This window comes from Blastopirellula retiformator (assembly GCF_007859755.1).
GTDB classification, from domain to species: Bacteria; Planctomycetota; Planctomycetia; order Pirellulales; family Pirellulaceae; genus Blastopirellula; species Blastopirellula retiformator.
Map to the genome: position 1 here is coordinate 286,974 of NZ_SJPF01000001.1, position 115,343 is coordinate 402,316.

Consider the following 115,343-nt stretch of genomic DNA (forward strand, 5'->3'; position numbering starts at 1 on the left):
GCCTGATGCTTCCTACGGGGCTAACCATTGGCTGGGCCGACAACCGCATCGGCAAAGCCACGCCCGATTTTCGCCAAGCTTGTCTTCCGCCGAGCGAATAGCTGTTGGTCGCTGGCATGCTGCGGAGAGTCTGCGTGCCTGACCTCGATGCGAAAGGAGCCGCCTGTGCGAAGTCGGATGATCTGTCTCGCTGGCCTGGTTGCTGGCGGTTCGCTTGTCGGATGCGACCTGGAGCGCGAAAGTCGCTTACTCGGAGCGGCTCATCTGTGCGGCCTGCGTCTGTAGCGCTTGAGACGCAAAGACGAGATCGATCTCGCCGAACCGCCGCGGCGGTTTCGGCGCCGGGGTCGCACTTGCGCGGAACCAATTCCACAGCTGGGGCCAGCGCGATTGCTTCTTGCCGTGAATGATCTTGAGGCTCTTAACCAGGCGGGCGATCTGCGTTGATGCGGGTCGCATCTCGCGGATTTCGATCAGATGGCGAGTCAAAAGAAGGCTTTCCTTCGGCGAGTGCGAGACAAGAGAAGAGGATTTCTAACAATATACCGCAAATCCGTTCGCGCAAATCCCCGAATTGGGCGATTGCGGATTTCAGCATTTTTTTCGCCCGCTGCAGTGGGGCCTGATTGGATATCAACCAGGTTCGATAGGAGTCGAGAAGCGGCCAGGAATTTTGTTTTCGGCACGGACATTGCTTAAGAAGTTCACCACGGATGTGCTGCTGCAAAACAACAAACCGACTTACGCATATCGATTTCAAGGAGTTCGAACCATGAACGTTTCTCGACTTTCTCTCGCGTTGCTTCCGCTCGCTTTCGCGCCGCTGGGTTGTGCTCAACCGGTCGGGCAGGTTAGCGACCAAGGGGACTACAACTCTTAACACGAATCGACCGGCAACGAAGAAACCGCCGCCGATGAAAGGCCGAGCCTGGAAAAGCATGAAGTTCATCGCGAATCGATGGACGAGGCTCCGAGCGCCCCCGAAAAGACGGCCGAAAACGAAGCGGACAAGTCGGAAGCGACGCCGACCGAAAGCGAAACTGCGAAGACTGAAGAAGCGGCGAAGACCGAGGAGATGGCGGCCGCCGAAGAGAAGCCGCAAACCGAAGAAGCGACCAAGGAAGAGTCGGCGGAAGAAAAGCAGGTTTCGACCGAAGAAGTGAAGCCGGAAGAAGTCGCCAATCAGCAAGAGGGCGCCTTCAAAGACGAATCGGAAGAGCAATCGGTTCACGTCGATCCGCCCCAATCGCAGCTCGAAGTTTCGCTCGCTTGCGTCAGCTGAAGGCCGAAAGTAACGGTCGTTGTCTCGCTTCGCAGTACTAACTGGCGCTCGGCGCCGTAACCGCCGAACTCCGCGTCGGGCCGCTGTCGTTTCTTCGGAAACGGCGGCGGCCTTTTTTTGTTGACGGGTTGTTATGTTCGCTTATTGATCGGTCGTCTCGGCCGGGGCCGGTTCTGCTAGCGGCGGCGTCTCGGTTTCGCCCGACTCTTTCGATTCTTCCGCTGGTTCCTCCTCGACCGGGTCGGTCGGTAGCGAGTCACCCACTTGATCGAGGTTCCAGGGAAGAAAATCTTCGATCGATTTTTTTGGCAGCGGAAATCGAATCACCATATCCCAGTTTTGTGGCCTGAGCGGAGTCGCTGCAGCGATCCACTCGCCGCCGACGATCTCCCCGTCTTGCGATGCGCCGCCGTCGTCGATCCGATCGCGGCCGACGCTGTAGAGCAAGAAGCCAGGCGGACGCTTCGCGTAGCGCAGCTGCGCCGGAGCGTACGGATCTTTCAGTAGCGCCAGATCGATGCGCTTTTCCAGCGCCGCGAGCGCTTCCGGATAGTCGCCGTTCTCGAGCTTGTATCGCTCCAGCGCTACGGCCACCCGCGCTAGTTGCAGCTGCAGATTCAGTCGCTCTTCGGCGTAGACTGCCTGGGTGACGGTCGGCAGGATCAGTCCAGCCAGCACTTGCGCGACCATTTCGCCCCGGGCCCGTTGATTGAAGATAGCGCCGGCGATGTTGCCCGGGCTGGTGGCGCCTTCCACTTCGGCCGAAAGGTCGAGCTCTAACTGTTCGAGCGCCGCTTCGCGCTGCTCGAGATCATCGATCTCGGTCGTCGCTGCGATTCGGTCGTACCAAACGTTCAGTCGCATCAACATCGCATTGCGATCGAACGGGGCGTACGAAAAGGCGCCAACCGCCGCGCCGCTCCCTCCCAGCATCTCGTTGGCGCCTGCTTTTTTCGTGCAGAAGGCGAGGGCCGCGTCGAGGCCGCCCAGCCGTTCCAACGTGTTGATCGACGGCGCCATCTCGTCAAACGGCGGCAGCGCGGCCAGGTACGCTTCGATCTCGGCCAACAGCGCCGCGTCGCACTGGCCGCTCGCCAAGAGTTGCGCCAGCGCATTGAGGGCGATGCCGCGGATGGCGTCGCAGACCAGCGCCTCGATCAGAAAGCTCGGCTTCGAGCAACACCCGCTAAGCCGCAAACAAGTCTTGATATCTTGCCAGGCGTCCTGGGGACGCTGCTCGCCGATCGCCAACATCGCCCGGGCCATCAACGCCCGGGCGACGTCGCGCTGATGCTGCACCGTCGGCAGTAGCGCGGCGAACAGGAACTCGTTCTTATTGGCCAGCAGCGTGGGAGAAGGGAGATAGTACTTCGGCCGCTCGTTCATCTCCTGCAGCTTGTCGAAGTGAGGCTGCTGCGCCTCGAACCAATCGGCCAGGTCGGGGACTTGACCTCGCGTCCAGGGAACCTGCGTCACTTGAGCCATAATTTCGAACACTTCCGACGTGTCGAGCGGCTCGGCAGGCGCGGTACCTGGTTGCGGCGCCAGTTGGCCCAGTTGCCGGCCGACCTGGGCGCTAAGTTGGTCGTTGTACATCGACAGCATCCCATCGACCGGCGGCAACGGCATCTGCAGGGCGTCGCAAACAAGCGCCTGTTGCTCGGGCGGAATGTCGCATGGCCAGGTCGCTTCCAGAAACGGGATCGCCGCGTTTTCCTCGGGCGAGACGTCTTGTCCCTGCATGTCGATAATCGCCTGCGAATAGTCGACCAGCCCATCCGACCGCAGCGGGCTCGTCAGGTAGGTCGTCTGCTTCGAGACGAGGATCGGCCCCGACGGACCCGCGACGATCCAGATCAACAGCAACACAACCAGCAGCGACACGCCGCCAAAAATCCAAAAGTAGAGAGTCGACTTTTTCATAGCGCACGCGGTAGGGAGGAGAGGACGAAGCGAGAAGATGAGCGCGATTCTAACAGCGCGGCGACGGGGGGCCAACGATTGGGGGTTATTCGTTGGCGACGTCCGAATCTTGGTCTTCCCAATCAAACTCCTCTTCCGGCGGCAGGTTCCAGGGGAAGAAGTCGGTGATTGATTGTTCTGGCAGTGGCAAACGAATCACCAGGTCTCCTTGGATGGAGGATTCGTTGGGATTGTCGAGCGCCCAGTCGCCATGGACGATCTTGCCTTCGCTCGAGTTCCCACCGTCATCCGTCCCATCGGGACCAATAGCGTAAAGTAAAAAGCCGGGTGGCCGCCGCTGATATTGCATCGGCTTTCCAGTGTGGGGATCGATCAGCAACGCGGGGTTGATCTTGTCGGCCAGCGCCGCCAAGTCGGCGGGGTAGTTGCCGTGCTCGACCTGGTAACGCTGAATCGCAACCGCAACGCGAAGCAATTGCAGCTGGGCGTTTTTCTCTTGCTCAATCCAAACCGCTTGCCCAGCGGCGGGAATCATCAGACCGCCGAGTAACTTCGCCACGAGTTCTCCACGAACCTGGCGGCTGAACAGCGCGCTGCCCAGTTCACCTGCCGAATTGGAAATTTCGACCTCCGCTTCGAGTTGATCATTAAATCGCCGAACCGCCTCACGGCAAGCAAACGGCCCTTCGACTTCAAGCGCTGCGGCGAGTTGGTCGTACCAGGCGTTCAATCGAATCAACATCACGTTTTGATCGAAAGGAGCCCCTTCGATTAGGCCATAGCCATCGATCGTCGGCGCCTTGCCGTCAACGTCATGCAGCATATGGACGGCTGAGTCGAGCGTCGTCAGCCGATCCACCACGCAGATTGAAGCCGGCAGTTCGTGGAGCGGCTTAAGCTTCGCCAAGAACGACTCCATTTCGTCCAGCAGCTGCGCGTTGCAATCGCCGCTGGCCAGTAGCGTCGTCAAAGCGACATAGGCTTGGGCGCGAGTCGAATAGGAGTAGAGCGTGACTCTCGTGTTGTCAGGTTGGTTGCGACAGCGTGAGAGGGCGAACAGCGTTTTGATCGCTTCCCACGCATCGGCCGGACGGCGTTCCCCAATCGCCAACATGGCCCGCACTTTCAAGACGTCAGCCGGATCACGCAGGTTCGAGAGCACAGGATTGTCAGCCGCCAGCAATCCTTCGCGCTCGTCGTCGAGCAAGTCGGGCGATGGCAGGAAGAACTTCGGCCTCTCCTGGATCGCGCGTAGCTCGGCGAGATGCGGTTGCTGCGCTTCGATCCACTTGGCCAACGCAGGCAGTTGCCCCCGCAACCAAGGTACTTGCGTCGTCTTCAGCAGGATCGTAGTGACTTTGGTATCGTCCGCATCCAAGTCGACGTAATCGGGATGCGATTGGCCGATCGTATTCAGCTCGTTCGCAACCAACTGTTGGACTTCTTCGTCAAACAACGCTCCCATCCCAGCGCTCTCCGGCAGTGGCATGCCAATCGCCTCACAGACCAACTGCTGCTGTTCCGGTTCCAGCCCGGCTGGCCAGATTGCCGTCAGCAGCGGGATCGCGGCGTTCTCTTCCGGGGTGACCCCTTCGCCTTGCAGGTCAACAATCGCCTGCTCGTAATCGACCATTCCATTGGCGTCGATCGGCTCGGTCAGGTAAGTCGAATCGCGACCGACCACGATCGGACCAGCCGGGGCGAAGATGAGCCAGGCCAGCGACATCAAGGTCAACAGCGTGACCACGCCAATGCCAATGAGAAGCTTCTTTTTCATACAGACTTTCAGGGTGATTCTGGTAGGTCAGGCCTTGGCCTGATGATGTTCGACACGAAATTTGCGCCACGCCAAATGGGCGTATTGATAGACTTGCGGGTGCCGTCGCCACGAAGACGTGGCAACGGCACCCATGCGAAATCGTCTCGCGGGGCATCGTCAGGCCGAGGCCTGACCTACTTGGCTATTCGTCCTCAAGCGGCGGATCTTGCTCTTCCAGCATTTCCTGAAACTCGGGATCGTCGCGCCAAGCCTTGTTGCGATGCACTTCTTCTTCAAGCTCCGTCAGCAGCGGCGGTCGTTTGAGCAGGGGGAAGCGCAAGACCATGTCGCCGTCCGGAAAGATGCTCACCCCTTCCTCGTCGACCCATTCGCCGTCGATGACGTCTCCCCACGGAGAGCTTCCCTCGTCATCGATCCGATTGCTGAACAAGCTGTAGAGCAAGTAGCCCGGCTCACGGCGGTCATATCGCAGCGGCCCGGGCGCATAAGGATCGATCAGCAATTGGGGGTCGATCTGATCGCCAAGCTGGTCGAGCGAATCGGGATAGTCCCCCTGTTCCAGCTTCCATTTTTCCAGCTTCACCGCGACCCGCAGCAGTTGCAATTGGATGTTGACTCGCTCCTCGGCCGCGCCGACTTGCATGACCGCCGGCAAGAGAAGGGCGCCCATCAACCGAGCGATCGCTTCTCCCCGCGCCCGTTGACTGAAGAGAGCGGCCGCAATATTGCCAGGCGACTTGAACTCTTCTCCGATCTCCTGGATCTCAACGGTCACCTGGCCGATCGCCGCTTCGCGCTCGGTCAGGTCCTCGATCGCCAGCGCCTCGGTCATTTGATCGTACCACTCGTTTAAACGAACAAGCATGATGTTGCGATCAAAGGGGACATTCGCCAGCGCCCCGATCGGGTTTTCCCCTTCAAAGAACTCCTGGGCGGCGACCGGGTCGGTGCTGATGACGATCGCCGCATCCAGCCCCATGAATCGCTCGGTCGTGTCGATCGCCGTCGCCATTTCGTTCATCGGCCCCAGGGCGGCGAGATGCTTGTCGATCTCCGTTAGCAACTGGGCGTCGCACTGGCCGCTATTCAGTAGCGCTTGGAGTGCGCTATTGGCGACGCCTCGCAGGGCAATGCCGTGTAGCAGTTCGACCAACATGCCCGGGCGCGAATGGCGATCGCTGAGAGTGAAAACGGTCTTGATATCTTCCCATGCGTGCTCTGGTTGGTTTTCGCCGATCCGCAAGTTAGCCCGGGCCAGCAGCACCCGCTGCGTATCACGCTGTGTCATGACCGTAGGCAAATCGCAGGCGAACAGATAGCTTTTCTTCGTTCGCAGCAGCGTTGGCGAAGGGAGAAAGAACCGAGGGCGATCATTCATCTCGTGCAGTTTATCGAGATGTACTGCCTGCTCGTCGAGCCAAGCAGCCAGCGGTGGAAGTTGCTGACGCGTCCAGGGAGCCAAAGCGGCGATCAGGACGTCCAAGGCATCCGCGTCCGTCAGGGGATCAAGGTCGCCAGCGGCAACTTCGCCGGCGAAGTTTTGGTTGAGCCAGGCGAGAATCGTGCTCTTGTTGGCTTCGCCGGTATAGGCAGGCAACCCAGGCGCCTCCGGCATCGGCATCTGCAGGGCGTCGCAGACCAATGGCTGATCCTCGGGGGCGATTCCGGCTGGCCAGGTTGCCTGCAGATAAGGAATCGCCGCGTTCTGCTCGGGCGTGACGCCGTTCCCCTGCATCTCCAGGATCGCCTGATGGTAGTCAACCAGGCCATTCTTGCTGAGCGGCTCGGTCAGATGGGTCGTCTGCTTCGAGACGACAATCGGCCCCGAAGGCCCGGCGACGATCCAAATCAGAATCGCCAGAGACAGCAATACAATGCCGCCGATAATCGCATAGGTGAGCGTCTTCTTTTTCATACCAGGTTCGCGAGGAGCGTGAGCAGAGAGAATCGGGAACGCCTGAGATTCTACCATCCCCAAGCCAGCTACGCACAATTCTTATCTGCGCTTATCTGCGGTTTAAAAAGTAGGCAGAGTTTTGAACCGCAGATGAGCGCAGATTTTCGCAGATGGGAAGAGGCAAGAATCGAGGATGGGCGTTCCGGTAGGCCTTGGCCTGACGTGGGAGGGCAGTGTCGATTGACGACATCGTCGCGCAGGGCATCGTCAGGCCGAGGCCTGACCTTCCATTTCTCATCGGCGAACACCTGCGGTTTGCTCTTCCAGGCGGGGCCCCATTGCTCGCAGTTCTTTCTCGAGCTGCGACTTGAAGCTGGGCCCTGGGGTCGCCAGGTAGACGTCTTGGTTGGGCAGCCGTTCTGACGGCGGGTCGAAGGCGGGGGCGTCGCCCGTCAGATGTCGCTTTAGCTCGTCGGTGCGGTTTTCAAACAGGCTGTAGAGGAGATAGCCCTGAGGATACAGCCGGTATTGAAGGGCGTCTTGCGTTTGCGGATCGCGGGCCAGTTGCGACTCGATCGCGGGGCAAAGCTGCGGCGGGTAGTCGCCGGTTTGATCGCGGTATTGTTCGAGCTGGATGGCGACTCGCAACAGATGCAGGCTGGTATTGGTGCGCGACTCGACGATGCCAACTTGCATGACTGACGGTAGAAAGACGAAGGTGGTGCTGTCGGCCGCCCGTTTGCCGGCGGCCGATAGTTGGACCGCCCCCACTAGATTGCCAACCAGCGTCCGCGGCGCCGTGGCGGCGGAGAACTCGGCTTCGAGCTGTTTGAGCGCCGGGCGGCGCTTCATGCGCTGTGGATCTTCCAGGATCTCGGTGATCCGGTCAAAGTTTTCGTTCAGTCGGGTCGCCATCATCGCCGCGTCAAGCGTCGGAAAATCGACCGCGTTGCCGCCCAGTTCGGTGGCGCCGCGGATCGACGCATCGAGCGTCACCAGGCGTTCGTACTCTTTGACGGCGGTCGGGACCAGATCAAATGGGGCCGTTGCGGTGACGTGCCGTTCGATCTCGGCCAGCAGTGGGCCGTCGCACTGACCGCTGGCGATCAGCGTATGGGTCACGGCGATCGCCCGTTCGCGGATTGAATAGCAGGCGTTCAGTTCGATCAACGACGGCAGCTGCGGACGCAAGAGGCTGAGCGCGTAGATCAAACGAACGTCGCGCCACGCCGCTTTCGGCTCGTGCTTTCCTAAGCGGTACATCGCCCGAATCGAGAGCGCTTCGGACAGCGTGCGCAGCGCCTGATTGGCGGGCGTCCGGATCGACGTCAGCTCTTCTCGCGGATAGTCGACCAGCAGGATCATGGGGTAATAGAAGCTCGTCTTCCCCTCGATCTGTTGCACATGATCGAGATGGGGCGTCTCCGCTTCGACCCAGGCGGCGAGCGGGGGAAACTGGTCGTCGGTCCAGGGAGCGTCGCCAGCCGCCAGCAGCAAGTTGCGAATCCGCGTCGGGAAGGAATCGTCGTCCGCCTGACGCGCCTCGTCTTGCTCGGCCAGCCATTCTCGAAACGGCGGCGCCTGATCGGGTTCGTACGGCATCTGCAAGCCAGGCGACGTCGGCACGTCAAACTCCATCTCGCGGCAGATGGTGCTCCATTGCTCGGCTGGCATGTTGCAGGGCCAAGTTGCCTGTAGAAACGGAATGGCGGCGTTGTTCTGCGGCGTCGCGTCTCCTTTGCGCCGCTCGAGCACCGCAAGGGCGTAATTAACGTGACCGTTGGGCAATAAGGGCTCGATCAAGTAAGTCGTCTGCGGCGAGACCGGCACTTTCTCGGATGATTGCCAGCAATACCAGCTGACGCCAGCGATCACCAGTAGTACGATCAGCCCCTGCAGCAACAGCGAATGAATGAGCGATCTTGCCCTCATCGGTCTACCCTCTGATCGTCAGAGTGAAACAGCGACGCCTGGAACCCTTTAGCAGATACGGCGTCGCCCATCTCGATCGATTGCGCGGTAAGCGAACTCGATCGGTTCGCAGGTAGTTCGCTGCGGCCATCCCTATCTTGTCCCCAATCGTGCAAAAAAATGCCAGCAACTGGTCAAAGTCGGCTCGGCTATCTACGAGACGAGCGATCCAGCGGGACCGTTTCGAAAAGAAGCGGAAAGGAAAAGAAGGTTCGCCGGGCGAAGTATCGGCAGGGGTGTACTAGAGGTTTGAACGGAGGTTGAAACATGGGGAAAGGGTGCCATGGCCACGGCCTTGCGTGGCCATGAATGCGGTTAGCGATCCTTTTAACGCCTGACCTAAATCTTTCAATCTGCGTAAATCTGCGACCATCTGCGGTTCAAGAACGAAAAGGGCCCTCCTAGTCGAAACTAGCAGGGCCGTATTTTTAAGGTTTTGATCGTAATCGCCTACTCGCCGCGCATTTTGCGGAAGCGATCCTGCAGCGACAGGACGTTCATCTCTCCGTTGCGGAGCGCTTCCATCGCTTTGGCGGCGGCTTCGGCGGCCTGGATCGTGGTGATGCAGGGGATGCCGTGTTGGACCGCGGCGGCGCGGATGCGGCCTTCGTCGGTGCGGGCGCCTTTGCCGCTGGGGGTGTTCATCACCAGCGAGACCGCGCCGTCGATCAGCAGGTCGATCAGGTTCGGGTGGCCTTCGGCCAGCTTCTTGATCTGCTGGACCTCCAGGCCTTCTTCCCGCAACCGCTTGGCGGTTCCCTCGGTGCAGACCAGATCGAAGCCGAGCGAATCGAGCCGCTGGGCGATCTCAACGATGTGCTCTTTGTGACGGGGCGAAACGCTGAGGAAGATCTTGCCTTCTTCCGGTTGTGGCAGCAACACGCCGGCGGCGAGTTGACTCTTGGCGAAGGCGATCGAGAACCGTTCGCTGATCCCCATCACTTCGCCGGTCGAACGCATTTCGGGGCCAAGCACAATGTCGACGCCGCTGAACTTGCGGAATGGGAAGACCGACTCTTTGATCGAAACGTGGGCCGGGATCGGCTCTTCGGTGACGCCCAACTCCGACAGCTTGATGCCGGTCATCACCTGGGCGGCGATCTTGGCGACCGGCATCCCGGTCGCTTTGGCGACGAACGGTACGGTGCGGCTGGCGCGAGGATTCACCTCGAGCACGTAGACGTTCATCTTGCCGTCTTCTTGCTTGACGGCGAACTGCACGTTCATCAGGCCGACCACCTTCAGCTGGCGGGCCATCGCGATGGTCGCTTCGCGAATCTCTTTGACGACCGGGCCAGGCAAGCTGTAGGGAGGAATCGCACAGGCCGAGTCGCCCGAGTGGACGCCCGCCTCTTCGATATGCTCCATCACGCCGGCGACGACGACGTTCTCGCCGTCGCAGATGCAGTCGACGTCGACTTCGGTCGCGTCTTCCAGGAAGCGGTCGATCAGCACCGGCTGACCTTGAGCGACCAGGAACGCCTCGGCGACGTAACGCTCGAACTGTTTGTCGTCGTAGCAAATTTCCATCGCCCGACCGCCGAGCACAAAGCTGGGACGAACCAGCGCCGGATAGCCGACCTTGGCCGACTCGGCGCGAGCCTGGGTCATGTTGCGGGCAATCGCGTTGGCGGGCTGCTTGAGGCCCAGTTGGTTGAGCAGCTGCTGGAACTTCTCGCGATCTTCGGCCGCTTCGATCGTGTCGACGCTGGTGCCGATGATCGGCACGCCGGCGGTCGCCAAAGCGCGGGCCAGATTCAGCGGCGTTTGTCCGCCAAACTGCACGATCACGCCGTCAGGCTGCACCTTGTCGCAGATGTTCAGCACGTCTTCGGTCGTCAGCGGCTCGAAGAAGAGGAGGTCGCTGGTGTCGTAGTCGGTACTGACCGTTTCGGGGTTGCTGTTGACCATGATCGATTCGATCCCCAGTTCGCGAAGGGCGAAACTGGCATGGCAGCAGCAGTAGTCAAACTCGATTCCCTGGCCGATCCGGTTGGGACCACCGCCGAGGATCATAACCCGCTTCTTCGCAGGATCCTTGGTCGGCGTTTCGTCTTCGTCTTCGTAGGTCGAATAGAAGTACGGCGTGTAGGCTTCAAACTCGGCGGCGCAGGTATCGACCGATTTGTAGGTGGCGACGACGCCGAGCTGTTTGCGTTGCTTGCGAACTTCGAGTTCGCTGCTGCCCAGCAGCGTGGCGAGTTGGCGATCGGAGAAGCCGTACTGCTTGGCCTGCTTCATCTTGGTGGCGTCGATCGCGGCCAGCGAGCCAATCGCGGCCAGTTCGTCCTCCAGCTCGACCAGTTGTTGCATCTGATCGATGAACCACGGATCGATGAAGGTCAGCTGGAAGATTTTCTCCAGCGTCATCCCCGACTTGATCGCGTACCGCAGGTACCAAGGGCGATCGGCGTTGGGGGTGCTGAGCTTGGCCCGGATCTCGTCGTCGGACGGTTGCTCTTCGGTTCCCCACAGATCTTTGCCGTCGCAGCCGAAGCCAAAGCGGCCGACCTCGAGCCCGCGGAGAGCTTTCTGGAACGACTCTTTGAAGGTTCGGCCGATCGCCATCGTTTCGCCGACGCTCTTCATTTGCGTGGTCAGCGTGGCGTCCGCTTCGGGGAACTTCTCAAAGGCGAACCGCGGAATCTTGGTGACGACGTAGTCGATCGTCGGCTCGAAGCAGGCGAGCGTCTCGCGGGTGATGTCGTTCGGCAGTTCGTGCAGATAGTAGCCGACCGCCAGCTTGGCGGCGATCTTGGCGATCGGGAAACCGGTCGCCTTCGACGCCAGGGCCGAGCTGCGGCTGACGCGGGGGTTCATCTCGATGACGATCATCCGGTCCGATTTCGGATCGATCGCGAATTGGATGTTCGAGCCCCCGGTTTCGACGCCGATCTCGCGGATGACCGCCAGCGAGGCGTCGCGCATCCGCTGGTATTCTTTATCGCTGAGCGTTTGGGCCGGGGCGACGGTGATTGAGTCGCCGGTGTGGACGCCGACCGGATCGAAGTTCTCGATCGTACAGATGATCACGACGTTGTCGGCAACGTCGCGCATCACTTCCATCTCGTACTCTTTCCAACCGATCACCGACTCTTCGACCAGCACTTCGCTGACGGGCGATTGATCGAGGCCGTTACGAACCAGCGAGTCGAACTCTTCGCGGTTGTAGGCGATCGCCGAGCCCGATCCTCCCATCGTGAAGCCGGGGCGAATTACCGCCGGCAGACCGATCTGATCGAGAACGGCGCGCGCTTCTTGAATCGTATGGACCGTACCGCCGCGGCAGACTTCGAGCCCGATCTTTTCCATCGCCGCTTTAAACTGCTCGCGCTCTTCGGCCTTAGCGATGACCGAGGCTTTGGCGCCGATCATCTCGACGCCATATTTTTCGAGCACGCCATGCTTGTCGAGATCCATCGCCAGGTTCAGCGCGGTCTGACCGCCCAGCGTCGGCAACAGGGCGTCGGGACGCTCTTTGGCGATGATCTTTTCGACAACAGGCCACGACAGCGGTTCAATATAGGTGCGGTCGGCCATGTCCGGATCGGTCATGATGGTGGCCGGGTTGGAGTTCACCAACACCACCTCATAACCTTCCTCCCGCAGCGCCTTACAGGCTTGCGTGCCGGAGTAGTCGAATTCGCAGGCCTGGCCGATAACAATCGGACCGGAACCAATAAGCAAGATCTTTTTGATGTCGTCGCGTCGCGGCACGGCGTCCCAGTTCTGTTGAAAAAGACAAAGTGGGAAAGTTTGCTCCACCCTCTAGGGGCGGCGGTTTGGGAGTAAAATCCCTCCAATTTAACCCCAGGAAAGAGTTGGGTACAAGCGGGAGGAGCAGGGTAATTTCGCTAGAATTGCTGCGAAGCGCCCGAAGTTGATTCTCGCTCTGTTCTGGTCGACGTAACGGCTCGCCCGAACGATCATCGAAAGGTGCGATCGCATCCGTGCGATCACGCAGTCCGTCGAGAAGATCAACGGACTGCCAAGTCACGCGCATCCGCTGACGCAAAGCGGAACAACGCCAACAGAGGATCGATTCTGTGCCAAAACGATGTTCATGGGCCGACAGCCATCCACTGCTGGCCGAGTATCACGACCAAGAGTGGGGCGTGCCCGAGTACGACAGTCGCGCCCTGTGGGAAAAACTGTCGCTCGACGGCTTTCAGGCGGGGCTGTCGTGGCTGACGATCTTGCGCAAACGAGATGCATTTCGCGCAGCGTTTGCCGACTTCGATCCAGAAAAAGTGGCTCGATTCGGCAAGCGAGACGTCAATCGCCTGCTGAAAAACGCCGAGATCGTCCGGTCACGGGCCAAGATCGAAGCGACCATTCAGGGCGCGCGAGTTTATTTGGCGATGCAAGAGGCGGGGGACGACTTCTCGACGTTCGTCTGGAACCTGGCCGGCGGAAAGCCAACTCGCAACACCAGCGGCGTCGTCCCGGCGAAGACGCCATTGTCCGAGTCGATCTCCAAAACGCTCAAGCAGCAGGGCTTCAAGTTCTGCGGGCCGGTGATCGTGTATGCCTGGATGCAGGCGACCGGAATCGTTAACGATCACACCGTCGATTGTTTTCGCCGTAGGGCGGTTGCGAAGGAAAAACGTTAATCCTCCGCTACTCACATGGCAATTCTGGCAGAAGGGGTGTCATTGTCGCCTTCAGGTGGGCAAAATCTTGATTGCGGGCACCATTCTTCGCCTGGCAAACCGTGGCGGTTGCGGTGTTTATGCAGAAACGCGGTTTGTTGATTTCTGGACGAAAATGGATCATAAACGGGCTATTTGTCCCAGTTTTGATCCTCATCTCCCTTAACCGGTAGAAAAGGGCGGGTTGTAAGAATTTCAAGAATTATGGCGCCGGACCGTTTAATTCCCCCCACGTTGTACTTATAACGGAGTACATAGGTCACAGGATGAGGGCAAGCGCGGGCCACAGACCTCCCTGAAACCTCCCCAGGTTGACTCACACCTCGGCGATCGGACGGAACACCGACGTCTCAGGCAAACCTCCTCACATCGGGCAAGCAGTCATCGCCATGCGGCGAATTCACCGCGGAAATACTCTGCGTCTGCGACGTCTCTACGTACGTCGTGAGGCATCGATTGAGTCGCTCGAAACCCGGGCGATGCTCGCCGCCGATTTTTCTTCGGAAATGGAGATTGGCGCCGACCAATGGGGCCCAACTTTCTTGGCTCGCGACGCTGATACAGCTTTGCCCCCGCGATCTGGCGGCTTTCTGCTGGAAGGGGAAGACGTTGTCGATCCGCCAGCCGGCGATCCTCCGCTTGCTGACCCGCCGCCGGTTCTGCTGCACTTCTCGGTCGTCACCGATCCGACCCAGTTTGACGATGCGGCGCTTGGCGCCGTAGAGCAACTGCCCGAGAGCATGCTGCACACGCACGAGTGGGATCGGTACTACGTCGAAGTTTGGGTCGAAGCTGGCGAACAAATCAACGATCTCTCGGTCGACTTGAACTACGAGACCGAGATTACGAGCCCGCGTCATGTGACGTTTGGTCCCGCCTTTGCCGATGGCAACTACGCCGTTGACGATGACTTGGGCGAGTTGCGCAACATCGCGGCGCACATCGCTTTGCCGCCGCCGCAGGATACTGGAACCGCCGGCGCTGGCGACCCAGGCGCAGGCGACGAAGCCGCCGACGACTTGGTCCTGTTTGCCCGCATCGAGTTTGGCGCCAGCGAGCTGCGCGACAACGTGCGGTTGGACTTGGCGACCGGAACCGTCGGACCGCATTCGCTTGAGCTGGACATGGTTCGTAGCGACGCCACGACGCTGGATGGACAGCTGCTGGACGTTCGCCCCGCGGTGAAGCCTGATTTTGGCCTGGTGCCGGTCATCTATGACCTGGACGACGATCAGGCGGTTTCGCTGGTCGACTTGCAGCTGATGATTCGCTCGCTGGGCAAAGATGCCAGCGCCCCCAACGGCCAGCTCGATTGGTACGCCGACTTCAACAAGGACTATTCGGTATCGCTGGTCGATCTCAACTTTATGGTTCGCAGCATTGGCCGTAGTTGGCGAAACGAAGACATCGAGTTTCCCAGCAACTATCCGGAAGCCTGGATTCCAGAGCCGGACGACGGCTCGGGCGGTGGGGGAACCGGCGGACCAGGCGGAACCGATCCTGGCGACGGCGAAAAAGATCCGCCTGAGGATCCGCCGCTGAAGTTCGTGCCGATCGATGTCGGCGGCAACATGCTCGCGCCCGATCCGGCGATGATCTTGGCTCTGCAGGCGATCTTGCAGGCCGAGATCGTCTTCCCGATTGGTTTCGACTTCACCCTGCTGCAGGGAAGCGTTTCTTATTCCGACGGGGATGGCGACGGCGACAAAGAGACGATGCTCGAGATCGAGGTCGACGATCAGCTGTTCGAGACCGAAATCGAGATCGAGATCATGAACGAATTGATCGATACCGATCAGTTGTGGTCTGATTGGTCTGGCGCTATCAGTAGCTACTTTGGCGAAGCGATTGCTGACCTGAAGGACCTGTTTCTCAGCGACGAAGACTAGCGGTAGATCGCCAGTCGACCGTCATGTTGGGGAGTTCGCTCCGCGCTTGCGCTCACGGGTGTGGATGCCAGCAAGTCGCCCCAATTTTCGGCTTTCCCCGCTTCGTGCAACTCAATGCGGCAGATAGACTTTAGCAAGCTTGGTTTTGCAGCATGAGGGTGAATGGGTTTGATGGACCAGTCCGAAGAGTTTCGGCGTTTACGCCGTTCGGATTCGATTCTGCGCACGACGATCGCTCGGCTTGGCGATCAGTCAGGAGTTCCCTATTTGCAATCGCTGGTCGCTTCGCTGGGGGCCGGATTTGATTGCAAGTTGGCGCTGGTCGGTCGCGTACTGAAGCATGAGCCGACCAAGGTGCAGGTCGCCGCTCGCTGGCAGCGGGACGAAGTGGAACTGGACGACTTTCGGATTTACGATCTGCAGGAAACGCCATGCGCGCAGATCGTCCAGAATCGCCTGGCGATTTTTCCGCAACACGTACAAACGCGGTTTCCGAATGTGGCGCTGCTGCAGGAGCTGGACTTCGAGAGCTACGCTGGGGCCCCGCTGACCGACTCGCACGGAAACGTCATCGGTCTAATCGCGCTGCTCGACGACAAGCCGATGTGTGAAGAAGAGATGGTTGCGTCTCTGCTGCAGCTGTTCGCTTCCGGTGCGGGGAAAGAGCTGGAGCGACAATCGACCGAGTCGGAGCTAGAGGAAAACGAACGCCAAATGCAGATGCTGGTCAACCTATCGAGCGACGTGGTGTGGGATTGGGACATCGTCGCCGACAAGCTGTCGTTATCCGATCGCTTGTACGAAATCTTGGGTTATGAAAACGACGCTTTTGAATCGACCCGCGACGCGATCCATCGGCTGATGCATCCAGACGATCTGGCCTACCATGGCGTCTGGCTGAAGGACTTTCTGGCCCATGGCGATAGCAAGTATTCGCACGAGTGGCGGCTGTTGGCCCAGGACGGCGTTTACCGTTGGTTTCGATCGTCCGGCACAATCTTTCGTACGCCGCAAGGAACGCCATCGCGAATGATCGGCGTGCTCAGCGACGTCTCTGAGGCGAAAGCGGCGGAACAAGAACGCGAGCGCCTGATCCGTCAGTTGGAGCTCAAGAACGACGAACTCGAACGTTTCACCTACACCATCTCGCACGAGCTTCGCAGTCCGCTGGTCACGCTCAGCGGTTTTGTCGGCTTGCTGCAAGAAGACCTGCAGCGGGACGACGCGGACGCCGTCGACGCCGACTGCGGCGAGATCATGACGGCGGTTCGCAAGATGGACGCGCTGCTGGACAACCTGCTAGAGCTATCGCGGCTGGGCCGAGTTTGTAACCCGCACGAAGCGATCCCGCTGCACGAACTAGTCGAAGAGTCGCTGACGCTGCTGCAGTCGCGCATTGAAAGCGCCGGCATCGAAGTGGTGGTTAAAGACCCGCTGCCGATCATCGGCGGCGATCGGGTTCGCTGGCAGCAGGTCTTCCAGAACCTGTTGGAGAACGCGGTCAAATATCGGAGCCCCGCGAGCCCGCGGATTGAAGTTGGCGCGATCACCGGCAAGAATCGTCCGCCGACAATCTATGTGCAGGACAATGGAATCGGCATCGAGCCGAAGTTTCATCAGCGGGTGTTTGGGCTGTTTGAAAAGCTCGACCCGCGGTCGGAAGGAACCGGCGTCGGCCTGGCGCTAGTCCAGCGGATCGTCGAGCTGCAAGGCGGCCGCATCTGGCTCGATTCGCCCGGCAAAGGGAAGGGCTCGACGTTCTACATCGTGTTGGCGAGCGACGGCGGGGCCCTGGTCGAGACCTTCTAGCAGCAGCAAGCCGACGCTCGATTAATAGTGGGGCGGCCGCTCTTCGTCCGGATTGCGTTTCTCCGCCATTTGCTCGCGAACGTCGCGTAGTTCGGTAGAGAAGCGCTGGCAGAACTTGGTTAACGCCTCCAATTGTCTACTTTGCTCGGTCACAACCTGGTTGAGTAGGCGGACCGTTTCTTCCAGGTGGGTGATGACTTCTTCAAGGTTCGTGGTACGCTTTTCTACGTTCATCGGTAGGGCCAAATATTCTGGTAGCGGCGTCTTTTTCGCCCATCTGTGAGATTGCCGAGGCCTGTATGGAAATCGGCAGAGTCTTCGTAAGTTGAAGATTCCTCGTGAAAAAGATAACCTACCAGCGGTCCAGGTGTCGATGTTAGATAAAGTGGTTTTCTTTCTTTACGGGGGAGCCCGACTAACGGTATATTTGCCGTTTTGTAGTGCTATGATTGAGTGACATCGCTCCAGATTCTGCGGGGCGTTTCTTTGATTTTTGAAAGCGCCAATCGCAATGCCAGTTGAAGTTTTGCCACGACGAGATGCCGGCAAGAAGATCACCAAGTTAGATCGCAAGACGGCGTCGCTGCTCTCGCTCTACTCGCGGATGCCAAACTCTCGCCGCGCCGCCAAGTACGAGCAATACGCCAGAGAATTGAGCAATAACAAGGTCGCGTTGCAGATTCTGCAAAGTTTGAAGAACGCCTGCTCTTAGCTGCCTGTTGAAAAATGCCCTCGTGGCATTTTTCAACCTCGCCAGGCTCAGAGCATAGCTCTTCGCGGCTCGCAAAATAACGACTTACGTCGTTATTTTGGGATCGCATCCGTGCGATCACGCAGTCCGTCGAGAAAATCAACGGACTGTTAGCTTCTGGGAAAACGGGAGCGTATCTTAAATGCGGACGTGATGAATTCCGGATAGCGCGAGCGTCTTGCCGCCGGAATTGAAGATCGTCGACTCACGACGACTTCGCCCAAACGCATCATACTGGCCCGGGTCGTTCAAGATGCTCAGGCTCAGCAGCGTTCCCGAGGCGTCAACCGGAAGCTCGACTTCGCGAGTTCCATCTTTAGGCGATCTCCAGAGGGCGATCGCACGGTCACGTCGTTTTTCGCCATTGATCGGTTGGCTTAGGTTGGCCATTCCCAGACTGGTGAAGGTCAGGACCGAGCAGCCGGGGTCGTCGGCAAAGCCAAGGGCATAGCGGGCCGCCCAACGACTGGCGATTTGCGGCCCGTCGGCAAGCAGGCAGATCAAGAGGTGGGGCCCGACCGCGCGGATCACGTCGCCGATCGGGTCGGACTGTGCCAGGTCTTCGCAAATGAGTACGGCGATCGTGATCCCTTGCGCCAAGCGAATGAAGTTGATCCGGCGGCGCGGGATCAACGTGTTCTCTTCCCATTCATGGTTCATGTCGAGCATGCGTCCTAAGCCATACTGGGCGACCTGGCTACGGCTCAAGACCCAACGGTGATGCTTGTGCTGATCGACCTCATCCATAGCCCAGACAAACTGATAGTCTTTGATCAACGTCAGTCGAGCAAGATTTTCACTGAAGCCTCCCGAGGTTCCGTTCACCAATCCGCGGATCACGAACCGAGGTCGGTCGTCGCTGTGGGGCGCGATGATTTCGTGCATCAGCTCATAGTCTTGCGACACGTCGATCGCCATCTCCGGAAAAACGATTCCATCGATCGACCCACACTGCTCGCGACAGGCCGCCATCATTCTCGTCAGGCGATGAAAATGATCGACGGTGAAAATCTGGGGACGATACTCAAAATGACGCAGATTCGGCCGACGAAAGGAAGTTGGGAATTGAGCGTCTTCGGGGACAGGCTCGAAATTGACAGGTAGCACGCGGTCGGGCCAAGGGACCAGCAATAGCGATAGATTGAAGTCGGTTTCGCCGGCCATCTGCGAGCGAGCGGTGTCGCAGGTCAGCAACGGGTGAACTTCGCCGGGGCGCAACAACGCCAAGTTGTGCGAGAGAGAACGAATGGTCATGCCTGACTTGGGCGTGTTAAATTTGGGAACGACCATGCCTCGTTTCGAGCGAATGTTTTTGCACAACGTGGAGGGGAGTTCCTCTTGGGAACGAGCGAAGAGCCACTCTTCGACATCCCAATAAAAATTGAGCCGCGATTGGTCGCCAGCTTCCCCGTTGTTTTTTTGAGCTTCCGGTATATTCAGCCCCAGGTCTTGGCACGCTTCGTCGGCGATCGCAGCCAAGGTCAGCAAGATTCGCGTCAGGTAAAATCCGACCGCCCATTCAAAGAGGCGAAGGGTCTTAATGCAGAGGAAGTGAGAGTCGACCTTGGGGTTCCTAAGATTCTTAAACAGATTCTTCCAACCTGCGCCGATGTCGGTCGCTCGGGCATGTTTCGAGAGGGCGGAGGAGAAGCGAATCATCGCCTTCTTCGCCGTTTCAAAATCATCACCATGAAGCGCGCGTTCGTCGTTTCCAGCCGTCTGTTGAAAGGCGACGGTCTCGTCGCGCAACAGCTTCAGATTTTTCTCCGGTTTAAAGAACTCGCGGACCATCAAGAAAGTATCGCGAACGAACGAAGCGTTGCCGCTTTCTTCACTCTTGATGCTGGGAAAGTACGATTCGATGATTCCATATTCGTCATCGGAGCCGCTCAAGGACTCTAGCAACGGCCGGTAAAGCCGTGACAGTCGCCAGGTATTGAAGAGGTACAATTCGTCCGTCATCTGCTTCAACGGCGACAGTTGTTTCCGATTCTTGCGAATGTTGAACGAACCAAGGATTCCGTTGTCAGGGTCTTTCTGATACGTCTTGAGCCAATCAATGGCGATTTCGCGGACCCATTTCTCCCATTGAACGTTTTGCTTCGCTCCTCTTCCTCCCGAGCCTTGCGCTATTGCCGGTTGTTCAAACGGCCAATCATGCGCCGCCAAGAGATAGGCGCCCGAGTTTTGCAGCAGTCGCATCGAAACGGCAAACGCGTCTGGGGGCCACTCGAGCAAGAGACTGTACTTCTTCGACTCGTCGGTCGGCCCGATCAAGAAATTGACGATGTCGCCGATCGTGGTGAAGTTCGGATTCTCACCCGAAGTATTTCCGTCGCTGGCCATGGTCGCCCCATCAAATGCGTCGCTGTTGATGCACCGGAATGAGGCATTCTAAAGCAGTAGTTCCTGGTGGTAAAGAAAATCTGGCCAAACTGAGCATTTGAACATTTGTGGGCCTTAAGCGGCGATAATCAGCCGTTTTCGTGACCATTAAGGTCCAAAGAAAGCCTTCTTTTGGCGGGTTCGGCGTCGTTGACGCTTTGCTTTCAAGCTCGGTACAATGGCCGGTTTGCGATAGAGCTGCGCGATTGTGCGCTCCTCTCGCCGCTGCGGCCGCAATTGATTGCCGGCGGTCGCTTCTTATTTTACCGTTACGCGAGAATTGAAGCCGAATGTCCGTATCAACGACCAGCATCGAACAGCTTACGATCAACGCCATCCGCACTTTGTCGATGGACGCCGTCCAAGCAGCCAATAGCGGTCACCCCGGTACGCCGATGGCCCTGGCGCCGGTCGCCTACACGTTGTGGTCGAACCATCTTAGTTACGATCCCAACTATCCTCGTTGGGCGGGTCGCGATCGCTTCGTCTTGTCGTGCGGTCACGCTTCGATGCTGATCTACTCGCTGCTGCACCTGGCCGGCGTGAAGAAGGCGGACGGCAGCGACGAACTGTCGGTCAAGATCGATGACATCAAGAACTTCCGCCAGCTGCACAGCCCTTGCGCCGGACACCCCGAAAGCTACGAAGTCACCGGCATCGAGACGACCACCGGTCCGCTGGGCCAGGGCGTCGCCACCAGCGTCGGCATGGCGATGGCCGCCGAGTTTGAGAAAACCCGCTACAACCGCGAAGGTCATGACGTCTTTGGTTACGACGTCTACGCCTTGTGCAGCGACGGCGACCTGATGGAAGGGGTCTCGACCGAAGCCGCGTCGGTCGCCGGTCACCTGAAACTGTCGAACCTCTGCTGGATCTACGATGACAACCACATCACGATCGAAGGAGATACCGACCTGGCGTTCAGCGAAGATGTCGGCAAAAAGTTTGAAGGTCTGGGCTGGCACGTCGTCAAAGTGGACGACGCCAACAACCTGGGTTTGCTCAACGCCGCCTTCGATTCGTTCAAGGCGACCACCGACAAGCCGACCTTGATCATCGTCCGCAGCATCATCGCCTGGGGCGCGCCGACGATGGCCAACACCCACGGCGCTCACGGCGCTCCGCTGGGCGAAGCCGAAATCGCCGCCACCAAGGAAGTTTACGGCTGGACCTACGACAAGTTTGTCGTGCCGACCGAAACGACCGATCACTTCACCGCAACAATGGGCGCTCGCGGCGAGTCGGCTCGCACCGATTGGGAAGCGAAGTTCGCCGCCTACGAAAAGGCGTTCCCGGCCGAAGCGAACGAGTGGAAGCAGATCATGTCGGGCGAACTGCCGACCGAGTGGGACGCCGAGCTGCCGGTGTTCGAGACCGACGCCAAGGGCGTCGCCTCGCGGGCTTCCGGCGGCAAGGTCCTGAACGCGATCGCCAAGAGCGTGCCGAGCATGCTGGGCGGTTCGGCCGACCTTGAGCCGTCGACCAAAACCGGTTTGAAGTTCCCGGGCGCCGGCTTCTTCCTGGCTGACGACCATAGCGGCCGCAACATGCACTTCGGCATTCGCGAACATTCGATGGCCTCGATCGCCAACGGCTTGTGCCTGTCGGGCTATCGTCCGTTCGTGTCGACCTTTTTCGTCTTCAGCGATTACCTGCGTCCGGCGCTGCGTCTGTCGGCGATCATGGAATTGCCGGTCATGTACATCTTCACGCACGACTCGATCGGCGTCGGCGAAGATGGCCCGACCCACCAACCGGTCGAACACCTCGCCGCCCTGCGAGCGATCCCGAACGTCGCCATCTTCCGCCCGGGCGATGCGAACGAAGTTTCGCAGTCGTACAAGGCGGCGATGGAGCTGACCGATCGCCCGTCGATCATGGTTCTGACCCGTCAAAACCTGCCGACGCTCGATCGCGAAAAGTACGCCTGTGCGACTGGCGCGGCTCGCGGCGGTTATGTGCTGGCCGATTGCAGCGGTACGCCGGAAGTGATTTTGATGGCGACCGGCAGCGAACTGTCGCTGGCCGTCGAAGCGTACGAAACGCTGACCGCCGACGGCGTGAAGGCCCGCCTGGTGAGCATGCCGTGCGTCGAATTGTTTGAGTTGCAGGATGACGACTACAAGAAGAGCGTCCTGCCGTGCGACGTCGCCGCTCGCGTGGCGGTCGAAGCGGGCGTCGCCCAGTCGTGGGATCGTTACCTCGGTTTCCGCGGCAAGTTTGTCGGCATGAAGAGCTTTGGCGCCAGCGCCCCGGCCAACGAGCTGTTCCCGTACTTCGGGATTACGGCCGAGAAAGTGGTCGAAGCGGCGAAGGCTTCGATCGCCGGCTAACTGCCTGTTGAAAAATGCCATCGTGGCATTTTCCAACCTCGCCGGGCTCAGAGCATCGCTCTTCGCAGCTCGTACAATCGTCAATACCCGAAGATCCTCGGCCTCTGCCGAGGATTTTTTTTTCGTGCAATTCACACGCACTTTTCGCCAAGCGCCAAATCGGCGGCTAGATTCTAAGTGACGGTTATAGGAGACAGTCAAACAATTTCCCCTCATTTGTTACCGGGAGTACGCGTCACATGTCCGAAGTACCAAATCTGCCGCCTGAAATTCGCCACGAACTGCACGAGCTACGCAAAGAATGGTGGTGGTTTCTGCTGCTGGGCGTCGGTCTGATCGTTCTGGGGCTGTTCGCTTTGGGCGCCAGCTTCATCACTTCGCTGGCGGTGGTCGTCTTCTTTGGCTTGCTGTTGGTGGTTGGCGGCGCCGTGCAGATCGCCAGTGCGTTCTGGGCGGGTCGTTGGAGCGGGATGCTGCTCTCGATGCTGCTCGGTATCTTTTACGTCGTGACCGGTATGCTGATGATCGACGCCCCGATCGAGGCGATGCAGGCGATCGTGCTGTTGATCGCCGCCTTTTTGATCGTTGGCGGCCTGTTCCGGATTGTGGCGGCCTTGTCGGTTCGCTTTCCGGCCTGGGGCTGGCAGTTGCTTTCTGGCGCCGTCAGCGTGATTTTGGGCTTGATGATCAACAAAGGCTGGCCCGATAACTCGGTTTTCATCATTGGCTTGTTCCTGGGGATCGAGTTGATCTTCAGCGGCTGGTACTGGGTGATGCTGTCGATCGGCGTCCGCAGTCTGCCCGAAAGCTACGATGGCTAATCCATCTGCAGCGGCTGACCGGAAAGTCCGCCTGTAGCGATTGTGACGGCGTCGCCCTTGCGCGACGCCGTTTTGCTGCGCCTGCGGAAGGCCGTTGTTGCCGGAAATCATCAGTCTCGAAACCGCACGCCGGCGAATGACGACCTAACCTATAGAAGCGTAGACGAATTTGCGCATTGAGACTCGAGGCGGTCGCTTCCTGGGCCGAAGCGCCGAGTCACCCCAGTCCTGTCGTGGAATCATGGAAGACGGAAATCCCCAAGTACGTAGCTCTCCCCTGGAAGACCTGGCGACTGCCATTGGTCGCCAGCATGAACGTGCGAGATCGGTCTTGTCCGAACGTCGCCAGTCTCTGGAGCAGATCGAGAGCCGAATTCTTCAGCAATTGAAGTCGGTCACCGATGGATTGCAGCTGAAAGAACAGACGCTCGCCAACGAACAGGGCGAGGTTTCGCAATCGGCCCAACAGCTGCAAAGCGACTCTGCGGCCCTCTCCGCCTCGGTGGCGGCATTCCAGAAAGAGCAAGCCGATTGGCAGGCCGAATGCCGACGTCGCGAACAAGAGCAGCAGAATCGCCAACAGCAGCTGAGCGAACTGGCGACGCAACTGACCGAACGCGAGCAAGCGCTGGAGCAGCGGCAGCAACAATTTTCCGAGCAATGCGGCGAGTCGGGCGAACTGCAGAAGTCGCTGGCCGAGGCCAACGCCCGGGCCGATGACCTGCAAGCCAAGCTGAACCAGTCCGAACATGAAATCGGCCGCATTCGCGCCGACGCCGAAAGCCGCTCCGAAGGCCTTCAGACGAAGCTGCAGCAGGTCGAGCAGGAAGTGGCCCGCGTCAATCAAGAGGCGGACGGGCTCCGTAGCGATCGCGACGCTCATGTGGCCCAGCGTGATCGTTTGACGGCCGACTGCAATTCGCTGCGGTCCGAGCTGGAAATTGCTCGCGGCGCCGCGACTCAAGCCGAGACGAAACAAACCGAGTTGGCGGGTCTGCTCGAACAGATGCAGGCCGAACTGGCGAACCTCAACACCGAGGTGACCGCCGCCAACTCGCAGCGCGACGATTACCGCCGTCAGGCGGAAGAGATGCAAAGTCGCGTCACGCAATTGGAAGCCGATGCCGAGTCGCTGAAAGCCGAGCTGGAAACCTTACGTGCGGCGTCGACCGCTGAAGCGCAACAGGCGGGCGATCTTTCCGCTAAACTGGCGACCGCCGAAAAGTCGCTGGCCGACAAAACGGCGGAAGCAGGCGACTTGGCCGCGCAACTCGCCGCGCTGCGGGATCGAGAAGCCGCAGCGACGACGGCTCAGCAGCAAGCTCAAGAGACGCTGGCGGCCAAAGAGGCCGAGCTGGCCGCTTTGAGTGAGCAGCTGACCGCCGCCCAGTCCGACACTTTCGCCCACGATCAACTGGCGGAAACCTTGCACGCCATCGAGGCGGAACGGGACGAACTGCGTCAGCAATTGGACAATCGGGACAGCGAGCGAACAGGGCTGAACGATGAAGCCGACAAGCTGCGGATCGAAAACGAAGACCTGCAGCGTCAGCTGACCGAAATTCAGGAAGACCTCAAGAGCCAGCTCGACGCATCGCAAGTGGCGCTCTTCCAGGCCCGCGGCGACTCGGAACAGATCCGCGAACAGGTTGGTTCGCTCCGTCGCCAATTAGAAGCGGAACAGGAAAAGTCGACCGAGCTGTCGCAGCAAATCGAACAGCTGCAGACGGAAGGCGGTGGCGAAGCGAGCGATGGCCAGCTGAGCGACTTGCGGCAAGAACGCGACGACCTGCTCGAAAAGATCAGCGACCTGCAGCAGCAGTTGCAGGAAGGGGGCGGTGGCGGCGCCGATCCCGAATTGGTCGATGGTCTGCAACGTCGTCTGCAAATGACGCTGGACGACTTGAAGGAAGCGAAAGCCAAGAATTCGGAGCTGGAAGAGAAGCTGAAGAAGGCGGGCTCCGGCGGCGCAACGACGGCCGCCAACGACGACGGCATGGATTGGGAAGCGACCAAACGCCGCATGTTGGCCCAGCTGGAAGCGGACTACGACGACGATCTGGACGAAGACGAACGTCGCGAGAAGATGAAGATCGAAGAAGCGATCTCCAGCACCGACAAAGCGATCCGCGTCAAAGAGGAAGAGCTGTCCGAGTTGCGTGCGAAGTTGGAAGAGGCGCAGCAGTCGGGCGGCGGCGGTTTGGCGATGGGCGCCCATGCGATCGCCGAGATGCTCGACCAAGACGAATTGGTCAAACAAGAACGCGACAATCTGAAGAACCTGCAATCGCAGTGGAAAGACAAACTGCGCAAAGCGGAAGTCGACATCTCGGTCGAGCGGGCCAAGATTGCCCGCGAACGAGCCGAGCTGGAAGAGAAGCTATCGCGTCTCGAGGCGGAACGGGAAAAGCTAAGCAAGTTGAAGCCCCCAACCACCGCCAAGGGAGACGAGAAGCAAGCCAAGGGGAATTGGCTGTCGCGTCTCGGCTTGAAAGACGTCGACGGTTAACAGTCCGTTGATTTTCTCGACGGACTGCGTGATCGCATGGATGCGATCCCAAAATAGCGACGTAAGTCGTTATTTTGCGAGCCGCGAAGAGCTATGCTCTGAGCCTGGCGAGGTTGGAAAATGCCACGAGGGCATTTTTCAACAGGCAGTAAAGGCCGAGGGAATTTGGATGCAATCGCGGCAGGAACCTGATAGCATTTCGCTGTCTGGTTCCCGGATTGTCGTCCCCTCGTATTCTTGAGGCCTGCCTTCGTGTTGACCGTGCTGCTTTTCGTCGCCGCACTCTTGCTGGCGACGATCGTCATCCAGGTGTTTTCGTATCGGGCCGCGTTCGCCTTGCTGCGTCTTGAGAAAGGCTCGTGGTTGATTGCGCTCGAAGTCGCCTTCGGGGCGTTGGTCTTGTCGTTTGCAGCTCGCCTGGCGCTAAACCTGATCGAGGCCAACTCGCCCGGCGGCGTGTCGGTCAAGATGGTCGTGTTGGTGTGGCTGACGGTACCGATCATCGTCGCCAACTATATCCGCTGGCGTTTGGCGACCGAAATGGGCTGGGCGATCGCGGCGATGCTGATCGGCATCTCGATTGGGATTCTGCCGGCGTTCACGACCGCCTATTCGATGCGCACGTATTTGGCGGAGGCATTTGTCGTTTCATCCAGCTCGATGGCGCCAACGTTGTATCCTGGCCGCTACGTGTTGGACTGTGACGACGGCTCCGAAACCGCGATTGCCGAGCGTGACGTTCAGCAGGTCGTTGGCGGCGGCGGCGAAGTGGTCGTACTATGTCCCTGCGAAGGCAACGCGGCCGTGCTCGCCCCCGGCCAGATGGAATTGCCGCACGTTGCGGCCGATCGGATGCTGGTCGGAAAGTGGGGCTTGCCGCCGAGGCGCTGGGATCTGGTGGTGCATCGCAATCCGAACGATCCGTCGGGCAATTACGTGTTTCGCCTGATTGGACTTCCCGGCGAGCAGGTCTCGATCCGAGCGGGCGAAGTTTGGGTCAACGACGCGTTGCTGGCGAAACCCGATACGCAGCATGACGAGCTGTGGTTTCCGGTTTACTTGGTCGATCGTGATCTTCCCGCGGAAGAAATGGATAGTTGGCTGCAGACGTCGGCCAGCGAAGGGGGCGTGTGGAAAGAGAAGGGCTGGACGATTAACGATGACGATTCGACCTTGACCATGCGCGGCGTCGTTGGGGATCGTTGGTCGTACATGCCGTCCGCATTTTCGGAAAGCGTATTGGCGACGATTCCTCGCTCGGTCGCCGATTTGCGAATTGATTTTTCGGTCGAGGAGATTGGTGGCGAGCCGCTGGAAGTCGCGGTCGACTACTATGGGCGAAACGTCGTTTGGCGGCTGACCAACGAGGGGAAGCTGGAGGTGACGTCTACCATGTCGGACGAAGAGAAGACCGGTTCCGAAACGTCAGCAGGGCCCGCGGTCGAGCCTGGGGATCGCCTCAGCCTGGTGATGCGCGATGGGCGATTGTATGGGTTCTGCGAGGAAACGGTTTTGTTGGATCTGCCCCTGGTCGAAGAGATCCCGGCCGACTGGGAGCTGGACCATTTTAAGCGTCAAGTGACTTGGCAAGCGAGCGCTGGATGGCGAATCGACGAGATCGAGGTTCTTCGCGACGTCTATTATCGTACCGCCAACGAGATGAGCGATCGCCCCTATATTCGCGACTCCTTTCGGGATGCGTGGGACTTGGGTGCGGACGAACTGGTCTTGCTCGGAGACTTCAGCAGTTCGGCCGCCGATTCGCGGATGTACCAACGGCGAGCGACCACCAGCGACGTTATTGGCCGCGTCCTGGCCCGCTATTGGCCGGTGTCGCGGTGGCGGACCTTTCCCTGACGCGGGCGCCACCAAGAAATAAAAAAACGCAGGCGACGCCCCAGTCGCCTGCGTAACTTTAATCGTCCAAGTCTGCCCCAAGGACGATTAAGTGCTTTGGAGTGCGAGTTCGTAGGCCGTTTTTGACGGCCGTCGGTTCGGGCGCCGCAACAGCGCCTGCTTGACGATCTCGCGAAGTTGTCTTGGTAGGTAGGGCTTTCCTAAAAAGTCGCTGCAGCCCGCTTCTCGCCAGGGGCCGATCAGTTCCGCCTCCGACCCGGCGCTGACCGCGATGATCGGCTTCCAGTAACCCAGCGATCGCAGCCGCTCGGTCGTCTCAAAACCGTTGATCGTCGGTAGCTCGTAGTCGATCAGGATCAGGTCGTATTCGTTCCCGGCAGCGACCCGCCCAATCGCTTCCAGGCCATCCCCGACGTAGTCGACGCTGTATCCGCATTTGCGTAACACCGTCGTTGCCAAGTTTTGGTCGAGTGGATTATCCTCAACAAGGAGTACGCGTCTGTCCAAGGTCGTTTTGCCGCCAGGCGGAAGTTCGGGTTGCCCGCAACGTTACACGATGTATCGAGCGTGGCTATACGAAACCTAGAATGTCTTGCCCCCGGAAGGCCTCCAAAAGCGGGGAATTGCGGAGACCCGTGAAGCTGGTGTGCGGGTTTCCCGCAACCGCGACGCGGACTTGGCGGTCGAACTCCCCGAATTGGTTGATCATCAACCAGCTTTTGGCGCCAGCATGCGCTAGAGCGCATCGACGTAATCCAACGAATTGCGATGGACGATGGGGTGCTCTAAGAATGACGCTTTGGCGCCCGACAGCTGAAAGACGCCATCGGTATGACGGGTCGCTTTAAAGTGCTCGCCGCACAGAATCAGACCAACGATCCCGGTCAGAAACAACAGAAAGCAAACGCCCCCCAGCACCGCGCTTTCCCAAGCGATCGCTCCGACAAGGCAGCCAAGCAGCGCCAGCCAGACGAGCGACACGAAGGCGATCTTTTGCTTGCGGCGGCCATTGCAGCCCGGGCAGAGGGCGTAGTCGATCTTGACCGGCTTGCGGACCAGCATCGACCCAATCACCACAAAGATGGGGCCTGCCAGCAGCAGCAGGAAAATCCAAGGCGGCGTGTAGTAGATTGTCCGGGCGAAGCTGCGGCCGGGATGAGCGTCGTCGCCGCAATGGATGCAGATCGGCGGCAGTTTGACCGGAGTCCGCACTTCGAGCTTGTTCCCCTGAATGCGATAGCCGCTCTCATCGACCACGGCTGCGTCGGCCGTCGGCGAGGCGAAGGGATTGATTTCGGGAACGATGTACGTTTCGTCGCTGGCCATCGCGTCGCTCGTCTTGGCTGAAGGATCGGGCACGGGCTGTGCGGAGAGTCTTCCAGGATAACCTTCCCGTCAATCCGATTCCAACGATTTCGCCGACGGATCACTAGCAGTCCGTTGATTTTCTCAACGTGCTGCTGGATCGCAGGGATGCGATCCCAAAATAGCGACGTAAGTCGTTATTTTGCGAGCCGCGAAGAGCGATGCTCTGAGCCTGGCGAGGTTGGAAAATGCCACGAGGGCATTTTTCAACAGGCAGCTAGGGGGCGACGCCCTCGATCGTCAGCAGCCACTGAGCTAGGTTCTCGAACCGGGCTCGATCATAGTTCGATTCTTTGGTCGAGTTCATCCCTTTGAGCAACTGCATCATGCCGGGGCCGACGACGGCGCTGGTGCACCGCCGCTGGAGCGTCTCGACCAGGGTGCGAAAGTTCGCCTCGCGACTGGGGACGATCGGAATGCCGGCTTTGCGAAACGCGAATGCGTTGCGGTCAATCCGCATCCGGATCAGCGGATCGCGGCAGAGGAGCTCTAGATAGATGGTGATTGACGTCCGCGCCGCCCGGGTGGTGGCGGCCGCATCGGCGTTCGTCTCGGCGAACAGCTGCGACTCGTGCGGGTCTTGCTGCGTTGACCCGGTCTTGCGGTTGAACTCGGGCACAAGGTCGAGCAGAAAGAACTTCTCCCAGGGAATGCGCCCCGTCCACCTTGGTACGTCGACCACAAACGCGTCTTCTTCCAGGATGGCGCTTTTCAGCGGATAGCGGGGCGGAGCCGGGACCTGGACCAGGTCTTTCTCGGCGACAACCTGAATGGCGATGTCGGCCCGCGAAAGAGCGGCGGCGGCGTCGAGCGCGTCTTTCTCGGACAGGTCGCGCAGCAACACGCCAGGGCGGCGATGCAGCGTCTGGAGGAACTCGGCCGGAATGGCGCCGGAGTAAGGAGCCAGGATCGCCGCCACATCTTGAACCGAGAACCGTGCGGCCGGATCCCTCAATAAGGCGAATTTCGCTTCGTCGTTCATGCCCACCTCTTCGCGGTGCGAGTCCCTTGGTTGTAGCACAAATTGCCCGGATCGGCATAACCAATGTTAGGTGAATTGAGCGAGGTTTGCGTACACTAGTAGCGGTATCAAAGCGGAGGCCCCTGCGATGGACGAACTTAGCGACGGCGCGACGACTGTGACTAGCGCCGAGAAATCAGGGGCGGTCCCCTGGAAAGCGATGGCGTTCGCCGCCATCTACGGCGTGGCGATGGCGGCGTTGATTGCGACTCTGTCGCTTCGTTCGCTCGGCTTCGTGTGGCAGACCTGCATTCCCGTCACCGGCGCCGCGATTGCAATCGGCAGCTATTTGTTGGCGATGGCGCCGAAGCGTTTGCTGGGGATCGTTGTTTTGCTATTCCTTACGCACGCGATCGTCGTCGCGTTCGCCTACCGCAGTCTCGGCTTGCAGGATCCGGCGATGGCGAAACAGCTGGCGAAGCACCTCGGCGTTTTCTTGCTTTCCTTGGCGTGCGTTTCGGCCACGTTGGCCTATTGGAATCGTCGACGTTATTGGCGGATTGAGCGGCGCGGGAACGAAGAGCCGGATCCGCGTTCGGGGCGTTCCCTGGCGATGAGCCGATTTGATTACTTCTATTTATTGGCGTCGGTAGGCGGGCTGATTGCGTTTCACAAGGTCACCGAGTCAGTACCCGTTAGCGTCGTCTTCGTGGGGGTGCTGCAGTTGTTCACCCGGGTTGCCCTGGCGCCGGCCAGGCGTGGGTTTTCGCCTGTCGCGGTGATCCTGACCGGCTACGGCTGTTTGGCTGCGGGCTGTTTCGCGGGGTGGACGTTTTACCCAACAAATAGCTTGGTTTTGATGGTCCTGGTCGGGTTACCGGCGACGCTGTGGTGCGGAATTTTGCTTTCGCTGCGGGCTGATGGCTACCGTCGAGTGCGAGACTTTGCCGCCTATGCCGAAAATCTCCCCATCGCCGAGCCAGATCCGCTAGCATGAGGAGTGCTAGTCACCCTTTACATCCCCTTTTTCGTTTGCCACGATTGTTGGGTTCGTACGTCTTCGCCTTTGATTCTCGGAGAGACCAAACCATGTCTCAGAACTTCTCCAAGCACCAACAAAACATCATCCGCAACTACTACGAGAACCGGGACTCGATCGCGATCCAGAAGTTGCAAGAGAACATCACGGAGCTCTATCTGGCCGAAGGCAAAAAGCGGGCGACCGTTTGGAAGCGGGTCATCGGCCATCTCGAAAAGCTGAAGGTCCCCAAGGCCCAGATCGATCACCTGGTGGCCAAGGATGACGCGACGCTGGTCGCCAAGTACCTGGAAAAGCTGATGGCCAAACAAGAAGACTAGGCATGGCCGACTTCTGGAGTTTCTATTCCGCTGGCGAACTGACCTTTGGTGTCGGCGCCAGCGGCCGCGTCGGAATGCTGGCCGCGCGGCGCGGTTGGCGGCGCGTGCTGATCGTCACCGATCAGACGCTGGTGAAGCTGGGGCTGGTCGACAAGGTTCGTCAGCCGCTGCAGGACGCCGGCGTCACGGTCGAGATCTTTGACGGCAGCTGCGCCGAGCCTGACATCGGCGTCGCGCTCGCCGCCGGAGCCGCGGCCGCCAAGTTTGACCCCGACGCCATCTGCGGCGTTGGCGGCGGCAGCAACATCGACCTGGCCAAGATCGTCGCCATCCTGCATGCACACGGCGGCCAACCAAGCGATTACTTCAGCTGGGACAACGTGCCCGGCCCGGTCACGCCGCTGATCGCATTGCCGACGACTGCCGGAACCGGTAGCGAAGTTTCGCAGTCGGCCGTACTGACCGATAGCGACAACGCGATGAAGGTCAGCACGCTCAGCCAATTCCTGCGGCCGGCGCTGGCGATCGTCGATCCGCTACTTTCCTCTACATGTCCGCCGCAAGTCACCGCCGATAGCGGCATCGATGCCCTGACCCACGCGGTCGAAGCCTACACGTCGACGACGTTTGACCTGCTTGAGCAAGACGGAGACGCCCCGCCGCCGTATAGCGGATCGCATCTGCTGGTCGACGCATTGGCCGAAAAGGCGATCGAGCTGGTCGGCAAGCATCTCGTCCAGGCAGTTCAGCAAGGGGATGACCTGGAAGCGCGGTCCGGCATGGCCCTGGCCGCAACCTTGGCGGGGCTCGCCTTTTCCAACGCCGGCGTGGCGGTGGTCCATGCGCTGGAGTACCCAATCGGCGGCGCCGTCCACTGCAGCCATGGCGGCGGCAACGGCCTGCTGTTGCCATACGTAATGCGGTTCAATCTGCCGGAGCGGCCCGAGAAGTTCGCGAAGGTTGCGCAGCTGCTAGGGGGCGAAGCGACGCCAACCGCAGCGATCACCCAGGTCGAGCGGCTGAAAAAAGCGATTGGCATCCCCGAGCGCCTGCGGGAGTATGGCGTGCATCCGGAAATGCTGGCCGGCTTTGCCGCCAAGTCGATTACGATCACCCGGCTGATGCGAACCAATCCCCGCCGTCCCAGCGAAGCCGACTTGCTAGAGATCCTCAAGTCGGCTCTTTAGGCGATCAAGCGCCCGGGCAAGCCGCGGATGCTCTTCTTCCAGCTCTTCCAGGATATCGATCGCCTTGTCGGCCAGACATTCAACGATCGAAGCGGCCTCCAGCGCCCAGTCAGGCAACTGGCGCACGCGCCAGGTGTCGGCCGAGAACGCATTCTCCTCTTCGATCGTTTCCTCGACCTCTTCTTCGTTGGCGGGAAGCTCCCAGCAATCTTCCAGCAGGCCGAGGGTACCGAAAGCGGCGTCGGCGTCGTGCGTTGTGACCGCGACCAGCGGAGGTGCACTCCATGCGATTCGCTCCCCTTCTAATTCAGAAGTCAGAGCGGCGGTCACAGGCTCTGGTTCCACCAGGGAAAGAGAAGCCGAAGGTTGCTCGAAGGTTGGCGGAAAGGCGACGGGTAACCCGTTGTCGCGCGTGCGACCGATGTTGCGAATCATGTGAGCCAGGTCGGTCAACGCTACGACGCCATTCCGATTGAAATCGTAGGGGTAAGACTCGGGCGTCGTTGCGACGCTACTGCCGATCCTGCGGATGAGACGCGACAGATCGGTCAGGTTAATTTCGCCATCGTCGTCCAGATCGAACGGCACGACCTGCAGCTTGGTTTCGGGCGCGACGGTTTGTAGCCCGAATTGTTCCTCCACGTCGCTACTGCTGACCAGCAGATCGGTGATGGCAAGTTGCGGATCGAGCGGCTGCGGGTAGGCGCCTTCCAGGTCATTGGGAAGGCCGCCATCGGGCGTGGGATGGAAGCGGAAACTGCCGAGCAGCAGGTAGCCGTCCAGCGCCGCGTTCTCTTCAGCAAACTGGCTGGCGCTGATTTGCAGCACGTCGCCGGTGTTGTTGACCTCAAGCTGCCCCACGCCGCTACTGGCAGCGAAATTGGCGAGCTGAAACCACTGGCTGTTGAAGTGGAGATCGAGCGTGACGCTGGTTAACGAGCCGCTGAGGCGCTCAGGTCGCTTGACCCAGACGTTGGCCATAAACCGGTCCCACTCGTCGATCAGCGTCAGACTGGTGGGCAACGCGGTCGCTTCTCCGTTGGCGTCGGTCGCGGCGGCGTCGTCGTTCAGCGTCAGGCCCGCTTCCGGCAGGGCCAGCACGTCAAGCGAGAAGTGGACCTGCGTCTCACCGCCATCGTCATCGGTGGCGGTGATCGTCACATCGTAGACGCCGACATCGGCGAGGGTGGACGCGTAGCTCCAGCTCCACGTTCCGTCGCCGTTGTCGATGATGTCGCCCAGCGAAGCGGTGAGGAGGACCGGGTCTTGGCCAGGGTCGCCATATGTGCCGGCGTTGACGACAGACAGCGTTGCGTCGACTTCCAACTGAGCGCTGTCAACAGTCAGCGTGGGCGCCACGTTTTGGATGTTCACTTGGAACTGAAGCGAGTCGGTCTCGCCGTGAATATCGGTGGCGGTGATCGTAACCGTTTGCTCGTTAGGGCCATCCTGAACCGGATTGCTCCAGCTCCAGGTTCCATCCAGGTTGTCGATGATTTCGCCAATCGAGGCGATGAGCGTGACGGCGTCAGCGGGAGGATCGGCATAGACGCCCGTATTGGTCGCGACGCCCCCTTCGCCAATGACGACGGTCTGGTTATCGACGCCAACCGTAGGCGTTGCGTTTACCAAAATCGTCGTCGTCGCATAGGTCGTCGTCCCTTCCTGATCGGTGACGCGCAGACCGATTCTTTTCTGTCCTGGGGTCGTCAACGGCAACGCCTGTATCAAGCCGCTGGCGTCATCGTATTGACCGTCGCCGTCGATATCCCAGGCAAAGATCAGGTCTTCCTGAGCATCGATCGCATCGTACGTGCCGCCGGCGTCGAGCTGTACGGTCTCTCCGATCAGACCTGTTGCCGGACCGCTGATCTCGACGACCGGTCCCGCTTGGAAGTAGTAGAGTTCGGTACCGTAGTCGGGCGAGGTTCCGAGCGTTTTGATCAGCCGCTGGCCAAGCGCGATGTCAGGGCCGATGGCAAGATTGTAGAGCGGCTCAGGCAGTAGCAACGGATAGGTGCCTGCCTTCGTTCCGTCGGACTTCCAAAGATCGTGTCCGTAGAGGTCGTTGTCAACGAATAGCAGGAGACCCTGATTGGTCACGTAAAAGTTCGTGACGTCGAAACCGGTCAATTCGCTTTCGCCGACCAGACGCTCGGTTCCGGCCGGCGTACCGTCGGTAACCCATAGATCGTAGACGAGCCGGCTAGGCTGACCGTCTTCGGGCGTTTGAAAGGCCGAATCTCGGAGGTAGAGCTGGCCATCGTATTCAACGATCCCAGTGATACGGTCAAACCCTAACTCGCCAAGTTCGGCTACCAGCTCCATTTCCTCGGTCGTCTCATTCCAGCGCCAGACGGGCCCGGCATCCGACGTCCTACTCATGCTAAATAGGAGATGGTCTCCATCGTCGTAGATCGCCCCCCTCCAGTCATTGAATAGACCTGGTGCGCCTTGGAAAATTGGCGTGGGGCCAGATTCTTCAATCCGCCAGAGGGTGCTGATCGCCCCTGCATCGGTGACGAAGTAACGCTCGCCGTTGAATTCCGAGAAGTATCGTATATCGGCGCTTAAGGGAGTTGCTACCTGGTAGGTTCCCTCGGCCGTTCCATCGGTCCGCCAGAGGTTGTTTGGGGACGATTCGGGGAAGAAGTAGACGACGTCGCCGACGCTAAACATCCGGTAAAATCTAGAATCGTCTTCGCCAGGCGAAATATCAGCGACCATTTCGACTTGCCCGGAGTCGACGTTCACCCGCCAAAGCTCGCGGCCCGTCAATTCTTCAAATGCGCCAAGATAAATGTAGCCGTTGGCATAAGCCATCTGGCCGCTCGGCAGCGCGACGCCCGGCTCGGAGGGAACGTCCGCGACTTTTTCAATTTGCCCTGATGCGCCGTCGGTTTTCCAAATGCTGGCGATTCCTTCGGCGTCGTTGGCGAGGAAATAAAGCGTGTCGTTGACAAGCAGCAGTTGCGCAACGTTGTATACGGCTGGGTTTTCGAGGCCGCCGGAGATTTGCTGCGGCGCCGATACCGCGTCGGTACGAAACAGGTGAGTCTGATAGCCCCTGATTTCGGCCAGGAAATAGACGTAATCGCCCAGCTGCTGAAAGCTGGACGGATACGATCCTGCCGGGCCGGGCCTGAGGTCGTAAAACTCGTACGAAAGGTTATGCACCGCCAGCTGAAACGTCGTCGACGTTTCCACTCCATTTTCGTAGGTCGAAGTGATCGTGACTTCCTGTGACCCGACGTTGGTCCGCCGCGTATCGAAGCTCCACGACCAGGTGCCGTCGCCATTGTCGATGACGTCGCCTAGTGAAGCGTTAAGGGTGACCGTCGCCTCGCCGCCATTGCCGATGGTTCCCGAGTTCGCCGCCATCAAGCCGGAGGGGGTAGTGACGTACGGCTGGTCGGCGGTTAACGGCGCAGCGACGCTGAAACGCACGGAATACTGCGACCCACTGACTTCATCGCGGACGAGAATGTTGGATTGATAGTTCCCTGGATTGAGACCGGTGGTGTCGTAGCTCCACGTCCAGGTTCCATCCTCCAAAACGGTGAAATCGCCGAGCGACGACGTCACGGTTACGGTATCGGCTTCGACATCGCTCCAAGTGCCGCTCATGAATGCGGTTTCCCCCTGCAAGACGGCGCCGGGACTGTGGATGCCAATATAGAGCGGACGTTCGTTGTTGACCACCAGCGGAAAGCTGACGCTGGACTGCCCACCACCGACGACTGCCGTGATGGTGACGGTCTGCGTTTCATCCGGACCGTCCAGCGTCGTATAGCTCCAACTCCAGGTTCCGTCGCCAGTGTCGACGACCTCGCCAATCGACGCCGAAAGTTGAACGTCGCTTCCGAGTACATGGGCCACCCGCCCAGTGTTGGCGGCCGTTTCCCCTTCGGTCACGATCAGTCCATCGATCTCATCGACCATTAGGATCGGATCGTTGGAGTCGATCACAAGTTTGCGAGTTGCGATCTTGCCGTCCGTATCGATGACGCGAAGCGAAATATTGGCGACCCCAGCCGTCGCGAGATCGGCAAACGAAATTGACGCAGTCAGACCACTGGCGTCGTCGTATTGGCCGTCGCCGTCCAAGTCCCAGTCAAAATGCAACTCGCTTAGTGCATCGAGCAGGTCGTACGTGCCGAGTGCGCTAAGGATTACGCTTTGGTTGTCTTCGCCAATTTGGATCGGCCGCAGGACGATCGTCGGAGGCGAATCGATTGTGACGAAGTAGGGTTCCGTGCCATATTGCGCCGTATTCCCTTGAAGAAACAGCATCGAATCGTCACCGCCGTCGAAGGGGAGTGACGTCTGGCCTGTGAAGTCGGAAATTCGCGTTGTTCCCTCTTTCGTTCCGTCGGTGCGCCATAACTGCGTCCCGAATGTCGGATCGTAGCCGCGAAAATAGACTGCTCCGCCCGCCTTGAATAGCGGATTCTCGTCGAATGTGCCACCTTTGAAGGATGCGAGCTGGGTCGTCTCTCCTGTGACTTCATTCGTTTTGAAAAGTGCGTCTCCATTGAGATAGGATCGTCGCACAAAATAGAGGTCGCCATCCACTTTCACGCCAGCAACAAGAGTGCTAACGCCTAACGCAGGAATGTCCGTAATCGCTTTGGTTCCCTCGGGCGTACCGTCGGATGTCCAGATCTGGTCGTTGTCGTAAAAATAAAGTTGGCTATCGATAGATCGCAGAAAGTGGCCGCTCAATACTATCTCGCCATCGTCCGTAATGGTGGTCAATCTAGCCGTTTCGGCGGTGTCGCCATCGTACTTCCAAATCACGGAGTTTTCAGCGAGGAAATAGACGTCGTTGCCGACGGCAGTTAGATCATTGGGCGAAAAAAAGTCGTCCACGGCGAAGATGTCGGTGACCATCACGGTCCCTTCCATGGTGCCGTCGGTTTTCCATACTTCGTCGCCATGGACGCCGTCATTGGCGACGAAAAATAGGTAGTTGTCGGTCGGAGTCAGGTCGGTGATTTCGGAGTTTCCGACGCCAGGATTAATATCTGCGACCAGTTGGGTGCCAGCGGTCGTTCCATCCGTAACCCACAATTCTTGGCCATGCGTCGCTTCTCCTACATTCAAGTAGAGCAAGTCTCCAGCCACGACCATTTCGGCGAAGTAGAAAGGAGACTCGTGGGGAGTGAAATCGTAGACCAGGACGGTTTGGGCGAGGGTTTCATCGTATTTCCAGAGTTCGAAACTCTGATATTCGAGCGAACCCGAACTCCGCAGGAAATAGAGCTCACCATTGAAGCTAGTCAGGTTTTCTATCGTCCCGCCGCCATACGTACTTTCGATCCGCGTCGTGCCGCCGGGCGTTCCGTCGGTCTGCCACAGCGAAATCGGATACTGGCTCGGATAGGCAACGAAATAGCCGACATCGCCGACCCAGACGAATTGAGAGATGCCGTTGTGCTCCAACTCCGTTTCGGTATCAAACAGCAACTCAAAATCAACGCTCTCTACCGATAGCTCAAACGAAACCTCCTCCATCCCCAGCGCACCATCCTCGGCGGTGATCGTCACCGTTTGCGTATCGCTGACTTGCACGTCGTCCAGCGTCCAGGTCCATGTGCCGTCGCCGTTGTCTTCAACGTTACCGATCGAGGCCGACAGATTGACCGCGCCTGCGAATGTGCCGCTGTTGGTCGCCTTCGAGCCGGCGGCGTAGACGAGGGCATCGTCGTCGACGGCGACCTCTAGCGTCAGTTCCCCTTCCAGCAGATCGGCTTGCGGCAGCAAGTCGGCGGCCAGCAATTGCCGGGCCTCTAGTTGTTCAGCATGAAGGGTGTAGGGGCGACGGCTGCGGAGAGCGTGGGCGCGATCGGTGCGCTGGTGCTTCTTGCTCATTGTGAACGGCATTCCTGCGAAGGCGGTCTACAGCGGAGGAGTTGGATTAACGGCGGAAGGAACTGCCTTAGATGGGGTGTCATGTCCCTCTGTGGATTTGCTTGCGTAGGCCGATTGTAATGCTTGGGAGGGTTGGAGGCACCTCGGATTGCAGGTGCGGTTGCTGAATTCCGGCAAAATTTAGCGCAATAACCCAGTTTGCCTCCGGCGCAGCGCAAAAAAAGAGGGCTGAAACTGCCCGATGGAGACTGGTTCTTGCCGAGAATCGTTTAGAAGCGTCGGAAGCGGTTGTTCCACCAGTCGCTGGCCTCGGCCATCGCCGGGTGCTCCTCGTCGTATTCTTCGAGCAGCGCGATCGCCTGGTCGACAAAGCATTCGACGATCGAAGCGGCTTCCAGGGCCCAGTCGGGCAGCTGCTGCGGGCGCCACGACTCGGCCGAGAAGAGGCCTTCTTCTTCGAGCGTTTCCTCGACTTCCTCGTCGGCATCGGTTGGCAATTGCCAGCAGTCGTCGAGCAGGTCGAACGCGCCGAACGCGGCGTCGACGTTCTGCTGCTGCGGATCGATCGCCTCCGCTTCCAGCAAGAAGCTGGGCGTCAGATCGGCGGTCTGCGATTGCAGCGATGGGAACTCACTTTCGATCAGCGACCCTGCTGGCGGCGATATCGGGGGAAGCTGAATCTCCACGCCGTTGGAACGCGTCGCGCCGATGTTGCGAATCAAATAGGCCAGGTCAATCAGCGAAACGACCCCGTCCTGGTCAAAGTCGAAAGGATACGACTCTGGCGTCGCGGCGACGTTATCTCCTACCGTGCGAATCCAATTGGCCAGGTCGACCAAGCCAATGACGCCGTCGTCATCCAGGTCGTACGGAATTACTTCGACTTGGGTGGTCGGGCCGCCTGACTGCATGCCGGGGATATTCGCAAAGTAGTCGTTGGTCACCGTCATATCGGCGATCGAAAAGCCAAGGTCGACCGGCTCGGCGTATTGCCCGACGGCGTCATTGGGGAGGCCGCCGTCGGGATTGGGCGTAAAGCGAAAACTGCCGATCAGCAGATAGTCGCCATCCCCTCCAATTGGGTCGTAGAAATTGCTCGCGGAAATTTCCAGCTGGCCCCCGACGTCGGTCACATCCAACTGACCAAAGCTGGCGCCGGCGGCGCTGCTGGTCCATTGGAACCAGGCGTCGTTGTAGTCGAGCTTGTAGTTGATCGTATCCAGTCCATAGCTGGCGTTCGGATCACGCTCGATCCAGACGTTGACCGTGAAGGGATCCCATTCGTTGATCGTCTCCAAGTCGTCCGGTAAGACGTCGACCACGCCTAAGCTGTCGGTCGTCGCGGCGGCGTCGTTAATCGTCAAATAGGCGTTGACCGAATCAATGATGTACAGCGGAGGATAGATGCTGGTCGAAACGTTGTTGGCGTCGGTGATCGTCAGCTGAAGGACGATAAAGTCCGACAGGTCGCCGCTGATCGAACCGGTCCAACTCCAGGTACCGTCTCCATGGTCGGTGACCGTGCCGCGCGACGCGGTGATCGACGCTATCGGGGCGGCGCCGACTTCGTACGTACCAAACGCGAAGGCGTCTTCCCCGCGGATTACGAATTCCGGAGATTGGGGAGAGACCGCGATGGCCGGATTGGCGTAGTTGACCGTCAGGAAAAACGTGGTCTCGGACGATTGGAATCCATTGTCGGCGTAGATGGTGACGGCGCTCGATCCGATATCGTTCGACTCGGTCAGATAGCTCCAGCTCCACGTGCCATCGCCATTGTCGACGACCGTGCCGACCGAGGCTGACAGCGCAACGGTGCGATCATACGCCTCGAAGTAGACGCCGCTGTTGGTGGCAAGCATACCGTCGTTCACTTCGATCGCCGGTTCGTCGACCGCTAGATTGGTCGCTTCGGTACTGACCGACAGGGTTGCAAAGCCGGTTTCTCCATCCAGATCGGTCACCTTCAGGCCGATTTCCCAGACAGAGGGCAACGTGAGACTCGACAACAGCGCCGCCGGCTGAATCCCGATCGCGTCATCATACTGCCCGTCGCCATCCAGGTCCCACTCAAACAGCAAGTCGGCGACGGCGTCTTTGTAATCGTAGGTTCCCAGGGCGCTCAGTTCGATGGAAAGGCCGTCGGCGCTTGACTTGGGTAGCTGGATTGCGGCGACTGGCGGCGACTGCAGCGACAGCGACCGCGGCTCGAACCCATTCGCCGGATCGCGGGCCACAAACAGCAGGTAGTCGTCGAACAGCGTCAGCGCGAACGGATAACTGTTTCCCCGAATCGGATCGAGGTCGGTGACTACTACCGTTCCTTCGACAGTCCCATCCGATTTCCAGAGCTCAACGCCATAGTCGGGGTCATCGGCGGTAAAGAAGAGGGCGTCGCCAATGATCGCGTAGGGGGGATCGTAAAAGGTGGAGAACAAGTCGTCGTTCAGCAGTCCAACGAATTGCGGTTCGGTCGAGATGTCGGTCGTTTTCCACAGCTCGACCCCGTCGAACGTAAAGAGGCTGTAGTAGAGCTCTCCCTGAAAGACGAAGTGCGGCGATATGTAACCCGGCTCGTAATCTTGATCGGTTAGCTGCACGACGCCTTGTGCGGTTCCGTCGGTCTTCCAGATATCGCCGTCGGTGTCCGTAAAGTAAATCGCCCCGTCGACACTGACCAGATCATTGAGATCCGAGTAGGTGTCGCCAGGAAGCAGGTCGAGCGCCAGCATCGTCCCGGCTTCGGTCCCGTCGGTCTTCCACAGCTCTTCGCCATGCATGCCATCGTCCGCCGTGAAATAAAGGACGCCGCCAAAGTCGGTCAGGAACGAAGTATCGAGCAGGTCAACGCCGATTTCAAACGTCCCGGCCGCCGTTCCGTCCGATCGCCACAGTTCGACGTCAACGTATAACGGATCGTAGGTCTGGAAGTAGAGGAGATCGCCGGAGGCGGTCAGGTGGACGATCCGGGAAGAATCGGAGCCGGGCGATAGATCGTCAACCAGCATCGTCCCCAGTTCGGTTCCGTCCGTTTTCCATAACTCAACGCCACTGACGCCATCATCGGCGACAAAGAAAACCGTATCCCCGACGGCGGTCATGTTAAAGGAGTAGAAGTTATTGAGGGTCGCGAAATCGGTCAGCTGAACCGTTCCTTCCGCCGTGCCGTCGGTGACGAACAGTTCGTACGACGTGCCGGTCAGATCCGCTTCAAAGAACAGCAGGTTGCCGACCGTTTTTAGCGCGCGGATGTCGTAGTACGACGGCATTGCCACGACCTGCTCGGTGCCGGCGGTCGTGCCATCGGTCTTCCACAGGCTGTAGCTATTGGGAGAATCGATGCCGGCAAAGTAGGCGACTCCGTCGAGCTCGGCGTAGCCAAATGAGATCGCTTCGTAGATTTGATACGGATCACTGCCGGGATAGACGTCTTCCAGCAGAAAGTCGCCGCTGGCCAGCTCTCCCTCCAGCAGACCGCTGTCGGCCGCCAGCATCGCGCGGGTCTCGAGTTGCTCGGCATGCAACGGAGAGGATTGGGAATGTCGGGATAAGGTGGAGGCGCGGCGGCGGCGCAAAGCAGAGCTGCTCATTCGATTTCGGCCTGGGTTCGGAGGAGGACGAAGGGGGAGGATGTCGATCCAGCGCACGAATCCCTACCCGAGATCGACAGATCAATCTCGGTAGGGGCGATAAGGTGGGCGGATTGTAACTTGCTGCGGCGGAGGAAGGGATGCCAGAAATTCACGGGTTTCGTAGATTTTTTAGAAAAAAACTTGCGCTTCGGCGTGGTTAAACTCGGGGAAGTGCGACCGGGGAATGACTTCTCCAGCGGCGGTTTCCTGTCGATTCTCTGGGTGCCCAGCTTTCTAAACGCCGCGTCGACGTTGGCTAACAGGCGAAATGGGCTCGAAACGAACCACCAGCGCGTCAGTGGCCCTCGCGGGAAGGCGGTGTTGCACCATCCCGATCGATTCTTCACGGTGTTGGCCAAATATTTTACCCAGATCAATCAGTTTGACGCCCGCGGCGGGATCTTTCCCGCCACCCGAATTCTCGGTACATTAACGACTTGCGCTAGACTGACGCCGCTGACTTCTAGGCGGCGAAAACGGCTTTCAGGCGTTGTCTGAAGGGCCTTGGCGAGCCCGATTGGGGCTGCATGAGCCGCAGATTGCGGCCGATTCGAATCTATCTCCGCTTGCGGCGTTGCGACCAGCTTGTCGCCGCCTGAGAGCGTAAAATCCCGCCTGCAGCCGGTCACGGCCCAGAGGAAATAGCATGAAAACGCTGATTAAGAACGCCACCGTGATGTTGCCGGACGGTCCCTCGAAGACGTCGGTCTTGATCGATGGCGCCACCATCGCCGAGATCGACCCCGCCGAATCGGTCGAAGCGGATGAAACGGTATACGCTTACGGCATGCACCTGTTGCCTGGGGTGATCGACGCTCACGTGCACATGCGAGATCCAGGCGGCACCGACAAAGAAGATCTTCGCACCGGCAGCATGGCGGCCGCTAAGGGGGGCGTGACGACCTTCCTGGACATGCCCAACACCAGCCCGGCGACGATCTCGCAGAAGATGCTGGATGAAAAGCTGACCCTCGCTTCGGTCAAAAGCGTCGTTAACTATGGTTTCTTCATCGGCGCCACCATCGACAACATCGACGAACTGAAGAAGGCGAACCGCACCCCCGGCATCAAGATCTACATGGGGAGCACCACCGGCGATCTCTTTTTGAAGGATCCTGGCATGCTGGAGGCGATCTTCGCCGAAACGAAGCTGCCGATCGCCGTCCATGCCGAAGATGAGAACATTATCTCGAAGAACTTCGAAGAGTTCGGCATGACCCGCAATGTGGTCGATCACTCGAGAATTCGTACGCCAGAAGCGGAAGCGTCGTCGGTTCACAAGGCGGTGGCGCTGGCCAAAGAATACAAGCATCGGCTCCATCTTTGCCATATGTCGTCGGCGCTCGCGCTGCCGGAGTTTGAAGATCACGACGACCTGATCACGGCCGAGGTGACCCCGCATCACCTGTTCCTGAACGACTCGGACTACATGAATCTGGGGACGCTGGCCCAGATGAATCCGGCCCTGAAATCGGCCTCTGACAACGCGGCGCTGCTGCAGGCGCTGTTGGATGATCAGATCCAGATCGTGGCGACCGATCACGCGCCGCATCGCTTCGAAGACAAGTGTCAGCGCTATCCCGATAGCCCGTCCGGCGTCCCCGGCGTCGAGACGGTCTTGCCGCTGATGCTGGACCTGGTCCACAAAGAGAAGTGCACGCTAGAGGATGTCGTACACTGGTTGTGCGAAGGGCCGGCCCTGGTCTGGGACATCATGGAGAAGGGGCGGATTGAAGTTGGCTACGACGCCGACCTGGTGTTGGTCGACATGAACAAGTCGGTCGTCCTCCGCGGCCCAAACATGCAGACCAAGTGCCGCTGGACGCCATTTGAAGGTCGCGAAGTCAATGGCTGGCCGGTGCGAACCTGGGTGTGCGGCAAAGAGGTCTATCGCGAAGGTGAATTCGACCTCTCGCGACCGGGCGTCGAGGTGATGTTCGACCACTCGCGCGGCGGCTACTGGTCGGGTATCGACGGCTAGCCGACGCGACATTTCGCCAAGTTGTAAACGCCGGCCGCTTGGTCGGCGTTTTTTTCTGCGCGTCGCGGCAACGGACGCCGCGCGAAAAATTTCTTAACGCGCTTTTTCCTCTTGGGGCAGTTTTGGGCCCGGCGCCGACGCTCTGGAAACGGCGTCAAGCGAAAAAGATCGAAAATCGGCCCCGAATTCTTGTCCGTATGTCGTTCTGGAAGGGGGCGCAAGGGGGCTCAAAATATACAACTTTTGGATTGCATAGCCACCCTTGAATGCGATTAGTGGGTCACAAAAAGTACGTATGTTTGAAAAATAATCAGACAAATGGTATCTATGGAGGACAGGAAATCACTATGCTGAATCAGCGGCGCGTATTTTATGTTTAAATCAAGGGGTTTTAATTTGACCTCTAGTCGCGCTATCTGCATCTCTTTTCATGTGAGTCTGTCAGTATGAACGTATCTCTTGCTTGGTCTCACCATCGTCGACGCGGTTTCACGCTGGTCGAATTGTTGGTGGTGATCGCGATTATCGGCGTGTTGATTGCGCTCTTGTTGCCGGCGGTTCAGCAGGCCCGCGAAGCGGCTCGCCGTATGACTTGCAGCAACAATCTGAAGCAGATCGGCCTCTCACTGCACAACTACCACGACACTTACAACCGACTTCCCCCCGGGATCGTCACCAGCAACCAGCTTTGCTGGAGCGCCCAGCTTCTGCCGTTTATTGAGCAGGGGAACCTGTGGGATGCGCTCGGAACGGCTGGCGCGTTTGATGGCCCGTGGGAAGATATCACCGCGGTCACCACGACAGGCGTTGGCAATCGTCCTCCGCTCGCCCAGACGCCGTTGTCGGCCTTCATCTGCCCGTCCGATCCCGGCGGAGATTTGAACAAGAAGTTGGGCGGCGCCAGCAGCATCTACTTCGGCAAGTCGAACTACGTTGGCATTTTCTCCGCCTACTACAACGCGACCGACCCGGTGGCGACCGGTTCCGGCGGTAGCGATCGCCCGGCGGTCTTTACCGACAACTCGGAAACCAAATTCCGCGACATCATCGACGGGCTGAGCAACACGGTTATCGTCGCCGAACGCGGCACCCAGGGGGGGCCGTGCGGATCGCTGTGGATTGGTTACCACAGCGACTTTGGCGGCAGCATCTCGGGCTCGATTGCGGCGTTCCAGGTTCGCTTGCGGATGGAACGGGTCTCTAACGACACCGACTACGTGATCAATGGTTCGAGCAACTACAACCCGAGCAGCATGCATCCGGGCGGTGCCCAGTTCCTGTTTGGGGACGCCAGCGTGCAATTTTTGCCGGAGACGATTCCGCTCCGTACGCAAGCCGCGCTCGGCACGATGGATGGTGGCGAAGTGATCCAGCCTTACTAGAGCGGTTTTCTTCAATCTTTAGCGTTCTGGCTGGTTGCGGCCGCGCTGGTCGGCGTTGACCTGCTGAGGATTCGCCTGCTTCGGTCGCCTTGACCAGCTTGCCTCACTAACGCCAGAAACGCTACTGCTATCAGAAAAGCGCTCTCGTCGTGACGCAGCTTCGTTCTTTTCCGGTAATGTCTTTTCAAGTTGGCGATTCTCATGAATGTTAAACCGATTTTTTCCTCGTCGAAGTGGTTGGCGCTGGCCGTCGTCACTGTCGGCATGACCTTGGGGTGCGGCGGCGCAAATGGCCCTCGCCTGGGTACCGTTTCCGGCACGGTCACTTTGAATGGTAAGCCGCTGGCGGATGCGACGGTCAATTTCTATCACGAGAACGATCGGCCTTCCCACGGGAAGACCGACGCCAGCGGGCGCTACGAGTTGGAATTCACCAACACCCGAAAGGGCGCCATCGTCGGCGAAAACGTCGTCCGCATCACCGTGGCGACGACCGAAGGCGAAGGGGTGAAGCCAAAGCGGGAAATCCTGCAGGCGCGTTACAACACCGATTCGGAACTGCGGTTCGACGTGGAATCGGGAGATAACACGGCCAACTTCGACCTGAAGCATTCCGGTGGCGGAGCCGGCGGCTAACGATCGCCAAGTCTTGTCAGACGCAAAGAAGAACGCCTCGCACGTCGAGGCGTTTTTCGTTTCTTGAGCGTTGCGTTAGTCGCCGCTTCGCCAGCTAGGAACGCTCCGATTCGCCTCGGCCCGCGGGGCGATCATCCCGGGACGCGATGGTCCGCGGAACAGGGGCGTTTCGGCTCGCTCGGTCGCGGTCATCCGGCGCAGGGGACGGGTAGATCGATAATAAAGTTCCAGGCCCAGCTTCGGCTGCGAGTAGCCGCGCGGCGTTTGTGCCGGCAGCGGAAAGCCATTGGGAAAGGTTGCTTCGGCGCTACGGCGATAGGGGAGCGTCGGCAGCTTGCCGGCCGAGTCGAGACCTCCCTGGTCGAGCAGATACTGGTCGATCGGATAGCGTCGCCGCGCGCCGCTGTAGAGCGAACCATAGAGATATTGCTCGCGGGTCGACAACCGTCGCAGGGCTGACGAGGAAGGAGCGGTCTCCTTAGGCAAGTCCTGAGCGCCCGCCGGTAAGACGAGCAGCAGCGTACTGATCAGCGCGAATGCATGTTTCATGGCGATCTCCCTGCCTGCAGGATACGAATGTTCGCGGCGAAGGCAAATCGCTTGCTACTGCGGCTGCTCGCGGACGGCGATTTCGATCTCGCCGCTGTTGTCGGCCAGCTGACCAGGGTTGTCGTTGACTTTCATGTAGAGCGTCGCGGTCAGCGGCGGGGTCAATGTTCGCCGCGTGCCGACCGTCTCCGACAGGGTCAGTGGCGAAGCGCCGGGGCCTTTCCAGTCGTCGGGCCGAAGTCCGCACAGCAGCTGTCCCAGCGGGCGACCGTTGAAGTACTCAAGCGTGACGCCGTTCGGTTCGCAGGGCCACTCGGGGTCTTGCTTCAGCAAGTAGCGGCCGCGGGCGACAATCTCGTATGTCTTGCCTGCTTCCAGCAGGATGCCGGTCGACTGCCAGCCTTGGTCGACTTGAATGATCGCGGTCGCCATCTCGCCGGCGATTGGTTTGCCGGGGGCATAGACTATGCTGTTGCGCTCGAAGTCGTAGCCATAGTCGGCGTTGGCGACGAACATTTGCCACCCTTCATTGATCTCGGGCCACTGGTCGGCCAGCGCTTCTTTGAACCGGCGGTTCATGTCGAAGCCGAGCCGCACATACTCTTGCAGCTTGTGGAACTGATCATGGGTACGCGGATCGGTCTCCAAGTAGGTGACGGCGCCCCAGCACCAACCATACGGCGAGTTCTGCAGATGGGCGTCCAGTCCGTAGTGCATTACGTCGTCGAGCGTTTTCCCTTGTTGGGCGGCGAAGTCGTCTTTGATGATCTTGATCCGCCCCCACATCGGCATCTCTTCTTTCGAGGCAGGCACCACGCCGACCGACAGCTTTCCGTCGCGCCAATAATGCGTGCCGAAATATTCGGCGATCCCTTCGGAATACCAGGGCGGTCCGCCGCCGCCGAACATCCGCTCCATGAAGCTGTGCGTTCCTTCATGTATCAGCAGGTGCCGGCGATACTGGGGGCTCGGCTGTTCGCGCAGCCAGAAGGCGTCGCCGCGCGAATAGCCATGCAGAAACGGTGGCAAGTCGTTGGGGATCAGGCCGGCGGCGGCGAACGGCTCTTCGCGCGACATCAGGCAACCCTTCGTCCGCCAAGCGGCGAACTTGACCGGATCGATGTTGAAGTACTCGCACCAGATTGGGAACGCCGCGTCAAAGACGGTTGGCAGCTCGTCGACTTCGGGCGAAGAGGGCAGGTCGGTGATCAGGGTCAGATGTTTCCCCTGCAGTTGCCGCAGGCCGTTGGCTTCGAGCTGCGCCGGATCGATCGTGAACTCAACCCGCGGCTCGATCGGCGCCGGACGAAACCGCTCTTGCGAATGGTCGTCGCTCATGAACTGATTGAGGACCGCGATCGAACCGTCGTCATCCTTCTTGGTCGGCTCCATCGTCGCGCGGCGGACGGGCTCGGTTGGCCTTGCCGGGGCGGGCGGCTCCTCTGGCTCTGAGGGCGTCTCTTTCGCAACTGACCGGGGAGTGGGCGTCGCGGGGGCTGCCGGAGTGGCCGGCTGGTCGCTCGATCCACAGCCAACTAGCAGAAGCGTCATGCTAAACAGCAGCCATCGCATCGCGGGATCCTTGGGCGATTTTGGTTCAGGGGCGGGCTGGGATGGCCCGGCAGAATTTATCGGGGTTACGTGCTATTCTAGACCGAAACCCTTTTGTTCGCAGGATTAATGTCCGACTCGATGTCTTCCGCCGCCGATTCGATCATCCGTCGCCCTTGGTCCCACGCCGTTGCGGGGGCAGTAGCGCTGTTGGGGGCGCTTGTGTGCGGGTTCGATTGGCCGCAATTTCCGCAAAACCTGCAACATCTAACGGCGGCCGGGCTGTTTGCCTGGGGGATTGCGGCAATTTTTTTGCTGGTCGTCGCGGCAGGACACTTTCGAGTCGCCATCCTTGATTGGCAAGGTTTGCAAGGGCCAGCGGCCTATGAACGGCGTAACGCCAATCTCTGGATCGTCTCGCAAGCAATCGCGCTGGCGTTGGTCGGCGTGATGATGCTATTGGGCCGCAATTCCGTGCTGTTAATGGCCGATCAAAATTTGATTCTCGCCGCCCTATCGACTTGTTGCCTGGTATCGCTGGTCGTCTGGGCAATGCGGAGAGCGGCGCTCGGGACGGAGACGACATGAGTCAGAGAGAGCGGAAAGTGGAAAGCGGAATACGGACAAGTTGGTTGGCGGTCGCTTTGCTGCTGCTGACCGGCTGCCGCTTCGGCTCTAGCGACGAAGCGGTCGTCTATGTGGCGCTCGATCGCGAGTTCTCGGAACCCCACTTTTTCGACTTTGAAGAAGTGACCGGCGTTACGATTGCCCCCAAGTACGATACCGAAGCGAACAAGACGGTCGGCCTGACCGCCGCGCTGCTGGCCGAGAAAGAACGCCCGCGGTGCGACGTCTTTTGGAACAACGAAGTCCTCAACACGTTACGGCTAGAGAAGGCGGGCCTGCTCGACGCCTACATTCCGCCCAACGCGGAAGACTTTCCGCAAGAGTTTCGCTCGCCAGATGGAACGTGGTACGGTTTCGCCAGCCGGGCTCGGGTGTTGCTGGTCAACACCGACCTGGTGAAAGAGGAAGACTTTCCGACGTCGATCCAGGATCTGGTCGACCCCAAGTGGAAAGGACAGTGCGGGTTCGCCAAGCCGCTGTTTGGCACAACGGCGACGCATGCGGCGGTGTTATTCTCGGTCTGGGAAGCGGACAAGGCGGAAGCGTTTTTCACGCAGCTGAAAGAGAATGGTCGGATGTTTCCCGGTAACAAGCAAGTCGCCGTCGCCGTTGGCAGCGGACAAATTGCGTTTGGCTGGACCGATACCGACGACGCGAAAGGAGAGCTGCGGAGCGGTGCGCCGGTGGCGATCGTTTACCCCGATCAAGCGGAAGGAGAGTTGGGGACGTTGTTCATCCCCAATACGCTGGCGATCTTGCGTGGTTGCCCCCATCCCGAGGCGGCCCGCAAGTTGGTCGACTTCTTGCTGCAGCCGCAAGTCGAAACTGCCCTGGCGGCTGGCCCCAGCGCCCAGATTCCGCTGAACGCGAAAGTCGCCGCCCCGGCGAGCATCGAAACGCCGCAGACCAAGCGGGCGATGCAGGTCGATTTTCGCGCGGCGGCCGACAAGTGGGATGAAGCGGCGAGCTACTTAACTCCATTGTTCTTGACCCAATAACCTCGCCAGGCTCAGAGCGTAGATCTTCGCGGCTCGCAAAATAACGACTTACGTCGCTATTTTGGGATCGCATCCCTGCGATCTCGCAGTCCGTTGAGAAAATCAACGGACTGCTATGACTTGAATGCGTCGATCGAGCGGCTCTATCCAGAAGAAATCGGTCATGCTCACTCCAAGGGCGCAACGCCAGTCGAAGCGGAGTTGGAGAAATTTCATCGCGATACGGCCATTGTCGACACGAATGGGGAAGGGTACTTGCAGGGAATCGACATGTCGACGTTGCTCTCGATCGCCAAGTCGCAAGATGTGACGATCGAACTGCGTAAACGGCCCGGCGACTTTATCACGAACGGCGACCTTTTCGCCGTCGTCGGTCCGGCCAATAAGGTGGATGAGGAAGTGCTGCACTCCATTCGCGAGACCTTGATCATCGGCGCCAACCGCACGCCGCGGCAGGATGTGAACTGCGCGGTTCACGAGTTAGTGCAGGTGGCGATTCGCGTCCTTTCGCCGGGCATCACTCTTTCACGGCGATGAACAGCATCGATCGTTTGGGTGCTGCGATGTGCCGCTTGGCGCTGCGCGAGATTCCTTCCGCGTTCCGCAATGATGCCGACGGAAACCTGCGTGTGATTGCACGACCGTGTGAGTTCCCCGAGGTGCTCGGCGCCGCATTCAATCAGATCCGGCAGTGCGGCGCCACCAGCGGCGCCGCTACGCTGCGACTGCTGGAAGCGTTGTCAACGATCGCCGCACGTGTGTCGCGCGACGAAGACAAGCAAGCGATTGAAGAGCACTTGCAGTTGATCGATAAGGCGTCACGCAAGTATTTTGGTGACGAAGCCGCCCTGGACGTGATCTTGAAACAGATCGAGCGGACGCGTCAGCGGATGACCAGCGAGCCGGAAGAGGCGCAGGACGACGAGCGTGAAGAGAGTGACGAACCAGACGACGTACCGACCGGCGGCGCCAACGGCTAGTCCGCCGTCGCGCCCTCGAAGTTGTCGAGCCCCTTCAGTCCATCCAGGCTAGTCGTGTTGTTCTCGCGACGATAGTCGACCATTCCTTGCGGTCCTTTTTGCACGCTGTAATCGATCAAGGTCGAACGTTCTTCGACGAACTCGTACTTCGGCACCGCGAAGCCGCACGAATCGGCGATCCGCGAGACGTGAATCCGGACAATCGAACGTGTGCCGGGCGTATGCGGGAACAACTCGCGAAGCGACGCAAAGTCGGCATGGTCGGGCTCCAGCGGTTCGGCCTGACCATAGAGCCGCAAGATGTTGGGCGGGCCTTCAAACGCACAGAACATCACCGTGATGCGACCATTCTCTTTGGCGTGCGCGATCGTCTCGATACCGCTGCCGGTTAGGTCGAGATAGGCGACCGTTTTCTCATCCAAGATCCGAAACGAGTCGAGCCCCTTCGGCGACAGGTTGATCAGCCCGTCTGCGGCCAGCGGGGCCGTGGCGACAAAAAACAGCTTTTGCTTACGGATGAACTGAGCGACTCGATCGTCGATCGTTTCGTAGACCTTACCCATCGGCGTTCCTTCATGGATTAAGACGTAGTGCGACGTACAGGTTTGGATGCCGGCAGAGCGGAAAAGGTTCGCCGGCAGCGAGCGTCAAAACTCATCCCAGTGGTTCCAGGGGAGCACGTCGTATTTGGTATCGGCGCAGTCGTGTCGCTCAAACCAGTCGGCCAGTTGGGTGAGCAGTTTTTCTGGATGTCTCGTATCTGCCTCGAGCAGAAGGAGCAGCCCCGTCGTTTCGCCATAGATGTAGGTCATCGGAGGGTTGTTCCAGTCAAACTCCTGCGGCTCGGCGACCTGGCCCAGAATCGCGGCGGCCTCGATCAGCCGTTCTTCCTCGGGTTGCATCTGGCGGGGCGATTCTCCGTCGATCAGCTCCGGAAAGAAATCTTCTTCCCGCTCGATCATCGCTTCGGCATGCGCAAAATGCGCTGCCAACAGGTTTCTCATCGCCGGTTCTTCAACGCTCGCAAGCCGCTCGGCGACGACCTTGGGCCGCTGTCCGGCTTGATGGGCGTCGAGCTTTTCGAGGAGCTCCTCCAGCTTTTCGGTTCCTTCTTCAAGAATAACTTCGCTCATCTCGGCTTGCATTTGGAGCGTTTCGGGATCGGTGAACTGAATGACCTGCAACTCTTGGTACTGCTGGCGAGCCTCCTTCCATTGCCGCCGCTGCTCGTCGGTGGCCGCATCCCACGCCGGATCCCAGGGGGGCATGATTTGCAGGAAAGCGGGAAACGCCTGGTATGAACGGACGTCCTCCAGCATTTCTTCCGCGCCGTTGCTGGTGACGGCGATCGTCATGACGCGCAGCACCGCCCCTTCCGTCGAAGAAGGGAAGGGCTCGCCGCCGGCCGCTTTCAGTTGTTCGGTCACGTTGTCGACGGCCTCTCCGGCGGCGGTGGTGACAAATAGCGTTGGGCCAATCTGCTGCACGCGGAGCGGATGCTCCGATTTTGAGAGCTTGTCGTACTCGGCGTCGGCGATCGCCTGATCGGCAAAGTGAGTTGTAATCGTGACCGGCTTGGCGTCCGCGGCCAGCGGAGCGGTCTCGGTCTGCCGCTGCGAGTCGGCGTCGTAGACGGTCGTGGGCTGCGCCGCCGCCATGTTGAAGAAGTCGCTCAGGTTGGCGTCGCGACCGATAAAGATGACCGCCGTCAACACCAGGCACATGAAAAGCGAACCGAAATAGAACATCCCCATCGCAATCGTGACCAGCGCGCCGGGCGCTTTGGCGTTGAGCGACTCGAAGATCGAGTAAACGTTCTGGGCGACGATCTTGGGATGCAGCGGTTCAGGGAAATTGGCCTGCACGTCGTCGATTACCGTGATCGCCTCTTCGCGAGGAATCGATTTGCCGTCGGGCGAAACCGCCGCAAAGCCTTCGCCCCGCAGCCGTTCGACCGCCGCGGCGATCCGATAGGCGACCGGCAGCGCCATTCCCATCGCGATGGCGATAAAGCCAAAGACGTACGAGCCTGTCCCCAGGGTGATCAACGCGAGCATCCCAATCGCAGCGCCGCGAAACGCCACATCGAGAAAGCGATGCCGACAAAAGAGAATCGCCTGCCAGAAGGCGCCGCCGTCGAGCGGCAAGATCGGCAGCATGTTCAGCCCGTTGATCAACAGGGCCGCAAACGCCAATTGAAACTTCCAGTCGGCCGGCTGCAAGAGTCCCCAGATGCCAATCGCCCCGCCGACCACGATACCGGGGACCGGACCAGCCATCGAGACGATTCCTTTCTTCCACCCGGCGACGTTCAGATGGCGGCCGCTGACCGCCGCGCCAAAGAACGGAATGAAGAACATCTTCGTATCGCGATAGCCGAACAGCTTCATCGCGAGAAAGTGTCCCGCTTCATGAAACAACAGCACTGGCGCCAAGAGCAACAGCGCCGTCCAATCTTGTTGCCAACCGATCGCCGCCGCGAACAGCCCAAACGAGATCACCAGCATGAGGATCGACGAGACGATGCTCGACTGATTCTTCTCAAGCTTGTCGAGTTCCGCGAAGACGTCACGATACTCGGGGCTTTCTTCCAGCGGCGCTAGCTCGCGGATTTCCTCCGGGTCTTCCCCATTGGTTGGCGGCGACGAACTGCCGACGCCGTAAAGCGGGGTCGGGCGATCAAACACGCCCCGCTCGACATGAAACGCGATTAACTGTTCGTGCTGCTGATGGATGTAGTGAATCAGATCTTCGCGGGAATAGAGCTCGCGAATGGCCCGCATGTTCTCGGCCAGGCGGGCCTGATGACGGTCCCACAGTTGTTCTAGCGTTTTTTTAGGGCCACAGCGCTCAATGAAAAAATTTTCAGGAGCAAGCATGTCGGGCTTGCCGCCAAAGGTGATCAGGGTCGAGCCATCGGCCAGCGGCGTCTCGATCTGCCGCGTCAAAAAGTCGAGCGTCTGCGCCGGTTGCCGCCAGATGCGATATTGAACCCGGGCGACATACTTGCCGGTTTCGTGCAGCATGGTGACGCGATAAATCGTCGTGTTATGCGTCGACAACATCAGCTCGTGCCGAACCTGTTGCCGAAAGCCTAGCGTCTCGAGCGTTTGCAATTCTGGCGCGAGTTTCGCCTCGATATTTGCCGGAAACGGGCGATCGGTCACAAATTCGTCGAGCGAATCGACCGCTGGATCGTCGGTCGAACTGGCGATGTTAATGCCAAACGCCTTGATCGCCCAGGCCAACGGCATTAGTAGCAAAGGCGTGCCGAACGCATATTCGCGCAAAGAAATGCGGGAACTATTCAGCTGAAAAACGTTCGCCATCGCCGCAACCTCGCCCTGTCGCCATGCGGAAAAGAAAGAGAAGGCCCGAAGTATTTCATGATCCGGGAGGCGAGTCAACTTTTTCGCGACGGAGAAGGGCCGGCGGTCCATTAATTTTTGGGGACGGGCGAAACTGGGGCGCGTTGCAAGCGAATCGGATTAGACGCAGGCGGCCCTTGCGGATCGTCAATCAGTCGCACTGGCTGAACCGCCCGGGCTCGCAAGCCGGAAACCATCCGAGCGTCGAGCTCAATCAGTGGCCAGTAAAGCGCACAAAGCGTTTCGCCGGTCTGCTGTCGTTCGGCCGACCAGGTTGGCTCGGTGAAGTAGTAGAAGTCCCAGCCATATTCCTCGGCGGTCTGCATGCCGGTGCGGGAGAGGTAGAGAAACGTGCCGAGGTAGATCAGGATGAACGCCAGGACGATGACGATGGCGCCAGCGCGAAGATACGAACGTACTGAGTAGGGCTTGTCCACAGCGATCGGCAAATAAGTTAGTGCGGTTGAGGCGGATCGATGCGAGATAGGTATCGCATTAGCGCGGCCCCAGGACGGCGTCCTGTGACCAGCTGCGCGTCAAACTCGATCATCGGCCAGTAAAACTGACAAAGCTGTAGGTGGCGGCGTTCTCCTTCTTCGGTGAGCGGATCGGCGAAGTAGTACCCGTCGAGCTCGAGGGCAGATTCGTCGTAGCCAATGTAGGAGATGACGTAGAACGAGCCGACATAGATCGCCAGCAGTAGCCCGAGAATCGCCAGTGCGCCCACGCGGAGATAGCCAGTTCGAGTTGCTGTTACCGTATCCATGGCGTCCGTCAAGGAGTGACAAACCAATCCTTGCCAGCGTTGACGTCGACGCAACTTAGCATCTGGTTGAGCGTTTCGCCGGGGCGCCGGCCGGAGACGAATCGGTAGTCGATTTCGATCAAGGGAAAATAGACGCGACAGAGCAGCACATGGCGTTCCGAGCCCTCGGTCGTCATGGGATCGGCAAAGTAGTAACCACTGGCGCTGAAGGGCGGCGGCTCTGGTTTGGTGTAGCTAGAGAGGTAGCCAAACGAGCCGATATAGAACATCAGCAGAAACAGGAGCAGCCCCAGGGCAAGGCCGGCAGAAGAAATGGGCCGAGTCGGTCGATTGTGCATGGCAAACAAATCCTGACCGAAGGAAAACGTCATGAAAGAAGCCGACGTACCTTAGTCTAAATCTTTTTCGCCTTGAAAGCGAAGCGAATTGCCGGTGAATTTGACTGGAAATGGCTGCCTAACCGAAACGCCGCCAAGTCACTATATTAAGAGGCACGCGCGATCCTTGGTTTCTCTCCTTCGATTGCCCGGCGCGGCTGGGCTGATTTCTGGGGATTGCGCGCGTTTGCCAGGAAAAGGAGCGTTCGATGAGCATGTCAGTATATCCCGCGTTCAATCCCGAACTGACCGGCGTCCAGTTCGAGGCCGAGGGGAAGCTGCTGTTCGACGAGTTTGAAATGCTCGACGCCATCGCCGAGACGATCGAGTCTCCTTGGTTCAGCTCGTTTGGCGACGATCGACCGATTCCGGAAGATTTTGATGGGGACGAAGACGATCTCGAAGAGGCGCTCGGTCCGTGGGACGAATGGTATTCGGCCCAGGATGGTTTGGCGATGGTCGTCGGGCTGATCGATGCGATCGCCGAAGAGCCAGACTTCGCCGATCAGCTGAATGAGCCGCAAGAGGTGATCGCCGAATTGGAAGCGATGAAGGTGTGCCTGGAGGCGGCGATCGAGCAGGGGGCGAAATTTCGCCTGGAACTAGCGCCGTAATGGCGGATCGAGGCAGCTTGTGGGCCATGGCGGCTGGAAAAGGGGTCGGAGATTTCTCGTGACATCTAAATCCCCCTCCTCTATACTGCGAGGGAGCGTAACTGTCACCTGAATTCCTTTCCCGCCTTGTGACCGCCATGCCGAAACCTCCCGCCTTTGCTCCCTATCTGCTGCTGCTCGTTTTGTTTGGATCGCTCGCTTCCTTCGCGCTTGCGGAGGAGACGCCAGCCGATCTAGAGAAGAAAAAACGTTCTCTGGCGACCGCCGAGAACGAAGCGGTTCGCGAGCATATTCGCAACTTCGCCGGCCGTGGCGCCACAGGCGACTTCTCGATTCCGGCGCTCGAGCCGCTCGAGGCCGAGAAGAAGTTCGTCACGCCCGACGACGTCACGGTGAAGTTGGCGCTGGCCGAGCCTGAGGTTCGTCAGCCGGTCTGCATCAATTTTGACGAGCGCGGCCGGATGTGGGTGGTGCAGTATCTGCAGTATCCGTTTCCGGCAGGGCTGAAGGTGGTGAAATACGACGAGCACCTGCGGGCGGTCTTTGACAAAGTGCCGCCGGCGCCCCCGCACCATGATCACGGCGCCGACAAAATTACGATCCATGAAGATACCGATGGCGACGGCGTCTATGACAAACAAAAGACGTTTGTCGACGGCCTGAACATCGCCACCAGTGCGCTGCCCGGCCGAGGGGGCGTTTGGGTGATGAACCCGCCTTACTTGCTGTTCTATCCCGACCAGGATCAGAACGATGTGCCGGACGGCGATCCCGAAGTTCACCTAGCTGGCTTCGGTATGGCTGACACCCATGCGGTCGCCAACAGTTTGACCTGGGGACCGGATGGTTGGCTGTATGGCGCCCAGGGAAGCACCTGTTGGGCGACGGTGACGTTGCCGCGCAATCCCGATCACCCTTCCGTCCATTTCAAAGGGCAGGGGATCTGGCGCTATCATCCGGCCAAGAACAAGTTTGAAGTCTTCGCCGAAGGGGGCGGCAATACGTTCGCTGTTGAGTTCGACGCCCAGGGACGCGTTTTCTCGGGGCATAACGGCGGCAACACACGCGGCTTTCACTACGTGCAGGGAGGCTACTACTGGAAGTCGTGGGGCAAGCATGGTCCACTGACGAACCCGTATGCCTACGGCTTTTTCGAGCAGATGGGACATGCCGCAGCCGAACGTTTCAGCCATACGCTGGTCCGGTACGAAAGCGATACGTTGCCGCCGCGCTACCAGGGGCGATTGATCGCGCCGGTTCCGCTACATAACTACGTCGCGGTTTCGAAGATGTCGCCTGACGGTTCGACCTGGAAGACCGAAGATGAGCTGAAGGTGATGCAGACTGACGACGTCTGGTTTCGCCCGGTCGATATCAAGGTGGGGCCTGACGGTTGCGTCTATGTCGTCGACTGGTGCGACACGCGGCTGACGCACGTTGATCCACGCGATACGTGGGATCGAGCGCGAGGCCGAATCTGGCGGATTCAGCCCAACGAGTACCCACAGCAAACGCCGTTTGATCTGCGCGAGTTGTCGACGGCCGAGTTGATGGAGAAGCTCGAAAGTCCGAACAAGTTGGTCCGCCAATTGACGCAGCGGATGATCTACGAACATGGCGATCCGGCGGTTGCAGCGAGCCTCATCGAGAAGTTGCCGAGCCTCAATGGGCAGCTTGCATTGGAGTACCTGTGGGCGATTCATGGTCTCAAAAAATACAACGACCAGGCGGCCAAGATTGCGCTCAGCCATGCTGACCCATATGTCCGCGTCTGGGGCACCCGTCTCTTGACGCCGGAGTTAGCCCAGAGCTTTGCCGAGCAACTCTACCAATTGGCGGAACAGGAGACCGACGTCGAGGTTTGCAGCCAGTTGGCCTGCACGGCGAAACGGATCCCCGGCGTCGTGGGACTCGAGACCGCTGTCCGTCTGGCGAGGCGTGACGACCTGGCCGCTGATCCGCACATTCCGCTGCTGACCTGGTGGGCGATTGAGGGGCATGCCAATGATTCGTCGCTCGACGTTGGCGGAATCGCCCAGGAGTTGCAAGCGACCAAGATCGGCGGCGACGTCGTGTTGCCGAAGCTGGCCCAGCGTTTGGCGGCGGAACCGACCGAGCCGCACCTGTTGGAACTGGCCGAGCTGTTGAAGCAAACCGAGGCGCCGGCCCGGCGCGGCAAGATGCTGACGGCGATTGATGACGCGTTCGCTGGACGCAAGATCGAAGCGATGCCAGCCCAGCTGCGCGAAGCGATCGTCGCCTCGGCCAGCGGAGACTCGCCAGCCCAAATGGCGCTGCTAGTCCGGGCGGGGCGGAAAGAAGCGGAAACGAAGGCGATCGCCCTGGTCGAAAATGAAAAGGCGAAGCTCGATCAGCGGATCAAGCTGGCGCAACTGCTTGGACAGGTCGGTTCGCCCGCAGCGAAAGACGCCCTGTTGCGGGTGGCGATGTCGGCCGCGTCGGCGGAAATGCGCATTGCGGCGACCGGCGGCTTGCGACAGTTCGCCGAGCCGGAGATTGCGGCGGCGCTGGTGGCCCGTTATCCCTACGAAACCGAAACGGTTCAAGGGGCGATCATCGACCTGACGGCGGGCCGGGCCGCTTCGGCAACGGCATTGATTGCGGCGATTGAACGCGAGGAGATTCCGCGTTCGGCAGTGGCGGTCGACCTGGTCGAGAACTTGAAGCTACATGGCGACGAGAAGCTGAATGCGCGAATTAGCAAGCTGTGGGGAGCGACCCGCGCGACGCCGGACGAACTGGCGAAACAGCTGGAGCAGACGGCGACCATCCTGAAGACCGGATCGGGCGATCCGGCGCATGGGGCGGTGCTGTTCAAAAAGACGTGCGCGACGTGCCACAAATTGCATGGCGACGGCGCCGCGATCGGTCCTGACCTGACCGGGTACGAGCGGAAGAATCTCGACTACATGTTGCTGTCAATCGTCGACCCCAGCGCCGCGATTCGCGAAGAGTACACCAACTTCCGCGTCTTGCTGGTCGACGGTCGAGTCTTGTCGGGCTTCGTACGAGAACAGGACGACAAGACGATCACGCTGCAAAACGCCGAGAATCCGGCGCTAGTGATTCCTCGCGATGATATCGACGAAGGCCCGCTGGCGGTCGACAAGTCGTTGATGCCTGACCGGTTGCTCAGCGACATGACGGCGACGCAGATTCGCGATCTGTTCGCCTATCTGCAAAGCGACAAGGCGCCATAGTCGGCGCTACACGACATGATACGCAACGCCATCTTTGGCGTTGCGTTTGACGTCGTACATCAACTGATCGGCGCCATGCAGCAGCGAGTCGGCGTCGGGCTCCGGCTTGTGATAGACGGCCACCCCGATGCTGAAGGTGACCGGACAACTCTCGGTCGCCATCGCTTCGCTCAGTCGCGACCGGACGCGGTCGATAACGATCTGAGCCTGCTCTGCGGTCGCTTCCGGCAAGAGTAGGGCGAACTCGTCGCCGCCAAGTCGCGCGACGACGTCCATATCGCGAATGCTCTGGCAGAGGATCTTTGCGACCGTCTTCAGCAGGCGATCGCCAGCGCGGTGTCCAAGCGTGTCGTTGACATGTTTGAAGTTGTCGCAGTCGATGAACGCCACCGTCAGCGGCGACTTGGTGCGACGGCAGCGGGCCGCTTCGCGCTCGGCGGTGTCGTTAAACGCCGCGGTGTTCAGTAGCCCGGTCAAGGAGTCGATTCGAGCGAACAGTCGTTCCCGTTCGTAGGCGCCGCGCAGTCGCGTGACGACCGAAAGGACGACCAGGAAGAAGCAGACGTGCACCGCGGTCTGCCAGATTTCAGTCATCGTCACGCCTGGCGACGCCGATTGCAGGAAGAACGCGTCATCGACGATCCAGGCTATCGAGCAAACGATCGCCAGCGTGACCGCGGTTTGTAAACTGGCGACCCAGCAAACCGCCACCACAAACGGCAAACACAGAGCGGCGATGGGAAACTCGTTTCCCAAAGCAATATCCGCGGCGGAAATCGCCAGGCAGAAGATGGACGCCATCAGAATCGTCAACTGACGGTGAGCGGCGCAAACGTCCAGCAAACGCTCCGCCTGGGATGGTCGTAGCGATTGCAGCGAAGGGGCGTCGATGTCGAACGGGCGCATGAGGATCGAAAGCCGTGTAGCCGGGAGTTCATGTAACGCGCAAGCATAGGTTACGAGTAGGCTACGCGTTTGGCTCGATATCGCCGATCAAGAGTCGAGATCGTATTCTTTTAGCTTCTTATGCAGCGTATTCCGGTTAATCCCTAAACGGGTCGCCGCTTTGGTCTGTACTCCACTGCAGGCCTGCATGACCTGGGCGATCAATTCCTTCTCGACTCGGTTCACCACGCGGCTATGCAAATCCTCAGCGTCGGGATCCGCTTCGTTCAGGCCTTGCTGCACCACTTCCTGCGTTAGCGTATCGAGATCAAACGCCTGGGCCGACATTCCCAGCGGGGGGCGTTTCGTACCGCTGCGGATCTCCGGCGGCAGCAGGTCGACGGTCAATTCGTCCGACTCGGCCAGCACAACCGCACGTTCGACATAGTTTTGCAGTTCGCGAACATTGCCCGGCCAATCGTGATCCTGCAGCGCTTCCATCGCTTCGCGCTGGATATGGACGACGTGTCGTTCGTTCGTTTCGCTGTAGACGTTCAGGAAGTGCGCGACCAGCTCGGGAATGTCTTCGCGGCGTTCGCGGAGCGGCGGAATGCGGATCGGCACGACGTTCAGACGCCAGTACAAGTCTTCACGGAAGCGTTCCGCTTCGACTTCGTCCATCAGGTCGCGGTTGGACGCGGCGACGACTCGGGTATCGACTCGAATCGTTTGCGTATCGCCGACCCGTTCAAACTCGCGCTCTTGCAGCACCCGCAGCAGTTTGACTTGCAGGTGGAGCGACGTCGAGTTGATTTCATCAAGGAAGATCGAACCGCCGTGGGCCGCTTCGAAACGACCGGTCCGGTTGCTGACGGCGCCGGTGAACGCACCCCGCATGTGACCGAACAGTTCACTTTCGAGCAGGCTTTCGCTCAGAGCGCCGCAGTTGACTTTCACGAAAGGACCCGCCGCGCGTTGGCTCAGACGATGCACCGCCGAGGCGATCATTTCTTTGCCGACGCCGGTTTCGCCCAACAGCAAAACGGATGCGTTGCTGCCGGCCACGCGACGCGTGAGGTTGTAGACCTCCATCATCGCCTGGCTCGAACCGATCAAGCCAGGAATCGGGGGCTCGTAACCGAGGGTGGCTAACGAGCGCGGTGCGTCTGACCAATCGCCGTACATGGACTACTTTGCGACCTCTTCCATTACAGGTTGCACGAGGCCGGGTTGGTCCAGGCGCACTCCCTTGGCGGAGGCTTCCATCGCATCCAGGATGCTCGCTAACACGTCTTGCGTTTGGCGATCGTACGCCTCGCTTTCGTTGTACCGATCATACTGCTGTAAGATTTGATGACGCGTCAGTCGCAAGCCGAACCGCTTGACCGAATCGGCGAACGCCTGGGCTGCGATCTGGCGTTCGGCCAGGGGCCGAGCATTTTCGCTGGCCGTTTCGACCAAGGCGCACTGCGCCGTCGGCGTGCCCAGGTTGCTCAGCAGCGTCGCGGCGTTTTCCATCGATACCGAATTGGCAGCCAGCGCGGCGAGCGCTTTTTCGTACAGGATCAGATCGTAAAACTTATAGGCGGGAGTCCCAGAGAGCTTCGCCAGAGCAGCCAGCGCCGCCGCGCCGCGCTCGCGACGTTCGGCCGCATCGACCAGCAACCGGCCTTCCGAGGCGTAGAGCTGCTGGATCTGGAAAGTGAGTCCTGCCAGGTCGTGTGCCCGAATCAGCGCCATCGCGTAGGGGTCGTCGGTCAAACGAACCTGCCAGCGGCTGTGGTCATCGATCCACGGCACGACGCCAATCGGCGTGGTGGCGGTCCGCTTGTCGCGATGGACGATTTGCGTCATTTCAAAGGCGCCGGGACGATCAACCGCGTCGCTGATGAAGATCAGTTCGACATCAGGCGTCGAGTAAATGGCGTCGAAGAACGCGCGGCGTCCACGACGGGAAATGACGGAGTAGCCGAGTTCGGTCAGCAGACCGGCCAGTTCCTGAGCGCGATCCGAATCGGGATCGGCGATCACGGCGACGCGATCTCCGGAGGTGCGAGCGAACGTGATTAGCGCTTCGATCAAAGCGCTAGAGCCGGCGTAGGGCTGTCGCGGATCGAGGGTGAGAATTGCATCGACCGCGGCGGCTTGCACGCGGAAGTTACCATGCGACAAGGCCATCGCCAGCGGGCTTTCCTGTCCGTTGCGAGCATCGATGACGCTCACGTCCCCTTGTTCGCCCAGCAAGCGACAAGCGGCGATCGCCGCCATCGTCAGGCGCGGGTGAGTCAGTGCGTAGGACAACGCCTCTTCCACGGCATCAGGGCCCAGCTCTTGCGCCGCTGCGGCGGCTGGCGTTCCTTCAATCTTGGCGTTGGGGCCGTCCAGCGCGATCACGCTTTGCAGCGCGGTCAGCATCCGGAGCCGAGCGTTCTGTGGGTTGTTGGGATTGATCGCCGCCAGGTCGCGAGCCATGCGGGCGATCCAAACGGTCGCCGCGTCCGCGGTGCTGAGCGTCTTTTTGGTCAGATGCGGCGTGGCGTCGCCCCAGGTCCAAACGTCCATCGTCGTCAGGGGACCGCCCGAGAAGACCGGTTCGCCGGCCAGATAGCCTTCGAGCCGTTTGGTCAAAAACTTTTCGACATCGCTGGTGGTCGGCGCGGCGCCGACGATATCGATCACCGCTTGCTTGGCGGCAGCGCGAACCTCGGCAGGCTCGCTGGGGTTAACCGTGGGGCCAACCATCAAATCAAGGGAACGTTTCGAGCGAAGTGCGCCCAGCGCCGAAAGGGCCGACGCTTTGATCTGCGGATCGTCGCTGTCCAAAGCGCCCCATAGCGCCGGCTCGGCGTCTTCGCCCAGCTGCAGCATGATTTTCAGCGAGGCGGTGCGGACCGACGGGTTGTCGCTGGTGGCGTAGGCCAACAGCAGCGGTTCAATCGCGGCGGCCCCGGCGCCACGCAAAGCGATGTTGGCGCGACGAACGGCGTCGGCGTCGGTCGAAGCGAGGGCGTCGACTTGCTGCTGCAGGAAAGCTGGATCACGCGTTAGCTTTTCGACCGCGGCGAAGACGAGATTGGCGACGTCCGAACCAACCGGTTGTAGCTCCGGCAGATTCTGGAAGCGAATGAGTGGGCCGCTGCCGAACTTGGCTTGCAGGCGGACGAGTTCTTCGTCGCTCGGCTTGTCGGTCAGGATCTTGTTGAGATATTCGTTCGCGACGTCGGCGCGGCCCAGGTCAACCATCAGCGCGGCCGCCTCTGCCAGCTCGAGCGGCGTGGTTGGATTCGATTCGCGAATCGCGGCGACAGCCGGAGAGTCGGCAGGCGGATCGGGCGCTTGGGCGGCGACGGTTCCGACGGCCAGCAAGACCCAACAAATCGTAAGTAGTGATCGCATTATGAGCACGCGGCGGGGCTAAAGGGAGTTCCGCTGTCCATCGGAGGGAAATACCATCGTCGCGCTTCCTTGCTAGAGAACTAGTCCAAGCTTAATTGCTCTTTCCAATAACCAACCTGTTTCTTGACCTCGGCGGGAGCAGTTGAGCCGTAACTTTGGAAGGCGGCGACCGCCCTATCGACTCCCAGCACGTCGTACACGCTCTCGTCGAGCGACGAATTTAGCGATTGAAACGCTTCTAGCGGCAGGTCGGCCAGCCGACAGTCGGCCTCCATCGCCTGTTTGACCAGGGCGCCAATCTGATGATGGGCGGTCCGCTGGGGAGTTCCCAGTTTGATCAGGTGTTCCATCAGCGTCGTGGCGTCGAGGAAGCCACGATCGAGCCGCGAGCGGATCGAGTTGACCTTCAGCTCGGCCCCAGCGACAATCGGCGCCGCCAGTTCCAAGCAGGCCGCGACCGTATCGAACGAGTCGAACAGCGGCTCTTTGTCTTCTTGCAGGTCGCGGTTGTAGGCCAGCGGCAATCCCTTCACCAGCACCAGCAGCGACTGCAGATTGCCGATCACCCGGGCGCTCTTGCCACGAACCAGTTCGCAGACGTCGGGATTGATCTTCTGCGGCATGATCGAAGAGCCGGTGCAGAATTGCTGCGGCAGCTTGATGAAGTTGAACTCAACCGTCGACCACAGAACCCATTCGTCGGCCCAGGTGCTCAGATGTTCGGCAATCAGCGTCAGGCAGAAGGCGAACTCCAGCAGGTAATCGCGATCGCTGGAGACATCCAAGCTATTGCGGGCGACATCTTCAAAACCAAGCCGATCGGCGACGTTTTGGCGATCAATTGGGAGGGTCGTGCCGGCCAATGCGGCGGTGCCCAGACTGCAGACATTCACGCGGCGACGGCAGTCGGCCAGACGAGCCCGGTCGCGGGCCAGCTTCTCGACGTAGGCCAGCCAGTAGTGAGGCGCCAAAACCGGTTGAGCGCGCTGCAGATGGGTGTATGCGGGAAGTAGGATATCTGCGTCGGCTTCGCATCGCCCGACGAAGGCGGTTTGCAGCGTCTTCAGCCGCTCGTCGATCAGGTCGATCGCTTCCCGCACCCAGAGCCGAGTGTCGGTGGCGACCTGGTCGTTGCGGCTTCGCCCGGTGTGCAGCTTGCGACCGACATCACCGAGTCGATCGACCAACTGCTTCTCAATATTCATATGGACGTCTTCGAGCGACTGCTGAAACTCGAAGTCGCCGGCGTCGATCTCAGACTTGATCGCCAGCAGGGTCGTTTCGATCTGGCTCGCCTCGTCCGGCGTCAGCACGCCGACGTCGGCTAGCATCTGGGCGTGGGCGATAGAGCCAGAAATGTCCACCGCATAGAGACGGCGATCGAAACTGACGCTCTCGGTAAAACGTTCGACGCGTTGGTCCGCTTCGGTGTTGAAGACCCCGCTCTGTGAAGGACTGACGCGTGCCAAAGGTGCCTCGGAAATGCGCAGCAAAAATAACCAGAAAATATAGACAACATTCGAATACTAAACGGCTTAGGAGAAGGTGTCAACGAGTCAGGCAACGTGGTTGCATATCTATTGAGCAAGCTTAGCCCCCATGATCGGTATTGTGCAATTCCTTGTATTAACCTGCGTAGTTTCTCTCGTGATCGACCAGCTCCTTTGGGCACTAATTACCTATCGGTGCGCATTTTTTCTCCATTGCAGCCTATTTAGCGAGCAGGGCCGCATCGAGCCTTGAGAACTCGACTCAGCGAGGATGATCCGTTCTGCGGCAAAGTAGCCTGTGTGGGCGCCAGAGCCGACGGATCCACCTATGGCGATTTGTGGATCATCCTGAAAGGGGGTTTAGCAGCACTAATGGTGTTCCTGTTTTCGTAATAATCGTTTACAGGGTGTATTTTGGTTGTTAATTTCTGTTTGTCTTTTGTTTGCATTTGTTAGTCATTTTTTGCTTATGGTGCCGTATGAGTAAACAACGCTTCCGCGGTTTCACGCTGGTGGAGCTGCTAGTCGTCATCGCGATTATTGGAGTATTGATTGGATTGTTGCTTCCCGCGGTACAGCAGGCCCGCCAGGCGGCTCGCCGCATGCAGTCGACCAACAATCTGAAGCAAATCGGATTGGGGATGCACAATTTCCACGACACGTTCGGTAAATTGCCGGACAACGGTACGTGGTCCTATTCCTGCTGGGTCTGGGGTCCGCCATGGGGAGGAGCCGCTCCTCGGCCGGAAATTGTGGACGGCTGCTCCTGGGCTTACAAGATTCTTCCATTCATCGAGCAGACAGCGCTCTACGACAATTGGACCGATACGGCGCCGATCAATGCGTACATGGATCCAGGTCGGGGCGGTGGGGGACTCGCTGACCATGTCTACGTCACCGGTGCGTCCGATGAGTGGGCTGAAAACATTGCGAACATGGGACCGGTTTCTGACTACGCGGCGAATGCGATGGTGATCGGTAGCGGGATGAATGGGACCGACACTGGCGGAAGCGTGGGGGTTAGTCCTAACTGGAATGCGGGCCCATCATCTGCCTGGAAGTCGTATCGTCGTCGCCTGACGGACATCAAGGATGGGACGTCAAATACGATCTTGGTCGGGACGAAAGCGATGGCTACGGAAACGTACGATTCGCGCGGCGGCGGTGACTTCACAATGAGCAACGGGACGACTCGCGCCAAGAACGACCAACCCATCACCGCCGCTGGGCCTTATGACATGGGCAACATGCGTGCGCTCGATCCGGCTGTTCTCACATGGGCGGCCCAAGTTGGTTCGAGCGGTTCCACTCCCTACGTCCATTACTACCCTGGGCAAAACTTTTTTGTGAACAGCGGGGCCAATGGATGGCTGCACTTCACGATGGAGGTTGTTGGCGACAAGCGAGGTCTGGATACGTTTAACCGGTGGGGCAGCCCGTATCCCGCGACGCCGTTTTGCATGGCGGATGGAAGCGTCAGCAGTATTCAAAATGGAACGAACTACTTGCTACTTTGTCCGTTGTTGACCCCGAACGGCGGCGAAGTCAATTCGCCCCTATAAAACGGTAGCCATCACCCGGCGCCGGCATTCGTCGACGCCGGGCTGGCGTTCCCACCTCTTACCCCGCCAGCGAGATTGCAAAATGAGAACGGAATTTGTTGCCTTGATAGCCGCCGTCATGTTGGCCGGCTGTCAGACTTCGGAATTTGATGGGCCGACGGTCGATGACTTTGACGGTCGGCTTGTCGCTGGGGGCCAGTCGGTCTCCTTTGAGCCGGACGAGAAAGTGCGACTCCAGTTGATGCTCCATGCCAATGGCGAACGATTCGGTGTGCCGATTCAGCCCGATGGATCGTTCGATATCGGTTGGATGCCAATCGGGACGTATTCGGCCGTGCTCGAGTATCCGCCCAAGAATCGGTCCGCAAACAGCCGTTCGCAGCAGGATGTTCGGCACTCGATCCCCGAGGGATTGGAAATTGTCGAGGGACAGACGAAATACGAAATCGACCTTGGAAAGAACTGGAAGCGGTAGCAACAATAGCCAGAATCGCGGTTTTAGCGCCCACGCAAGCGTCCGGATCATTGAAGACTGAGTACGATTCGGTGGTTGATTTTCCGATTGCGGCGAGCCCGTTCTCTTTGAACTGGGCTCGCGTTCTTGGGATCGCTCGAAACGCTTCCAGGACAGACGCAATCCATCAACGTAGCTTCCGCTTCTGCGACGACGGCGGCAATCGCTTCGATTGCCGCTTGCGTTCTATTCCCGCCAGGCAACGATCGTTCGCTTCTGCGCGGATCGCGCGTCGCCGGCGTCGACAGGTGCGGCAGCGATTGGCGTACGACCACACGCTCCCTTTCGCCACTTCGTACCACCACTTTTGCGCGGCGGCTTTCCAGGTCTCTTCGGCCCCGCAATCGATGCAGCGGAACTCGCGGTCTTGATAGCCATCGGCGACGAAATCGGGTTCGCCATACGAATTGAAGTAGGCAAGCTGCGATCGGTCGCAGGGGAGATTGCCGGGCTTGCAGGTCGCTGTGGAGTTGAGCGGTCGGATCTCGCCTCGCAAGATTGCGGCATAATGGGCCCGCTGCGCTTTGCGGGCCCGTTTCGCCTTCAGTTGCGCCTTTTTCTGGCGATTGCTTTTCATGGCGGCTGGCGACTTGGGTTGAGTAGAAAGGCGGCTTAACGGTCGAGCCGAAACTGCGGGCTTCCGCAGCTTCGGCCACAAGCTATTTGAGTGGAGATTTCGCCGGGTTGGATGTTCGCCAAAAAATCGGTCTCCGGACACAGGGATGCGGGCATTCCGCAAAATTCGACTTCCGGGAAAAACGAATGATATTCTTTTGTTAGGCACCCCCGAGAGAGGACAAGCATGACAGCCCGAGTTGAGTTTGCAACCGAGAACGACCTGCTGATCGCCAACGTCACCGGCAGCTGGGAAAAAGCTAGTGATTCGCTGGCCGCTTTTTCTAAGATCGTCGCCCAAGCCGAGGGCGCGGGGCTCTATCGAGTGCTATATCTAAGCGAAGTAAGAGGACGTATTCCAACGACCCTGGAAGGACATTTTCTAGGGCAGCGGGCAGCCGCAATCATGGAGCCGCTGACGCTCGGTTACGTTTCGCTGCTGAAAGGAGACGAGGAAATGGAGGAGTCGGTTCGCTTCGCCATGCAGGTCGCCACCAACCGCGGACTGCAGGGCAGAATCTTCGCCACAGGGGCGGAAGCTCGCTATTGGCTGAGTCAGCAACCGATTCGCCGGGTAATGCAACGCTAACAAAGTGCGGCGTTTCCATTCCCCTTCCTTACGAACGTCTTTGCTGATGCCAGGGCGGAATTGTGCAATCGTTTCAGGCAAGACGATGGACATTCGATTCGAGTTTGAACTTGAGGAACAGTTGTTAGTCGCGACGACCAGCGGCGGATGGAAATCGAGCCAAGACAGCGGCTTGGGATTCAACAAGATTCGCGAGGTAGCGCAACGACATCAACGCGAACGGGTATTGTGGCTGGACGACGCGACAGGACGACCGATCAGCGTGCTTCAGTCGCACATAACCGGCGAAGCGGCGGCGGACGCGTTTCGCGGCGTGGCGGTCGTTTACGTGCCTCGTTATGAGATGACGCCCCAAGTGCGACAGCGGCTTGATTTTTTAGAGGCGGTCGCCAAGAACCGCGGGCTTCGCGGACAGATTTGTTTAGAAGAGGAGTCAGCGCGACAGTGGTTAAGAACGCTGCCGTGCAGTTACTTTGCGTTATGCGATTGGTAAGCCCCATGCCGCCGCTGAAGGAACCCCTTGGGCAACTTAGAAGCGATGATGGTTGAGCCTATGTCGACTTTCGAATTTTCCGATTTTCGCATCACTCCTTCGCGGGAGTCGGTCTCTCCGATGCTGAGCGCTGATCACGATATCGAGTTCTTGTTTATCTGCGAGCGCGATCACCTGGTGGTCGAAACGAGCGGTCGTTGGCGAGATGTCGAACAGGCAATGGAGATGATCCGCCGGATTGCCGCCGAGGCGGAAGCGGAGGGCCAGCAGCGCGTCTTGTGGTACTTCGATCTTACCGATTTTAAGCCGACTCAACTGGAGTGCTACAAAATCGCCGAGGGAACGATTCCAATCTTTCGGAACTTTATTTTGGCGCTAGTGCGTCACCCGCCCGTCGACGCTGCGCCGAGTCTGCGGATCGACGACATCGGCGATATCGCCCACAACCGGGGTTATACCGGTCGCCACTTCGCCGATTCTGACGAGGCGCGGCGATGGTTGCTGTCGACACCTCTCTATGCGACGCATCTCTGGGACCAGTAGAAGCAGACCGTGGTCGGTCGAGCCCGCTTGTTAAGCGAACGCCGACAAAGGGTGAGTCGTCGCATCGCTAGGACGCAAATCACTCTTCTGGGGCGGGACGACCAGGAAGGTTAGCAGGCCGTTGATTTTCTCGACGGACTGCGTGATCGCACGGATGCGATCCCAAAATAACGACTTAAGTCGTTATTTTGCGAGCCGCGAAGAGCTATGCTCTGAGCCTGGCGAGGTTGGAAAATGCCACGATGGCATTTTTCAACAGGCAGGTTAGAGGCCGGCGTCTTCCAAGCGAATCTTGGCCAGCTCGATCTGTGCGGCTGTCGGCGTCTTCTCGGAAGGGAGATGCCCCAGCAGTTCAAACTCTTCCGGCCCGATGATCGTCAGATGGGCGCCCAGCATCACCCGACGGTACTCGGGCGGCATTGTCATGATTTTTTCTGCGACGGCCGGGGGGAGATCGGCTAGCAGCTCGCTGACGTTTTCCTCGTCGACCAGCAGAAGCAGGCGATGGGCCGCTTCGGCGGCGGGGATCGATCCGCACTCAAAGAGGTCGAGGATCTTCGTTTTCGCTTGCATACAGGTCGCTTTTCGTCAGGGCGGGGTGAAGCACGTACGAGCCAATTGTAATAGGCCCAGGAGGTTAAAGCGATTCCCGCCGGGCGGTCGGCCGAGGCGCTTCGCAGGCGAAGTGCCAATGGCCAGCGAAGGGGTGGGCGACCGTTCGAGCATGGGCCTGCCGGGAGGGAAAGGTGGGTGAGGGGTGGACCGGGCTCGCTCTGGGACCGCGCCGGCGGCAGCCGTTGTCAATCGGTATTGCGTCAAATTTCGGTAAGGAACGGGCAAATGCCGCCGAATTCTATTGACGGCGGTCAATTCGCGGCGATACGATCAAACTGCAAGAATGACTTGCCGGCTGACGAAAGTCCCGAAGACGCGAGCGACGATCAGGTTTCCGGTCCGAATTTTCTACGGCGCACGACCGAATCTTCTTCTCCCCTTCTGGTAGAGCCGGCTTAGCAGCCGTTCGCGAGACGTTCGCCTGGGCTGCCATCCTTACTTTTTGTGTTTCATCGGTCCATCTGTGATCGAAACCAGTTTCTTGTCAGAAGTTTGATTAGGTCTGCGCCTGTGGGTAAGAAGTTGTATGTAGGGAACCTCCCCTACTCGTATGGTTCCAGTGAGCTGGAGAACCTGTTTGGTCAATATGGTCAGGTCGCCTCGGCGAGCGTGATCAACGATCGCGAGACGGGCCGTTCGCGCGGTTTCGGTTTCGTGGAAATGGCGTCCGACGGCGACGCTGTCGCGGCGACGGAAGCTTTGAATGGTTTCGACGTCGACGGCCGTAAGCTGGTCGTCAACGAAGCCCGCGAACGTGAACGCACCGGCGGCGGTGGCGGCGGCGGTTACGGTGGCGGCGGCGGCGGTGGTCGCGGCGGCTACGGCGGCGGTGGCGGCGGTGGACGTGGCGGTTACGGCGGCGGCGGTGGCCGTGGCGGCGACCGTGGCGGACGTGGCGGAGATCGCGGCGGCGATCGCTGGTAAGCGAAGCCGCTCCTGTTGGCGCAAAACGCCAAACAAGAATCAACCTCGAGCAGCGGCTGTCTCTTTGGGCAGCCGCTGTTCGTTTCTTGCCAAGACTCTCCTCATTTTCGTTTGGAATCTCCGCATCATCGCAATGAAATATTTCTATTTCGACGAAGGCAAAGAAAAAGGCATCGACGGCAGTACTTCCCAAGCGGCGACTCTGGATGAAGTCCTGGCCGCTTGGGATGCGATCTCAGGAGCGGCGCACTCGTTCCTGGGAGTCGTCAACGACGCAGGAGTCACCCTGCAGTTCATGTGGGAAGAGGATGGCTCGATGGTGATCGACGTGCCGGTACCGGAACGGAAGGGATCGTGGACCAAGACGACCGACGTCGCCGAGTGCAAAGAGGCGATCGCCGCCTTTTATGACGGCGTCGATCCGACGCAACTGCCAGGACTTACCTTCGAGACGTGGTAGCCGAGCCGGCCGAGCTTCTTGCCGTCGCGTAGGTGGGGCTTCCCTGTCGCTGGCGCGCGGTGAGGGAAAAGAACCCTTTGCGGAGATAGATTTCGAGCAGGTACAACGCCACCGCACCCAGCGCTGCGCCGGCGGTGCCCAGCAGGAACACAATCGCCAAACGATGCGGAAAGAAGTGTTCGACCGCCAGGTAGATCGGGACGTGCACCAGGTAAAAGTGGTAGGTCATGCCAGAGAGCCGGGCGATGATCGCAGTGGTATGCGACTGCAGCGAGAACGGGATCGCCGTCGTCAACATCGTGAGACTGGCAATCGTCACGCAGGCGAAGCCAGGGTGAACGGTAAAGGCTAAGACCGCGGCTCCCAGTGCAATCGATACGGCGATCTTGGGGGACGGTTGGTCCGCCGATAGCCCCAGCGTCAGGCCTGTAAGAAACGAAAGCGTGAAAGAAGCGAAGCTCGCGTCCCACCAGAGCCAGAGGATCGAAACGGCGATCATAATTGGCAGGACGCGACGTTCGAATTTTACGACCGCCGTCAGCAGATAACAAAACAGCAATAGCGATACGAACCAGAGGTACATGCCGAGGATGTCCCCCTGTTGCGTCCAGACGACGACACCGGCCAATTCGGCCAGCACCAGCGACAGCGGCTCCGGTTTGTACTGCACGAAATAGTTGAGCAGCAGGAGTCCGACGACGGCGATCCAGTACGGTAGGTAGATTCGAGTCAGACGTTTCGTCAGCCAGCTAACCGGATCGCCATGTCGGTCTTGCGCCGCCAACAGGCCGCTGATTGAAAAGAACATCGCCAGACCAATCGGGCCTGGCTCCAGCCCTAATACGACCTGCGAGGGCTCTAGATCGCAGATCTTGATCAAGTGCTGCAGGGCTACCATTCCCATCGCCAACAGCCGCGCGGCGTCGATCCAGACCAAACGCTCTGGCGGTTTGGCCGAAGAGCGCGGCGGGGCGGAGTGAGCGGATTGGCGTTCGGGGACTCGCATTGGACTATACGCACAGAGCGATTACGGGAAAACGCAACGTCTGGTTAAAGCATAGGTCCAAAAAACCGACATTCCCCACAAATGGTTAGATCGTCTGTGGCGATTGTAGGGCGGCTATAGATCGTCGCCGCGAAGCTTCTGGGAGAGCATCGCGTACATGTCGGTGATCTCGAACCAGAGCTCCTCGCCATCTTCGCATTTCAACGCGTCGTAATGGCGCCCATTCTTTTCGACCAATCCCTGGCCGGTGAACTCTTTTCCCAAGAATCGCAGTACGTCGTATTCGTCGGAGGTGCGCATCACCTGGTACGGCTCCGCTTCGGTCCCCGCGCCGGTGAGCGTGATCGCCTCGCAGCAGAGCAGGGCGATGTTGCGTTCCAGCTCGGCGTCCTCGGCGCGACCTTGTTGCTCGAACACAAAGCCGACCAGCATGTGGGCGCTCGGCGAAAGCAGCAGATTCGGCATCGAATGGAAGATCACTTCCGCCGCTTCATCAAACTTCTCTTCTCCCAGCAACTCTTCCGCACGTCTCAGGTCGTCAGAATAGGGAGCAAAGTTTTCCCGCTGCATGATCTCCTTGCGTAGCTCCAGGTAGCGTTCGCGCGACGGCTCCTTCAGCAGGCTGAGGAACAACTCTTGCATAGAAAGACTCCTGGGGGTTAGGGCATGAGGGTGGACGCCTTTCCCCTGAGAATACCTGTTGCGGGGGCCGCAAACAAACAATTCGCCCTATTCCTGACTCGCTCGGCTGCGGCGAGGGGACTAAACTGGATTCTCACCCTCCAAATTCAACCTCTCATGGCCGGATCGCCCCTGATGAACCGTATCGAGTTGCTCGCGGCGCTGTTGACGCTGGTCAGCTCTGCGTCCGCCGCCGAACTGCCCAACATCGTCATTCTGTATGTTGACGACATGGGATACGGCGATCTTGGCGCCGACAATCCCAGCTCGAAAATCCCGACGCCCAATCTGGATCGTCTGGCGAGCGAGGGGATGCGTTTTACCGACGCGCACAGCTCGTCCGGCATCTGCACGCCAAGTCGCTATGCGCTGCTCACGGGGCGCTTTCACTGGCGGAAGTTTCATGGCATCGTCCAATCGTTCGATCCGCCGGTGCTGGAGGAAGAACTGACCATCGCCGAGTTGCTGAAGCAAAAGGGGTATCGCACCGCCTGCATCGGCAAATGGCACCTGGGGTGGAACTGGGAAGAGATCCGCAACCGCCAAGTTGCGCCTGAAAAGGACCAGCGCGGTCGCCCTTACTATTCGCCGGCCGCGTTTGATTGGTCGCAGCCGATCAGCGGCGGCCCTTTGTCGCACGGCTTCGACGATTACTTTGGCGACGACGTGCCGAACTTTCCGCCTTACGCCTGGCTAGAAAACGATCGCGTCATCACCCAGCCGACCGAGCCGCTGCAGATCACTCCGAAAACGGCCGAAGGAAGTTGGGAAGCTCGCCCCGGTCCGATGACCAAGGATTGGGACTTTTATGCCGTCGTGCCGCGCCTGACCGAGCGAACGGTTGACTGGATTGGCGAGCAGAAAGGAAAGGAGGGGCCGTTCTTTCTGTATGTGCCTTTCAACTCGCCTCACGCACCGATCGTGCCGACCGCCGAGTTTGTCGGCAAGTCGCAAGCCGGCGGCTTTGGCGACTATGTGGTGCAAACCGACGACAGCGCTGGCCGCATCTTGAAAGCGCTCGAAGAGAACGGCTTTGGCGAGAACACGCTGGTCATCTTCAGCGCCGATAACGGGGCCGAGCATTATGCGTACGAGCGGGTGCGGAAGTACGACCACTGGAGCTCGGCGCCATTTCGCGGCGTCAAGCGAGACCTGTACGAAGGGGGACATCATGTGCCGCTGGTCGTCAAATGGCCAGGGCATGTTCCTGCCGAAACGGTCAACGATGCGTTGATCAGCCAGGTCGACGTGTTGGCGAGCGTGGCGGCAATCGTTGGTTCGCCGCTTCCTGAAAACTCGGCGGAAGACAGCTACGACATGTCAAAGGTCTGGACCGAAAAAGCGAAGAGCCCGCGGCAGAGCATCGTCCACAACACGATGGCGGGCCGCTATGCGATTCGGGATGGCGACTGGCTTTTGATCACCGCCAATTCAGGCGCCCACAGCAAGGTTCCGGCCTGGTTCGATCAAGAGCGAGGCTATCTACAAGACGATCTTCCCGGCGAGCTATACAATCTGAAACTGGACGTCGCTCAAAAGCATAACCTGTATGCCGACCATGGCGACAAAGTGAAAGAGCTGACCACCAAGCTGAAACAGATTCAAGCCAACGGCCAGGTACGCCAATAATCGTAGCCCGCAGCGCGAGCGATGAAATTGCGGCTGCCACAGCAGCTAGACGATCGAAGGACAACCGAGACGTGACGACCGACAAAGAATCTGGCGAGATCATCAATCTCCGCAATTACGTGTGTGTTGGCCTGTTGGCCTACGGCATCTACCGGGCGTACGAAGGTTTCTATGCCGTAACCCCACAGGATGCGCAACAAGCCTTTGGGGTCGCCGGAATCATGGTCGTGTCCAGCGCGGTAGTCTTTGTCTTTTGGACCTGGCGGCGTTCAGCCGCATCGAAAGAAGCGAACAAGCCGGCCAGCCAGACCGATTCGGGGGCGACTTCCAGTAAAGAGGAGCAATGACCCAGGTCCAGTGCGTCACCGGTGATCTGCTGGATCAACCGGTCGAAGTGATTGTGAACGCCTGGAATCGGAACATCATTCCGTGGTGGTTGCTGGTGCCGCAAGGCGTCTCGGGCGCCATTTCGTGAAGTAGGACGGCATGGCGCGATTCCGCTAGGACACGCGGCGCTTACCTCGGCCGGCAAGTTGCCGTTCAAGGGCATCATTCATGTCGCCGGCATTAACATGTTTTGGCGGTCGTCGGAATATTCGATTCGCACTTCGGTCGACAGCGCGCTGACGATCGCCACCACGGAAAACTTCGGTTCGATTGCGTTTCCCTAATTGGCGCCGGATCAGGCGGCTATCGCGCAGACCGAGTGAAAGAGATCATGCTCGACCAAATGCAGCAGCAAACGTGGTCGATTCCGATTACGATCGTCGAATTCCGAAAAGGGTAGTGTGGCCCGGGGGGCCGCACTTATCTGCCTGTTGAAAAATGCCATCGTGGCATTTTCCAACCTCGCCAGGCTCAGAGCATAGCTCTTCGCGGCTCGCAAAATAACGACTTACGTCGCTATTTTGGGATCGCATCCATGCGATCCAGCAGCCCGTTGAGAAAATCAACGGCCTGTTAAGTTTGCCTTGCCGAAAGGGGTCGCGACCGAACTGGCTGGTGACGTTCGTAATGAGCGGCAAATTGTTTATATCTACACAGCGCCGCCCAACTGAGGATGGTGTGACAGACGGCAGGGAAGAGGTTTTTCCCCGATTTTGCTCGAATTGAATCGCCCCGCCAGTGAGAAACTGGAATCACGCTCGCCCCTGAATATAGTGGGAAGCTAGATTCGCTACTTTGATTCTTGCCACCGGATGCTTATGTCTGATCTACTCTTCTCCGCGGAAGCTCCGCCGACCTCCGCCTATCTGATCACTTGGACGACGCAGGGAACCTGGTTCTTCAGCCATCAGGTTCGTAGTGATCAGACGATGGCGTCACGGGGCGCGGCGTCGACTTCGCTTTCCGTCGCGCAGCGCGAGCTGGTCGAGAAAGCGATCGAAGAATGCTGCCAGCAACAAGGCTGGAGCCTGGTCGCGGCGAACTGCCGCTCGAATCACGTCCATGCCATGGTCAGCGCGACGGTCGATCCGCATGAGATCTTAAGCAAGCTGCAAACCGCCACCGCCAGCCGGCTCGGCGAAGCCGACAAGACGCGGCAAGCGTGGTGGGAACAGGGTGGCAACGTTCGCCTGTTGCAAGACGACATCGGCATCCAAGCCGCGATGTTCTACATCCGCGTGATCCTGCAGCGGATGTAATCCAAGGTAGGGCGGCAGGCCTTGCCTGCCGAGATCAAACCGTTCGCCATCGGCAGCCGTAAGGTGGGTGCAGCAAGCGCAAGAAGGTTTGCAAAATCAACCAGCGTCGTTCGCTTGCGTAACCCACCTTTCGCGTCGCGCCAATCAAGGTGGGTTGCGCAAGCGAACAATCATTCCTGAGGTAGCAAGCCGCTCTGCGCTTGCTCCACCCACCCTACCTGGAAGTTGACGGAGCCTACGCGTTCTTCCGCGCTGCCCAGGTCCAGTGGCGATCGCTGGTCGCCGTGACCGTCGCCGGATCGAAGCCAAGCGGCGCGATCATCTCCTGCACTTCGTCCGGGGTGAGCGCTGCCCGTAGCGAGTCGCCAAAGAGTCGGCGTTCCGTTTCATTGGCGCCGCCGTACGTTTCGACCAGCTTTGCCAGTTCCTCTTCGCTTTCGGGACGCAGCAGATCGCGAACGAAGATCATGCCGCCTGGTCGGCAGACGCGGACGATTTCCTGCAGCGTTGGCAGTGGGTCTTCTAAATGGTGGACGATGCTGTTGGAGATCACCAGGTCGAACATGTCCGTTTCAAAACCACACTCAGCGGCGTTGGCGTGGGCCAGTTGAATGCGGTCGAGCATGCTGTCGATATCGATGTTAGCCTTGGCCAGGTTGAGCATCGCCGTCGACATGTCGATCGCAATGACGCGGGCCGTCGGCAGCTTTTGACAAAGCGCGATCGGGATGAGCGCCGTGCCGGTCCCCACGTCAAAGACGTCGAGCGTGACGTCATCTTCGGCGGTTGGTTCGAGAGAGAACGCAGCGCACAGGTCGTCCACGAACTTCGCGTTGACGGCTGAATGATCCATCGCGTCGTAGGCGGACGCTTCCTGCGGATCGTCCATCACCTCTTCTTCCAGGATGCGAATGATCATGTCGTCTCCTCCCAATCGTCCGAGCTTTCTGTCGACGGGCCATCTTCAGCGCGGCAATAGTGAAACGCCACCAACACCGCGGCCGCACTCAAGTAGGCGGCCAGCATGTAGATGGGCGTTTGGCCCGCCGCCATGTCGGGCATCGGATGCCAGACCCATTGGCCCAAACTTCCATCGTACCAGAACGGTAGGAAAACCGGACTGCCCGGCAGCGGCGAGTGGATCACGCCGAAGAGGGAGAAAACGCCGCAGACGACAAAGAACCCGGCTGCGGTTAGCAGCCGTCGATCAATGATCATCGCCAGCGCCGACGCCCACATCAGGCTGGTTAAGATGAACCCGCCCGAGAGCATTCGCAGCGTTTGCAACTTGACCCCGAGCGGACCAAAAAAGTTCCCCTGCGAGATCGACTGGATCGTTTCGGCCGACGCTTTCAACTTGTCGAGCCCTTCCGTGTCTGGCGGTAGCGCCTCGACCGCCGCCGTCAGCTGAGCGGCTTGCCCCATGTATTGTCCTTGAGCGTCATCAACAAAGACCAAGACCAGCGCCGCCAGCGCCGGCACGCAGGCCAGCGAGACCGCGGCGTAATGTTTTTTGGTGGTGGCGAGAAAGCTTTGCGCGGTGATCTCCAGCCCGATGAAGACCAGGATCGGAAAGACGGTCGACTTGGGGACCAGCCAGTAGAGATAGCCGAAGTAACCAATCACCCCGGCCCCGCCGACAAACAGCGCCGTCGCCAAGACGTAAGCCGAGCGACCTCCCATCGCTTTGTAAGCCGGGTGACCGATATAGGGCGTCGTTTGAATCACGCCGCCGCAGAGGCCCGCGATCAGGGTCGCGATCGCTTCAACCAGAATGATACGGTCGGTATCGTATTCGTCGCCGACGGCTGCGGCGCTTTCAACGCAGTCGATGCCGCCGATCACCGTTCCCAGGGCAAACGGAATCACTACCGGCAGATAGTTGAGGGCGTCGCCCATCTGCGCCAGCCAACCAAAGCGAAAGACGGCCAGCCAATCGGTCGGTAGAAGTCCTTCGTGCGGATTGAACGGCATCTCTTCTTTGGCGGCGCCCAGGATGCCCAGGCCGTTCATGATGTAATAGATCGTGCCGGCGATCAGCAACGCGGCCAGTGCGCCTGGGATTTGTTTCGGCAGGCCGATTCGCGCGACTAGCGTCGTCAAAATGATCGCCAGGGCGGTCATGCCGACGACCGGATAATGAAGCGATTCGACAAACGGCAGGAAGCTAATCAGGACCAGCGCGACGGCGGCTAGCGATCCTAGCAAGCCAGCACGGGGGAGGAATTTTCGGATCCAACCTGACCCGAAAGCGCACAACACCTTGAAGATACCGCTGAGAACGATCGAGCAAATCCCGATATGCCACGTATAAACAGCGGCCTCTGTATCTCCGAGTTGTAAAATGTGCTGAGCGTGGATAAAGGCAGGGCCGAGCACAAAGAAAACCATGCCGAACGTGCTGGGCGTATCGAGCCCTAAAGGCATAGCAGTAACGTCGTTGCGTCCGGTTCTGCGGGCCAGGGCGAGGGCCATCACGAAGAAGGCCAAGTCGCCGACCAGCACGCCAATCGCGGTTCCCGGCGCCATGTGCGAGATCGCGAAGTTTGTAGGAAAGTCAAAAACCGTTGCTAGCAGCCCAATCGTTAAAAGCAGATCGGCGATGTTATCTAACATCAAGCCAAAGAAGGCGTTAACGTCGCCAGCAGCGGCCCACGTGGGAGTCTTTTTCGTCATTTTTGCCGCCATGGCATGGTGTTTGCAATTAGGTTCGATCGTGAGTTTAGGAGGCTAGTCGCACGCTGTCAAATCGGCGGATTTTGCTCCCTTCGAGCGTTTGACCAGAACATTCATGGTAGGATGTCCGGCAAACTGATCCGCCGACAAGCGAGCGACGATCCAGGAGGACATCTGTGAAGAGCAGATGAAATCCGGGCCTTTTTGGAATGGAAGTCGAACCGTCGCCCACTTGCCGCGTATTTAATCATGACAGCCACACTTGAAATGACGCAGAGCGCTTCGGAGTTTACCTACCTCGAACCGATGTCCGACGAAGATTTGATTCTCGGATACCGGGAAACGGGGGATCGTGAGCTTTTTGAATGCCTCGTCAATCGCTACGAGCGGGAGTTGTTCAACTACCTGCGGCGCTATCTGAACGACGCTGAAATGGCGGAAGACGCCTTTCAGGCCACCTTTTTACAGGTGCACCTGAAATGCGAGTCCTTCGAGGAAGGACGCCGATTCCGCCCCTGGCTTTACACGATCGCCACCAACCAGGCGATCGATGCCCAGCGACGTTCTAAACGGCATCGCATGATCAGCTTGGATCGCTCTGGCCGAGATGACGCGGACGAAATTGGAGGTCTAGTCGACCTGCTCGTCAGCGGCGAACCGGCCCCAGCCGCGCAGATTGACGATGCAGAGCGCCAGACGTACATGCAAGAGGCGGTCAAGCAACTGCCGGAATCGTTGCAAGAAGTCGTGATCCTGGTTTACTACCAGGGTCTGAAATACCGCGAAGCGGCCGACGTCTTGGGGATTCCGGTCGGAACTGTCAAAAGCCGACTGCATTCCGCGGTGGTCAAGCTGACCGAAGCTTGGAACCGCACTTACGCCAACGACGAAAAAAATGCGTGACAATCTCTTAGGTTATCTGCTGAACGCCCTCGAAGAGGACGAAGCGCGCGACGTCGAAGTGCTGGCCGAGCGCGATCCCGAAATTCAACACGATCTACAGCGACTACGTTCGCACGTCCGCCTGTTGGACGACAGTTGGGTCGATGTCTCTCCGCCCGCCGGTTTAGCCGCGCGGGCATGTGCGTTTCTTGATGCGCCTGCCGAGGTTGCGGTGGCGGATGATCCGGCCGAGGCCGTGGTCGCGGAGACGCCGATTGACGAGAAGCCGGTTCCTCGCAGCAGCCGCGCCTTCTCGGCCATGACCAGCGATTCGTCCCGATTTACGATGGCCGATATGTTGGTTGCGGCCGGTGCTTGCGTCGCCGCCGCGGTCATCTTCTTCCCGGCCTTAGCGAGTAGCCGGATGTTGGCGTCACGACTGCAGTGCGAAAACAATCTGCACCAGGTCGGCATGGCGCTACATGACTTCGCCTATCAGAACAAACAGCAGGCCTACCCGGCGATCGACACCGACGGTCCCGCCGATTTCGCCGGCTCGTTTGGCCTGCCGCTAGTCGAGCAGGGGCATTTGAAATCGCCGGAGTTTCTCAGCTGCGCCGCCAATCGAAACGAGAACAGCAAATTTCGCCTGCCGACGCTAAAAGAGGTCGCCCAAGCCGCGCCGGAACAAATTCCTGGTTTGCGGGCCAATTTCAACCTGGTCTACAACTACAACCTCGGCACGCAGCACAACGGACGCGTCATCGCGCCGAAGATGCAAGGCCGGGCCGATTACCCGGTCGTATCCGACATCGTGCATGTTGGAGACAAAGGCAAACTTGCCCCCAAAGGCCATGGGGTAACCGGGGTCAATATTCTCTTCGATGATGGCCGCGTCGAATTCATCCGCCTGGATGAGATTCCCGAACTGGTCCGTCAGTATTACTTCAACGATCTCGGCAAGGTCGAAGCCGGCGTTAACGAGAACGATCCGGTTCTCGGCAGCGGCTTTACCAAAGCTCTTTCCAGCCGTTAAGATCCGGCGAATCGAGAAATTTAGTGGAATTGATCGTTACTTTAACGTCATTCTAGGCTAAATTAGGGAGGCCTCAGAGAATGAGGTCCCCCTCTTCCCCCCGGAACACCTGTTTTTTCGATAGACGTACCATGCGCCGCAGTGGCGAAACGACGACGACTTACGCGCGTAATCTGATCCAAGATTCTGTACGACTTGGTTTCTTCATCGGCGCTGGACTCGGCATCCTGGCCGGAGCGGCGGTTGGCGTCTACATGGACGAGAACCTCCTCTGCCAGGCAGTCGGACTCGGCGCTGGCGGCAGCCTTGGCGCCCTTAGTGGGTGGCGCAACGGACTGAAGCGAGCCCGGATGGCGGCGTCGCAGGTTTCTGTCGGTTAGCGGACGAATCTTTCGCAACCTTCTGCTTGGCCTTTCTCGTGCGATAATGTAGTGACTAGCGCGTTTTTCTGATCGCTGTAGCGTTTCTGGCGTTGGTGAGGCAAGCTGGTCAAGGCGACCGAAGCAGGCGAGTCCTCAAGATTCGTCGATGCAGGTCAACGCCGACCAGCGCGGCCGCAACCAGCCAGAACGATACAGATGGAGGAAAACCGCTCTAGGAGCTTGCTGCGTCTGGACACCAATTCTGCGTCGCCTTTCCGAGAATAACGATGCCAAGACTTCCATCAATTTGCCGACATCGTGTCGGCTGGGTTGGTCTGTTGCTGGCGGCGACCGCCAACTTCGCTGTTGCAGAAGAGCCGGTCGTGGCGCCAGCGGCGCGGCACCAGCAGGGCAACGCCCAATCAGTCGCCTTTTCGCCAGACGGGCGGTTGGTCGCGGCCGGTTTTGGCGGCCCCGTTGTAACACGTGATAAGCAACGCGTGAAACAGGGGCGGATCGTCGTGTGGGAAGCGGCGACCGGCAAATTGGTTCACCAGGTCGAAGCCTATGGGGATGTCGTCGGCCTCCAGTTCGCAAGCGATGGTCGATCTTGTCTGGTTTCGCGCGTCTATACGCCCGGCGACAGCGTCGATGACAACGTCAGCCGGTTGATCCCCATTGGCGACGGGGAAGAGACGCGACTTTCTTTCGGCAGAATGTCGTATCTTGCGACCCTTTCGCCAACGAGCGGCCAGTTCGCGATCGTCAAAGGACGCGACATCGCCCAGGTGTTTGATAGCCTGGCGGCGGACGAAATGATGGGAGAGGTTCACGAGTTATCGATCGTCGATTCGTATTCGGCCAGTGCGTTGGCGTTTGCAAGCGATGGCAAGACGTTCGCCGCCGTTCATGGTCGACTCGAGCCGATCTTGCGCAAGGACGGAACGTTGGCGTTAAGAGCCCGCGCGATTCGCAATGACGTGCTGACACTGTTTGAAACGACGACCTGGTCAGTGCAAGACTCGGTGGTGAACGAAGAGCTGCTCGACTGCACGGCGCTGGCGGTCTCACGTGACGCCCGCTGGATCGCGACTGGGCATCCCGGCGGCATTGCCCGCGTCTGGGACGGCCGCACGTTGCAAAAAAAGGAGGAGATGAATCTTCAGGCGGAGACGGCGGTGCTGCCCCGGTTTGCTCCCGATGGAAAGAGGCTGGCGCTACTGACGCAGCCTTCGGGCGGGCTCACCTGGCGACGGTCGCAAACGCCCAGCGGATTTACGTTCGAGCGCCAATGGAATCAGACGCCCTGCGAACTGGCTCTCTACGAGGCCAAAGAGTTCCAACTGCAGCGGACGTTTCGCTTGGAGGATGCCGCTTTCGCTACCTATCACGCCAATCGCCCTCGCGCGTCTCTCAATCCAGCCCGTTTGGCGTTCTCGCCCGATGGAAACAGCATCTTGGTCGGCTGCAACGGCGTGACGCTGCTCGACGCCGAGACGGGCGAAACGATCCGGCAGTTTGACCTGCCGCACGAAGCGCCTTAAAAGTCAAAGTAGTAGAAGATGAAAATCTGCTTGGCGTTTTCATCGCGGGCGACGACATATTGATCGGCGTCTTCCCCTGGAGATATCGCGGACTGGCAAGGAAGGGGTGGCCGATCCACCACGCGTCGGGGAGCCGAGCGATCATCTGTTGCGTCCCTGGATAAAGGGTTTCAATCGGCGTCAGTTCCAACTGTTCCGTGAGGTATTTGAGCGTCGCCTCAGAATCGGGAAGCCGGATCACGGCCGTTTCGTCCGGCAACGGGTCGAGCTGATAGACTTCCAAATCCGAGTCGTCGAGACCCGCCGCACGCATCGCCAAGGCGAGGTCTTGAATCGGCAGAGGCCAAGTGGCGCGATCCGAGAGTTGCGTCGGATCGCCAGCGGCGGCTGACCAACTGTCCCGATGTAGGCCGCATAGATGCCCAGGACCAGCAACGGGCCGACGAGCACGAAGATCAAGAGCTGGCGCCGCTGCGACATCGATTTAGAGCGGTTTTCTACCATCTGTATCGTTTTGGCTGGTTGCGGCCGCGCTGGTCGGCGTTGACCTGCATCGACGAACCTTGAGGATTCGCCTGCTTCGGTCGCCTTGACCAGCTTGCCTCACCAACGCCAGAAACGCTACAGCGATCAGAAAAACGCTCTAATCTCCGCAGAGCTCCAGCATCTTGCTCACCGTCCGCCAGTTCCGCGCCGTCGTCGCTACGCCCAGATGACGATCGACCGTCGCCACCAGCTTCGAGCGACCTATGCCGCTCGGCGCATGCAGATAGAGCACTTCTTCTTTCAGCAAGAACGACTCATCCGCCGCTTTCAGCTTTTCTAGCGCCGTCAGGTCAGGCTGTTTTGCTTTGGCGGTCAGAAAGAAGAAGTGGAGCGTCTTGTGATCGGCTTCCGCTTCAGGGAAGGGATTGGCGGCGACGATCGTTTCTAGCTGCTTTTGCTCGAGCAACACTACCAGCGGAGCGAACCCCTTTTCCGCTTCGATTGCGGCGGTGATTTCGCTCGCCAGTTTGGCGCGGCTGCGGCTCTTGCTGTCGAACGCCGCGTTGCCGCTTTGGATGTAGGTTTGGACTCTCGTGCAGCCAAGCGACTCGAGAATCGCGGTCAGCTCTTTCATCGGCAGCTTGTTGTCGCCGCCGACGTTGATGCCGCGGAAGAAGGCGAGGTAGCTGGGCATGGCGGCTGCTACGACTCCTCTGACTCGTCGGCTGTGGTCTCTGCGTTTGTGGTTTCATCGGTCCACGGATTTTCCCAGCGGCCCCAGCCCGAGAGATACTCTTGGAAGACCGGCATCTCGGGCGCCCGCTCTTCAAGCCATGACTTGGTTTGCTCGATCAGCTCTTGTTCCCGCTCCAGCGAAATCATCCCCAACAGCACCGCCGTTCGCAGGAAGACGAAGTAGGTGTCGAGCACGTCGCAGCGGCAGTAGTCGTTGATCTCGGCCAGGCGTCCTTCGTCGTACAGGTCCTGAACCATGTGCCCTTCGATCCCCATCTTGCCGGGCTTGCCGAGCAAGTTGGCCGCCAGGTTCAAGCCGCCGGTAAAGCGGGTCGCGCCGTAGTTGGTCAGCACGTCATGTAGGTCAAAGTGGGCGTCGACGTTGTAGCGGTTGCGGGGCTGCTCGAAGCTCTTGCCGTGCACCTGGAACCACTCCGGCACGCTGATCCCAAAGCGAAACGCGGCCAGCTCGAGCAGCGGCACGTCAAACGAGCGGCCGTTGAAGGTAACGAAGGTGGGACGGCGATACGCTTTCCAGCCGCGCCAGAAGTTCTCGGCAATCACCGGCGGGCGAAACTGCGGCGCGTCGAGCAGCACCTGATCGACCAGGTTGAACTCGGCGTCGACCTTGGCGATGGCGACCGAGACCGGGATCTGAAAGGTATAGGGGATGAAGTCGGACCCCTTTTCGGCCATCAATTCGCCCCGAAACCGAGCAATCGCCTCGGGGGGCGAAAGTCCTTCGCCCGGGTATTTGATCTTCGAGACCAGCGCCCCATCGGCGACGCTTTCGATATCAAAGACGAAATAGCGAATCGGATTGCCGTTCATCACGCGAGTCCTTCCTGCAGAGTATTGTCGTGCAGGTTACCAGATTCACGAGCAAAAGGCGATTAGCCACAGAAGAGCGGAATGTGGCACAAAGCCAGGGCAACGCTACAACTGCGCGAACCGGCTTGCTCGCTCTGCTTTCCGCTTTACCGTTTCCCTACGCCCCCGTCGCCGCCCGGCTCTCTTTCCACTGCGGAGCGCCGAACATGCGGCGGTATTCGCGACTGAATTGCAATGCGTTCTCGACGAACGATCTATCGCGATCATCGGGAATGGCCGTTACAAGCTGCGGAGAAACGCCACGAGCGCCGCTTGCTCGGCGCCGCTCAGCTCGCGGGGCAGTTGGTGTTTTTGCTGGCCGACGACGTCTTCCAGGGTTTCGCTGCTGCGATCGTGGAAGAACGGGCCGCGATGACCGACGCCCAGCAGCGACGGCGGATTGAACCGCTCGTTCCCCTTCTGATCATGCAGGCCGACGTCATAGGCGTCGGGCGTGGTGTAGGTTGGGGGAGCGTGGCATTCGACGCAGCTGAGTTCGGTGAACAGCGCCTTACCGGCGGCGACTTGGACGTCGTCGCGCGTTCCTTGAAGCTCATCAATCGGCGGCGGCACGGTCAGCGTTTGCAGGAAGGCGGCCAAGTGATCAGCTTGCTCTTGGCTGACTTCTTTGCCCCGCATCGTTTCGACGACTGATTTGTGGATCTGCTCTTGGAACGTCTTTTTTTCGCCCAGCCATCCATAAGGGGCGGTATCGCGCTGACCGAGCAGCGAGAGGATTCGCTTCGGGGCGCCATACGATCCGTCGCTTAGATTGTCGTTGGCCAGGCCGTTGGCGTGACCGTCGGTATGGCAACTGTGACACGACATCCAGCCTTCCAGCGACAGCCCGCGATAGAAGAGCCGCTCGCCATGCTCGGCCGGCGTGCGCTCACGGACCGGCCCCAGTTTGATCACGTCGATCCGTTCTCGCTTTTTTACGTCGATGATCGAGATCGTGTCGTCAAGCGAATCGGCCGAGTAGACCAGCTTCTCGTCGGCCGAGAAAATCACGTCGGTCGGCCGAGCGCCCACCTTGATCCGCCAGATGCCATAAGCGCGGTCTTTGCCGATGGCGACTTGATTGGTCGCGCCCATCGAAACGGCGTAGTCGTCGGTCGAGGCGATCGCGATGCCGGTCGGATCTCCGCTGCCGACGCCCGGCTCGCCGATCGAATGCATCCGGTTCCCTTCGTACAGGTTCGAGTCTTGTTTGGTCAGGGCGTCGACCATTAGCCAACGAATGTCGTTGGTCATCACCAGGCCCCAGTGAATATCGTTGTCGTTGGTGTAAGCCAACTCGCTGAGCATCTGGTGCGCCAGCGCCACGCTCTCGCCATCATCGGCCAGATGCAGACGCTGGATGTTGTGAGCCGGGAATTGGTTGATCGCTTGAACCGACAGATCGTCGGCATCGAGCGCCGCCAGATTGCCGCCGAAACCGTCGGCGACGATCAACTGGTTTCGCTTGGGCAGGCAGATCAGCTCGCGCGGAGCGAACGGCAGGGTGATCCGTTTCGTCTCGCGCCACTGCTCCGCTTCTTTGGTCAGCAGCGTCACTTGCTTCGGCCAGAGGGATGTGACGTAGATTGTCTGGCCATCGTCGGTGGCGGCGACGCGCTGCGGATAGGGAGGGACGGCGCAGCGGGAAACGATCGAGATCTGATCGTCCGACAGCGCAATTTCGATCACTTCGTGGGCGACCGGGTCGGTCAGCAGGTAGTGATCGTGGGGAAGCGAGGTCAGAGCGGTAGCGCTTTGCCCGATACGGAACTCGCCGATCACTTCGCGTTTGGCCAGGTCGATCAGCGACACGCTACCGCTGTTGCGATTGGCGGTCAGTAGCCGCTCGCCGTTGCTCGACATCGCCAGACGCTGGGGATGGCGGAGGTCGGAGCGCTGGAGATCGAGAGACTCGGCGCCGATAACAGCGGAAGCGACAAGTAACGAAATCAGGGGGAGGCCGGGCATCGGCGTACCTGCGGTAGGAGGAAAGGCGGGCCTTTTCAGTTTCCCATAGGCTTCTGCCGGTCACAAGAGAAGTTGTAGAATCAATCGAGCGTCGTCGGCTCCCCGCAAGACGGCAAAACTGCGATAACACCCCTATTTTGACGAGAAATTGCCTTGGTCGACATCGCCGCCCTTCGAGAAGTGATCAGTCTGGTTTGGCGGAAGCGGATCGCCGTCGCTGGCGATTTGACTCTGCGGCGGTCGCTCCAGGTCTCAAGCGAGGGACTGGTCGCCAAAGAGGAAGACGCGGTTGGCGGCATCGGGCTCGTGTTGAGGGCGCTGCAAGACCTGACGGTTGACCTGCGGGTGGCGGTGACCGTTGTCGGCGACGACGGGGTCTGGTTTGATCTGAAGGATCACTTCGCCGAGCTCACCTTCGCAACCGACTATTTGCAGATCGATAAACGGTGGACGACGCCGGTCGACTATCAGATTCGGGAAGGACAGGAGGTCCGCCAATGGCGGATGCGGCACGAGGGACCGCTGAATGAATCGCTGTCGCTGCCGCTGCAAATGCAACTGCGGGCAGCCTGTCGGCAGCATGATGGGCTGGTTCTAGTCGATCGAAGCTGGGGCGAAGAAGCGGGGATTATCGATGAGGAGATCCGTCGCGTCGCCCGTAGCATCGCCGAGCAGGAAGCGCGGAAGCGGCTGATCGTCTGGAGCGACGCAGCGCTAGGGCGATATGCCCGATGGTGGCGCTATCTGCCGCCGGGCGAATTGGCGGATCAGTTGGCCGTTGGCGGTTTTGAGGGAATCGCGGCGGCTGCGACCGAACATCGCGAGACCTACTTCTTGCAGACGGGCGACGGTCTGATCGTCGCCGCGCCGGGTCAGCCTGCCGAGTTGGTCACGGCGCCGATCGCCGCTGATTTCTCGCCCGATTCGGTGTTGGCGGCGATCGCGGCGGCGGGGATCTCTGGGGCCGATTCGCGCGCCGCCGGACAGATCGGCGCGGCGGCGGCCTCGCTAGCGGCGCCTGTTACAACCGGCGCAATCGCCAAAGTGATTGAGAGAATCTAGCCTTTTGGGGGAGCGCCGTTTATTATCTAGCGACACTGGGAGTTATTTTCCGATCTTCTGCGAGACTTTCGGGAGAATTCACCTTGTCCGTACTTGTTACCGGCTCAACGGGCCTAGTTGGTAATAACATCGTTCGGCTCCTTCTTGGCGAAGGGCGAAAAGTGCGCGTGGTCGTGCGACCCGGGTACGAGGATCGCCCTCTCGAAGGACTTGACGTCGATATCGTGCATGGCGATATTTGCGAACGAGAAAGCCTGCGCCCCGCGATGCAGGGAGTCGATCTGGTAATTCATTGCGCCGGGAACGTCCACATCGGCTGGACCGGCAAGTCGTCGTCCGAAAAGGTCAACATCGGCGGTACGCAAAACGTCGCGACGGTCGCGCGCGAGATGGGCGCCAAGCTGGTGCATGTTTCGAGCGTCGACGCTTTGGGCGCCGGGCTACACGATCAGCCGGCTGACGAAGAAAACATCCCCGTTCAGAATCCGCCGATTCCCTACGTCGTCACCAAGGCGGCCGCCGAAGTCGAAGTTCGTCATCAGATCGAGCAGGGACTCCATGCGGTGATCGTCAATCCAGGCTATATGCTGGGGCCGTGGGATTGGAAGCCGTCGAGCGGTCGCATGATGCTGGAAGTGATTAAGGGGAAACCGATCATGGCCCCGCGCGGCGGAACGGCCGTTTGCGACGTCCGCGACGTCGCCGCTGGCATCATCAAGGCCGCTGAAAAAGGACGTTGCGGCGCCAACTATGTCTTGGCGGGCGAGAACCTGACTTACCTGGAGCTGTGGCGTCGATTCGCCGACTTGGCCGGCAACATCAAACCCATTTGCCGGATGGGCCCGCTGATCGCGATCGGCGCTGGCGTAGTCGGAGACATCTTGACGAAGATCGCGGGAGAAGAAGGGGGCGTCAATTCGGCAGCGCTGCAGATGTCCAGCTTCTACCACTATTACTCCAGCCGTCGAGCCGAAGAAGAGCTGGGCTATCGAGTTCGACCTGCCAGTGAGTCGATCGCCGACGCTTGGGAATGGTTCACTGCGCACGGTTACGTCGCCAATCTGTCGCTCCAGACGTCCCCGGTCATGACCGAAGCGTAACGCCTACTTGCCCGCCTTCTTCGCAGGGGGCGGGGTTGCACTCTCGGACACGGGACGACTGTTGAAGCTCTTGCGAACCGAACCGATTCGGCCATCGCCCACGGCGTCGATCGTAATACGATACTTGCCAGGCGTCGGCGGCAATTGGAAGCTGAGAGTCGCCTGACCGTTGTCGTCGGTCTGTACCAGCGGCGCCCAAAAGATCGTTTCCGGCGTCGGCTGTGCGCCGAGCAGGCCGTCGAGGTCCCGCTTCTCGTCATCCCCATACGCGTAGGCGCGATAGTAGAAGTCTTTTTCTTGACGCTGCTGGGCGGCTGCCCCTGTGGCGCTCGGTTGAGCGTCGTCCGATTCGACCTGATCTTGGAGCGCCGCGCCGCGCGAGAGCATCATCCGCTGCCGCGGCTGCCCGCCGGGGCCATTGGCGGCCGGAAGCGGGAGATTGGGCGCTTGTTGCATATCGCCGCCGAATCCATCCGTTAGGCCCTCGACTTGCTGTGCCTGTTGCGATAGTCCCATTTGCTGCGACGCCGCCTTGCGGAGGCCATACTCGGCGGTCCCGATCGCCTGGTTGCGCATCAGCAACTCTTGCTCGACTTCGGACGACGCGATGTCGCCTGCCTGGCGATTCCGGCGAAGCGTGGGCGTATCCGCCTTCTTATCGGCCATCGAAAAACGGGACTGCGCACTACCGGCGTAGTCGCTCGGCGGGATGGCGTCGTTGGCCGAGTAGGGGGCCGGCATCGATTTAAAACTGGGCGAACCGCCTGCCCTGCCGCTGGCCGGCGCTGAGCGAACCTGTGTCTTGGCTTCCGGCGCATCGCTGGCAATTGCTGGCGGCGCGGTCGCCGGCATTTCCGCAAGATTGGCTTCCGCCTTTGGCGTTTCCGCCGCCGCCGACTTCGGCCCGACCGAGCGGCCGGGGGCAAGTTCTGGGCTGGCAGGAGCCGGGGTCGCTTCGGCCGGCGCCATCATCGGCGCCGCCATGTTGTTGAGTCGCCGCTCAGATTTTTCAAGTGGGCGAGACTCCGCCTCCTTGGCTTCTTCCATCATCGGTTGGGCAGTTATCGGTGGAGACGCCGCATACGAGTCCATCCGCATCTCTTCCGTTTCCGCTTCACCGACGCGATCGTTCGCGCCAGCGACGGCGCTACGTTTCTCACCTCCAGCGGCATCCAGAAACAGCTCGTCCTGTTCCAATTCGGCGGCCATTTCGCGATCCGCCATTGGAGTTGGAATGGGAGCTTCGGCGGAGTTCTTCAGCGCGACCTGGGCGCTGATCGAGGTCGGGGGAGGCTGCATCGACGCCAGGCTCAACCAGGCGATCGCTACGGTCGCCACCGAAGTCAACGTGACCGCCGGACCCCAGAACCAAGCCGGCCCGGCCGAACCAAGCAGGGCCAACACGATCAAACCAGCGGTGGTGGCGATCGCGGCGGCAAAGATCCAAGGGGTTAGGCTAACGCCGGAAGACGCTGACTGAGCGGCGACCTTGGTCGGCGCGTTCTTGGAGAGCTTTGCTGGGGAAGCTGCAATCTTGTTCTTCAGCACCAGGATTGGCGACTCAACTAGTGATTCGTCAATCGACTCGGTGAACATGCTGGACATCGCCGATAGCTCGGCCGGCGGAACGGCCTGACGGTTTTGCGCGTAGAGGTTCTGATCGCCGGCTTTGACAAACTGCCGCCAACCGTCGGTCGCCAGAATGTAGTCGAGCTGCTTCTCCGCTTCGGCGTCGTCTTGGAGCAACGCTTGCGGATCTTGCAGTTCTTCGGGCCGCTGCAGCCGCTTGGTCAGCAACTGCGATGCGACCAGCGTCGGCGACTGCTGCGTGGTGTGGGCGAACGCATTTTCGTTGACGATCGCAACGCCTAGGGCGGCGGCAGCCGGTTGCCCAGCTTCGTCCTTAGCGGCGACTTGCAGGTTGACGCGATCGCCAGCGGCGTACTCGGTTTGCAATTCGTCCGCTTCAATCGCCAATTGACGTTGCGGCCGGCGGAAAACCATCCGTTCGGCAAGCGGCTTCACCTGGCCCTGATCATCGGCGGCATACAGGGTCACTTCGCCGGCGCCGGCGATCTCGGCCGGCACATCCAAGCGAACGCGCGTCGGTTTCAGGGTTTGCGGCACGGCGAAGAACTGCTGCGTCACCAGGGCGCCATTGTTGTAATAGGCCAGGCCATAGCGCTGGTCGGCGTCGCGGCTGACGACTTCCACTTCCAGCGGCTCGTCGGAGTTGACGACGGCGTCGGAAACTTTGAGCGTGGCCAGGTCGGTCGTGCTGGCCGCCGGCAGATCGGCCATCACCTGACTTTCGCCGACCGCCGCCGAAAGGCGATAGTCTTGCTCAGGCAAGGGAATGAAATCGAACTGACCGCGGCCGCGATACTCGGTCTCGGCTCGCGCGACCACTTCGTCGCGACTATTGACGATGGCGCCTTTCAGCTCGACCGGCTTGCCGCTGAAGTCGGCGGCATGGAAGAAGACGCGGTTGCTCAATCCAGCGACCAGCGCGCCTCCTTCGGGATAAAAGTTGACGTCGATCGAATACGGCTGCAGCGGAATCGGCGCCGCGAAGGCCCAGCTTTGATCGGCGTTGGAAAAGAAGAGATGGTGCGTTGCGCTCGGCGCGGCGCTGGCCGCCAACTGCAACTCGACGTTCGCTTCCCCCGTGGGCGACGTTTCAATCTCTTGCGGTTCGGCGATCAAGCGGCCGTCGACGATCTGCCGCATCTGCAATTTTTGATTGGCGAGCGGCTGGCCAGTTTGCGTTTGCATTTGCAGCGACGCCGCGATTGGCTGGCCTGGGGTGAAGAAGTCTTGGGCGAAATCGAGCCGCGCGTTCCAAACCGGCGGCGCCAGCGGATCGACTTGAAATCGCGTCACGTCGGCGACGCCGTCTGCATTTTTGGCGATCAGCGAGTAGTTGCCGGCAACCGCGTCGAGCGGCAACTTCCAATCGCTGGCGGCGATCCCCTGGCGCGACTGACCCTGGTCAACATAGCCGGCGACGCGCTGTTGCTGCGGATCGAGAATTTCAAACGCGACCAGGCCGTCAATCGGTTGTTGCGTCTGGCTGGTCAGCGTATTGCTGCGCCAGCGGATCGTATCGCCGGCGCGAACCAGCGGACGATCGACCGCCAGCGAGGTAACAGTCGCCGGTGGGGCGGCCGCTAGTTCCGGCGATTCGACTTCGGCCCACTGGCGACCTTGGCGGGCTTCGACTTGCAGCTTCGCACCAGCCATCGCCTGAGCGGCCGGCAGTTCGATCTTCGCCAGGCCGTTGTTGGCCAACTGTTTGCCGGCGGCGAACGTTTCCCCCTGCGGAGATTTGAAGTTGTAGCTGATTTCGGCCGGGTCGGAGACGCGGGCCTCGTTGCTGACCGAGACGACGAAGCGATTGGAGACTTCGCTGTTGAGCACCCGCGGTCCAGACACTTCCAGCTCGATCGCCGACGAGCGGAGCGACGCCATCGCCATGTCCGCGTCATCGAAAGCCCCCATTTCCGTAGCAGCCATCTCGGTAGCGGCAGGCGTATTACTGCGGGCCATGTCGCCACGTTGGTTCAACACGACGGCGGCGGCGCTGGCCAAGATTAACACTGCGGCGGCGAGCGCCGTCAGCGCCTGCATCGTGCGGACAAAACCATCAGCGGAGCGCAAACGTTCGGCCCGGTTTTCCTCTTTGGCCTGTTTTTTCCAGGCGGCGAAGTCGGGCTTTGCGGCGCCGGGAAAACGCACGGCGGCGGCCAACAAGTCGGTCTGCTCTTTGATTTCGGCATAGGCCCGGGCAAGTTCCGGATCTCTGCCGATACGGGTAGCCAACTGCGACGCTTCGTCGTCAGAGAGCAAGCCGTAAATCAGCTCGAGCAGTTGTTGTCGGTTTTCGTCGTGATCGGTCATCGAACCATCGTGAGGGTAAACGCCGGGAGCGAACTTCCTTAACGGGAAACTTTGGGGCAGGGTGGGGGTGTTTTAGGGGGACGCGTCCGCCTTGGAAGGAGCCAAAATCGTACGCAGCTTCTCCAGGGCCATTCGCATTCTTGTTTTGACCGTACCGGACGGGATGTCCAACGCTACGGCGATCTCGTCATACGTCATGTCGCCATTCTGACGCAGCAGGAACACTTCCCGTTCTTCGTCACGCAGCTCTAACACGGCAAGCCGCATTCGGTCGAGCTGCTCGGCGTGCTCCACTTTCTTCTCGGCGGACGCATGCGGGCTGACGACCGTTTCTTCTTCGGCGGCCAAGTGCTGGCGCTTGCGCCGCCAGGCGCTTTCACGATGATCGCGACCGGTGTTGATCGCAATTCGGAAAATCCAGGCGCGTACATTTTCAATTTCGGGCAGTTTGTCTTGGTTCCGCCAGCATTTGATGAAGGAGTCTTGCAGGGCGTCGCGGGCATCTTCCATATTGCCCAACAGGTGGTACAAGGCGCCCAATAACTCGCCGTGAAGGCGCGCGAACACGTCCTCCAACGATTCCTGCTGTTTCCGGCAGGTCCGAGTTTTGTTGCCTTGTCCGAGCTTCGCCACGATTCGCCCTTCACCTATAAGACGACTGCTGGGTGCGACAAGATTTCGTCGCGGAGCCGATTTTCGGGTATTTTGACCGAAATCGCCAGCCAGTGACGCATTCTGGTTGATAATTCCCCCTTGTTTGGGCGGAAAAGTGGTCATTCTTGCGGTTTCCCCCCGTTCCTGACGATAATAATCACCAGAGCTTCCAGGACCAGCGAAGGAGAAAGTGGTTGAAAATCCGGCCTGCGACCAATCTGGACCGAGATCCGCTGGTCGAGATTTGGCTGAAATCCGTCCGCCAAACCCATACGTTTTTGACCGAGGAGGAAATTCAGTACTTTCTCCCGATCGTTCGTAACCAAGCACTCGTCGAGTTGGAAGTGTGGGTGTTGGTTGAAGAGCCCGATCTTCCCCTTGGATTTATGTGCCTGGATGGGAAGAATGTCGAAGCGTTGTTCCTGGCTCCAGAATATTTTCGACAAGGGGGCGGCAAGCGCCTGATCGAATATGCGCGTCACTTGAAGGGGCCGCTTTCCGTCGACGTCAACGAGCAAAACCCCGCCGCGATTCGCTTCTACGAGTCGCAAAATTTTGTGCCTATAGGGCGATCCGAGCTAGATTCGTCAGGGTTCCCTTTTCCGTTGATTCATATGCGCCAGCCGACGTAGGCATCGTCGCTGAGCAGGTCGTTTCGTTTTCGTAACAATGAGAAGCGGTTGGATGTGGCCTGAAGCTGAAAAGACCGAACAGCTGATCCAGAACGCCAAACAGGGCGATTCGGACGCGCGCGACAAGCTGCTCGAGCGGCATCGCGACTCGCTGCGGCGGATGGTCGAGATGCGCCTGGATCGCAAGATCCGCCGCCGAGTCGACGCCAGCGACGTTGTCCAGGACGTATTGGTCGAAGCCAATCGCCGGCTGACCGATTACATGGCCAATCCGGTGATGCCGTTTCATCTGTGGCTGCGGCACCTGGCGCAAGACCGGATCATCGACGCTCATCGCCGACATCGCGGTTCGAAAAAACGGAGCGTTGATCTTGAGCAAAACATCGCGGCGCCGGTCAACGTCGACCAGTCGTCGCTTAATATCATCGCCCAGATCTGCGACAACGAGATGACCCCGGCCGCCGCCGCCACGATGAGCGAACTGCAAGCGCGGTTCGAGCAGGCGATCGCTCAACTCGACGATCAAGATCGCGAAGTGGTCGTGATGCGGCATTTTGAACTTCTCTCGAATCAGGAAGTCGCCGCGGCCCTTGGTCTATCGGCTGCCGCCGCCAGTATGCGTTATCTGCGAGCGTTGCGTCGGTTGCGGGCCTTGCTGGGAGAGCCGACCGGGGAGTAAGCGACTATGACCGAAGATGCCGACCAGCGTGATGAGCGACTCGCCGCTTTGATCGACCAACTGACCGCCGAAGCGAAAGCGGGCAAGCTGATCGATCTGGATCAGGTCACCGCGTCGCATCCCGATTTGGCCAGCGATCTGCGTGAACTATGGGGCGCCGTGATGCTGGCTGATGCGGTCGCGACCAAGGTCCGCAGCGATATAGAGCTCACGCAATCGGCCAGCGGTTCCGCCGGTTCGTCGAGCGGCAATCTCTCGCCGCTTTCGCTACCGGCCGACTTTGGCGACTATCGACTGCTAGAAGAAATCGGCCGCGGCGGCATGGGAATCGTCTACCGAGCGAAGCAAAAGAGCCTTGACCGGATCGTCGCCGTAAAGATGGTCCTGCGTGATCGCCTGGCGTCGAGCGAAGATCATGCCCGGTTCCGCAGCGAGGCGGAAGCGGCTGCCCGGATCGAACATCCGTCGGTCGTGCCGATCTACGAAGTGGGAGAATTCGATCGCCGCTGCTACTTCACCATGAAGTACGTGCAGGGCGAAACGCTGTCGGACCGGATTGCCCGGGGGCCGATGCCGCCGCGCGAAGCGGCGATGCTGCTGAAGCAAGTCGCCGACGCGGTCCACTGCGCTCATCTGCAAGGCGTGCTGCACCGTGACCTGAAGCCGTCGAACATCCTGCTCGACGAATCGGGGCGCCCGCTGGTGACCGACTTTGGTTTGGCGAAGCGGACTTCCGACGTGACCGACCTGACCCGCACCGGGGCGATTTTGGGAACGCCCACGTACATGGCGCCCGAGCAAGCGGCCGGCAATCGGGGACGCATTGGCCCGGTGAGCGACGTCTATAGCTTGGGGACGATTCTGTACGCGATGCTGACCGGTCGGCCGCCGTTTCAAGGAGACTCGCCGGTCGACGTGGTGCTGAAAGTGCTCGAGCAAGACCCGCCTCCGCCGCGCGAGATCTATCCCAAGGTTGACCGCGACCTGGAGATGATTGCGCTACGCTGTCTGCAGAAGCCGATCGACCTGCGGTATGGCAGCGCTGAGGCGCTTTCGCGCGACCTGAACGCCTACCTGCACGATGAATCAATCGCAGCCCGTAGCGGGCGGTTTGGGCAGATCGTCTCGCGGCTGTTTCGCGAAACGCATCATGCCCAGGTGCTGGAGAACTGGGGCTTGCTCTGGATCTGGCATAGCCTGGTGCTGTTTGCAATGTCGCTGGCGACGTTCGGCTTGCAGTGGATCGGCGACAATACGCGGTGGCATTACGTCTTTATCTGGACCGTGATCGCCGGAGCGTGGGCGTTTATCTTTTGGGGCTTAAGACGACGGATGGGCCCGGTCACGTTTGTCGAACGGCAGATTGCCCACGTCTGGGGCGCCGGCATGATTGGGGTGGTCAGTCTCTTCCCGATCGAAGCGCTGATGGGCTTCGGCCCGGTCGTGCTTTCGCCGGTTCTGGCGGTGATCGCGGGAATGCTCTTCTTGATCAAGGGAGGGATCCTAAGCGGCTGGTTCTACATCCAGGCCGCCGTTTTGTTCCTAACGGCGATCCCGATGGCGATGTTCCCGCTGTACGCCCATTTGATCTACGCGGTGGTGGCGTCACTTTGCTTTTTCATCCCGGGCGTGCAGTATTATCGCCAGCGATTAAGAAGTAGAGCCGCGCTATCGTAGCCCGAGGCGCGAACAATTTGGCAATCCACGCGATGTAGGATTAGAACTGCCTTAAAGGAGAACCGCCATGCAGATTGACATTTCGCCCGCGGATTGGCAAAAGCTGGAACAATTGGCGAAGGACACGGGGTTTGAAAGCGTCGAATCGCTCATTGGTGAGCACGTTCGATTTCTAGCAAACCACGAGTCGGCGCGTGACATCCTGTCTTTGGATGACGATGAGTTGGCGGCGAGTGCGGCAATGTGCGACTGCGGCATGGCCGAACTCGACGCCGGACGCGGTAAGGACGCGATCGCGGCGATGGAGGAAATTGGTCGGCAGCGCGGATTCTCTCCAGAATGAAAAAAGTATCGCGTGGAGATCTCTTCGGAGGCCCTTGAGGGCGTAACGCAGTTTCTGGATTACATAGGCGTTGTTAATCAGGCGCCGCTCAATGCCAAGCGTTGGTGGCGAAAGGCAGCCAAGGCCATCGAAAGTCTCCGGTACTTTCCGCATCGCTGCCCGATTGCCCCTGAGGCGGAAATCTGCAACTACGAGGTCCGTGCCCTCATCATTGCCCCATGTCTTTTTCTATTCCATGTCGATGACGCAAGAACATGCGTTCGCGTCATCGTTTTTCGACATGGCCGACAACTACCTTCCAAGGACAGGCTTCCCGACACTCCTGCTTAGGGCGGCGGCTCTTATTCCCCTTTTCCATCCGGCTGTTCCGCCGTGATCGCCATCACGATCGGCGCGCTCTGATGGCGGCCTTTCACCAGTTCGATCTCGGCGATCTCTTCGGTGGGGCGTTTTGGCTCGACCTTGATGTACCGCATTTGCTGACCGCCGTCGAAGGCGAAGGCGAACTTCGAGTCGGGGACGTCGGTCTTGCGGATGTAGTCGGCGAAGTGCCGGGCGTTTTTCAGCTCGATCTCTTCGGTCTGGCCGTCGGCGTAGTGCAGTTTGACGATCATCGCCGTGGTCGGCGTGTTGTCATACGGCGCTCCCCAGCCGCTGATGCCGCTGAGCAGGTGGATCGCTTTGGCCGGAGCGTGCAGCGGCAAGGTGACCGAGGTCGGCATCGACGCCGAACCGGGGGCGTTGCGGCTGCGTAGCATCACGACGTTTGGCTTGTCGCCGGTCGGATTGAGCAAGACGAACGGAACCCCTTCAACCGTCTTGGGAGACCAGTCGCCGAGACGCAGAGTCTCGGTCAGATTGTCGGGGTTGTAGAACATGCCCTTGTTGCTGCTGGTCGTCGCCACGCGGTCAAGCGGCAGCGGCACAAACTTCCCTTTCGTGGTCAGGAACTCGAGCAGGTCGGTCATTTCCTCGCGGGTCATCTGCTTCTCGAAGCCATCGGGCATCAGCGACTTGCGCGACGAGACCAGCTCTTCGATGTCTTCACGGGCCAACTGGTGCTTCTTCGCTTCGGCGTCGATGATTTCGATCGCGGTTCGCGATTCGCCCGCCAGCATGCCGGTCAGCAGCTTGCCGTCGATCGTCATTACGGTGTAGGTGCGGAAGTTCCCTTCAACGCTGCGGCTCGGATCGATGATGTTGGTCAGCAGTTCCGCTTTGGGGTGAACCGCCATGCCGGTCAGATCGGGGCCAACTTCGCTTCCTTCGCCACTATGCATGTGGCATTTCGAGCAATGCTTCTTGAACATCGCCTGGCCATTCTTCGAATCACCTTTCACTTCGGCGATCGCCAGCAGGTCGTGCAGCACCGCGTCGCGGTCGGCATTGGGCAAACCGCCACCCATGGCCAATAGCTTGCGGGCTCGTTCGCGAATCTTGGCGTCGGGATGATCGGCCAAGGCCTGACGTTGGTCGAGCTTCAGGTCGCTGAAAGCGATGTCGCCCGATTCCAACGCGTTGACCAGGTCGCTGGTCGTGGCGGCCCGCGATAGCAAGACGCGAATGGCCGCGTCACGCGACGTCGGAGTCATTGCCGAGGCCGCTTCGGCCAGAGCTTCGCCGGTTGCATCGGCCGTGCTGGCCGAGAGGGCCGACAGGAGCCCGACGTTCAGTTTGGGAGTCGCATTGGGGCCAATCATGTCGAGGATCACATCGACCGGACGCATGTCGTCGGCCATGAACTCGACCGCTTGACGAGCCGCGGCGATGCGGTCCTCTTCGCTGGCGTCTTCATCTTCGATGATGCTTAGCAACTGGTCAGAGACCTTGTCGGCGTACGACTGCAGATCGACGCCGCTCCAATTGTCGGCCAAGCGAATCAGGGCCGCTTTAACCGCGATCGGGGCCTTTTCGACCACAGCGCCGGCGGCGGCCGAAGTGGCATTGGTGGCCGTAATCTTGTAATTGCGCGGCCAGCCTTCGTTTAGGCCGCTGATGACGGCGTTCAAGATCGACTCGTCGGCGTTCTGCAAACCGGTCAGCAGCGAATCAAGCTGTTCGGCCGTCAGTTTGCCGCGGGCCAAATGTTCGGCGACGATGCCGGTAATTCGAATCGCCTTGTCGCCAGGCAATTGATCCTTGGCGGCGATTTGCGGTAGAAAGCCGCCAGCATGGCGAGCCGCTGCGGCGGTCAACGCGTCCGGCAACCAGCGATCGTTCATCAACTTGGCGTCGGTCGCCAACTTGGCGATCGCGGCGCCTGCCTTGTCGTTGGAAGGCATGTCGGCCAGCGCGAGCAGCGCCGCCAGGCGAACTTGGGCGTTGGCGTCATCGAGCGTTCCACTGGCCAGAATCGCGGCGGTCGAAGCGTCGGTCGGCGGCAACACCGCCAAGGCGTTACGGCGCACGCCGGGCGAACGATGCGAGAGGGCGGTCACCACCGCGTTGTTGGCGGCGGTCTGATGCGGATCGGCTAGCACGCCCAGTCCTTCTAGCGTCCACAAGGCGTGAATCGCGGCGACGTTCAAACCAATCGCGTCGGTCGCGGGATCGAGCGTCAGTTGAATCAATTGCGGCACAACGTCACGCTTGCCGCGATCGATCAACAATCGCTGGGCGTGCAGGCGCCATTGCATGTTGGGATGCTTCAGCGCGGCGACCAGGGCGTCGGCGTCGGCGTCCTTCAGGTTGATCGCGGGGTTCGCGTCTTCGTCCGCTTTGTCATAGACGACGCGATAGACGCGGCCATGCTTCTTGTCGCGGAGGTCCGACTCGTAAGCGGCGCCTTTGCCGGTTTTGAAACCATGCGGCGTCGGATTGTGCTGCACGATGTAGTTGTACCAGTCGAGGAACCAGACGTTGCCGTCAGGGCCGACCTGGGCGACGATTGGCGCGGTCCACTCGTCATCGCTGGCGACCAGGTTCAGCGGGCTGGTCGAATGAAAGTCGGATCCATCGGGCGTCATGACGAACGTGCCAATCAGCTTGCCGGTCGGTCCGCAAACGAACGCGGTCTTGTTCCACCATTGCTCGGGATAAACGCGGGCGGTGTAAAGATCATGCCCGGCGCCGGCGGTGTAGCCGCCATGTTGATCGACCTGACGCACTTTGTCGGTGATCGGCTTGAACAGATAGGTGTCGGCGATCGTGCCCAGTCGGCTGGGGCCCCAACCGCGAACCTGTTCGTAGTAGCGGTTGGCGATCGGCATGAAGACGCTCGGATTGCGGTTGGCGGTCGAGCCGAAGATGATCCCTTCTTCGCTGATTCCCAAACCCCAGGTGTTGTTATCGGTCGAGCGGATGAACTCCAGGTCGGTCACGTTCGGCGGATCTTGATCATCCAGGCGAAAGCGGAAGAAGCCCATGCGGAAGTTCGGCTGCTTCTTACCAGCGATGACCGGCGCCGAGTCGTTGTACCCCTGCATCCCCCAGATCCAGTTGTCCAGGCCGTAGTGCAGATTGCTGACCCCGCCATGCGTGTCGCCGAGGGTCCAGTTGGTGATGATCGGCTTGCGGACGTCCGCTTTGCCGTCGCCGTCGGTATCCTTCAGGAAGAGGGTCTCAGTACCGTTTTGCACGATCGCCCCGCCGCGGTACGGCAAGATCGAAGTCGGAATGCTCAGGTTCTCGGCGAAGATCGTGTACTTGTCCGCCTTGCCGTCGCCGTTGGTATCTTCGCAGATGCGAATGCGATCGCGACCGCGGTTGTTCGGTTTCAGTTCGTTCGGATAGTCGAGCGTTTCGCAAACCCATAGGCGGCCTTGCTCGTCCCAGTTCATCGCGATCGGCTTGCCTCCCTGTTCGGGATCGGCAGCATACAGGTCGATCGAGAAGTCGACCGGATTGACCATGTGGGTCATCGATTTTTCGGCCGGCAGGGGAAGCTGCATCTTGGTCAGCGGCTCGGCCTGAACGCCCCAGGTATCGCTCGGCGTGTAGTTCGGGATCTTGGCGCCAACGTCGATGTAGTCGAACGGCGCCGCATCGGCCGGCACCATCGTCATCTTGGGGGCGTCGAAACGGGACGTGTCGTAGAAATCGCCGGCCAGGCTCGGGTCGCCGCCAGTCGCCCAGCGGACGCCCCGTTCGACCAGGTTCATAAAGCCGGGGTTGCCCCAGGTCCGCGCGTCATGCCCCCAGGCGGTGTAAAAGATGCGGCCGGCGCCTTGCGTGCGGATCCAGGTCCACGGTTCCTGCGTGTTGCCGTCGGCCTGACCACCTTGCACGCGATATTCGAGCACGGTGCGGTCTCGCTCGTTGTGGCGATGGTGAATGTACGTTTCGTCCCAGCTTTGGAAGCCGTGAAAGCCATCCATGATCGGATGATCGGGCTCGGCGATCACGGTCGAGAAGACTTCGCCCCCATGCTTCAAAAACTGACCGCCCACCAAGTCGACGTAGGCCGGCGAGTTGAGGAAGCAGTAGGACGCACAATGGAGCGGAATCAGCGCGCCCCCTTTGACGACGTAGTCCAGCAGCGCCGCTTCCTGCTCAGGCGAGATCTTCTCGATGTTGGCGTAGATCATCAGCCCGTCGTATTGCTTCAGCCGCTCTTTGTTCAGAGCGGTGACGTCTTCGGTGTACTCGATGTCGATGCCGCGCTCTTTCATGACCGGAATCATTTGAGCGGCCCGATCGGCAGGGCGGTGATGTCCCTGGTCCCCGAGGAACAAGATCCGAATCGGCCCTTCTTCGGCAGCGCGGGCCAGCGGCGTCAGAAGCAAGCAAAACAATAACGAAGAGACAAGCAAACGAATCACGGCGAAACTCCGGACGAAGCGTCTGTCGTCGACAGACGCTTGTGTGAAGGGGAATGATCAAGGAAACCGCGGCACGCTGGCCAGTTAGGCGAGCGTGAAGTCGGGCAGACGAACGATCTCGCCTCCCTTGTTGGTTGACTCATGGGCACACAAGCCGACGCAGGTCCAGTTGGCGCTGATCACGGCGTTGGGCCACGGGTCGCGATCGTCGGCCAGGGCAGTGGCGAACTGGTGCGCCAAGTGCGGGTGCGAACCGCCATGTCCGGCGCCTTGGATGAACGACAGGTGCTCGGCGTCTTGGATCGCGGTGGTGAACTTCTGGATCGCTTCCGGCAACCGGCTGGCGAAGTCAGGCGCCGTGATTCGCTGGGCGATTTCGTGCTCCGGATTTTTGGCCGTGTGCAGCACATGCTCTTCCCCTTCGATCAAGGCCCACTCAAAGCTCTTCTTGGTGCCGTACACGTCGAAGCTTTCTCGATACTGACGAGCCGTGTCAAACAGGAACCGCCAGATGTGGGCGGCGACCGGGCTATCTTTCAGCTTAATGTGACAAGACTCGACGGCGTACTGGTTGCCCGACTTTTCGGCCAGTTCCGGAGAGATCACGCCAGAGCCTAAGCAGCTGACATACTCGGCGCGGCTGTTCATCAGACCCAGCACCGGGCTAACGACGTGCGTCGCGTAGTGCATCGGGATCATCCGTTCCCAGTATTCCGGCCAACCTTCCATATCTTGCGGATGCGACGCGGCCATGTATTGAATATCGCCCAGTTCGCCCTGATCGTACAAGTCTTTGATGTAGAGGAACTCGCGGCTGTAGACGACCGTCTCGGCCATCATGTACTTCAGGCCGGTTTCGGCAACTTTCTCGACGATCTGGCGGCACTCGTCGATGGTGGTCGCCATCGGGACGGTGCACATGACATGCTTGCCGGCGTCGAGCGCCTTCAGCGTCATCCAGCCGTGATCCGGAATCGGAGAATTGATATGGACGAAGTCGACGTTGGGGTCGGCCAGCACTTCGTCGTAGCTCGTGTATCGCTTTTCGATCTCGAAGGCGTCGGCAATCTTGTGCATTTCGGTTTCGTTCCGCCGGCAGACCCCGTACATGTTGACCTGCGGGTGGCACTTGTAGATCGGAATGAACTCGGAGCCGAAACCGAGCCCCACAATGACCACGTTGAACTGTTTCGTACTCATCGAAAAATCCTTCGGGCGAAAAGATGCATGGAGGTACAGCGCAGGGGCAGAGCGACTGACTGCTTCCGGTACTTATAGCCTGACTTGTCGGCGGGGCGAAAGCCATGAGAAAACACGAACGCGATCTAAGGTATTTTACATAAGGAGGATGGTGTCCGCGATTTTTCGTCTACAATGGAGGCAACTCCCCCACTCCTCTTTCCGGTAGATGGTCGCCCATGAAACGCCGCAAGACGGTTGCGTTGCTCGTCGAAACGTCGAATGCGTACGCGCGTGGGCTTTTGGAGGGGATTATCGCGTATGTGCATGAGCACCAGCCCTGGTCGATATATCTGCCCGAGCAAGAGCGCGGCGCTTCGCCGCCGGCCTGGCTGAAAAATTGGAAAGGGGATGGCGCGATCGTGCGGATCGAAACGCCGCAGATCGCGGCCGTTGTGAAAAAGCTCAAGATGCCGGTCGTCGATGTCAGCGCCGCGCAGTTGGTGCCTGGTGTGCCGTGGGTCGAGACCGACGACGCCGAGATCGCTCGGTCGGCTGCCGAGCATCTGCTGGACCGCGGCTTTCGCGAGTTCGCCTTCTGCGGCGAGCCTGATTTCAATTGGTCGAAGTGGCGCGAAGAGAACTTCGTGCAGCGTCTGAAAGAAGCGAAGCGTCGCTACCACATCTTCGAGTCGACGTCGCGCGATAGCGATTCGTATTCGTGGACTCGCGAAAAACGTCGTATGGCTCAGTGGCTGCATAAGTTGCCGAAGCCGGTCGGACTGATGGCTTGTTACGACATCAAGGCCCAGCAGATACTCGACATCTGTCGCGAGTTGGAAATCGCCGTGCCGGAACAAGTCGCGGTGATCGGCGTCGATAACGATCGCTTGCTCTGCGATCTTTGTTCGCCGCCGCTCTCGAGCGTGATCCCTGACACGCGCACCACCGGCTACGAAGCGGCGCGGTTGCTCGATCGCCAGATGAACGGCGAAAACGTCAACGACGAAGGGATGTTCGTGCCGCCGCTCGGCATTGCGACGCGTCAGTCTTCTGACGTGATGGCGACCGAAGATCCGATCATCGCCCGGGCGATGCAGTTCATTCGCGAGCATGCCTGCGACGGGGTAAACGTGCAGGACGTTCTGACCGTAGTGCCGCTGTCGCGACGCGTGCTCGAGTACCGCTTCAAAGAAGCGGCCGGCAAAACGCCGCACGAAGCGCTGGTGCAGATCCGGCTCGATCGCGTACGGCAGCTGCTCCGCGATACGCAGCTTTCGATGGCCGACATCGCCGATCGTACCGGCTTTGAACATGTCGAGTACATGAGCTCGGCGTTTCGCAAAAAGACCGGGATGTCGCCGTCGGAGTATCGCCGCCAGGTGCAGCCGAAGTAGCGAATCTTTTGCGTAAATCGTTGATTCGTCGCGGGATAACGCGGATAATCTGCCGAAATTCTTCTCTTTCCGCATCCGCATCCGCAACCGACAGGCGAAACGATGAGCGACGACTGGGCCAGTTATCTCGTACAGATCGAAGACAAGCCGGCGGCTGTCCTGGTTGATTTAGGGCTCGCTTCGTTCGCGCCGATCGCCGACTTGGGGCAGCTTGTCATGTTACGCCTGCAGATCCAGCAGCCCACCGAAGATGGGCTGCCCGGCGACGATGAGTTCAATCGGTTGTGCGAAATCGAGGACGCGCTCGATGTGGCGATTGGCGAGGTGGGCGATGCGGCGTCAGTCGGCCGAATCACGGTCGCCGGTTGTCGCGACTTCTTCGTCTATGCCGCCGATGGCGCCGCTGTTGAGGCGGGCATGAAGCAGGCGATGGCCGCTTATCCGGAGTATGAATTTCGGAGCGGCGTTCGCGAAGACTCCGATTGGTCCTCCTACTTCGAATTTCTCTATCCTGATCCAGCCGAGATGAAGATGATTCAGAATGGTCGCGTCCTGGCGAGTCTCGCCGAGGCGGGAGATGACTTTGATATCGAGCGCGAAGTGAACCACTGGATCTATTTCACCTCCGCCGATGGGCGAGCGAAGTTTGTCGAAGCCGCGCAGGCGGAAGGTTTCGAGGTTGCCGAGCAGAAAGAGGATGCCGAAGGGGAGGCCCCGTTCTCGGTGTTGCTCAGTCATGTGACGGCGGTCGACTACGGCACGATCAACGGCGCCGTGTTGACGTTGTTTGCGATGGCGGCCGAGCAGGGGGGAGAGTACGACGGCTGGGAGACCAGCGTCCAGCGCGGGGAGTAGTAAGGCGGTGGGCTTGCCTGTATTCGCCTGTGCGGATATAGTTTGAGTATGAAAGCAATCGAGCAAACCGTGCAGCCCGAACTGGCGTTTCGCGCCTTGTCCGACCCGACAAGGTTGCGGATTCTCAGTTTGCTGCAGCGGGGAGAGTTGTGCGTTTGCGATTTGGTGAACGTGCTCGACGTGCCGCAGCCGACCGCATCGCGCCATCTGGCTTACCTGAAAAAGGCGGGTCTGGTCTCGGCGCGTAAGGAGGGTCTGTGGCAATACTATCGCCTGATCCCGCCGAGCAGTGCGTTTCATCGTTCGTTGTTGAATTGCGTGACCGATAGCATGGAACTGTTGCCGCAGTTGGGCGCCGATGGCGATTATCTTTCGTCGTGTGGCGAGAGCGATTGCTGTGATTAGCGTCCTGTTTTTTTGATTCATGTATTCGCCTGGGCGGATGTACTGTTGTTCCAGTGAGGTTGTTGTGAAACGCGTACTTGTTCTTTGCACCGGCAACTCGTGCCGATCGCAAATGGCCGAGGCCTTGTTTGAGTCGCTCAGCGACGGTCAGTGGCAAGCCGACTCGGCCGGTTCGAAACCGTCGGGTTACGTTCATCCGCTGGCGATTCGTGCGATGTCGGAACTCGGCGTCGATATCTCGGCCAATGAAAGTAAGCATGTCGACCAGTTCGCCGATCAGCCGTTTGATCTGGTGGTGACCGTTTGCGACAACGCCAAGGAAGCCTGTCCGGTGTTTCCCGGCGCCAAGTTAACGCTGCACTGGCCGTTTGATGATCCGGCGGACGCGACCGGCGATGACGAAGAGAAGATGGTTATGTTCCGTCGCGTGCGTGACGAAATCAAAACGAAGATTGCGGCCTACCTGCCGACCGCCTAGTTCAAGCAACGGAGAAGCGTTTATGTCCAGCGAACAACACAACGCAATCAAGTCCAACTACGGCGCCGTCGCGACCAGCGGACTATCGAGCGAACATGCCGGCGTCAAAGCGGTCGCTGCGGCGTTTGGCTATTCGGACGAAGAGCTTAGTTCGATCCCGGCCGGCGCCAACATGGGCCTGTCGTGCGGCAATCCGACCGCGACCGCTAACTTGCGCGAAGGGGAAACGGTCGTCGACCTTGGTTGCGGCGGCGGGCTCGACGTTTTTTTGGCGGCGGCCAAAGTTGGCCCCACCGGCAAGTCGATCGGCATCGACATGACGCAGCAGATGATCGACCTGGCTCGCAAGAACCTGGTCAGCAGCGACCTGCCGCTGGAGAACGTTGAGTTCCACCTGGCGACGATCGACGACATGCCGCTGGCCAATAGCAGCGTCGATTGCGTGATCAGCAACTGCGTCATCAATCTGGCGCCTGACAAGGACGTCGTCTTTCGCGAGATCGTCCGCATCCTGAAACATGGCGGCCGCGTCGCCATCAGCGACATCGCCCTGAAGAAGCCGCTGCCGGAAGAACTGGCGACCGACATCTCGGCCCTGGTCGGCTGCATCGCCGGAGCGATCCCGATCGAAGCTTACAAGCAAGGCTTGCTCGACGCTGGGTTCGCTGCGGTCGAAGTCGTGGACGAAGGCGCCGACCTGAACGCCTACGCCAAGGTCGAAAACCAGTCAGGCTGCTGCTCACCGGTGATGAGCGACGACCCGCTGGCGGTGATCGACACCGGCTGCTGCGGCGGTCCTGCCGAACCGGGCATTCACGAGCGTCTGGCCGAACTGCTAAAGAAGTACGACGTGAATGACTATGCGGCGAGTGTGAAGGTGTATGCGGTGAAGCCGTAGGGCAAGGCCCGGCCTGTGCCGGTTTTTCACCGAATTCCGCTTGTAGCGATTTGACTTGCTCGGTCCGTGTGACAGGCTTCCCAATGGGTAACTTTCACTTTTCAGGACGCGTAGGCATGTCGTATCTCATCTTGTTTTGTGCGCTGGTAGGTCTGGGCTACTACATGGACTGGAACGTCATGCTAACGGCCGGGGTCACCTTCGGCGGGCTGGCCGTTTGGTTCTTGTTGCTCAACCGCCGGATCGCGATTCCGAAGTAGCGCGTCATCGGTCGCTTCGGCTTTCGGTTGGTCGCTGCTCTGCGTCGCTTCTTCGACCGACATCGTCTCGCGCGGCTCCGGTTCTTCGCTGGCGTCTTGCTGCGACCGGATTACGCTGAAGAGGATTGCGTGCGTGATCACCAGCACGACCAGCGCGCCAAACACGTTGCGAACCATCTTGCCAAGCGAACCGGCGGTGATGTCGGCGGGGGTTCCCTGCATCAAGCGATTCGGGGTCACGGCGCCTGGCGTCGGCAGAAGTCCGCGGCTCATTTCGTCGTAGCGTCCAATCGCGCAGACGTCGGCCCCGATGGGGACGCGCTTCTCTTTCAGGTGGGGCACGCGACGCTGGGGATCGTCATCTTCAAGCGGCTCTTTGTCCTCGTCGCGCTCGTCGTCCCAAAGGCTCGTTCGCTGCACGTTCCCTTCCGTGTCGAGCGGAAAGAGATCGTCGGCAGTCAAATTGCCGATGTTGATATGCTTGGCGACGTAGCCATCTTCGTCTGCCCAGACTTCGCCCAGGGCGCTAAACAGGTTTATCAGCTTGATGCCGGTCAGCGCTTCAAACTTGGTCGCGCGCAGAAAATTCGAGGCGTTTTGCGCTGCGTCGTAGCGATGCAGCGTTTCTTCTTCAAAGCCTTCCAGCAGCGGGAAGCCGAACATCCGCACGTCTCCCCGGGGGCCGCGAATGACGCACGGGACCATTAAGAAGCCAGTGAAGTCGGAGTTGGTCGACGGCTGATCGGGCTCGTCCTCCGGGTAGCGGCCTGACAGGTTGTACTCGCAGACGACGCACTGCTCGCCGCTGAAGGGCGCCGTGACCACATCGCCGATCGGATGGATCGTGCCGCTGACGGCGACCACTTGGCCATCGATCAGCGGCTCGCGATGATAGATATCGCCAAGGCGGCTGGCATCGCGCCAGGCCGTCCAGGCGTTGTTCAGCGCATTGAGGCAGAAGAAGACGACCACGCCGGCAAACGCGGCGCCGACCAGGTTCGCCGGCCAGTCGAAGACCTGATCGAGCCAATAGAAGTAACCACAAAACAGGCCTGCCGCCAGCAGTATCGCCAACACGCAACCGCGCAACATGAGGGGGGAACTCAGATGGTGACTTGGAGGGCGGACGTCGCTATGTTCGCCGATTCATCTCAATGTAGTCGGCCGGAGGTCGGGCGACTACGCGTCCGGCGACCGTCGGGCGCCATGCTGCTTCAGCAGTTCAATGATCGCCGGATTGCCGCAACGTGACGCCTCGTCCAGGGGACGTAGTCCACTGTCAGGGTCGGGGATGTTTACGTCCACGCCCGAGTCGAGCAGCGCCTGCACCGCGGTTTCGTCGCCGCTGCGGATCTTACTGATCAGACTGACCGTTTCCGTTTCATCGGTGTGGGTCACCAGCATGGCGTCCGCAGCTCGGATCTGATCGATGATATCGGTCTGTCGATAGCCAGCTTTTCTCAGACCGATCGGCAGGCGTCGCAAGTCGCTTGTTGGAATCGATTCTTGAAGCTCCGAGTTACGCATGGCTAGCGCAAGCTGATCCCATTGCAGCCCTTGCTGGAACGCGTGGAAATTTTGCGGGCCGAAGTGACTCGCCCAAACCAAGCCTCCCACCATCGTCGGTATCGCCAGCATCGCAAACAGCCCGGCGACCACCATTCGTCGCTTTTCAAAGCCGCTGGGCGATTCAGGCTGGTCACTTGGCGAATCAGGGCGATCTTCTTTGTCTCGCCAGGCAATTTGCAACACGGCCGACCAAAAGATGACGGTCAGCGCCATGAGGGCGATTCCGGTCAGGCCGGTCCAATCGACCTCGCTGGGGCGGAGGCGCCACAGGTAGTACCCGGCCAAGCTGGCCGGGACGGCTAGAAGGAGTAGCAAGTTGCGCATCATGGTCTCCGAAATAGCGGGGGATCGCGGTTCGGCATGGCGACAAAGCTGGTAACGGTAATTCTCACCCTCTCGGGGCGCTCGGTCTAGGCTTGTGTTGCCAGAAGCAGGTGTCGCAGATTCGTCTCGAAATGCGAGAATGGAAGTCAACTTGACAACTGCCAGCTGAAGCGATAGGCGAAATATCGGCCCAAGATGGCAAGATAGATAAGATTTAGGGGCTGCTTTCCGGTTTTTCAGTCGTTGCGCAAGATTGGCACAGCTTTGGCCATATAGATCTCTCAACTTTCCCCCAAGTTCGGAGACTTTACGATGCTCGCCATTCAATCCAGCCTGATTCTCGCCGGTTTCGTCTTTTCGATGGTCGCATTGGCGTTCGCCCTGCGTCCGGTCAAAAAGACCTCCCCGTTTGGCGTCTAAAGTTTCCGATTCTTTGGGCGCCTTTGGTTCGCACGGCGCCTCGCGATTGCTCGCATAAAAGGAGCGTGAAAACCTCTTTAGGTCGACTGACGGCGCCAGCGCTATGGTTGACCCTGTTTCGTGATAGATCGATAATCCGGCTTTTACAGCACCATGACGCCTCGACTCAGTCGGAATTAGTCGATGAAAATTCACGAATACCAGGCGAAGCAACTTCTCCGCGACGCAGGCGTCGCCGTTCCGCGAAACATCGTCGCTAAGACGCCGGAAGAGGCGGCCAAGGCTTACGAAGAGCTCGGCGGCAAGATCGCCGTCGTCAAAGCTCAGATCCATGCCGGCGGACGCGGCAAGGGAACGGTCAAAGACAATCCCGATCAACGGGGCGTCGTGTTGGTCAAATCGGCCGAAGAGGCCAAAGCGGCCGCCGCGGGCCTGATCGGCAAAGAACTGATCACCATCCAGACCGGTCCCGAAGGGAAGCAGGTCAACCAGGTGCTGGTCGAAGAAGGGTGCGACATCGCCCGGGAACTCTACATGGGGATCGTGCTCGATCGAGCCGTCGCCAAGCCGGTTTTGATGATGTCGACCGAAGGTGGCACCGAGATCGAAGAGGTCGCCGCCCACAGCCCGGAAAAGATTCTGAAAGAACATTTCGATCCGAGCCGCGGCCCGGATGCGTTCCAGGTTCGCAAGCTTTGCAAGAAGCTGGGCCTGGAAGGCGCCACGATCAAGAGCGCCATGAAGTTCGTCAGCGGCCTTTGCAAGGTTTATGTCGAAACCGACTGCAGCCTGCTCGAGATCAACCCGCTGGTGATCACCGGCAGCGGCGACATGATCGCCCTCGACTGCAAGATGAACTTCGACTCGAACGGCCTGTTCCGCCATCCCGAAATCGTCGCTCTTCGCGACCTGTCGGAAGAAGAGCCGGCCGAAGTCAAAGCAGCCGATACCGGTCTCAGCTACGTCAAGCTGGAAGGGAACATCGGCTGCCTGGTCAACGGCGCTGGTCTGGCGATGGCGACCATGGATATCATCAAGCTGCACGGCGGCCAGCCGTCGAACTTCCTCGATGTCGGCGGCGGCGCCAACGTCGATCAAGTGACCGAAGCGTTCCGCATTCTGCTGGATGACAAGAACGTCAAAGCGGTCTTGGTCAACATCTTTGGCGGGATCATGCGTTGCACGACGATCGCCAACGCCGTGGTCGAAGCGTACAAGAGCGTTGGCTTTAACGTGCCGCTGGTCGTTCGCTTGGAAGGTACCGAAGTGGAGCAGGGCCGCAAGATCCTCTCCGAGTCGGGCATCCCGATCATCATCGGCGACGGTTTGACCGACGCCGCCAAGAAAGTGGTCGCCGCCGTCGCGTAAGCCGCCGGCGATCCCCACGCTAGCCCGCAGCGCAAGCAAGGGATTGCGGCCGCAAGATATCGATTGCCGCCGCACGCTTTGCCACGTTGCAACCGCTGGGTCCTGACCCAGCCTACGAAGATTCCAAAACTCCCTTAGGCGAATACACAACCGGAAGAAGCTGTTCCAATGAGCATCCTGATCAACAAAGATACGAAGGTCATTTGCCAAGGGATCACTGGCCGCGTCGGCGGCTTCCATACCAAGGGTTGCCTCGATTACGGCACCAAGATGGTCGGCGGCGTGACGCCGGGCAAAGGCGGGATGGAAGTCGAAGGCTTGCCGGTCTGGGACACCGTGGAAGAAGCGGTCGCCGCCACCGGTTGCGAAGCGACGATGATCTTCGTGCCGCCGGCGGGTACGGCCGACGCGATTCTCGAAGCGCTCGACGCCGAAATCAAAGTGATCATCGCGATCACCGAAGGGGTGCCGGTCCTCGACATGGTTCCGGTCTACGAAAAAGTGCGGGCGTCCAACTCGGTCTTGATCGGCCCGAACTGCCCCGGCGTGATCACCCCCGAAGAATGCAAGATCGGCATCATGCCCGGTTACATTCATAAGAAGGGCCCCGTCGGCGTGATGAGTCGTAGCGGTACCTTGACCTACGAAGCGGTCTGGCAGCTGACGAGCTTGGGCTTGGGGCAGTCGACCTGCGTTGGTCTCGGCGGCGACCCGATCGTCGGCACTTCGTTTATTGATCTGCTGAAGATGTTCCAGGCCGATGGCGACACCGAAGCAATCATGATGATGGGCGAAATCGGCGGTACCGCCGAAGAAGAAGCGGCCGAGTTCATTAAAGCTAACGTCGACAAGCCGGTCGCCGCGTTCATCGCCGGGCGTACCGCTCCTCCTGGCAAACGGATGGGCCACGCCGGCGCGATCATCTCGGGCGGCAAGGGTACCGCCGACGAGAAGTTCGCCGCGCTGCGTGCCGCCGGCGTCGAAATCGCCGAGAGCCCGGCCGACATGGGCGCCGCCCTGAAGCGGGCGATCGAGAAGAAGTAAACCGCTTCTCTGCTCACCTTCCGAACCACCAGACGCGTCTCGCTTGAGACGCGTTTTTTTATGCGCATGGGGGGTGATCATTTTTCACTGCGGCAATTACTGAAAAACTATTTGTTTCGTGGGGTTTGGGTTGAGTGCAAAAAACCGCCCAAAAATTGAGAATAATCGCGTTAGCGGTTGGTAACGCGGCGTCACTAAATCGTTTGTAAAAAACAGTTGGTCGATGTGAAATATCTCCTTCCGGCAGTTGGCGGCGATATCTAGGATCGTCCTTTGTCGATGAAAATTAATATTTCTCATTCGGAGTGGAATCGCATGTCTAGAACGCGGTCTGCATTTACTTTGGTCGAATTGCTGGTGGTGATCGCCATCATCGGGGTTTTAATCGCGCTCCTCTTGCCGGCGGTGCAGCAAGCTCGTGAAGCCGCTCGGCGGATGTCGTGCGGCAACAATCTGAAGCAGCTCGGCATCGCGATGCACAACTATCACGACGTCAACAAGAAGTTCCCGCCGGGCTACTTCCAGACGCTCGGATACGAGAATCGCCCGTTCAATACTTCCGGCCATCAAATGCGGTACTGCTATGCCCGTTCGATTCTGCCGTTCATGGAACAGCAGGCGCTGTGGGAACTGCTGGACGCGGGGCAAAAGCAAAACGTCCCGTCGTGGGAGATCCCAGGCCGCAGCGAAGTGGTGCAGGGATACATGTGCCCGTCGGACGGAGCTGGCCCGAAGGTGAGCGAGGACGGTTTTGGCGGCAACTATCTCGGTTTCCATGGCGACTCGCGGTATTACGATAGTGGCGGCAACGCCGATGAACGAATGAACGGCATGTTCTGCGCCCTGTCGAAGGTCCGGATGGCGGACGTCGTCGACGGGACCAGCAACACGATGCTGATGGGCGAAATCAACCTGATCCCGGAAGGGGGCCTCTCCGCCGCAGTGACCGATCGCCGCGGGATGTACAACATGTGCTACACCGGCAACGGGACCCTCTCGGCCCACGTCACGCCCAACTCGCAGGTGCCGGACGTGCAGGAAGCGGGACGGTTTGTGAACACCGACTACGCTCCGGCGGTCAGCGCCGGCTCGGGCGGCGTGTATGCGACCTATGCCCGCAGTCGTCATCCGGGCGGCGTGCAGGTGGTGCTGGTTGACGCATCGGTGCGTTTCGTGCCGGAGACGATCGACTCGGTTGTGTGGAAAGGAGCTGCGACTCGCAGCGGCGGCGAAGTGACGCCGGCCTGGTAAGCGACTTCGCAATCTCTATCTCCTCCTTTCTTAGTCGCGTGGTAATCAATCATGAATGGTAAATTCGTTGCGGCGACGCTGATGGGCGTCGTCGCTTTGACGGCAATCGGTTGCGGTAGCGCTGGCGACGGACGCGAGCGGTTTCCGGTCTCGGGCCGGGTCACGTTTCAAGGCGAACCGCTGGCCGAAGGTAAGCTGGTCTTGCTGGCGGCCGACGGCGAACTGAACGCTGGACCGACCGAAGTGGTGATGATCGAAAATGGCGTTTTCAGCGGCGTCTCGACCCCTGGCCGTAAGCGGATCGAGTTTTACGCCAGCTGGCCGAACGGCAAAATGGTCACGCTCGAAAACGGTTCGCAGGTCGAAGACACCGCGACCTTGCCCCCGTCCTGCAACGTGCACAGCCAACATGAGCTGGACGTGCAGCGTGGTCCGAACGAGGGTTTGGTCTGGGATCTGAAATAGGATCTGCTTCAAAGCGGAAAAGCCGGGATGTCTGGGTGGCCCGATCAGTCTGCAGGGACTGGTTGGGTCGCTTCAGCGACAAGATGCCTGACCGTTCGCGCTGCCCCTAAATCTGGCGCTTTCACTGGACTGGACCACTCTCCTCTATGTTTTTCCGCCAGCGCACTCTTCTGACTCCGCCACGGCGGGACCTCTTTCTGCCAGGCCCGTAAACCGTACTGGACCACTGCGCGTTCTTTTTTTCGTGCGGCGATGATCGACGTGCGCCGCGAAGTGTCACCGATGTGTCCGAACGTGATGCACTCGGCCGGCGCCGGAACTGGACTGGACCGTCGCGTGCGTTTTTTTCGTACCTGCGGCAGATTCGTCGGAAAAAGTGAAATGGTAATAGGTTGCGACGAATTTCAGGTCATCGTCCGCGTGGACTGGACTTCGAATCGATTTTTTTCGCCTATGTGATTTGCATCCCAGGTTCTCTAGTCTTTGTATTATGTGGACCGTTCTGCGCGTTTTTTTGGGGCCGGCCGCTGTCGAGTTCTCTCCATCGCATCAGCCGTTACCAGTTAGTGGACTGGACCGCCCACTTTTTTTCAGCCAGCGCGGCTTCTCCCAGGCAACATCGTGTTCCATTCGCATGTGATTCGCACTCAAATTGTTAAACGGCGAACCGGCGTCTCGTTCGGATGGCGTTGTATCAGGACCGACCACCGTCACCACCCCGGAATCGACCACAGATCCGTGTGCTTTGTCAACCAAAAAGATGCCCGTTGAGCGAGGGCCAAATGCGGAAGGAGAGCGAGGAGAAGAAGTGCCGCGCACGGTAGTGCGTTTCCAACTTCGAAATTCGTAGTCAGCCGTTCTTCGCTCGCTGGCGGATGGGGGCGCGTTTTAGAATAGCTCGTGGATCAGCTCGCCACCTTTGACCAGCGCCAGCGGTTGGTCTTGGTCGGTGACGTATTCTTCGTGCGGATCCATCCCCAGGATTTGGCAGAACGTGACGAATAGGTCCTGCACGCCGACAGGGCGGTCGCTGACGTGAACGCCATCTTTGTCGGTGGCGCCGATGACCTGACCGGTTTTAACGCCGCCGCCCGAGAGACAGGTGATCCAGCCGTCGGAGTAATGTTCTCGGCCGCCGTCCGGTTTGAACTTTGGCGTGCGGCCGAACTCGCCCATCCAAACGACCAGCGTATCTTCCAGCATGCCGCGTTGCTCCAGATCGCGCAGCAGCGTGGCGTAGGCCTGATCGATTTCGCCGGCCAGATGCGGGTTCTCTTTCCAGCCGTTCTTGTGCGTGTCCCAACCTTGGTCGCTGGTAGAGCCGGTGCTGAAGACCTCGATGAAACTGGCGCCATGTTCGACCAACCGACGCGCCAGCAGACAGCCTTGGCCGAAGTTGGTCCGCGTGTATTGATCGCGCAGCTGGTCCGGTTCGTTATCGAGCTTGAAGACGTCGAGCTTGGGGCTCAGCACAAAGCGGCTGGTCCGCTGGTAGATCTCTTGCTTTTCATGCACCCGAGCGGCGCCGCCGGTCGAAGCGAACTGCTGATCGAACTTAGCTGACAAGGCTAAGCGGCGCTGCAAACGCTCGGCTTCGACCGTCGGGATCACATCCGGCGGCAACTCGCCGGCCGTTGCGATCTTGAACGAGTCGTACCGCGGACCGAGCACGCCGGCGTCGACGTCGCGGGTTTTGATCCGCGGGGCGCCGATCCGGACGAAGGCCGGC

At 59.5% G+C, this 115,343-nt stretch carries 93 protein-coding genes (1 of these 93 only partly in view); 53 read left to right on the forward strand and 40 right to left on the reverse strand.

The window, feature by feature from the left end:
- Window positions 1-246: 246 nt before the first annotated feature.
- A complete protein-coding gene (locus Enr8_RS01230; RefSeq protein WP_146428800.1) occupies window positions 247-489 on the reverse strand; it encodes a hypothetical protein in 243 nt (80 codons plus the stop codon).
- A gap of 469 nt (window positions 490-958) precedes the next feature.
- Here Enr8_RS01230 and Enr8_RS01235 point away from each other — a divergent pair, with 469 nt between their 5' ends.
- Window positions 959-1,282, forward strand: coding sequence for a hypothetical protein (locus Enr8_RS01235; protein ID WP_146428801.1), 324 nt, complete (start codon window positions 959-961; stop codon window positions 1,280-1,282).
- Window positions 1,283-1,423: 141 nt separating this feature from the next.
- On the opposite strand, the gene Enr8_RS01240 is transcribed toward Enr8_RS01235, so the two are convergent.
- The 5 genes from Enr8_RS01240 to carB all read right to left on the reverse strand — a co-directional run bounded on the left by Enr8_RS01240 (window position 1,424) and on the right by carB (window position 12,570).
- Window positions 1,424-3,205: a hypothetical protein gene (locus Enr8_RS01240; protein WP_186767368.1), complete on the reverse strand. Its 1,782-nt coding sequence runs from the start codon at window positions 3,203-3,205 to the stop codon at window positions 1,424-1,426.
- An 85-nt stretch (window positions 3,206-3,290) separates the two neighbouring features.
- Window positions 3,291-4,982 carry a hypothetical protein gene (locus tag Enr8_RS01245; protein ID WP_146428802.1) on the reverse strand — a complete coding sequence of 564 codons (1,692 nt, stop codon included), beginning with the start codon at window positions 4,980-4,982 and terminating at the stop codon, window positions 3,291-3,293.
- A gap of 184 nt (window positions 4,983-5,166) precedes the next feature.
- A complete protein-coding gene (locus Enr8_RS01250) occupies window positions 5,167-6,900 on the reverse strand; it encodes a hypothetical protein (protein WP_146428803.1) in 1,734 nt (577 codons plus the stop codon).
- Between the two features lie 276 nt (window positions 6,901-7,176).
- The gene (locus Enr8_RS01255) at window positions 7,177-8,814 is read right to left on the reverse strand and encodes a hypothetical protein (protein ID WP_146428804.1); all 1,638 of its coding nucleotides are present in this window, start codon (window positions 8,812-8,814) and stop codon (window positions 7,177-7,179) included.
- A 489-nt stretch (window positions 8,815-9,303) separates the two neighbouring features.
- Window positions 9,304-12,570 (reverse strand): carbamoyl-phosphate synthase large subunit, encoded by a 3,267-nt coding sequence (gene carB / locus Enr8_RS01260; RefSeq protein WP_146428805.1) that lies wholly within the window; start codon window positions 12,568-12,570, stop codon window positions 9,304-9,306.
- 329 nt (window positions 12,571-12,899) lie between these two features.
- Here carB and Enr8_RS01265 point away from each other — a divergent pair, with 329 nt between their 5' ends.
- The 3 genes from Enr8_RS01265 (at window position 12,900) to Enr8_RS01275 (ending at window position 17,203) form a co-directional block, all read left to right on the forward strand.
- Window positions 12,900-13,466: a DNA-3-methyladenine glycosylase I gene (locus Enr8_RS01265; RefSeq protein WP_146428806.1), complete on the forward strand. Its 567-nt coding sequence runs from the start codon at window positions 12,900-12,902 to the stop codon at window positions 13,464-13,466.
- Window positions 13,467-13,816: 350 nt separating this feature from the next.
- Window positions 13,817-15,394: a dockerin type I domain-containing protein gene (locus tag Enr8_RS01270; protein ID WP_146428807.1), complete on the forward strand. Its 1,578-nt coding sequence runs from the start codon at window positions 13,817-13,819 to the stop codon at window positions 15,392-15,394.
- Window positions 15,395-15,565: 171 nt separating this feature from the next.
- Window positions 15,566-17,203: a sensor histidine kinase gene (locus tag Enr8_RS01275; protein WP_186767369.1), complete on the forward strand. Its 1,638-nt coding sequence runs from the start codon at window positions 15,566-15,568 to the stop codon at window positions 17,201-17,203.
- 21 nt (window positions 17,204-17,224) lie between these two features.
- Here Enr8_RS01275 and Enr8_RS01280 read toward each other — a convergent pair whose 3' ends face one another.
- A complete protein-coding gene (locus tag Enr8_RS01280) occupies window positions 17,225-17,437 on the reverse strand; it encodes a SlyX family protein (RefSeq protein WP_146428809.1) in 213 nt (70 codons plus the stop codon).
- Window positions 17,438-17,714: 277 nt separating this feature from the next.
- Between Enr8_RS01280 and Enr8_RS01285 the strand changes: the two genes are divergently transcribed.
- A complete protein-coding gene (locus Enr8_RS01285) occupies window positions 17,715-17,915 on the forward strand; it encodes a hypothetical protein (RefSeq protein WP_222434781.1) in 201 nt (66 codons plus the stop codon).
- Between the two features lie 177 nt (window positions 17,916-18,092).
- Here the strand turns inward: Enr8_RS01285 and Enr8_RS01290 are convergent, their stop codons facing one another.
- Window positions 18,093-20,300, reverse strand: a complete 2,208-nt coding sequence (locus tag Enr8_RS01290) for a hypothetical protein (protein ID WP_146428811.1) — start codon at window positions 20,298-20,300, stop codon at window positions 18,093-18,095.
- Window positions 20,301-20,629: 329 nt separating this feature from the next.
- On the opposite strand from Enr8_RS01290, the gene tkt reads away from it, so the two are divergent.
- From tkt to Enr8_RS01310, 4 genes are all read left to right on the forward strand, one after another.
- On the forward strand, window positions 20,630-22,672 hold the full coding sequence (gene tkt, locus Enr8_RS01295) for a transketolase (protein ID WP_146428812.1): 2,043 nt from the start codon (window positions 20,630-20,632) through the stop codon (window positions 22,670-22,672).
- 239 nt (window positions 22,673-22,911) lie between these two features.
- Window positions 22,912-23,493: an HdeD family acid-resistance protein gene (locus Enr8_RS01300; protein WP_146428813.1), complete on the forward strand. Its 582-nt coding sequence runs from the start codon at window positions 22,912-22,914 to the stop codon at window positions 23,491-23,493.
- Between the two features lie 331 nt (window positions 23,494-23,824).
- The gene (locus tag Enr8_RS01305) at window positions 23,825-26,002 is read left to right on the forward strand and encodes a coiled-coil domain-containing protein (RefSeq protein ID WP_146428814.1); all 2,178 of its coding nucleotides are present in this window, start codon (window positions 23,825-23,827) and stop codon (window positions 26,000-26,002) included.
- A 252-nt stretch (window positions 26,003-26,254) separates the two neighbouring features.
- Complete coding sequence (locus Enr8_RS01310; RefSeq protein WP_146428815.1) at window positions 26,255-27,859, forward strand: S26 family signal peptidase; 1,605 nt, start codon at window positions 26,255-26,257, stop codon at window positions 27,857-27,859.
- A gap of 87 nt (window positions 27,860-27,946) precedes the next feature.
- On the opposite strand, the gene Enr8_RS01315 is transcribed toward Enr8_RS01310, so the two are convergent.
- From Enr8_RS01315 to Enr8_RS01325, 3 genes are all read right to left on the reverse strand, one after another.
- On the reverse strand, window positions 27,947-28,366 hold the full coding sequence (locus Enr8_RS01315; RefSeq protein ID WP_146428816.1) for a response regulator: 420 nt from the start codon (window positions 28,364-28,366) through the stop codon (window positions 27,947-27,949).
- A gap of 228 nt (window positions 28,367-28,594) precedes the next feature.
- Entirely contained in the window at window positions 28,595-29,218 is a 624-nt protein-coding gene (locus Enr8_RS01320; protein ID WP_146428817.1) for a hypothetical protein, read from the reverse strand.
- Between the two features lie 223 nt (window positions 29,219-29,441).
- Entirely contained in the window at window positions 29,442-30,206 is a 765-nt protein-coding gene (locus Enr8_RS01325; RefSeq protein WP_146428818.1) for a hypothetical protein, read from the reverse strand.
- 127 nt (window positions 30,207-30,333) lie between these two features.
- On the opposite strand from Enr8_RS01325, the gene Enr8_RS01330 reads away from it, so the two are divergent.
- From Enr8_RS01330 to Enr8_RS01340, 3 genes are all read left to right on the forward strand, one after another.
- Window positions 30,334-31,182 carry a hypothetical protein gene (locus Enr8_RS01330; RefSeq protein WP_146428819.1) on the forward strand — a complete coding sequence of 283 codons (849 nt, stop codon included), beginning with the start codon at window positions 30,334-30,336 and terminating at the stop codon, window positions 31,180-31,182.
- A 92-nt stretch (window positions 31,183-31,274) separates the two neighbouring features.
- Window positions 31,275-31,544 carry a hypothetical protein gene (locus tag Enr8_RS01335; protein ID WP_146428820.1) on the forward strand — a complete coding sequence of 90 codons (270 nt, stop codon included), beginning with the start codon at window positions 31,275-31,277 and terminating at the stop codon, window positions 31,542-31,544.
- 2 nt (window positions 31,545-31,546) lie between these two features.
- Window positions 31,547-32,731: an iron-containing alcohol dehydrogenase gene (locus Enr8_RS01340; RefSeq protein ID WP_146428821.1), complete on the forward strand. Its 1,185-nt coding sequence runs from the start codon at window positions 31,547-31,549 to the stop codon at window positions 32,729-32,731.
- Here Enr8_RS01340 and Enr8_RS01345 read toward each other — a convergent pair.
- On the reverse strand, window positions 32,705-38,605 hold the full coding sequence (locus Enr8_RS01345; RefSeq protein ID WP_186767371.1) for a dockerin type I domain-containing protein: 5,901 nt from the start codon (window positions 38,603-38,605) through the stop codon (window positions 32,705-32,707). The genes Enr8_RS01340 and Enr8_RS01345 overlap by 27 nt on opposite strands.
- A 269-nt stretch (window positions 38,606-38,874) precedes the next feature.
- A complete protein-coding gene (locus tag Enr8_RS01350) occupies window positions 38,875-42,195 on the reverse strand; it encodes an ELWxxDGT repeat protein (RefSeq protein ID WP_146428823.1) in 3,321 nt (1,106 codons plus the stop codon).
- Window positions 42,196-42,883: 688 nt separating this feature from the next.
- Between Enr8_RS01350 and Enr8_RS01355 the strand changes: the two genes are divergently transcribed.
- The 3 genes from Enr8_RS01355 to Enr8_RS01365 all read left to right on the forward strand — a co-directional run bounded on the left by Enr8_RS01355 (window position 42,884) and on the right by Enr8_RS01365 (window position 46,236).
- Complete coding sequence (locus Enr8_RS01355; protein WP_146428824.1) at window positions 42,884-44,218, forward strand: dihydroorotase; 1,335 nt, start codon at window positions 42,884-42,886, stop codon at window positions 44,216-44,218.
- Between the two features lie 446 nt (window positions 44,219-44,664).
- Window positions 44,665-45,600, forward strand: a complete 936-nt coding sequence (locus tag Enr8_RS01360) for a DUF1559 domain-containing protein (RefSeq protein WP_146428825.1) — start codon at window positions 44,665-44,667, stop codon at window positions 45,598-45,600.
- Window positions 45,601-45,801: 201 nt separating this feature from the next.
- Window positions 45,802-46,236 (forward strand): transthyretin-like family protein, encoded by a 435-nt coding sequence (locus Enr8_RS01365; RefSeq protein ID WP_146428826.1) that lies wholly within the window; start codon window positions 45,802-45,804, stop codon window positions 46,234-46,236.
- Window positions 46,237-46,311: 75 nt separating this feature from the next.
- Here Enr8_RS01365 and Enr8_RS01370 read toward each other — a convergent pair whose 3' ends face one another.
- On the reverse strand, window positions 46,312-46,785 hold the full coding sequence (locus Enr8_RS01370; protein WP_146428827.1) for a hypothetical protein: 474 nt from the start codon (window positions 46,783-46,785) through the stop codon (window positions 46,312-46,314).
- Window positions 46,786-46,839: 54 nt separating this feature from the next.
- Window positions 46,840-48,357 (reverse strand): hypothetical protein, encoded by a 1,518-nt coding sequence (locus Enr8_RS01375; RefSeq protein ID WP_146428828.1) that lies wholly within the window; start codon window positions 48,355-48,357, stop codon window positions 46,840-46,842.
- Window positions 48,358-48,465: 108 nt separating this feature from the next.
- On the opposite strand from Enr8_RS01375, the gene Enr8_RS01380 reads away from it, so the two are divergent.
- The 4 genes from Enr8_RS01380 to Enr8_RS26375 all read left to right on the forward strand — a co-directional run bounded on the left by Enr8_RS01380 (window position 48,466) and on the right by Enr8_RS26375 (window position 50,941).
- Window positions 48,466-48,924 carry a hypothetical protein gene (locus Enr8_RS01380; RefSeq protein WP_146428829.1) on the forward strand — a complete coding sequence of 153 codons (459 nt, stop codon included), beginning with the start codon at window positions 48,466-48,468 and terminating at the stop codon, window positions 48,922-48,924.
- Window positions 48,921-49,961 carry an extracellular solute-binding protein gene (locus Enr8_RS01385; protein WP_146428830.1) on the forward strand — a complete coding sequence of 347 codons (1,041 nt, stop codon included), beginning with the start codon at window positions 48,921-48,923 and terminating at the stop codon, window positions 49,959-49,961. The genes Enr8_RS01380 and Enr8_RS01385 overlap by 4 nt, the downstream gene beginning before the upstream one ends.
- A 93-nt stretch (window positions 49,962-50,054) precedes the next feature.
- Window positions 50,055-50,498 carry a DUF2254 family protein gene (locus Enr8_RS26370; protein WP_186767372.1) on the forward strand — a complete coding sequence of 148 codons (444 nt, stop codon included), beginning with the start codon at window positions 50,055-50,057 and terminating at the stop codon, window positions 50,496-50,498.
- On the forward strand, window positions 50,495-50,941 hold the full coding sequence (locus Enr8_RS26375) for a DUF2254 family protein (RefSeq protein WP_146428832.1): 447 nt from the start codon (window positions 50,495-50,497) through the stop codon (window positions 50,939-50,941). The genes Enr8_RS26370 and Enr8_RS26375 overlap by 4 nt, the downstream gene beginning before the upstream one ends.
- Here the strand turns inward: Enr8_RS26375 and Enr8_RS01400 are convergent.
- From Enr8_RS01400 to Enr8_RS01420, 5 genes are all read right to left on the reverse strand, one after another.
- Window positions 50,938-51,504 carry a pyridoxamine 5'-phosphate oxidase family protein gene (locus tag Enr8_RS01400; RefSeq protein ID WP_146428833.1) on the reverse strand — a complete coding sequence of 189 codons (567 nt, stop codon included), beginning with the start codon at window positions 51,502-51,504 and terminating at the stop codon, window positions 50,938-50,940. The two genes, Enr8_RS26375 and Enr8_RS01400, sit on opposite strands and share 4 nt — an antisense overlap.
- Window positions 51,505-51,588: 84 nt before the next feature.
- Window positions 51,589-54,270 (reverse strand): site-2 protease family protein, encoded by a 2,682-nt coding sequence (locus tag Enr8_RS01405; protein WP_146428834.1) that lies wholly within the window; start codon window positions 54,268-54,270, stop codon window positions 51,589-51,591.
- A gap of 110 nt (window positions 54,271-54,380) precedes the next feature.
- Entirely contained in the window at window positions 54,381-54,746 is a 366-nt protein-coding gene (locus Enr8_RS01410) for a hypothetical protein (RefSeq protein ID WP_146428835.1), read from the reverse strand.
- Window positions 54,747-54,763: 17 nt separating this feature from the next.
- Complete coding sequence (locus tag Enr8_RS01415; protein WP_146428836.1) at window positions 54,764-55,075, reverse strand: hypothetical protein; 312 nt, start codon at window positions 55,073-55,075, stop codon at window positions 54,764-54,766.
- 8 nt (window positions 55,076-55,083) lie between these two features.
- Entirely contained in the window at window positions 55,084-55,413 is a 330-nt protein-coding gene (locus Enr8_RS01420; protein WP_146428837.1) for a hypothetical protein, read from the reverse strand.
- 248 nt (window positions 55,414-55,661) lie between these two features.
- Here Enr8_RS01420 and Enr8_RS01425 point away from each other — a divergent pair, with 248 nt between their 5' ends.
- A complete protein-coding gene (locus tag Enr8_RS01425; RefSeq protein WP_146428838.1) occupies window positions 55,662-56,066 on the forward strand; it encodes a hypothetical protein in 405 nt (134 codons plus the stop codon).
- Window positions 56,067-56,203: 137 nt separating this feature from the next.
- On the forward strand, window positions 56,204-59,287 hold the full coding sequence (locus tag Enr8_RS01430) for a PVC-type heme-binding CxxCH protein (protein ID WP_146428839.1): 3,084 nt from the start codon (window positions 56,204-56,206) through the stop codon (window positions 59,285-59,287).
- A gap of 6 nt (window positions 59,288-59,293) precedes the next feature.
- Here Enr8_RS01430 and Enr8_RS01435 read toward each other — a convergent pair whose 3' ends face one another.
- The 4 genes from Enr8_RS01435 to argH form a co-directional block, all read right to left on the reverse strand.
- Complete coding sequence (locus Enr8_RS01435) at window positions 59,294-60,193, reverse strand: GGDEF domain-containing protein (protein WP_146428840.1); 900 nt, start codon at window positions 60,191-60,193, stop codon at window positions 59,294-59,296.
- Between the two features lie 87 nt (window positions 60,194-60,280).
- Window positions 60,281-61,267 (reverse strand): sigma-54 interaction domain-containing protein, encoded by a 987-nt coding sequence (locus Enr8_RS01440; protein WP_246119971.1) that lies wholly within the window; start codon window positions 61,265-61,267, stop codon window positions 60,281-60,283.
- Between the two features lie 93 nt (window positions 61,268-61,360).
- The gene (locus tag Enr8_RS01445) at window positions 61,361-63,568 is read right to left on the reverse strand and encodes a HEAT repeat domain-containing protein (protein ID WP_146428842.1); all 2,208 of its coding nucleotides are present in this window, start codon (window positions 63,566-63,568) and stop codon (window positions 61,361-61,363) included.
- 80 nt (window positions 63,569-63,648) lie between these two features.
- Window positions 63,649-65,037 carry an argininosuccinate lyase gene (gene argH / locus Enr8_RS01450; RefSeq protein WP_146428843.1) on the reverse strand — a complete coding sequence of 463 codons (1,389 nt, stop codon included), beginning with the start codon at window positions 65,035-65,037 and terminating at the stop codon, window positions 63,649-63,651.
- Window positions 65,038-65,537: 500 nt separating this feature from the next.
- On the opposite strand from argH, the gene Enr8_RS01455 reads away from it, so the two are divergent.
- Both Enr8_RS01455 and Enr8_RS01460 read left to right on the forward strand, forming a co-directional pair.
- Window positions 65,538-66,620: a DUF1559 family PulG-like putative transporter gene (locus Enr8_RS01455; RefSeq protein ID WP_146428844.1), complete on the forward strand. Its 1,083-nt coding sequence runs from the start codon at window positions 65,538-65,540 to the stop codon at window positions 66,618-66,620.
- 82 nt (window positions 66,621-66,702) lie between these two features.
- A complete protein-coding gene (locus tag Enr8_RS01460) occupies window positions 66,703-67,095 on the forward strand; it encodes a DUF3823 domain-containing protein (RefSeq protein ID WP_146428845.1) in 393 nt (130 codons plus the stop codon).
- Between the two features lie 166 nt (window positions 67,096-67,261).
- Here the strand turns inward: Enr8_RS01460 and Enr8_RS01465 are convergent, their stop codons facing one another.
- Window positions 67,262-67,711 carry a zinc-ribbon domain containing protein gene (locus Enr8_RS01465; protein ID WP_146428846.1) on the reverse strand — a complete coding sequence of 150 codons (450 nt, stop codon included), beginning with the start codon at window positions 67,709-67,711 and terminating at the stop codon, window positions 67,262-67,264.
- Window positions 67,712-67,936: 225 nt separating this feature from the next.
- Between Enr8_RS01465 and Enr8_RS01470 the strand changes: the two genes are divergently transcribed.
- The 3 genes from Enr8_RS01470 (at window position 67,937) to Enr8_RS01480 (ending at window position 69,374) form a co-directional block, all read left to right on the forward strand.
- Window positions 67,937-68,338, forward strand: coding sequence for a hypothetical protein (locus Enr8_RS01470; RefSeq protein WP_146428847.1), 402 nt, complete (start codon window positions 67,937-67,939; stop codon window positions 68,336-68,338).
- An 85-nt stretch (window positions 68,339-68,423) separates the two neighbouring features.
- Window positions 68,424-68,831: a hypothetical protein gene (locus Enr8_RS01475; RefSeq protein WP_146428848.1), complete on the forward strand. Its 408-nt coding sequence runs from the start codon at window positions 68,424-68,426 to the stop codon at window positions 68,829-68,831.
- Window positions 68,832-68,891: 60 nt separating this feature from the next.
- Window positions 68,892-69,374: a hypothetical protein gene (locus Enr8_RS01480; protein WP_146428849.1), complete on the forward strand. Its 483-nt coding sequence runs from the start codon at window positions 68,892-68,894 to the stop codon at window positions 69,372-69,374.
- Window positions 69,375-69,638: 264 nt separating this feature from the next.
- Here Enr8_RS01480 and Enr8_RS01485 read toward each other — a convergent pair whose 3' ends face one another.
- The gene (locus Enr8_RS01485; RefSeq protein WP_146428850.1) at window positions 69,639-69,947 is read right to left on the reverse strand and encodes a hypothetical protein; all 309 of its coding nucleotides are present in this window, start codon (window positions 69,945-69,947) and stop codon (window positions 69,639-69,641) included.
- Window positions 69,948-70,499: 552 nt separating this feature from the next.
- On the opposite strand from Enr8_RS01485, the gene Enr8_RS01490 reads away from it, so the two are divergent.
- Together Enr8_RS01490 and Enr8_RS01495 are read left to right on the forward strand one after the other, a co-directional pair.
- Complete coding sequence (locus Enr8_RS01490) at window positions 70,500-70,913, forward strand: RNA recognition motif domain-containing protein (protein ID WP_146428851.1); 414 nt, start codon at window positions 70,500-70,502, stop codon at window positions 70,911-70,913.
- 133 nt (window positions 70,914-71,046) lie between these two features.
- Window positions 71,047-71,373: a hypothetical protein gene (locus Enr8_RS01495; protein ID WP_146428852.1), complete on the forward strand. Its 327-nt coding sequence runs from the start codon at window positions 71,047-71,049 to the stop codon at window positions 71,371-71,373.
- On the opposite strand, the gene Enr8_RS01500 is transcribed toward Enr8_RS01495, so the two are convergent.
- Together Enr8_RS01500 and Enr8_RS01505 are read right to left on the reverse strand one after the other, a co-directional pair.
- A complete protein-coding gene (locus tag Enr8_RS01500) occupies window positions 71,354-72,379 on the reverse strand; it encodes an acyltransferase family protein (protein ID WP_146428853.1) in 1,026 nt (341 codons plus the stop codon). The genes Enr8_RS01495 and Enr8_RS01500 overlap by 20 nt on opposite strands.
- Before the next feature lie 114 nt (window positions 72,380-72,493).
- The gene (locus Enr8_RS01505) at window positions 72,494-73,021 is read right to left on the reverse strand and encodes a hypothetical protein (RefSeq protein WP_146428854.1); all 528 of its coding nucleotides are present in this window, start codon (window positions 73,019-73,021) and stop codon (window positions 72,494-72,496) included.
- A 174-nt stretch (window positions 73,022-73,195) separates the two neighbouring features.
- Here Enr8_RS01505 and Enr8_RS01510 point away from each other — a divergent pair, with 174 nt between their 5' ends.
- The 5 genes from Enr8_RS01510 to Enr8_RS01525 all read left to right on the forward strand — a co-directional run bounded on the left by Enr8_RS01510 (window position 73,196) and on the right by Enr8_RS01525 (window position 76,335).
- Window positions 73,196-74,689, forward strand: a complete 1,494-nt coding sequence (locus Enr8_RS01510; protein WP_146428855.1) for a sulfatase family protein — start codon at window positions 73,196-73,198, stop codon at window positions 74,687-74,689.
- Window positions 74,690-74,760: 71 nt separating this feature from the next.
- Window positions 74,761-75,036: a hypothetical protein gene (locus Enr8_RS01515; protein ID WP_146428856.1), complete on the forward strand. Its 276-nt coding sequence runs from the start codon at window positions 74,761-74,763 to the stop codon at window positions 75,034-75,036.
- A complete protein-coding gene (locus tag Enr8_RS26380) occupies window positions 75,033-75,164 on the forward strand; it encodes a macro domain-containing protein (RefSeq protein WP_261342397.1) in 132 nt (43 codons plus the stop codon). Before Enr8_RS01515 ends, Enr8_RS26380 begins: the two co-directional genes overlap by 4 nt.
- Window positions 75,165-75,222: 58 nt before the next feature.
- Complete coding sequence (locus Enr8_RS25915) at window positions 75,223-75,360, forward strand: macro domain-containing protein (RefSeq protein ID WP_246119908.1); 138 nt, start codon at window positions 75,223-75,225, stop codon at window positions 75,358-75,360.
- Window positions 75,361-75,894: 534 nt separating this feature from the next.
- Complete coding sequence (locus tag Enr8_RS01525) at window positions 75,895-76,335, forward strand: transposase (protein WP_186767373.1); 441 nt, start codon at window positions 75,895-75,897, stop codon at window positions 76,333-76,335.
- Window positions 76,336-76,570: 235 nt separating this feature from the next.
- On the opposite strand, the gene Enr8_RS01530 is transcribed toward Enr8_RS01525, so the two are convergent.
- Together Enr8_RS01530 and Enr8_RS01535 are read right to left on the reverse strand one after the other, a co-directional pair.
- Complete coding sequence (locus tag Enr8_RS01530) at window positions 76,571-77,254, reverse strand: class I SAM-dependent methyltransferase (RefSeq protein ID WP_146428858.1); 684 nt, start codon at window positions 77,252-77,254, stop codon at window positions 76,571-76,573.
- Window positions 77,251-79,011, reverse strand: coding sequence for a SulP family inorganic anion transporter (locus Enr8_RS01535; RefSeq protein WP_146428859.1), 1,761 nt, complete (start codon window positions 79,009-79,011; stop codon window positions 77,251-77,253). The genes Enr8_RS01530 and Enr8_RS01535 overlap by 4 nt, the downstream gene beginning before the upstream one ends.
- A gap of 249 nt (window positions 79,012-79,260) precedes the next feature.
- On the opposite strand from Enr8_RS01535, the gene Enr8_RS01540 reads away from it, so the two are divergent.
- The 4 genes from Enr8_RS01540 to Enr8_RS01555 all read left to right on the forward strand — a co-directional run bounded on the left by Enr8_RS01540 (window position 79,261) and on the right by Enr8_RS01555 (window position 82,835).
- Window positions 79,261-79,914 (forward strand): RNA polymerase sigma factor, encoded by a 654-nt coding sequence (locus tag Enr8_RS01540; RefSeq protein WP_246119909.1) that lies wholly within the window; start codon window positions 79,261-79,263, stop codon window positions 79,912-79,914.
- On the forward strand, window positions 79,907-80,929 hold the full coding sequence (locus tag Enr8_RS01545) for a DUF1559 family PulG-like putative transporter (protein ID WP_146428860.1): 1,023 nt from the start codon (window positions 79,907-79,909) through the stop codon (window positions 80,927-80,929). The genes Enr8_RS01540 and Enr8_RS01545 overlap by 8 nt, the downstream gene beginning before the upstream one ends.
- 131 nt (window positions 80,930-81,060) lie before the next feature.
- The gene (locus tag Enr8_RS01550) at window positions 81,061-81,309 is read left to right on the forward strand and encodes a hypothetical protein (RefSeq protein WP_146428861.1); all 249 of its coding nucleotides are present in this window, start codon (window positions 81,061-81,063) and stop codon (window positions 81,307-81,309) included.
- A gap of 269 nt (window positions 81,310-81,578) precedes the next feature.
- Window positions 81,579-82,835 (forward strand): WD40 repeat domain-containing protein, encoded by a 1,257-nt coding sequence (locus tag Enr8_RS01555; protein ID WP_146428862.1) that lies wholly within the window; start codon window positions 81,579-81,581, stop codon window positions 82,833-82,835.
- A gap of 643 nt (window positions 82,836-83,478) precedes the next feature.
- On the opposite strand, the gene Enr8_RS01560 is transcribed toward Enr8_RS01555, so the two are convergent.
- The 3 genes from Enr8_RS01560 to Enr8_RS01570 all read right to left on the reverse strand — a co-directional run bounded on the left by Enr8_RS01560 (window position 83,479) and on the right by Enr8_RS01570 (window position 86,894).
- Window positions 83,479-84,015 carry a DUF1697 domain-containing protein gene (locus tag Enr8_RS01560; protein ID WP_146428863.1) on the reverse strand — a complete coding sequence of 179 codons (537 nt, stop codon included), beginning with the start codon at window positions 84,013-84,015 and terminating at the stop codon, window positions 83,479-83,481.
- A gap of 8 nt (window positions 84,016-84,023) precedes the next feature.
- Window positions 84,024-84,887: a 3'-5' exonuclease gene (locus Enr8_RS01565; RefSeq protein ID WP_146428864.1), complete on the reverse strand. Its 864-nt coding sequence runs from the start codon at window positions 84,885-84,887 to the stop codon at window positions 84,024-84,026.
- Between the two features lie 279 nt (window positions 84,888-85,166).
- Window positions 85,167-86,894 carry a di-heme oxidoredictase family protein gene (locus Enr8_RS01570; protein ID WP_146428865.1) on the reverse strand — a complete coding sequence of 576 codons (1,728 nt, stop codon included), beginning with the start codon at window positions 86,892-86,894 and terminating at the stop codon, window positions 85,167-85,169.
- A 153-nt stretch (window positions 86,895-87,047) separates the two neighbouring features.
- On the opposite strand from Enr8_RS01570, the gene Enr8_RS01575 reads away from it, so the two are divergent.
- Both Enr8_RS01575 and Enr8_RS01580 read left to right on the forward strand, forming a co-directional pair.
- Window positions 87,048-87,956, forward strand: coding sequence for a hypothetical protein (locus Enr8_RS01575; protein ID WP_146428866.1), 909 nt, complete (start codon window positions 87,048-87,050; stop codon window positions 87,954-87,956).
- Window positions 87,957-88,039: 83 nt separating this feature from the next.
- A complete protein-coding gene (locus Enr8_RS01580; RefSeq protein ID WP_186767374.1) occupies window positions 88,040-89,056 on the forward strand; it encodes an NAD-dependent epimerase/dehydratase family protein in 1,017 nt (338 codons plus the stop codon).
- 3 nt (window positions 89,057-89,059) lie between these two features.
- Here the strand turns inward: Enr8_RS01580 and Enr8_RS01585 are convergent, their stop codons facing one another.
- Complete coding sequence (locus Enr8_RS01585; protein WP_146428868.1) at window positions 89,060-92,956, reverse strand: MG2 domain-containing protein; 3,897 nt, start codon at window positions 92,954-92,956, stop codon at window positions 89,060-89,062.
- A gap of 72 nt (window positions 92,957-93,028) precedes the next feature.
- A complete protein-coding gene (locus Enr8_RS01590; RefSeq protein ID WP_246119910.1) occupies window positions 93,029-93,523 on the reverse strand; it encodes an RNA polymerase sigma factor in 495 nt (164 codons plus the stop codon).
- A 212-nt stretch (window positions 93,524-93,735) separates the two neighbouring features.
- Between Enr8_RS01590 and Enr8_RS01595 the strand changes: the two genes are divergently transcribed.
- The 5 genes from Enr8_RS01595 (at window position 93,736) to Enr8_RS26530 (ending at window position 97,271) form a co-directional block, all read left to right on the forward strand.
- Window positions 93,736-94,242: a GNAT family N-acetyltransferase gene (locus tag Enr8_RS01595; protein ID WP_246119911.1), complete on the forward strand. Its 507-nt coding sequence runs from the start codon at window positions 93,736-93,738 to the stop codon at window positions 94,240-94,242.
- 52 nt (window positions 94,243-94,294) lie between these two features.
- The gene (locus Enr8_RS01600) at window positions 94,295-94,921 is read left to right on the forward strand and encodes a sigma-70 family RNA polymerase sigma factor (RefSeq protein WP_146428870.1); all 627 of its coding nucleotides are present in this window, start codon (window positions 94,295-94,297) and stop codon (window positions 94,919-94,921) included.
- 6 nt (window positions 94,922-94,927) lie between these two features.
- On the forward strand, window positions 94,928-96,598 hold the full coding sequence (locus tag Enr8_RS01605) for a serine/threonine-protein kinase (protein ID WP_146428871.1): 1,671 nt from the start codon (window positions 94,928-94,930) through the stop codon (window positions 96,596-96,598).
- A gap of 67 nt (window positions 96,599-96,665) precedes the next feature.
- Window positions 96,666-96,941, forward strand: a complete 276-nt coding sequence (locus Enr8_RS01610; RefSeq protein WP_146428872.1) for a hypothetical protein — start codon at window positions 96,666-96,668, stop codon at window positions 96,939-96,941.
- A gap of 12 nt (window positions 96,942-96,953) precedes the next feature.
- On the forward strand, window positions 96,954-97,271 hold the full coding sequence (locus Enr8_RS26530; protein ID WP_146428873.1) for a type II toxin-antitoxin system RelE/ParE family toxin: 318 nt from the start codon (window positions 96,954-96,956) through the stop codon (window positions 97,269-97,271).
- 11 nt (window positions 97,272-97,282) lie between these two features.
- On the opposite strand, the gene Enr8_RS01620 is transcribed toward Enr8_RS26530, so the two are convergent.
- The gene (locus Enr8_RS01620) at window positions 97,283-101,692 is read right to left on the reverse strand and encodes a PVC-type heme-binding CxxCH protein (RefSeq protein WP_456236729.1); all 4,410 of its coding nucleotides are present in this window, start codon (window positions 101,690-101,692) and stop codon (window positions 97,283-97,285) included.
- A 93-nt stretch (window positions 101,693-101,785) separates the two neighbouring features.
- Entirely contained in the window at window positions 101,786-102,901 is a 1,116-nt protein-coding gene (locus Enr8_RS01625; protein ID WP_146428875.1) for a Gfo/Idh/MocA family protein, read from the reverse strand.
- Between the two features lie 218 nt (window positions 102,902-103,119).
- On the opposite strand from Enr8_RS01625, the gene Enr8_RS01630 reads away from it, so the two are divergent.
- From Enr8_RS01630 to arsM, 5 genes are all read left to right on the forward strand, one after another.
- On the forward strand, window positions 103,120-104,277 hold the full coding sequence (locus Enr8_RS01630) for an AraC family transcriptional regulator (protein WP_146428876.1): 1,158 nt from the start codon (window positions 103,120-103,122) through the stop codon (window positions 104,275-104,277).
- 102 nt (window positions 104,278-104,379) lie between these two features.
- On the forward strand, window positions 104,380-105,132 hold the full coding sequence (locus tag Enr8_RS01635) for a DUF695 domain-containing protein (protein ID WP_146428877.1): 753 nt from the start codon (window positions 104,380-104,382) through the stop codon (window positions 105,130-105,132).
- Between the two features lie 48 nt (window positions 105,133-105,180).
- Window positions 105,181-105,537: an ArsR/SmtB family transcription factor gene (locus tag Enr8_RS01640; protein WP_186767493.1), complete on the forward strand. Its 357-nt coding sequence runs from the start codon at window positions 105,181-105,183 to the stop codon at window positions 105,535-105,537.
- Window positions 105,538-105,601: 64 nt separating this feature from the next.
- The gene (locus Enr8_RS01645) at window positions 105,602-106,015 is read left to right on the forward strand and encodes an arsenate reductase ArsC (RefSeq protein ID WP_146428878.1); all 414 of its coding nucleotides are present in this window, start codon (window positions 105,602-105,604) and stop codon (window positions 106,013-106,015) included.
- Between the two features lie 22 nt (window positions 106,016-106,037).
- Entirely contained in the window at window positions 106,038-106,913 is an 876-nt protein-coding gene (gene arsM / locus Enr8_RS01650) for an arsenite methyltransferase (RefSeq protein WP_146428879.1), read from the forward strand.
- Between the two features lie 182 nt (window positions 106,914-107,095).
- On the opposite strand, the gene Enr8_RS01655 is transcribed toward arsM, so the two are convergent.
- Window positions 107,096-108,265 (reverse strand): hypothetical protein, encoded by a 1,170-nt coding sequence (locus Enr8_RS01655; protein WP_146428880.1) that lies wholly within the window; start codon window positions 108,263-108,265, stop codon window positions 107,096-107,098.
- A gap of 87 nt (window positions 108,266-108,352) precedes the next feature.
- On the reverse strand, window positions 108,353-109,066 hold the full coding sequence (locus Enr8_RS01660) for an ankyrin repeat domain-containing protein (RefSeq protein WP_186767375.1): 714 nt from the start codon (window positions 109,064-109,066) through the stop codon (window positions 108,353-108,355).
- A 603-nt stretch (window positions 109,067-109,669) separates the two neighbouring features.
- On the opposite strand from Enr8_RS01660, the gene sucC reads away from it, so the two are divergent.
- From sucC to Enr8_RS01680, 4 genes are all read left to right on the forward strand, one after another.
- Window positions 109,670-110,854, forward strand: coding sequence for an ADP-forming succinate--CoA ligase subunit beta (gene sucC / locus Enr8_RS01665; RefSeq protein ID WP_146428882.1), 1,185 nt, complete (start codon window positions 109,670-109,672; stop codon window positions 110,852-110,854).
- Window positions 110,855-111,022: 168 nt separating this feature from the next.
- On the forward strand, window positions 111,023-111,898 hold the full coding sequence (gene sucD / locus Enr8_RS01670) for a succinate--CoA ligase subunit alpha (protein ID WP_146428883.1): 876 nt from the start codon (window positions 111,023-111,025) through the stop codon (window positions 111,896-111,898).
- 315 nt (window positions 111,899-112,213) lie between these two features.
- Window positions 112,214-113,149, forward strand: a complete 936-nt coding sequence (locus Enr8_RS01675; protein ID WP_146428884.1) for a DUF1559 domain-containing protein — start codon at window positions 112,214-112,216, stop codon at window positions 113,147-113,149.
- A gap of 51 nt (window positions 113,150-113,200) precedes the next feature.
- Window positions 113,201-113,614: a hypothetical protein gene (locus Enr8_RS01680; RefSeq protein WP_146428885.1), complete on the forward strand. Its 414-nt coding sequence runs from the start codon at window positions 113,201-113,203 to the stop codon at window positions 113,612-113,614.
- Window positions 113,615-114,502: 888 nt separating this feature from the next.
- Here the strand turns inward: Enr8_RS01680 and Enr8_RS01685 are convergent.
- Window positions 114,503-115,343, reverse strand: partial view of a DUF1501 domain-containing protein gene (locus Enr8_RS01685; RefSeq protein ID WP_146428886.1) — the 3' portion only. It continues 476 nt past the right edge of the window; 841 of the gene's 1,317 nt are visible here — the last part of the coding sequence; its start codon lies beyond the right edge, outside the window — the gene reads right to left on this strand; the stop codon is at window positions 114,503-114,505.

Bases quoted from the DNA above. Each gene is read 5' to 3' on its own strand.
- Enr8_RS01255 (WP_146428804.1), bottom strand. From the start codon at position 8,814: ATGAGGGCAAGATCGCTCATTCATTCGCTGTTGCTGCAGGGGCTGATC.
- Enr8_RS01235 (WP_146428801.1), top strand. From the start codon at position 959: ATGGACGAGGCTCCGAGCGCCCCCGAAAAGACGGCCGAAAACGAAGCG.
- Enr8_RS26375 (WP_146428832.1), top strand. From the start codon at position 50,495: ATGAACAGCATCGATCGTTTGGGTGCTGCGATGTGCCGCTTGGCGCTG.
- Enr8_RS01535 (WP_146428859.1), bottom strand. From the start codon at position 79,011: ATGACGAAAAAGACTCCCACGTGGGCCGCTGCTGGCGACGTTAACGCC.
- Enr8_RS01325 (WP_146428818.1), bottom strand. From the start codon at position 30,206: ATGAACGACGAAGCGAAATTCGCCTTATTGAGGGATCCGGCCGCACGG.
- Enr8_RS01675 (WP_146428884.1), top strand. From the start codon at position 112,214: ATGTCTAGAACGCGGTCTGCATTTACTTTGGTCGAATTGCTGGTGGTG.
- Enr8_RS01460 (WP_146428845.1), top strand. From the start codon at position 66,703: ATGAGAACGGAATTTGTTGCCTTGATAGCCGCCGTCATGTTGGCCGGC.
- Enr8_RS01250 (WP_146428803.1), bottom strand. From the start codon at position 6,900: ATGAAAAAGAAGACGCTCACCTATGCGATTATCGGCGGCATTGTATTG.
- Enr8_RS01350 (WP_146428823.1), bottom strand. From the start codon at position 42,195: ATGAGCAGCTCTGCTTTGCGCCGCCGCCGCGCCTCCACCTTATCCCGA.
- Enr8_RS01440 (WP_246119971.1), bottom strand. From the start codon at position 61,267: ATGATGGAGGTCTACAACCTCACGCGTCGCGTGGCCGGCAGCAACGCA.
- Enr8_RS01240 (WP_186767368.1), bottom strand. From the start codon at position 3,205: ATGAAAAAGTCGACTCTCTACTTTTGGATTTTTGGCGGCGTGTCGCTG.
- sucD (WP_146428883.1), top strand. From the start codon at position 111,023: ATGAGCATCCTGATCAACAAAGATACGAAGGTCATTTGCCAAGGGATC.
- Enr8_RS01640 (WP_186767493.1), top strand. From the start codon at position 105,181: ATGAAAGCAATCGAGCAAACCGTGCAGCCCGAACTGGCGTTTCGCGCC.
- Enr8_RS01380 (WP_146428829.1), top strand. From the start codon at position 48,466: ATGTCCGACTCGATGTCTTCCGCCGCCGATTCGATCATCCGTCGCCCT.
- Enr8_RS01300 (WP_146428813.1), top strand. From the start codon at position 22,912: ATGTCCGAAGTACCAAATCTGCCGCCTGAAATTCGCCACGAACTGCAC.
- Enr8_RS01655 (WP_146428880.1), bottom strand. From the start codon at position 108,265: ATGTTGCGCGGTTGCGTGTTGGCGATACTGCTGGCGGCAGGCCTGTTT.
- Enr8_RS01405 (WP_146428834.1), bottom strand. From the start codon at position 54,270: ATGGCGAACGTTTTTCAGCTGAATAGTTCCCGCATTTCTTTGCGCGAA.
- Enr8_RS01335 (WP_146428820.1), top strand. From the start codon at position 31,275: ATGTCTCAGAACTTCTCCAAGCACCAACAAAACATCATCCGCAACTAC.
- Enr8_RS01530 (WP_146428858.1), bottom strand. From the start codon at position 77,254: ATGATCATTCGCATCCTGGAAGAAGAGGTGATGGACGATCCGCAGGAA.
- sucC (WP_146428882.1), top strand. From the start codon at position 109,670: ATGAAAATTCACGAATACCAGGCGAAGCAACTTCTCCGCGACGCAGGC.
- Enr8_RS01630 (WP_146428876.1), top strand. From the start codon at position 103,120: ATGAAACGCCGCAAGACGGTTGCGTTGCTCGTCGAAACGTCGAATGCG.
- Enr8_RS26380 (WP_261342397.1), top strand. From the start codon at position 75,033: ATGACCCAGGTCCAGTGCGTCACCGGTGATCTGCTGGATCAACCGGTC.
- Enr8_RS01370 (WP_146428827.1), bottom strand. From the start codon at position 46,785: ATGAAACATGCATTCGCGCTGATCAGTACGCTGCTGCTCGTCTTACCG.
- Enr8_RS01495 (WP_146428852.1), top strand. From the start codon at position 71,047: ATGAAATATTTCTATTTCGACGAAGGCAAAGAAAAAGGCATCGACGGC.
- Enr8_RS01560 (WP_146428863.1), bottom strand. From the start codon at position 84,015: ATGCCCAGCTACCTCGCCTTCTTCCGCGGCATCAACGTCGGCGGCGAC.
- Enr8_RS01355 (WP_146428824.1), top strand. From the start codon at position 42,884: ATGAAAACGCTGATTAAGAACGCCACCGTGATGTTGCCGGACGGTCCC.
- Enr8_RS01500 (WP_146428853.1), bottom strand. From the start codon at position 72,379: ATGCGAGTCCCCGAACGCCAATCCGCTCACTCCGCCCCGCCGCGCTCT.
- arsM (WP_146428879.1), top strand. From the start codon at position 106,038: ATGTCCAGCGAACAACACAACGCAATCAAGTCCAACTACGGCGCCGTC.
- Enr8_RS01245 (WP_146428802.1), bottom strand. From the start codon at position 4,982: ATGAAAAAGAAGCTTCTCATTGGCATTGGCGTGGTCACGCTGTTGACC.
- Enr8_RS01455 (WP_146428844.1), top strand. From the start codon at position 65,538: ATGAGTAAACAACGCTTCCGCGGTTTCACGCTGGTGGAGCTGCTAGTC.
- Enr8_RS01540 (WP_246119909.1), top strand. From the start codon at position 79,261: ATGACAGCCACACTTGAAATGACGCAGAGCGCTTCGGAGTTTACCTAC.
- Enr8_RS01285 (WP_222434781.1), top strand. From the start codon at position 17,715: ATGCCAGTTGAAGTTTTGCCACGACGAGATGCCGGCAAGAAGATCACC.
- Enr8_RS01445 (WP_146428842.1), bottom strand. From the start codon at position 63,568: ATGCGATCACTACTTACGATTTGTTGGGTCTTGCTGGCCGTCGGAACC.
- Enr8_RS01570 (WP_146428865.1), bottom strand. From the start codon at position 86,894: ATGCCCGGCCTCCCCCTGATTTCGTTACTTGTCGCTTCCGCTGTTATC.
- Enr8_RS01680 (WP_146428885.1), top strand. From the start codon at position 113,201: ATGAATGGTAAATTCGTTGCGGCGACGCTGATGGGCGTCGTCGCTTTG.
- tkt (WP_146428812.1), top strand. From the start codon at position 20,630: ATGTCCGTATCAACGACCAGCATCGAACAGCTTACGATCAACGCCATC.
- Enr8_RS01435 (WP_146428840.1), bottom strand. From the start codon at position 60,193: ATGCGCCCGTTCGACATCGACGCCCCTTCGCTGCAATCGCTACGACCA.
- Enr8_RS01415 (WP_146428836.1), bottom strand. From the start codon at position 55,075: ATGGATACGGTAACAGCAACTCGAACTGGCTATCTCCGCGTGGGCGCA.
- Enr8_RS01420 (WP_146428837.1), bottom strand. From the start codon at position 55,413: ATGCACAATCGACCGACTCGGCCCATTTCTTCTGCCGGCCTTGCCCTG.
- Enr8_RS01545 (WP_146428860.1), top strand. From the start codon at position 79,907: ATGCGTGACAATCTCTTAGGTTATCTGCTGAACGCCCTCGAAGAGGAC.
- Enr8_RS01400 (WP_146428833.1), bottom strand. From the start codon at position 51,504: ATGGGTAAGGTCTACGAAACGATCGACGATCGAGTCGCTCAGTTCATC.
- Enr8_RS01365 (WP_146428826.1), top strand. From the start codon at position 45,802: ATGAATGTTAAACCGATTTTTTCCTCGTCGAAGTGGTTGGCGCTGGCC.
- Enr8_RS01470 (WP_146428847.1), top strand. From the start codon at position 67,937: ATGACAGCCCGAGTTGAGTTTGCAACCGAGAACGACCTGCTGATCGCC.
- Enr8_RS01565 (WP_146428864.1), bottom strand. From the start codon at position 84,887: ATGAACGGCAATCCGATTCGCTATTTCGTCTTTGATATCGAAAGCGTC.
- Enr8_RS01555 (WP_146428862.1), top strand. From the start codon at position 81,579: ATGCCAAGACTTCCATCAATTTGCCGACATCGTGTCGGCTGGGTTGGT.
- Enr8_RS01290 (WP_146428811.1), bottom strand. From the start codon at position 20,300: ATGGCCAGCGACGGAAATACTTCGGGTGAGAATCCGAACTTCACCACG.
- Enr8_RS01465 (WP_146428846.1), bottom strand. From the start codon at position 67,711: ATGAAAAGCAATCGCCAGAAAAAGGCGCAACTGAAGGCGAAACGGGCC.
- Enr8_RS01330 (WP_146428819.1), top strand. From the start codon at position 30,334: ATGGACGAACTTAGCGACGGCGCGACGACTGTGACTAGCGCCGAGAAA.
- Enr8_RS01345 (WP_186767371.1), bottom strand. From the start codon at position 38,605: ATGAGCAAGAAGCACCAGCGCACCGATCGCGCCCACGCTCTCCGCAGC.
- Enr8_RS01475 (WP_146428848.1), top strand. From the start codon at position 68,424: ATGGACATTCGATTCGAGTTTGAACTTGAGGAACAGTTGTTAGTCGCG.
- Enr8_RS01610 (WP_146428872.1), top strand. From the start codon at position 96,666: ATGCAGATTGACATTTCGCCCGCGGATTGGCAAAAGCTGGAACAATTG.
- Enr8_RS01525 (WP_186767373.1), top strand. From the start codon at position 75,895: ATGTCTGATCTACTCTTCTCCGCGGAAGCTCCGCCGACCTCCGCCTAT.
- Enr8_RS01340 (WP_146428821.1), top strand. From the start codon at position 31,547: ATGGCCGACTTCTGGAGTTTCTATTCCGCTGGCGAACTGACCTTTGGT.
- Enr8_RS01430 (WP_146428839.1), top strand. From the start codon at position 56,204: ATGCCGAAACCTCCCGCCTTTGCTCCCTATCTGCTGCTGCTCGTTTTG.
- Enr8_RS01425 (WP_146428838.1), top strand. From the start codon at position 55,662: ATGAGCATGTCAGTATATCCCGCGTTCAATCCCGAACTGACCGGCGTC.
- Enr8_RS01660 (WP_186767375.1), bottom strand. From the start codon at position 109,066: ATGCGCAACTTGCTACTCCTTCTAGCCGTCCCGGCCAGCTTGGCCGGG.
- Enr8_RS01275 (WP_186767369.1), top strand. From the start codon at position 15,566: ATGGACCAGTCCGAAGAGTTTCGGCGTTTACGCCGTTCGGATTCGATT.
- Enr8_RS01505 (WP_146428854.1), bottom strand. From the start codon at position 73,021: ATGCAAGAGTTGTTCCTCAGCCTGCTGAAGGAGCCGTCGCGCGAACGC.
- Enr8_RS01485 (WP_146428850.1), bottom strand. From the start codon at position 69,947: ATGCAAGCGAAAACGAAGATCCTCGACCTCTTTGAGTGCGGATCGATC.
- Enr8_RS01510 (WP_146428855.1), top strand. From the start codon at position 73,196: ATGAACCGTATCGAGTTGCTCGCGGCGCTGTTGACGCTGGTCAGCTCT.
- Enr8_RS01360 (WP_146428825.1), top strand. From the start codon at position 44,665: ATGAACGTATCTCTTGCTTGGTCTCACCATCGTCGACGCGGTTTCACG.
- Enr8_RS01600 (WP_146428870.1), top strand. From the start codon at position 94,295: ATGTGGCCTGAAGCTGAAAAGACCGAACAGCTGATCCAGAACGCCAAA.
- Enr8_RS01625 (WP_146428875.1), bottom strand. From the start codon at position 102,901: ATGAGTACGAAACAGTTCAACGTGGTCATTGTGGGGCTCGGTTTCGGC.
- Enr8_RS01585 (WP_146428868.1), bottom strand. From the start codon at position 92,956: ATGACCGATCACGACGAAAACCGACAACAACTGCTCGAGCTGATTTAC.
- Enr8_RS01480 (WP_146428849.1), top strand. From the start codon at position 68,892: ATGTCGACTTTCGAATTTTCCGATTTTCGCATCACTCCTTCGCGGGAG.
- Enr8_RS01375 (WP_146428828.1), bottom strand. From the start codon at position 48,357: ATGCGATGGCTGCTGTTTAGCATGACGCTTCTGCTAGTTGGCTGTGGA.
- Enr8_RS01280 (WP_146428809.1), bottom strand. From the start codon at position 17,437: ATGAACGTAGAAAAGCGTACCACGAACCTTGAAGAAGTCATCACCCAC.
- Enr8_RS01635 (WP_146428877.1), top strand. From the start codon at position 104,380: ATGAGCGACGACTGGGCCAGTTATCTCGTACAGATCGAAGACAAGCCG.
- Enr8_RS01550 (WP_146428861.1), top strand. From the start codon at position 81,061: ATGCGCCGCAGTGGCGAAACGACGACGACTTACGCGCGTAATCTGATC.
- Enr8_RS01605 (WP_146428871.1), top strand. From the start codon at position 94,928: ATGACCGAAGATGCCGACCAGCGTGATGAGCGACTCGCCGCTTTGATC.
- Enr8_RS01385 (WP_146428830.1), top strand. From the start codon at position 48,921: ATGAGTCAGAGAGAGCGGAAAGTGGAAAGCGGAATACGGACAAGTTGG.